Raw genomic sequence first — 115,343 nt, 5'->3', positions numbered from 1 at the left:
TTTTACTAATCCTAAAAATGATGTTGGGTCTAAACTAGCTCCCCCAACTAAAGCTCCATCAATATCTGGTTGGGCTAATAATTCCTTAATATTTTCTGGTTTAACACTACCTCCATATTGGATTCTAATTGTGTTAGCCACAACTTCATCATAAATATTAGCAATTTCTTGACGAATAATTGCACAAACATCTTGGGCGATTTGCGCTGTCGCAGTTTTTCCAGTTCCGATTGCTCAAATTGGTTCATATGCAATTATAACTGTTTTTGCATCTTCCAAATTAACACCTTTAAAAGCTTTTTGAATTTGTGTTTTAACAACCATTGCTGTTTCATTATTTTCATATTGTCCTAAACTTTCTCCACAGCATAAAATTGGTGTTAATCCTTTTGCTAATAATTTCAACATTTTCTTGTTAACTGTTTCATCTGTTTCATTGAACATTTCACGACGTTCTGAGTGACCGATTACAACATGAGTAATTCCCAAATCTTGTAACATATCTACTGAGATTTCTCCTGTAAAAGCTCCTTGGTCTTCAAAATGACAGTTTTGAGCTGCAATAATTAAATTTTTTGCATGTTGTTTTGCTAATCCTAAATTAACAAAAGGGACAGCCACCCCAGCTTCAACTTCTAATTGTTGACATGCTCCATCAACAGCATTTAAGAAACTTACTGTTTCATCACTAGTTTTAAACATTTTTCAATTTCCAATAATAATTGGTTTACGCATCATTAAATCCTCCATTTTCTTTACCTTATTATTATACACATCTTCACACAAAAACTTAATTAGTATTGAAAGATTAAATTAATAGAATGTTAATAAATTATCTTATATTAAAAAACACATGAAATTTTTTCATGTGTTTTTTAATAATTAAATTTTTATAGACCTACTATAAAACCACTACCTGTATTAATTGTGTGATTTGCTGTTGAAAATGATGCTCTAACATCAACCTGTATTCCGATAACTACTTGTAGATAGTAACTAGAATTTTCATAATAATATGTAAATCCTATTCATGCCATTGATTCACAAGTAGCTCAACCATCTGTTTGTTTTTGGTAGTTAAATTTATATGGGCGATAATTGCTAAGATCATCTGAATCTGTTAATTTTTTATTAAATAGATTACTTTTAAAATTACTTAGTGATAAATCACTCAATAAACCACCATTATTAGTATGTTGATCTCCACCCCAATGAAGGCTATCACTTGAACTTGATGATCAACTAAAAGATTGCACTTTTGTTGGATTAAAATCTACTTTAAATGTTCAATAATAATCATTATGTTCATAGCCAGACGCTGATTTAGAAGCACTAATAGTATCTTCTAAAGGAACATTATATTGACTTTTTACAGAATCTTTAATGATACTATTTGCAGCAAGTGGCGATGCTGCGGTAATTCCTAGAACCGAAGTTCCAATTAACGATAGTAAATTTTTCATATAAAATTACCTTTCCTTCTAACCCGCCCAAAACCCTACCTAATTATTAATAAATAATTGATAGTTATTAAAAAATAAGATTTTTTTAATTAACATAAGTTTTAAAATGAAAAATGAAAAAATAATAACAATAACTTAAAATTACTTTTAGCTTGTCATTAGTTTTTCATTGTTTTTCTATTTTATTATTTTATAAATTGTTATACATTTGATATCTGCAATTATTATAATCCAAATTATTAAAAAAGTTAAAATTTTTTTTAGAATGTTATAATTAGTTTTAGAGGTGAAACAATGTTTTTAACAGCTTTTCAAATGAAATACCAGACTAAATCAGTCAAAAAATTACCAAAAATAGTGAACTCTAATAAATGGCTAATTGTTGATATTCGGCCAAAAGAAGAATGAACCGAAAGTCATATTATTAATAGTATTAGCGTTCCTCATCATTTATTTAAACTAATCTATTATAAAAAAATCGATAAAAGTAAAAAGATTTTATTTGTTTCAAGCGCTGGGCATTCTCACCTAGATCTTTACAAATTACTACGTAAACATAATTTCAAAGTTTATATTTTAAATGGGGGATGAAAAAAAATTCATCAAACAGCTAACTTTGATGAATTTTTAACTTATAATCCGATTGATTAATTATGAATTAGCATTAATTGTTGCTAATTTTTTTTCTGGCCCATTAAAAATAACTTTATTTTGGGGTGGTAACATTCCTTTTTTTAATAATAACTCATTTATTCCTCATAACCCAAAGCTAGTTCCTAATACAATAAAAATACTAATCATTGTTTCAAAGTTTTCTTTAAAGGCAAAGAACATATAAGCAATATATGCTAATGATAAACTTAAGATCGCAATACTAAAGACAGCATAATATCATAATCCTTTAATTTTATTAACTTCAACTTTTCCTGTTTTACGATTAACACAAACAGCAACAATTAACATTAAATATAATACAAAAACTGTTAGCGATGTTGCATTTGAGAATGTATCAACAATAGCTAAAGCATCATGTTTAACTGGTAAACTAATCGCCATCATAATTGCCCCAACGGTTACTGTAACAGCAATTTGGACTGCTCCAATTACTCACATTTTTAGTTCTTTTTTTCCTAAGTAAATTAAGTTTTCTTCACGACTAGCTTGCATTGAAGCTGGTGCTACTAATGTCATTGCATGTAAACTCATTAGTGCTGTAATAACAATAAATCAATTTAAAATTTTACTTCCAATCCCCGTCCCAAGAACATTATTAAATAAACTGAAAACACTTCCATCGTTTGTTCCTAGAAATAACGAGATAACTTCTAACAAGTAAAAGATTGTAATAAAAACCATTGCTGCAAATAAAGCTTTTGGAACAACATTTTTATTGGAAACTTCTTTTTGTAAACTGGCTCCATAAATAAAACCATCAAAAGAAAATAAGACAGGTAATAATCCCATAAAGAAATTTCCAAATTTTATGTCTTTAAAAGTATCAAAAACATTACCATCAATTGGATGAATAAATCCAATAAATAAACTAACTAATAACGGAATAAATTTAATAAAAGTTCCGATTGTTTGGATTGCCTTCCCTGTTTTACGGAAAAAGATGTTTGACAAGGCAATTAAAATTAGAAAAATAAAGCCGACAATAACAGTAACAATATTTTTCGTCTCCTCACTGACATTTTGTAAATTAAGGGCTATAAACATGGCATTAACACTAAACATTGCAAAAAATGTTAGTAGTGTTGGAAAGTATAAAAATATATAAAAAATTGCATAATAACTGGCCACTTTCCGACCAATAAATAAATTAGCTCAACTAGCTAAGGTCCCATGACCTGATTTTGTATTTGCTGAAGATACCTCAATAAAAACCATAATCATTGCCATCCCCAAGATTCCCACTAAAATTCATAAAGCAATTGCTAAAAATGGATTTTGTGTGAAACCTAGAACATGACCTGGTTCATTATCATTTTTAAGATAAATTCCAATTCCGATTGTAATCCCAACAGCTGTTGAAAAAACTGATAAAAATTCAAATAATTTAATGTGTTTCTTGGGTTTACCCATCATTATTTCTCCTTATTCTTTTTTTCGTTAATTTTTAATACATATTGCGTATTATTATAACATAGTTTATTTTAAATTATTATAATATTTTGTCTTTATTTCCCGGAATAAGTGGTTAATTCCTGATTTTGAAATCTCGAGATTTTCTTTTTCAAATAATAAATTTGATAAATCTTGTAGTGACGAATCTGGATTTTCTAATCTTAACAACGCAACTTTCTGAGTATTATGACCTAGTAAATTAAAAAAATTGTGCTCAATTAAATAATTAATCATCGTAATTTGTTCTTCGGCGGCTTTAATGGCCTTTTGCTGATTTGAAATTTCAATATTATTCAAACGATTAATACTATTGGTAATGTCGCGAGAAATCCGTGTATTTTCAAACTCTAAAACATTATTAACGGCATCAATTAATTTTAAAAAGTCGGAAACTAAAATTGCTTTTTTAATATAGCAAACATATTTATCATTACGTTTAATAATCCGAAAAGAAAAATAAAATTTAGTTAATAGTCTTTTAAAGGCTAGAGCTGAAGCTTCTTCTAAAAATTGAACTTCTAAATGATAATTACTAGTTTCTGGGGAATTAACGCTCCCACAAGCAATAAAAATCCCGGCAATATAGGCCCGCACTTCCCGCTCTGATCAATCACTATTTGGGGCAATATTTTTTTGATTAGTTTCAAAATTGTAAATATTTAAATCTGTCAAAATTTTAACGGCATCTTTTTTAATTTTTAAAACAAATGTTTTTGTTTTCTTAAGTTTATTGGACTGAATAATAATAACTTCAATATCTGTTTGATATAAATTTTTTAAAAAACCATAAACCATCCGGATAATTGAATTACTAATCGAACTGACTTCAAAATTAAAATAATTATTATTTAATTTTAAATTCATATTATATTTAATAAAACCTGATAAAAAAGATTTTTGACTAGCTAAATCAAAGGATTTTTTACTAATTTCTTCTTTTACATTTAGCGCAAAACTCATTTTTTCCTCCTTTAATAGTCCTTTAACTATTAGTTTTATTAATTAACCTTTTTGTTTAAATTCACGAACTTCTTCCTCAACATCTTGTAATGGTTGTTCATTATTATCAACTAGCCGAACAACAACATTTGCTAATTTAATTACTACTTCGTGTGCAATTGCGATTTGCATATTTTCAAACAATTTTGCGGCTTCTTCAACATAAGCATGTAAAGGATTAGTTTGGGCATAACTACGTAGGTAAATCCCACTACGTAATTTACTTGCTTGATCAATATGTTTAGTTCAATAATTATCAAAAGCCATAATAATTGTATTGCGTTCAATTTGAATCATAACTTCACCGGGAACATCATTAATCCGCGCTAGATAAAAATCATACATTAAATTGCTTAAATGTTTTGCAACTTCATTACGATTCATTTTTTCTAAATCTTCTTTAACTAATGTTCCAGGGGCAATAACTTTACCATCAACCCCTTTAATTAATTCATCATAATTGATAAATCATTCACCATGTGATTCATTCCCAAACATCCGTGTTAAGTCATATGCAGCAGAATATTGCATTTTTTTAATAATTGGTTTTAATTCATTCACCGTTAAAATTTGATCACGACGTGAATACATTGCTTCACGGTGTTGTGCTAAAACATTATCATAATCTAAAATATGTTTTCGTTGATCAAAATTCATTCCTTCAACTTTTTTTTGGGCATTTGAAATTGCTCTTGTTAGCATTTTTGACTGAATAAAATCAGTTCCTAAACGACCAAAAATTCGACGCAATCTTTCGCCACCAAACCGTAACATTAGATCATCATCCATTGCAACATAGAAACGTGAAAACCCAGCATCTCCTTGTCTTCCTGAACGACCACGTAACTGATTATCAATCCGACGAGCTTCATTTCGCTCAACTCCAAAAACAGCTAGACCACCTAACTCTTGCACTCCAGATGCTAACTTAATATCAGTTCCCCGTCCAGCCATATTTGTTGCTAGGGTAATTGCTCCTTTTTCACCAGCTTTAGCAATAATGTCAGCCTCACGTTCATGGTTTTTCGCATTTAACATTTCAAATTTTAAATTAGCTTTTTGTAAATAATGAGAAACGATTTCTGATGATTCAACAGAAGTTGTCCCAATTAAAATTGGTTGCCCTTTTTCATGCAATTTAATAATTTCTTCTAACATTGCATTCATTTTAGCATCACGATTTGCAAACATATAATCTGGTTCATCTAACCGAACTAATGGGCGATTAGTTGGTACTTGGATAACACGCATATTATAAATTTTAACAAATTCTTCTTCTTCAGTTTTAGCAGTCCCTGTCATCCCACTTAGTTTATTATATAAACGGAAAAAGTTTTGATAGGTAATTGTCGCCATTGTAATTGTTTCTTGTTCAATTTCAACATTTTCTTTTGCTTGTAATGATTGTTGTAAACCATCACTATAAGCTCTTCCGGGCATTAATCGACCAGTAAATTGATCAACTAAAACAATTTCCCCATTTTGGACAACATATTCAACACCATTTTTAAAAACAAAATTAGCTTTTAAAGCATTTAAAACTAAGTGATATAATTCGGTATTTTGAATATCAAAAAGTGATTTAATCGAAAAAGTTTTTTCCGCTTTTTTAATTCCCGTTGGGGTTAGATAGACTTGTTTTGTTTCTAAATCAATTTCTAAATCTTCATCCCGGTTTAAAACTTTGGCAAAATTATCAGCAGCTAAATATTGTGGCGTACGATTTTGACGACCCCCCGAAATAATTAACGGCGTTCTTGACTCATCAATTAAAATTGAATCAGCCTCATCAATAATCGCATAATTTAAGCCACGTTGGACTTTATCTTCAAAGCGTTTAACCATATTATCACGTAAATAATCAAATCCCAATTCGGCATTTGTTGTATAAGTAACATCCATACTATAAGCTACACGTTTTTGTTCTTTACTTAAACTTCTTAAGTTTAACCCCACTGTTAAACCTAAAAAATTAAGAACTTCGCCGTTAATTTCTGAGTCCCGTTTTGATAAATATTCATTAACTGTAATAACGTGAACCCCTCTACCATCAAGGGCATTTAAATAGGTTGGCATTAAAGCTGTTAGGGTTTTTCCTTCCCCGGTTTTCATTTCTGCCACATCCCCTTGGTGTAAAACAATTCCCCCAATTAATTGGACACGATAAGCATGTAAGTTTAATAAGCGGCGTGCTGCTTCACGAGCTACGGCAAAAGCATCAACTAATAAATCGTCTAATGTTTCCCCATTCTTTAGGCGGTCTTTAAACTCGGTTGTTTTTGCTTTTAACTGTTCATCTGTTAAGCCTTGCATTACTGTTTCTAATTCAAAAATTTTATCAACAGTTTTATTATGTTTTCTAATTATTTTTTTATCGCTTGCTCCCATTTATACTTCTCCTTAAATTTTTAGCTTATATTTATTAAAATTGGTGTTAATTCAACCATTTTTATTCTATCATAAAATCAGTAAAATCTAGTGTGGGAAAAGAGAATAAAATAAAACTACACTGGTAAATTAGTGTAGTTTTATTGTTTTATTTATCTTGAACAGCAGCAATTCCTGGTAAGACTTTTCCTTCCATATATTCTAAACTAGCTCCTCCACCAGTTGAAATATAAGTAAATTTATCTTTATAGCCTAATTGAATTGCAGCAGCAGCAGAGTCTCCTCCACCAATTAAAGTAAAGGCATCAGTTAGATTAGCAATTGCCGCACAAACTGCTTTTGTTCCTTTATTATAGTTTTCAAATTCAAAAACTCCCATTGGTCCATTTCAAACCACTGTTTTTGCATCTTGCAATTCTTTTGTAAATAATTCAACAGTTTTTGGCCCAATGTCTAATCCCATGTAACCATCATCAATGTTGGCATCAGGAGTAATTTTTCCTTCCACATCAGCAAATTCTGGTGCTTCAATATTATCAATTGGTAAAATAATTTTATCTTTCCCTTTTGCTAAAAAGTTTTTTGCAACTTCAATTTTGTCATTTTCTAATAATGATTTTCCAACTTTATCACCTTTGGCAACAGCAAAAGTATATGCCATTCCTCCACCAATTAAAATTTTATCAGCTTTATTTAATAAGTTTTCAATAACATCAATTTTATCTGAAACTTTTGCTCCCCCAAGGATAGCAACAAATGGTTTTGCTGGTTGATCAACTCCTTGTGATAACATTTTTACTTCTTTTTCAACTAAAAATCCTAAACATGATTCGGCAATGTTTGAAGCAATTCCAACGTTTGAAGCATGCGCACGGTGGGCAGTTCCAAAGGCATCATTAACAAAAACATCCCCTAGACTTGCTCAATATTTTCCTAATTCTGGATTATTTTTACTTTCTCTTTTTGCTGCTGCTTGCCCTTTATCATCTAAGCAAATTTGACCATTGCCATCAATAATATCAGCAAAACGAGTATTTTGGAATAAAATAACTTCTCCATTTGCCATACTATTAATTGCTTCTTCTAATTCTGACCCTTCAAATGTTGGGACAAATTTTACTGTTTTATTTAATTTTTGTGCTAACACATCAGCAACTGGTTGCATATCTAATTTTTTTAAATCTTCTTCAACTTTTACTTTCCCTAAGTGTGAAAATAAAATCACTTTTGCTCCGTTTTCAATTAAGTATTGAATTGTTGGTAAAGCGGCAGTAATTCGATTATCATTTGTTACTGTTCCATTTTTCATTGGAACGTTAAAATCAACACGAACTAAAACTTTTTTCCCACTAACACTAACATCTTTTAATTCTTTTTTTGCCATAAAAAATTCCTCTTTCTCTCTTCTTTTAATTTTTCTCTTTTATTTTAACACTAATTATTTAATTTCCTTATAAATTATCAAGATATTCAACCGCAAACTGTCCTGCCTTTGAACCATCACTAACTGCTGTTGCAATTTGGCGTAGTGTTGTATTTGTCACATCCCCTGCTGCGAATAAACCTGGGACTTTTGTTGCCCCTTTGCTATCAACAATAACATAATTATTTTCATCCAAAACATCCATTTTTTCTAAAAATTGGGTAATTGGGATTGAACCAATATAGGGGAATACGCCACTAACTGCTAATTCTTTAACAGCATTTGTTTTAACATTTTTAACAACCAAACCAGTTACTTTTTTACTTTCGGCCCCTTTAATTTCGGTTGATACTGTATCAACGACAAACTCAATTTTAGGATTATTTTTAGCTTTTTCAACAACATTTTTATCAGCGCGGAATTGATCACGGCGGTGAATCAAGTAAACTTTATTAGCAAACTTTGTTAAATACATTGCTTCTTCTAAAGCCGCATATCCACCACCCACAACAGCAACATCTTTGTCTCTAAATAAGGCTCCATCACAAACCGCGCAATATGAAACTCCCATCCCATATAAATCTAATTCCCCAGGAATTCCAATTTTTCGTTCAACTGTTCCTGTTGCAACAATAACGGCACGAGCATAATAACTTTTTTCTGATAATGTTACTAATTCAAATAAATTAGTTGCGGGGTCTTTTTTCACTTCTGTAATTTTTTCGCCAACATAAGGAATTTGTAATTTTTGTGTTTGTTCAAACATTTTATAAGCCAAATCTGGTCCTAAAATTGAATCAAACCCAGGATAATTTTCAATCTCACTTGTCTTAGTTACTTTTCCACCGGGAGCCCCTTTTTCAATCATTGCAATTTTGGCCATTGCCCGGGCAGCATAAATTGCTGCAGTCATACCAGCTGGTCCAGCCCCAATAATTAAAATATCATAAATTTCATTAGTATTGTTTTTCATATAATCATCCACCTTTTCTTCATTTTTTAACCGAAATAAATTGGGCAAAAAGCACTAACACTGCCCCTATTAAAATCATTAAACTAATAATAACATAATCTAATACCCGCGCATTTTTAATAAATAAATCTTGATCTGTTCGCTGTAATTCTAAAATCAGACGAATAATATTATAACCAAAAATATACAATCCTGCTTGGACCCCACTACGTAAAATAATTAAATTATGGGGATTTTGAATTTTTTCTAATTTCTCGCGATTTGATCTAAAAGTTTGTTTAATTCTCGCACCCAAATATTTTAACCGAATTTTAAATCGTTCTCAACGGGGTACCTTATAAATGTTTTTAAAATAAATTTTCTTTAAATTTTCTTGCTGTGATAAATTCCGTACCGTTTGTTGGTCAGGATGGACATCATAATACCATTTATCTCAAACCCCTTTGTACGATAATGTCGCAAAATCTGGCTCCCGTTTTTTAAATTGTCAGTAGTAACTATAGCGAAATATTGCCGGAACTAAAAAGACAATTACAGCTCATAACATCACATTAGCAAATGATTCATATAAGAAAATTGGTTGAAAATATTGAATTTTATTTCAAAAATCAGGATTAGTTGGATCAAATGGAATATGCCCTCCTGCTGTTATTACATTTGTTTGTGGATCAATAATTCCATTTGGATCTATATATCACTTAAATAAATTATCCCGAATAAAGCTTGGTAACCACATTAAGGCACTACGATCAACTGGAGCTCCCAATAATTCGTGGTTAAAAAAGTTCCCCCAACGCCCTAATGCTTGGGCTATTAAAATATTAGGAATAATTAAGTCAGCATAAACTCAAATTGAGATATTATTTTTTCGAGCCTCATAGCCAAATCATCCTCAACCAGCAATTAATCCGAATAATAACCCCCCATGAATACTCATTCCCGGTAGTCAAAACATAAATAACTGATAAAACTGGACAGGGTGAATAATATCTAATTTCCCAAAAATACTGGCCCCAATTAAAGCAAATGGAGTTAGTAAAAAAATCGCAATATAAAGGCCTTGTGTTGGAATATGACGCTTTTTAAAACGAAATCATGAAATTAAAATCGTAATTAAAAAACCACAAAAAATAAAAAGTCAGTATGGTCGAAACCACCCTCAATACATATCCTGAGCTACTCAAGTTGATAAATTCACTTAAAAATCTCCTCTATTCTTCTGAATATTTTTTAAACTGTTGTTCTAATAGTTTTAGGGATGAAAAACCAGCTTCTTCTAATTTTAGTTTTGAAACAGCAGTTTCCACTAACTCACTAACACTACGCCCATAAGTAACTGGAATTTTAATAATTGGTACTTTTGTTTCAAGAATTGTTGTATAGTTATACTTTGCCCCTAAACGATCAATTGTTTTATATTCTTCATTATCTAATAAAATTAATTCAATTACCAAATCAACGGTTGTTTCTTCTAATAAGATTTGTAAACCATAGATTTTACTTAAATCTAAAATTCCTAATCCTCTTACTTCAATTAGGTTTTTTAGAATTTCATGGGAACGGCCAAAAAGTTTATTATTACGTTGTTGGATAACAATGCGATCATCACCAACAAACAAGTGGTTTTTTTTCACCAATTCTAAGGTAATTTCTGATTTCCCAATTCCGGATTTCCCAATTAGTAATACCCCTTTTCCAAAGATATTAATTAATGAGCCATGTTCTTCATATGTTGGTGAAAAATATTCATCAAAATATTCTAACAAAGTTTGGTATAACCGACTTGTTGTAATCCCGGTTGCTCTTGCTACTGGACACTGATGTGTTCTAGCAATTTCTAGTAACAGTGGATCAGTAAACTTTTCTGTTAAAATTACCAACGGAATATTTTCATTTAAAATAAACTCATAACGCGCACGGCGGATTTCTTCACTTAAAGTTTGAACATACATTTGTTCTTTGTTTGATAACAAAATTACCCGGCGATTTAAATTATCTTTTTCCGGGTCAAAACCAGCTAATTCTAGTCCTGGGCGATTTATCCCATATACTTTAATTTCCCGGCTTAAATTATCAGCTCCTACCAATAATTCATATTTAAACTTATCTATAATATCTTGCACTGTAAACTTTGCCATTTTTCCACCTATTCTGCCCTTTTGTTTCTACTTATATGTTCTCATTATTCCGCTTCAATTTCAAGAATGATATCTCTTAATTCTGCCGCCTTCTCAAAATCTAATTTTTCACTAGCTTCATACATTTGTTTGCGTAAATCCTGTAATAATCCTTCTTTTGCTGTTTTATATTCTTTTGAGTTTTTATTTTTAATTTTATGTAATTTTTGATCTTGCATCCGAATGTTAGTATAATCACGAATTGCTTTAATAATCGTTTGGGGAATAATATCATATTTATTATTATACGCTTCTTGAATTGCCCGACGACGTTGTGTTTCTTTAATCGCTTGGACCATTGCATCAGACATTGTATCAGCATAAAGAATAACATGCCCATGGGCATTACGTGCTGCGCGCCCAATTGTTTGGATTAAACTACGCGTATTACGTAAAAACCCTTGTTTATCAGCATCTAAAATACAAATCAACGAAACTTCGGGAATATCAATTCCTTCCCGAATTAAGTTAACCCCAACTATACAATCATAAACCCCTTTTCGCAAGTCTAATAAAATTTGACTACGTTCTAATGTTTTTAATTCACTATGCAAGTATGCTACTTTAATATCTTGTTCTTGTAAATAACTTGTTAAATCTTCAGACATTCGAATTGTTAAAGTGGTAATAAATACCCGTTCATTTTTTGCTCGCCGTTCTTTAATTTGGGCAATAATATCATCAATTTGCCCAACCGTTTGTTTTACTTCCACAGTTGGATCTAATAATCCCGTTGGACGAATAATTTGTTCAGCAACTTGTTGATGGGCTAATTCTAATTCATACTCCGCTGGTGTCGCTGAAACATAAATTGTATTTTTTAATTTACCATTAAATTCTTCAAAATTTAATGGGCGGTTATCTAACGCACTTTTTAAGCGAAAACCATAATTAACTAAGGTTTCTTTCCGGCTTCGGTCAGTATTATACATTGCTCTAATTTGCGGAATTGACATATGGGATTCATCAATAATTGTTAAAAAATCATCACCAAAAAAATCAATTAAAGTATAAGGTGGTTCACCTTCTTGGCGTAAATCAAGATGACGAGAATAGTTTTCAATCCCGGAACAAATCCCACTTTCTCGAAGCATGTCTAAATCATATTCTGTTCGTTGTTTTAACCGTTGCGCTTCGACATTTTTTCCTTCTTGTTTTAATTCTTCCAACCTTACAACCAATTCTTTTTCAATTAACTCAATTGCTTTTGTTAACCGTTCTGGGGAAGTAATATAATCCTGGGCCGGAAAAATTGTTAAAGTTGATAACCGTTGGGTCACATCCCCATTTAATCCATCAATATAGCAAATGTCATCAATTTCATCCCCAAATAAATCAATCCGAATAAAGGTTTTAATATTTCATCCCGGAACAATTTTAATAACATCACCCTTTGCACTAAAAGTTCCTGGAATTTGTTCAATATCATTACGAACATAACCAGACGAAACTAAATAATTTGTTAATTGTTTTTTCCCAATTTTTTCCCCACGATTTAATTGAAAAAATGATTTTTTATACTCATTGGGATCTTGGGCCCCATAAATTGCCGCCACAGATGCAACAACAATAACATCTTTACGAGTAGTTAACGCATTAAAGGCACTTAAGCGCATCATATCTAATTCCATATTTTGTTTAGCATCTTTATCAATATATAAATCTCGACTCGGAATATAAGCTTCTGGTTGATAAAAGTCAAAGTTAGAAACAAAATATTCAACCCGATTATCAGGAAATAACTCTTTTAATTCAACATATAATTGCATTGCTAATGTTTTATTATGGGCCATTACCAATGTTGGTTTATTATAGTGTTCAATAATATTAGCCATTGTAAAAGTTTTCCCAGTTCCGGTTGCTCCCAGTAATACTTGGTTTTTTTTATTATTTTTAAGTCCTAATAATAAATTTTCAATTGCTTGTGGTTGATCACCTGCTGGTTGATAATTGGAAACTAACTTAAACATTTCTTCACCCCTTCACTAAACCTCTTAAATATATTTTACCTTAACAATTGTAAAAAAAATAAGTCTTTCTTCGTAGACTTATTTTTTCATTAATTTAATTAATTCCTTAATTTTTTCATTATATTGTGAATAAACATCTGATAAACTATTTTTATTTACAACAGCTGCAATCATATTGGCAATTAATTCCGCAATTGAAATAACTTCTAACCCCTCAAAACGACGTTCAGGAGCAATATCAATTGTATTAGTTACAATAACTTTTTTAACAATACCTTCTTGAATTAACGCTGATAATCTTTCACAAGCTGGTGGTGAAAAGACCCCATGACATGCTAATAAATAAACTTCTTTTGCTCCATTTTCTTTTAATGCTCGTGCGGCATTACAAATTGTTCCCGCTGTATCAATCATATCATCAACAATAAAACAAACACGGTCTTTAACATCCCCTAAAACAAATTGGACTTCACTAACATTTGGTTGTGAACGTTTTTTATCAATAACAGCAATGTTAACTGGTAAACCTGTCAATTTATCGGCAACTTCGCGAACACGAACTAACCCACCATGGTCAGGTGAAACAATTGTAATTTCTGAAGTAATTTCATCTGCTTCAATTTCCCCAATAATTCTTTTTACAAATTCTTGAGTTGAACGTAAATCATCAACTGGAACATCAAAGAATCCCATTGCTTGTGGGGAGTGAAGATCAATTGTCATCACTCTTGTTGCTCCTGCTGTTGTAATCATATTGGCTACTAATTTACAAGTAATTGGCTGACGTCCTTTTGCTTTTCGATCTTGGCGCGCATAACCAAAATATGGAATAATAACATTAATACTATTAGCACTTCCTCTTTTTAAAGCATCAATTGCAATTAATAATTCCATTAAATTTTCATTAACTGGGTTTGAAGTTGACTGGATAATATAAATATCCTTCCCTCGCACTGAATTGACCGCTCTTGTCAAAATTTCCCCATCCGCAAAACGAATAATTTCCATTTCTTCTCTTTTAATATTTAAAATTTGGCAAATTTCATCAGCTAATTTCCCACTAGCTGATAAGCCATAAACACTAAAATTCTTATTTTCCACCATTAAAATATTTACTCCTTTTTTAATATTTAGTCCTTATTTTTATTATATAACTTATCTTTTCGTAAATAAAGAAACTTTTTAAAGAAATTGCGAAAATAAGATATAATATTTTAAAGTAGGTGAATGAATGGATAAAAATGCTCAAGCAAAAGATATTATTGATAATTTACGCCCTTATATTAATCAAGATGGTGGGGACATTGAATTTGTCGAATTAAAAGACGATATTGTCTACATTCGACTTGGGGGAGCATGTGTAAACTGTGGATTAATTGATATGACAATTAAAGACGGCGTTGAACAAATTGTTAAAAATGAATTACCCGAAATAAAAGCAGTGGAAGTTGTAATGTAACTTTCCCCTGCTTTTTTTAATTAACAAGTAATGTCTTCAATTTGATTCACTCTACGGGCATGACGACCTTCATCAAAATTTGCTTTCAAAAATGCTTCAACAATTCAGACTGCTTTTTGATTAGCAATCAAACGAGCTCCTAACGCTAAAACATTAGCATTATTATGTTCACGAGCTAATTGGGCAGTTGTTGTTTCATAACACAATGCTGCACGAACTCCTGGTACTTTATTAGCAGCTATTGAAATCCCAATTCCAGTTCCACATATCACAATCCCTAAATCAGCGCCACCGTTTGCCACCATTTGACCGACTTGATGACCAAAGTCTGGGTAGTCGGCTGCTTGGCCTTCATTAGTCCCAATATTAATAACCTCATAACCATTATTAGTTAAGTAAGTGACAATTTCATTTTTCATCCCTACCCCTGTATGATCATTTCCAATCGCAATTTTCATTTCTTTTCCTCCTGATTACTATTACCTATAATATAACATATTTTTTCTTGAACTTATCCTGATGTAATAATATCTAAAATTTTTTGTGGACTCATTGGTGTTACTGTAATAATTAACCTGGCATTTTTTTGAATCACAACATACAAATTACCTTTTAAATCATCCAATTTAATATATAAATGATCTCTTGTTTCAATTCGATCTGAAGAATTATCAATCATTTTAATTATTTTTTCTTTTACTATTCATTCATTTTCATTTTTAAAATCAGCAATACGCTCTTTAATTCTTTGTAAACCATGATCAGAAAAAGCTAATTTATGCTGGTAGTAATATCCCATCTTAAAAAACTCCTTTTATAATTTAATATAATTATACCGGATAATTAAAATAAGGTCGCTAATAGCAAAAGAAATATTGAAAAATATAAAAGTTTTCTTTACAGATACAGGGCTATTTGTTATAATCATTCTGGGTCTAATAGTTAGCAGGAAAGAAGGAGAAAACAATGGCAAATATTAAGTCACAAATTAAAAGAGTTAAAACTAATGAAAAAGCTAATTTAGCAAATAAATCTTTTAAATCATCAGTTAAGACGGCAATTAAAAAAGCAGAAAAAGCCCTTGTCGAAAATGATGCAAAAGCAAATGAATTAGTAAATGAAGCAGTTAGTTTAATTGATAAAGCAGTTACAAAAGGAATTTATCATCAAAATAAAGCTTCAAGATTAAAAAGTAGTTTAATGGTAAAAGCTAACTAGGATTAAAATTAGATTAGTATCAAAAATAAAAAAAAGTTCAAAATTGAACTTTTTTTTATTTTTCTGATGGTGGTTTAAATGGTGAACTATCATCTTTAAATTCATCATCAAACAATGTTGGATCCATTTCATATTTTTGACCACTCATTTTAGCCATTACTGCTTTTTGATATTCTTCATTTGCACGTACTAATTTTTGACGATCTAAACGTGGCGCATAAATACATAAAGCTAATGTTAATAAAACAGCGACTAATGAAATTGATAAAGCAACAATACTAAAGATTCGTAAAGCCTGGTAACGGGCACTACCACGAATTAAACTAATAATTTCATTTAATAATTTTGGTAATTCAGGTGAGGGCATAACTGTCCCGCCATTAACCCCATCTTTTGACATTCCTAAACCATTAATAAGATTATCTAATGTACTTGGAATTAAAAGTGGAACAATTGTTAAGGCTGCTCATGCTAATAAAACAGCTGATAGAACTACTGATAAAATTCGGACAGTATAATTATCACGACGGAATTTTTTTGCGCCTAATAATTCATACCCTAAAAATAATCCTGGTAAAATTGGCATAAAAATATTAAATAACGGTGGTGTCCCTGGTGCAACACCAAATTTATACATTAAACTAGTTAAAAAATCATAACCTAGTTTCCCAGCTTCTGATGGTGGTTGTCCTGGTCCCCCAATTCAAGCTTTGCTTTCATTATGTCATGTTCAAAATCCACCTTCTGGATAAACTGTTATTGGTAAAAAATTCCCTAAGGCTCATACTAAAACCAATAAAGCTGCCGCAAAGATTACAAAACCAGCCACAACTTTTTTCATTAAAAGCATATACTTTGGCTTTGTATTATATGGATAAAAACGTGGATCAAGTCGAGGATGAATTGGCATATCAGCCATTTGTTGCATCATTTTACTCATATCCATTTGTGATGGATCAAATTGGGGCATTCCTGCTCCCATTCCAACAAATGGTGCTGCTCCTGGTGCTTGATTTGCCTGAGCAGGTTGGACCGGAGATTGCAGCTGACTACCGCTAAGTTCTCTTGCTTTTGCTAATGATTCTTCTTTATTAACAAAATCAGTTGTTTTATCAATTATTTCTGCTGAAATTGTTACTTCTTTGATAATATCATCACGATCAAATTTAAATTTTTGATTAATATACTGTACAAATTGGGCATGATTTTCATCTAAATCACTAAATTTGGCATTATCTTTTTTTTCAATTTTTGCTGATTCATTTGTGATATCAGCTAAAACTTGAGCAAACGCAACAGTGTATTTTTCACCATCTAAATCTGCCGCAAAATCTTTTTCTAAAGTTAACAAATTGCAAATTTCTTGAATAACTAATTGCTTAAATTCCTTATCAATAATTATTTCTGCTTTTAACGTATCGTTCTGAAAGGTATGATACAAGCCATAAACAGTCTGGGCATACAATTTCTTTTCTTTCATTTTTTCACCTCACTAATTTTGATAATAATTGCAAAATAATTAACGATTAATATTAAATAATTTAATAAAATACAAATCACTATCTATTTCTCTGTTAATTATACCTTTTTTAATATTATAATCAATTGAAAATAAATTTAATATTAAATCGTTTGCTTTTTTCAAACTAAAATTAGAAAGAATTTCTGATATTTTTTTTACTCGAAAGGGATGAACTTTTAATAAATTAGCAATTTCGGATGGTGATTTTTTTAACATTGATAAAACAATGATATCACGGGTTAAAATAACATTATTGCTAATTAAGGCAAGCAAAGCAACATCGCTTAGTCCTCGGGCTTTTAAATAATGATAATTACTTAAAAAGTTATTTAAATCATTCGCTAATAAATAGTTTACAACTTTAAAAATATCAGTATCAAGGTACTTTGTTAAATTATGTTCAATTAATTCTTTGGTAATGTTCTTACTAATCAATAATAACTTATCAAGTTCATTCTTAATAATATACAAATTATTTGGGAGATATTCAACTAAGCTATTAATTAATTGATCACTAATATTAGCATTATTTTGTTTAATATAATTAGCAATAAATTTTGTTAATTCATTATAAGATAAGTTAATTGCTTTTAAAACACTAGTTAATTCCAACATTTTTTTGGTAATTTTCAACCGATTACTAATATTATTTACTGGGCAAATAAAAATGATAAAGGTATTTGGGTTTGGGTTTTCTAAATATTCAATTAATTTTGGTAAGTAATCTTTGTTATCAATTTTTGCTTTAATTTTTTCTTCAGTTAAGAAATAACTGTCGTTAACTAAAATAATCCGTTTTTCGGCAAACATTGGAATTGTATTGGCATCATTTAAAATATCTAACAGTGAATCTTCTAAATAACTGTATTCATCAAGACTATATTCCTCATCTATATTAATTTTTTTTAAAATTTTTTCTTTTTGCAAATTTATTAAATATGCATCTTCCCCATAAATTAAGAACATGTGATTACCTCTCTTAAGATGTTTTTTATATTATATCCTACTATCTTAAAAATTAGTAACCTTGGCTTTGAAATTATTGAAAAATTGGACCTGTAAATTTTGTTCACCATTAGTTTCATAATACTTACAGCCAACACTATCAAGATTTTTCAATGTTTGAGGGGCTAAAATTTTTTTATGCGGTCCATCAGAAATAAAACAAATCTGAGGTTTAATTTTTTTTAAAAATAAAATATCTGATGAAGATTTAGACCCATGATGAGCTACTTGTAGCAAATCAATTTGGGGTAAAGATAAATCCAACATTTTAAGTTCTTCTTCTTTTGTAAGATCTCCCGTTAATAATACATTGTATTGATTAACTGTTACTAAAATAACCAAAGAATTAGCATTTTCATTTTCTGCCCCCACTGTTTTATGAAGCACCAAGAATTCTAACCCACCAAATTTTCAATAGTCTCCTCCCGTTTCGTTATCAATTACTTCCCCCATATAAAAATTAGTTTTTACTTGTGCAAGATTATTATAGTGGTCTAAATGATTGTGGGAAATAAAAACAGCATTAATAACATTAATTCCTTGTCATTTCAAATAATCGCGGACGAGATTTTTACTTTTACCAATTTCGACACCAACATCAAATAAAACAGTTTTAAAATTTAGCTTATCGTTTATAACAATCGCTTGACCATTACCAACATTAAGCATGGTCAAACTATAACGAGGGCTGGCCATTCAGTTTAAAAAAATTAGGATAGTACTAAAAAATAATAATCCTATCATACTAAGTTTTTGTAAATAACCACTATTTAAATATGTAGTAATCAATAATCCATAATAAATTCATACCAATCAAAAATTAAAAGCTCCCGTATGCCAGACAAGATTAATTTTGAGCAATACTGCCGAAAAATTATTCAGGACAAAAAAGAGGCCTTGATAAATAATATGTAATGGTTTAATAAAGATGATCATATAGCTAAAAAGATAAGTTAATTCAATAACCGGCGTTAATATAATTGTGAAAAAAATGCTCATAAAATTAATAGTGTAATTATAATAAGCCGTTAAAATTCAAGTAACAAGAAAAATAATTAAATTATATATTAAGATTTTTTTGAATAAACCTAAGTGTCTTAATTTTGAATGGACTACTATTAGAACATAAGAAATTGTAAAACTAAAAGTAAAACCACTATTTAAAAAGGCGTAAGGTTTTAAAAATAGCACAAATAATAATGTAACTGTTCAAATTATTTTTTTATTAATTTTATCTCATCGCCTTTTATTTTTTAAAGTCAGCAAAAATAAAAAAACACCAGCTCGTAAGCTTGCTAAATTAAAATTTAAAAGGTAAAGATAAAAAAACACTATCAAAAAGGATATTAGAAAATTATACTTAAAACGAAAAATTTTACAACAAACAGTATTGATAATTCAAAAGAAAAGATTAATATGAAAGCCTGAAATAACTAATAAGTGAATTATCCCTAGTTGCACAAATTTTTCATATAATTCATTTACCCCTTTTGTCTTGACCCCAAAAAAGATCAATTGAATAAAATCAAAATTATTTTCATCCCTTAACAAATAACGTTGAATAATTGCCCGTAAACCATAACTACTATTCTTACCAATAATCTTTGTTAAATTAAACTGCACAGTTATCCCCTGTCCTTCTAATCATTTTGGTTGGCTAAATTCATAAATATTAACAGCACTTTTTATCTTAGTAAAATTTCCATAAGCACAAACATTATCATCTAAGTGAAAAACTTCTTGGGTTGATAAATAAAACCTGTGCGTCCCAGCTTTAATAAAATAATATCCTTCTCCTTGATAAATAATTTTAAAATTAAGTTCTTGATTTTTATTTAGGCTAACCGGTGGTGCAAATTTTAAAATCATTAAATGAATTATAAACAGAAAAATAATAATTAAAAGTCAGTAACTTTTTGTACTTGTGAACAAAATACTTAAACTTAAAAAAGGAATCGGAACAAAAAACCAATAATTATTTTGAATAATTGCTAGCCCGAAAAAAATGGCAAGAAAAACGTAATTTAAATAAGACTGTTCTAATTTGCTTAAGCAATTTTTTAAAAAACACAAAACATTTTTAGCAGCGTAAAATATTTTTTATATCCTCCCTTTAAGTAATCAGCTAAAAGCCTTTCATAATTAAGTCCTGGGGGTTTAATTAATTCTAAAATATTATTACTAATTATTTCTGGAATATTAACTTGTTCTAAATCAGCTTTTGCTAAACTTCGAAGCGGAATTCATTGAATATATTTAGCAATTGGTGTTAATTTAACGGTTATGCTTTCCGTGATTTTTTTATCTAAAGTATTCCCATTAATCTTTGCAAAATTATTGAACAAAAAATGATGGTTAATTAAAATTGTTTTAAGATCTTCCCCAAGATTATAAGGTTGTAAAATAATCGGTTTCGGAATAATCTCTTCATCAGTTAATGGTAAATTATATTCATTAAGAAAATTAATTTGATATTCAACTAAATTAATTTCTTTTGACCTAGGGTTATTTGTTTTATTCATTTTACTAAAAATAAAACCTCCTAAAGCAACTAATAATACTAAACTAAAAAGTAAAAAATAAAATCAGCGTTTCTTAATATTCTCACCTCATTAAGTTATCCCAAAATAATTCATTTTTTCTTTTAAAAAAAGAAAAGTTTTGTTAGAAATAACAAAACTTTTATCATTAATTTTTTCCAGCAATTAAAACATTATAACGATCAACAAGATACTCATCTAATTTCGTTACTGTAAATGGTCCATCCGCTAATCCTGGTTTTGATACATATTGCCCCTTTTGGTCAATTGTACAAACCCCAGCACTAATTTTTTCATCAGTACATAGTTTTCCAACTGGAACATAGTTTTCTTGGTAATTAACCATTTCTCCTGAGTCAGGGTCAACATCATCTTGATAATAACCATAATTTGTTTCAAAATCCATTGTTTGTTGATATGGTGAAGTATAACCTAGTTCTTCTGATAACACATTACTATTTTGAACAATGTAATTCATAAATTTATAAGCTAATTCTTCATTACCAACTGAGTTTGATAAAACCATATTATCACTTCAAATGTTAGTTCCTTCAATTTGATTTGCTTTTCCTGTTGATGTCGCATTAGGGTGAACAATCATAATTTTATTATTGCTTGCTTCTTTACCACTAGCTGCAAATAATTGGTCAGCATAAATACCGTCCCCATTATACATAAAGGCAAAATCAAATTCACCATCTCCAACCGCATTAATTAATTCATCGTTCATTAGAGCAACATTATTATATTTAAGCAATGTTTCTAAATCTCGGAAGTCTTGATCAGCTTGCGCTTTTGTTGTTGGAATTGGGCTAAAGTAATTTTTTTGATTTGCTAACATAAAAATATTACGGTAATCATTATTTAATAAGACTTTTTTCTTATTTTGAGCTGCTTTTCATAAAACATCTCATGACAAACCGTTTGTTTCAACCTCATCATATTTAACCGTATTTAAAACATACTGGCTACGACCATCAACTCATGGTTGTTTAGTTATCCCATATTTTCCTGTTACTGTTGATGGTAATTTTTGATTTAACTCATCAAAGATTGATTGTAAAAACTGTATATTGCTATCTGTTGGGCGAATTAACAGCGATACATCTCCTCAAAAATAGGGAATACTATAATTAGCAATCGTATTGTTATTTGTATTATTGGCATCGTCCAATACACTGACAGTATTTTTGTTTAAAATACTTAACAAACCATTATTTAATGATGCAACATTATTTTTATTTAAACAATATGCCACTTCGGGATTAGGATTTTCAACACATTGTTGATAAAATTCCGGGTTTGCTGTTTTAACAACATCAATATCAATATTTTTATCATTAAATAACTTATTACCAATTTGATACCCTGTCATATCACCGTTAAAACTTGAATTTGGTTTAATAATATTAAAGTCTTTATTAACAGCATTTAACTTTACATAGTCAATTGGTTTAATTTTATTGGTTTCGGCAAACTTAGCAACCATATAGTCACTTGGCACCATTACATCATATCTTGTTGTATATAATTTATTATCTAATGTTTCATTACTATCATAAACTGTATATTTTACTTTAACATTATATTCTTTTTGAAAATTAGTTAATAGTTCTGGGGTAATGTATCCCCCTCAGTTCGCAACAATTAGATCATAGGTATTATTAACAATATAAACTCCTGTTAATAATCCAATTGACCCCACCGTTACTAAAGTTAGGGATAATGGTTTTCAGCTTTTTGCCAACCAACGGAAATTTTTCCGTGATATTTTACTGATATTTTCTTTTTGTTGCTGACGTTCAATAAAACTTTCACGTTTATTTTTAACTCACAGTACAGCCCGTTCATATTTATTTTCCCAACGAATAATTTTTCAGCGCAAAGCTTCTTTTTGTTTTTCCGTTTTAAAAGTATTACGATTTAAACAATGATATCAACGGGCTAATTTAATTTCATAGCGCATGATATCTTTATCTTTATACGTTCCTTTTAACATTTCTTTCCGGAATTTTTCATGTTGAATTTTATACAAATTTCAACCATTTCAACCGATAATAACAAAACCAATAATTGCGATACAAATCGTTCCAAAAGCATTAATAAATGGTTTGATTCGTTTCATTGTATAAATGAAAGTCGCAACGTTAACATCAGCACCCCCGGTAAAATAAGAAATAATGAAATCATCAAAACTCATCGCAAAAGCAATCGCTGCTGCCGCAATAATGGCTGGTTTCAATACCGGTAAAATTACTTTTCGTAATGTTTGTGATGGCTTCGCCCCTAAATCTAATGATGCTTCAATTAATTTCGGATCAATTTTTCGTAAGCGGGGTAACACTGTCATAATTACAAAAGGAATATCAAATGAAATATGGGCTAAAACTAATGTTAGTAAACCAAAATTAGCTCCCATTGCAATAAATAACATCATTAAGGCAACCGCTGTAATAATATCGGCATTAATTAATGGAATATTAGTAATCGACAAGGTCATTTTTTGTGTTACTTTTCGCGCTTTACTCAACCCTAACGCTGCAAATGTTCCAATAATTGTTGAAATAATTGTTGCTATCACGGCGACAAAAACTGAGACAATAATACTTTGTAAAAAGGCTTGTTGGTGAGCTAATTCTTTATATCAGCGATCAGAGAAGCCATTAAAAATACTCATACTTTCCCCACTGTTAAATGAAAATAAAATTAAAATCATAATCGGAACATAAATAAAAAGCATTACTATCCCCATATATGAAGATTTAAGAAAGTTTTTCATATCGACGCCCCCTTTTTTTTGTTTCAAATTGTTTTGAAATTCATCCAGAAACAACTATTAATAAAAAGACTACTAAGGCTAAAACAACAGAAATCGCTGCTCCTAAACCAAAGTTTCCTCCTTTAAAGAAGTATGATTCAATTACCTCAACAATCATACTAATTTGACCATTCCCCATGAATTTAACAATTAGTAATGAAGTTGCAGCTTGAACTAATAATAATGTTCCCCCCGCTAAAATTCCAGGAATTGAATGGCGGAAAACAACTTTTCAAAAAGTTTTAAATGAATTGGCCCCTAAATCACGTGACGCTTCAATTAAAGATTTATCTATTTTATCTAAGCTATTATAAATTGGTAAAATTACAAAAGGTAAAAAGGCGTAAACCATCCCAATGACAATTGAAACCGGTGTTCCTAATAATCCTGGCGCAATTAAATTAAATAATGTTTGTAACCCAATGATTTTTAATAACATGTTAATTCAAATTGGTAGCGTTACTAAAATTCAAATATTTTTTGATAATAATTTTGAGCGGCAAAAAGCCATCACATAGGCAACTGGGTAAGCAATAATAATTGCAATAATTGCGGCAATAAACGAGTAGCCTAAGGCTAATAATAATGAAATAACAAAGGCTTTTTCCGAAAAAAAGTTAACAAAATTTTCAAAGTTTAAGGCAAATACTAAATTATTCCCCGTTGGTTGAATAAAAGAATAGAGTAAAATTATTAATAATGGAATCAAAATTAGTAGAATCATTAAAACTAAATATGGTCATAACAATGGATTAAGACCTTTTTTAAATCATTGGCTTTTTTTAACTTGATACGAAACTGTTAAACTTTTTCCACGAAATCAAGCAGCAGTTTTATGAAAACCATTCTTAATACTACGATTAACTTTTTTTGTTGTTTTTTTTATCTTTGTTACAAAATTATTTCCTTTTTTATTTTCCATCACAATCCTCCTTTCAATTTAATCATCAATTTCTTTTCACATTACATGAATATCTTCAACATTTCAGTGTAAACCAACTTTTGTTCCCTCATCAACTTTATCAGTTGAATGGATTAAAAATTTTCGTTTTGGACATTGAACAATTATTTCTCAATGAACCCCTTTAAAAATTATTTCTTCAACAATACCAGTGAAAAATCCTTTTGTTGGTGAAACAATATCAATATCTTCTGGACGAATAATTATATCAATTTGATTACTATCTTCCCCAAATCCACGATCAGAACAAACGAATTCTTTATCATCAAAAGCGACTAAATTATCACGAACAAAAACAGCATTAGCAATAATATTTGATTCCCCAATAAATTGAGCTGTTCAAATATTTTCTGGTTCATTATAAATTTCTGTTGGTGTCCCAACTTGTTGAATGGCCCCTCCGTTCATTACAATAATCCGGTCTGACATACTTAACGCTTCTTCTTGATCATGGGTAACCAAAATAAAAGTAATCCCAATTTCTTCTTGTAAGGCTTTTAATTCCCCTTGCATTTTTTTCCGTAATTTGACATCTAACGCTGCCATTGGTTCATCTAATAATAAGACTTTAGGACGATTAATTAAAGCTCGTGCTAAGGCAACTCGCTGACGTTGTCCCCCTGATAACTGTTCAACGTTCTTATCTTCAAACCCAGCTAAACCAACTAGATTCAAAAACTTTTTAACTTCCCGTTCAATATAATCATATTTTTTTCGTTTAATTTGTAAGCCATAGGCAATATTATTAAAAACATTTAAATGTGGGAAAAGCGCATAGTTTTGAAAGACAGTGTTGATTTCCCTTTTATGAATTGGAGTTTTTAACAAATCTTTTCCTAAAAATAGTAACTCCCCACTATCTGGTTGTTCTAAACCTCCAATAATTCTTAACGTTGTTGTTTTACCACACCCTGATGGTCCTAATAACGTTACAAATTCGCCTTCCTTAATATTTAAATTAATTCCTTTTAAAACTACCTTCCCTTCATACTGTTTTGAAACATTACGTAGTTCTAAAATATTTTTTTCCATTTTTGTTCCCCCTTAACTTAATCTTTTAAAAAATTGGTGGTGTTGAAATTCATAAAATTTCTGCCACATCATTTGTAACATTCTTTAAATAATGTTGATTATTGCCATATAAATAAAAACTATCGTACGGATTGGCCCGTTGGGTCCTTGATCCAGAAACAACTTCAATGCTGCCTTTTAAAACATAACCAAAAATTTCCCCTTCAAATGGTAATAGTCTTTGCGACTCTCCATATGGTTTTAATGATAATAAAATTGGCTCTAACTCATTAACATGGGCATTTGGGACAAGTCATTCAATAATATATTGTTCTTGTTCAACAACATAACGATCTTCTGGTTTGTAGACAAACTGGCGATTTTTCTCTTGCTTAAAAAAATCCCCTAAAGTTGTTCCCAGGACTTCCAAAATATTTTGTAAGGTCTCAATACTTGGGGAGGAAATATCACGTTCTAATTGACTAATATAACCTTTTGTCAATTCACAACGGTTCGCTAGTTCTTCAATTGTTAAATTATTTTTTTGACGCAATAATTTTAATTTTTCTCCTAACCCCATCTTTTTACTCCTTTGTTTACTAATACTAAACTTTTTGTTTGTAATAAACTTACTTGTTAATTATAAAAAAAAACAAAAAAATATCAATACTTTTCAAAAGATTTTTTTGTTTTTTATAAATATTTAAAATAATAATTAATTATTGTTGAGTTTATTAAGTTGTGGAATCTTATCATTTCATTGTTTCATCAATACCTTAACATTATCGTCAAAGTTTTTTTGGTTTGCAAATTCCCCACTGATATAATTGCCGGTAAAATAAACTAATCCTACCAATAAAATACTAATCCCCGCTAAAGTAACAAACAAAATAATAACTGTTGTTTTTAACATTTCAAGATTAAAGTTAACAATTGGCATATTTCAATCAATGGCAACCCCATTAAAAATCCCAATTTGTTTTAAAACCGCACTATGAAGCCCAAATTGAACAATAAAGCCACTAAAAGCATTAATTGCTGAGAAAAAACCAGTAATTGGTCGATTTTTAACACGCGAATTCCACATAATAATTAAACTAAATAAAATCCCTAATAACGCTCCTAAAACAAAGCCATTTAAAATTTGTAATACCAAATATAATTCTGCAATTTGAACTGTCCCAATTAAAAGAAAGTAACCAGCTCAAATGGCAAAGGCCCCAACTAAGCTATTTTTAATCCCAAATTTTTTAACCACTAACGGATAAATAAGAATTGCCCCTAAGCCCTGACCAATTCATCAGATTTGTTGGGAAAAATGAATAAAACGTTGAATAGCTTCGAAACCAAAGCCGCGTTTATTTAAATTCTGAACAATTATTAGGTTTAATAGATCACCTTGACTAAGTTCGCGCAAAATTGCGACAATAAAAATTAATAGCAGAATAATTCAAACCTTACTTCATTTAAACGGACTAATCACAGCTAAAGTTTTTGTATCAAAAGCCCCAAGATATAATTTTTTTTCTTTGATAAAAAAACTACAGCTAAATGAAATTAATAATACCGCTAGCATTATCGAGAAAACTACTGAATGAAAAGTTGTCTGATTTGTAATAGTTCCTTTTAATCCTAAAAAAATGCTATTCCCCGTCATACCAGCTAATCCAACCGCGGGTAAAACACTAGCTGATGTTAAAAACGGATTACTTTGTTGTAAAAACTGTTCATTAAAAAATAAAAATCATAATGAATTTGTCGAAATTCCAAACCCAAAAGCTAGCGCAGCAAAAATTAAGGCTCCCAAGTTTTTTGGAAAAACTAAGAGCGAAATAATGGCAACGGCAAGCAAAAAATATGAACAATAAAACCAAACTTTCCGTGATTTTAATAACCCTGTAATTCAAGAAGCCGGAATAAAAAAAATTGCGGCATAGAATAAACTACTAACTAATAAAATTAAACCAAAATTAGTGATGTTTTTTAAAATATCAAAACTAATAAAATTATAATTTAAGTTTAAAACAATTGATAAAGCTAATCAAAAAGCAAAATGTTGTAAAATAAAAATTCATTGTTGGAATTGATTAAACCTTCTTTTCCCTAACACAATAAAATATCCGACAACTAAAAAAAGCGAAACAAGCGGAAATAAAATTAAACTATCTCAATTACTCATTTATATTAATAACCATTATTTAACTTTAACGTGTTTTTCGATTGCTTTTGCAACCCCTGATTTTTTATGATGAGCAGTGACATCATTGGCAATTGCTTTTACTTGTTTCTTAGCATTTCCCATCGCAATTCCTAAACCTGCTCATTTTAACATTTCAATATCATTTGAACCATCACCCATTGCAATTACTTCTTCGGGGGCAATATTATATTTCTTCGCAATAAATTCTAACGCATGTTTTTTATCACTTGTCACCGGACAAATTTCTAAATTTAAATTACTTTTTGAAACATAAGACCAATCAAAAACGTTACATTCAAAATTATTTTCAATTGTTTTGCGAAATGATAGAACATTTGCTTTTTTTCCACTAATAACAAATTTATAAATTTGATCATTAAAATTTTCAACTTGTGAAAAAAGTTTTGTTTTCCGACGAGTATGAAAACTCATTCATTTAACCATTAAACTACTTTTATTATTGATATATGCTAACTTATCATTTGCAACAGAATATGCTCATAATGATACTTTGTCTTTTTTTGCTTGCTCAAAAAAAGTAACTGCTTCTTGTGTTTCAAAATAATTATGTTTAATAATTTTATCATTTTTAACATCATAAATAACTGACCCATTAAAACTAACAACAGGCATATTATATTCAGCTAAATTAAGTTTTTTAATAACTTTACGCATAGCCCCTAAACTACGCCCTGTTGCAATAACAACTTTAATATCATTTTCTAATGCTCACTTAATTGTACGTTGATTTTTTTTTGAAATTTTATTGTGACTTTTAACTGTTGTTCCATCTAAGTCTAAGGCAATTAACTTGTATTTTTGCATCACTTTACTCCTTGTTTCTTTCTATCAGTATAACGAAAAAACTATTCAAAAGATAGATATTTTGCTAAATCATGAATTTTATCTAATTGTTCTCACGGCAATTCTTGATGACCGCGGCCAAAATGACCATATACCGCTGTTTGACGATAAATTGGTTTATTTAAGTGCAATTTTGTAACCATTTGCTGGGGACGGAAATCAAAATTTTCCTTAATTGCTAAAAGAATCGTATCGTTAGGAACACGATTTGTGCCAAATGTTTCAACAAAAATTGAAATTGGTTCTGAAATTCCAATCGCATATGATAATTGAATTTCACAACGATCAGCTAACCCAGCGGCAACAATATTTTTAGCAACATAACGGGCCATATATGCTCCACTACGATCAACTTTTGTTGCATCTTTTCCAGAAAAAGCCCCTCCACCATGACGAGCACTACCACCATAAGTATCAACAATAATTTTGCGGCCAGTTAAGCCAGTATCCCCTTTTGGTCCTCCAATTACAAAGCGACCAGTTGGATTAATTAATACTCTGAAATCCAAATTTAAGTGATAATCATTAACGACTGGTTTCATAATATTTTCTTGAATATAGTTTTTAAAAGCTCCTTCATCAAGATCATCATCATGCTGAATTGACATTAATATCGTATCAATCACTGGATGATGAGGATCTGTTAAATCTAATGTTACTTGCGATTTCATGTCTGGACGAGCCCCAATAAATTCTTTCTTTAACCGTAATTCACTAGCGCGACGAACTAAATCATGGGCAATCGAAATTGCTAACGGCATATAATTAACTGATTCATTTGTTGCATAACCAAACATAATTCCTTGGTCTCCAGCCCCAAAACGATCAACACCAAGGGAAATATCAGGTGATTGGGTGTTAACTAATACTTTAATTTCACAATTATTGCCATCAATTCCTCACTCATCATTGTCATAACCTATTTCGGTTAAGACCTTTCTTGCAATTTGGGCATAATCAACTTTTGCGGTTGTTGTAATTTCTCCCCCAATTAGTAAAAAATTAGAAGTAATAAAACATTCACATGCGACACGAGCATTGGGGTCTTGGCGTAAACATTCATCTAAAATTGCATCTGAAATTTGGTCACAAATTTTATCAGGGTGACCCGCTGAAACAGATTCTGAGGTAAACAAAATTTTATTTTCCATATCATTTTCCTTTCTAAAATAAAAACCACATTAAATAATAATGTGGACTAAATATGATTCTTAAGCATTATAATTAGGGTTTTTCTTTTTCGTAGAATCCAACTAATAAGTCTTATTGATAGCAATCATATCGCCCTGCTAAAAGCACCTTCTAAATATAGGGTTGCTAGTGGATCATCGTTTAGCATACTAACCACTTCAAAATAAGTTTAGTTGTCATAAAACAACAAATTAATTATATCGTAAAATTAAAAAAAGAAAAAAGTAACTTTAAAATATTTTAATAAATTTAAATAAAAAATCGGGGGAACCTGATTTTTTATTTAAGATACTCTCCCATCTTTTCCATAATTGCTTGCTGATTGTTTTTCCCATTATTATTTGCAAATAAATATTGGTATTCCTCTTTTGTTAAGAAAACTTCAACGTTCGGATTTTTAACTTTCATAAGTTCTTTTGCTTGATAAAACCGATTATTAGTATTTGTAATTAGCAACGTGGGAATTTGTAAAGCATTAAACTCTTTTGCTAAATAGACATTTTTACGGTGAAACCGTAAAATTTGATTTAGATAATAACGATTTGGTTCTTTGGCCCTTGCAGTTAAAAATTCTTCGTTATTAGTAAACACTTTATAATCAATTTTAACATTAATTGTTAAGCGGCTATTAAAGAAGAAACCTCAGACTAAAGCAATTTTACTTGCGAGTGAAAACTTAATTACTTTTTTATTAGTAACTGGATTTAATAAAATTAGACCCTTTATAAATTTATTCTTTTTAAGAATTGTTTGACCCAGAAAGCAGCAATAACCCTCTAATAATAAAACTATTTTTTTGTCTTCATATTTATTACTTAAAGCCAATAAGGCATCATTAATATCTTTAATTAACATTCCCAAATCTTGAATTTTTATTCCATCTTTTGTTACCAGTATTCGCTGATCAAATGTAATAACTGCTGTTCCTGTTTGTAATTGTTTATTATTAACAAGGGATTGAAAATCTTCTTTTTTGCCATAAATATCATGCACTGCCAAAATAATTGTTTTTGTATCAGCTGTAATTGTTCCTAAGGTCGCTAATTGGTAGTGATCGCTGGCAATAAATCACTTATCTTTAATATATTCTGGTAATTGTAAATCTTGTTCTTTGCGTTTTTTACCAAAAAACAAACGGAATCTTCAAATTAAATAAATTAATAATATGAAAATTACAACAGCTAAAATAATTGCCCATAAATAGCCATTAATTAATAAATTTTTCATTAGTGGTAATCCTCATCATCATGTAAATGAATTAGAATTCGCTCAATTTTTTCAGCTTTATTATTATCTTCATTAATTGTAATCACAACCCCTGAAAAAATTAAATCCGATAAATCTTCGGAAGGAGTAAAGCGAGCTGGTAAGCCTGTTTTTTCCTTTGTAATAACTTCTTCTGGTTTTGCCCCAATGATTGAGTTAAAACTACCACACATTCCCAAATCGGTAATATAGGCTGTCCCTTTTGGTAAAATACGATTATCCGTTGTTTGAACATGGGTATGAGTACCAACTAAAGCCGTAATTTTACCATCAAAATTTCAAGCAAATGCTAATTTTTCGGCACTTGCTTCAGCATGAAAGTCAACTAAATGAATATCACAATTATCATTAGCAATAATTTCTTCAAAAATTGGATATGGATTATCAACATGATCCATAAAACTACGTCCCATTAAGTTAGTTACCCGGACTGTTTTATTATTTACTGTTACAACAACTGTCCCTGGTCCAGGTGTATATAAACTCATGTTAGCAGGTTTTAACAAGTCGCCAACTTCATCAATATATTTACTAACTTCACTATTCTTAAAAATATGATTACCTGAAGTAAAAACACTAACTCCGATATCTTTTAGTTCATCATAATGTTGACGTAAAATTGATTTACCGTGGGTCACATTTTCCGCATTAGCCACAACTAAATCAATTTGATATTCTTGCACTAACTGTGGTAAAACTTTTGAGACAACTATTCTTCCCGCACGGGCAAAAATATCTCCAATCATTAAAACTTTCATTCCTGTTTTCTCCTATTCACTATCAATGGCTTGTAATTCCAAAATGATTTTCTCATATTCTGCCATATTTTTAAATTTCTGATATATTTCATCACGTTGCTGTTGTTTTTTTAATAAGTGTAGTCCATTTTCAAATTTATTTAAGGCAACTGTAATTTTTAACAATGAATCATAAACAGCATTACGGCTAACCCCTTTTTCATCAGCAATTTCACTTAAAGAATAATCATCAAAGAAATATTGTTCAAAATAATTTTGTTGTTTTTCTGTTAACAATTGATGATATAACTCATACAACATCACTAGGTGATTTGATTTTTCTAAATCTTTCATCTTAGTCCTCTTCATCTTCATCTAAAAATAAGTCTTTTGTTAAATTATAAATATATTGTTCAATGTCAAATTCTTGTAAATCATCTGGTTGTTCACCTAACCCAATTAATTTAACTGGAATATTTAATTGATCTTTAATTGCCAAGACAACACCACCTTTGGCTGTCCCATCCATTTTAGTTAAAACAATCCCTGTTACATCAGTTACTTCTGAAAAAGTTTTTGCTTGCGAAACACCATTTTGACCAGTAACAGCATCAATTACTAATAATGTTTCATGGGGAGCATCCGGAATTGCTCTTTTAATAATTCGATTAATTTTTTCTAATTCATTCATTAAATTAACTTTATTTTGTAATCTTCCAGCTGTATCAATGATTACAATATCATAGTTTTCTGCTTTGGCCTTTGTAATACCATCAAAAATTACACTAGCTGGATCTTGGCCAACTTTATTTGGTGTAACAATTTCAGTCTTTAATCGTTGGGCTCATTGGTTTAATTGTTCTACCGCCCCAGCTCGGAAGGTATCCCCTGCCACTAATAAAACTTTTTTATTTTCTTTCATAAACTGCTGAGTTAATTTTGATATTGTTGTTGTTTTACCAGCCCCATTAACACCAACCATTAAAATAACATTTAGTCGATTATCTTTAATATTTAATTTATTTTGTTTACTTTTTGGGTCATCATACAAATCCATGATTACTTTCACTAAATAATCATTTGTTTCATCAATACTCCAACCTTTTTGTACCTTTTTGCGAATTGCATCAGTAATTTGCAAGGTCATATTAATTCCCATATCACTTGTAATTAAAATTTCTTCTAACTCTTCTAAATAAGCATCATCATAAGTTTTATATTTGCTAGCTAGTTTCTTAATATTAGAGGAAAAAGATAACCTTGTTTTTTGTAAGGCCTTTTCTAATTTTTGTTGTTTTTTTTCTTCGCGACGTTCTTTTAGTTTTTGAAAAAAAGCCATAATTATCATCCTATTCTATTTAATAAAATTATTGTAATTAAATTATAACAATAAAATAGTTGTTAAATTATAATTTAACAACTATTTTAAATAAATCTTTATTTTTAAAAGCATGGTAGGCTGTTAAAACATCATCCTTACCATAAACCTGACTGACAATTTTGTGTGGAGCAATTTCTTGGCTTTCAATTTTAGCTAATAACTCTGGTAAAGTATAAACATTTAAAATTCCGGTATGAATTGTAATATTTTGATACCATAATTCATTAAGGAAGAATTTAACTGGGTTTTTAAAAACACCAATAGTAATTAACATCCCATTAAATCCCAATAATTGTTGGGCTGCTTCAAATGTTCCGCGATCATTACCTACACATTCAACAACTAAATCATATTTTTTCTGATTAGTTTCATCAATTGTGGTAAATGTTTCGTAAGCCCCATTGGCTTTAAAGAAATCCAATTTTACTTGGTGGTGACCATAAATATCAACTTTAACTTTGTTATTTATTAAAAATAAGAATGTTGATAAGCCAATTGGCCCATCCCCAATAATTGCTGCTGTTTTAACTTTTGTAAAATCAACTTTTTTAATAACATTTTCATAAGCAGTTGGTAAGACATCACTTAACATCACTACATCTTCTAATGCTAAATTAGTAGGAATTTTAATAACACTATTTTCTCCATATGGGACACGAACATACTCAGCGTGGGTTCCATTTTCTGATGTTCCTAAAATAAAGCCCCCATTTTGACAATTAGCATAATTTTGGCTAGCACAGTCAGAACAATTATTACAGTGAATAATACATCCAACAGCAACACGATCGCCAATTTTTAAAGTTGTAACAGCGTTCCCAACGGCACTAATTACCCCAACTGCTTCATGACCCATAATTGTATTTGCTTTAACACTATCATCTTCACCAAGATATGGGCGATAGTCAGCGTGGGAAAAAGTAAACCCTTCTACTTTAACAATAATATCTGTTGGGTTAATAATTTCTGGGTTAGCAACTTCCGCTCACTCAATTTCGCCTTTTTTACGATAAACTAATGCTTTCATTTTTTCATAAACCTTTCTTTTCATATAATAATTTGTGCTTTTATCATAGCATAAATTAGCAAAAAGAAAAAAAGGAAATTAACATTTCTTAAAAAGTTAATGTTCCCTTTTCAATTTTCTCTTTTATTTCTAAATCAATTAAATCAGAAAATAGTTTTTGACGTGGCATTTTAATACTAAAATACTGACGAGCATTTTTACGAATTTGTTCTTGTTTTTCAAAAGAAATATTTTTAAATAGTCAGGCATCAGTACAAAACGCTAAATTATTAAACATAACAACTTCCGCCGCATAGTTTTCCGCTAATAAAACACAATCAGTTTTAGTAGTTTGATCAAAGGGCACTAAAAATTCTTCTTCTAATTCGCTAATCATTTCAAGCGATGGATCATTTGCTGCCCCAATTGCAATTTTTATTTCTTTGGCAGCATTATATTTTTCATATAAACTATAATTAATAATTTTAATTGTTGTATTAATGTAACTGATTATATCAATTAAATAATCTAATTGCCCCTGATCACTATATAATGCTAAATAAATATCTTGATGACGTTTAAAACCAACTAATTTATCTGATTCTTGTAAAGCTTTAGTAATAATCTCATCAATACTTTCAAAAATTCAGGCATCTTCTGGTTGTGAATAAAACTTTTTTAATTCTTTGCGATTAATTAAGCGCACAACAATTGAAGAAAATGACTGTTCTGGATTTTCACGAGTATAAAAAGATGGTAATTCAATATTAGAAAGTGCTACCCGGTTACGGTACTCATCTAATTTATCTTTACTATAAACATGTTCTTTTAAAATTTCTATCGTTTGATCTGGATTCCAATGCATTAAGACTATCTCCTAAAGTTTCTCTATATATTATACTACATTCCGAAGCCTAAATAAATCCTTTATTTATAATTACTAAAGACTTATCGTCCCCGGGTTTTATTTTGTTGTAAGCGATAACGTTCATTATCCCGTTCTTTAATTGCTTCACGTTTATCAAATAATTTTTTCCCCCGTGCTAAACCAATCTCAACTTTGACATAATTATGTTTAAAATATAATTTTAAGGGGATAACAGTTAGTTTTTCTAATTTTATTTTTTGCATAATCTTTTTAATTTCTCGGCGATGCAATAATAATTTCCGCGTGCGGTCAGCATCAGGGACATAAGACGTGGCAAATTTATATTTAGCAATAACCATATTAATAATATATGCTTCATTTTTTTTCAAAATAACAAATGCTTCATTAATTGATGCTTCATTATTACGAATTGATTTAATTTCACTACCTGTTAAGACAAGACCAGCTTCAAATGTTTCAAAGATTTCATAATTAAAACGGGCTTTTTTATTAACTGTAATAATATACATCTTACTTCCCTCCTGTTATTTACCACGAACTAGTTCAAAATCAATTTGGCGTAATTTTTTATTCGCATTTTTAACTTTAATTTTTAATTTTTGTCCTAAAAAATATTCTTTCCGTGTATGTTCACCAATTAATTTTAAAGTTTTCTCATCAAAACGATAATAATCACCTTTTAAATCACGAATATGAACTAACCCTTCAATTGTATTTTCTAATTCCACAAAGATTCCAAACCCGGTAACTCCTGAAACAATCCCTCAATAATGATTGCCAATTTTGTCTTCCATATATTCGGCTTCTTTCATCTTGTTCACTTCCCGTTCACAATCCATCGCTTTTTGTTCACAAATTGTTGATTGTTCACTGGCAAAACTAACAACTTTACGTGTATCTTCAAGAATTTTAGCCCCAACTTGATGACGTAATAAATATTGTTTTAGTAAGCGGTGCACTAGTAAATCTGGATAACGGCGAATTGGCGAAGTAAAATGAGTATAACATGTTGATGCTAACCCAAAGTGGCCATCATTAACTGGACTATAACGGGCCTTCTCCATACTTCTTAAAAATAAAGCTGATAAGACCTTAAAATTATCATAGTTCTTTAATTTTTCTAAAATTGTTTGAATATCTTTCGCATGAATATTTTCCAATTTTCCTTTAATATTTAATCCTAATAATGATAACTGTTCATATAAGTCTCGTAGTTTTTTCTCTTTTGGTTGTTGATGGACACGATAAACAAAGGGTAAATCCATTCAAAAAATTGTTTCCGCGACTGTTTCATTTGCGCGAATCATAAAGCTTTCAATTAATTTTTCTGCTTCACCACGTTCACGGGGAACAATTGCCTCAATTTTACCACTTTCATTGGTAATAAATTTTGGTTCATCTAAATCAAAATCAAGTGATCCATCATTATGTTTTCGCCGCGCTAAAACTTGGTATAATTCTCGTGCTACTTTTAGCATTCCTTGCACTTCGATACTAATTTCAGTTGGTTGATCATTAAAAAACTTATTAACATTATTATAAGTTAAACGCGCTTTTGTTTTAATATACCCTTCATAAATTTCTGAATTTAAAACTTTTCCTTCGCGTGAAATTTCCATTTCACAACACATTACCAATCTAATTTCATTTGGGTTTAATGAACAAACCCCATTACTTAATTTTTCTGGTAACATTGGCACAACCCGGTCAATTAAATAAACTGAGCAACCACGGCTTAACGCCTCTTGGTCCAGCATTTTGTTTTCTTTAACATAATGGGCAACATCGGCAATTGCTACTTTTAAGAGATAAGTATCATTTGCTGTTTTAGTAACACTAATAGCATCATCTAAGTCTTTCGCATCATCACCATCAATTGTAACAATAATATCTTTCGTTAAATCACGGCGACAAGTCAATTCTTCTGGGGCAGCTAGAAAACTTGCGACATGGTTAGCTTCTTCTAGCACTTGTGGTTCAAAATGTGTTTTAATATTAAATTCATAAAGAACAGCCAAAATATCAGCGCCTGGCTGATTTAAATTTCCAATAATTTCGGTTACTTTAACCTCAATAATATTTTTTTTCGGACTAAAATTAGTGATTACCCCTTTGACAATTTCATTTTCTGAATATTGTTCTGGATTAATAATTACACCACGATATTGTTGCAATTTTGCATTTAGAATTTCTAAGCTCTGTTGATTTTCTTTATTTTTTCGAATTACTCCAACAACATATTCTGTTTTTCGCTTAATTACTTTAACAATTTCTGCCTCAACTTTTTTACTTTTATCAAGGTTATTATTCTTTTTTAAACGAAAAATAACTTCATCATTATCTAATGCATCTTTTAAATCTTTTTGACCAACATAGTATTCTTCTTGTTGATTATTAATCCGAACAAACCCAAAACCTTTTTTATTAATTAAAACAACACCTGTCAAATATATTTGCGGATCTAAATAAGAAAAACTGTTATTATTATTAACTAAAATAAGATGTTCATTTTCCATCTCCACCAATGTTTTTAATAATGTTTTTGTCTCATCAATATTATTTAATTGTAAAAACTCGGCAATTTCAATTGAACTTAAAGCTCTTTTTTGTTCTTTTAAAACCCTAATAATTTTTTCTTTCATTTTTAACCAACGCCCTCCCGCAAAGTAAAAAAGAGACTAGGTAATCTCTTTGCAAATATTCTTTCAACTTATTTTAATAAAATATGCGTTAGTAGCGCAATAATTAAGGTAACTACAAATAAAGAAATTCCAAAGCTTAACATAAAAATTGACAGTGTTCGATCTAGCCCTCTTTCTTTTGTGTTAGCAAATAATTCATCATTACCCCCATTTAAGGCACTAAGACCTGTTTGGGCTTTTTTATTTTGCAATAAGCCTATTACAATCATTACAATTGAAATAACTAAAGCAATAATTTCAAAGACATAGATGGTAATATTGGCAGCTTCACGATCAGCAATAGCTAGGAACATTTGAGTACTAAAATTCATTGTAATTATCCTTCCTTTATCAAATACTATAATAATATTACTATAAATTTTAAATAAAAAATACTAAATCAAGAAACTTTTCTGAAACTATTATCCCTCATTTACAGTTATTTAATAACTTCTTTTGTGACATACTCACTTGTAAAACAATTCAAAATTGCTAAATAATCTAAATCAAATTCAACAATATCGCCAACTTTTAAATCACTATTACAATTTGTTAAATCAAGAATAGTATGATCACTTGATTGGCCAATAACTTGGATGCTTTTATCAATTGGTACTAATCGTTCAAATCCAACATCTTGACGTCCTAAAGCAATAATCGCCTTTTTACGAATCCCAATATCTTCAAATTGAATTTCTTCACCAAAAGCATTCAAACCTTTTTTTCCTCAACTAGCACTTGGCTTTTGTTGCAATTCAATAATTTCTGCTTGTAATTTAAAATTATTTTGTTGTAAAAAAGGTATTGGTTCATCATTTAATCCAATTCCACATAGCAACGCTGAACCACTACGAATTTGATTAATTCCTTTTGGCATTTTCGGATCATCTCAAATTGAAATATGTGAAGAATTACCACAACTAATAATTGGTAATTTAATTTTGAATTGTTCTTCTAATGTTTGTCTTAAGTCATCCAATTTTTGTAATTTACTTAATTCTGGAACTGTCGCCCCAAAGCAGGCAAAATTAGTTCCCAATCCAACTAATTTAACTTTTTCAAATTCACTTACTCTTGCCACTGTTTGATTGATAACGGCTAAATCTCAAATTCCTTCCCGAATATCACCCAATTCAATCATTAAAATTACTTCATAATTTTTATTCTGTTGCTTTGCTGCTTGTTCTAATAATTCTAATGTTGATAATTCAGAAATTAAGCAAATATCTGAATATTTAATAACATCATCAACTTCACTGGGCATTGGAATTCTTAGCAACATTTTTTTAGCATCAACATTTACCATTTTCTTTAAATTAGCAATTCGAGAATCACCTAAATAATTCAAACCATTATTAACCAAAAAATTAATAACATCTAAATTACCTGCCACTAGCTTTACAACTCCAACTAAATCAAGATTACGACTTTGACACGCTTCCTGTAATTTTTTTAAATTACTAACAATATTTTTTTGATTTACAGTTATTTTTGGATACATTTCTTTTTTTTCCTCTCTCAACATGATATTTTAATCTAATGTGATATTTGTACGATTATAATCTATTAATAATTTTAATGCAAACTACTAATTTAAATTATTATAGCACTGGGCACAAACTTCATCCGTTAAACTAATATTATTTAAAATAATTTCCATTTTATTGTTTTCATCTAACAATTGGTGGCAGGTTTTACAAATAATACTATTTTCAAAATAATCTTTATATCGTGTTACTAATTGAGTTTTAATTCAATTTTCTTCAGATGATTCTAGATATTTTTTCATTATCAAATTAGCATTTTCAATAAATTCTTTATCACTTCAATTAATCTTACTATTAAACTTATTTTGAAATAAATCCCCGACAATTTCAATTAAATCATCATCACTAATTTCAATTTCATATTTTTGATTTTTCTTAATATTATATAAGAAATATCTAAAATTTTTACCTTTATATTCAGGTGAATTTTCAATTAAATATTTATATAAAACGACTTGTAAAAAATGTTCTGGTTTAATTTCATTAACAAATTTAAATTCAAAAACAGCATTTTGGTCTAAATCAATACAGTCAACAAAACCAACTAATTCTTTTCCCAAAAGTTCTTTATTTTGTTTGTCATCCCCTTGCACTGAGAATTTTTTTTCAAAAATAAGATTTTTCCCAACTTGATCATCAATTAATTTGGTAATTTTATTAAACTCAGCATCACTAATTCAATTAAATTTTTCTTCTGGGATTTGTGTTAATTTAACACTATACATTTCAAGATAAGTATTTCATATCGCTGACAGATATAGAATGTCTTGCGCTATCCATTTGTCTTGATTAATTAATTTTGTAATAAAATCAGCATGTTTTATTAAAACAGGTAATTCTTTTTTTAAATATTCAAAATTATTTTTAATTTGTGAATCTAGTATTTGTAGTGGGGCAATAATATTTCCTGAAGGAGTAATTTGTTTTTGATAATAAATCAAAGCCGCTTGACCTGTAATGCTTGAAACATTCTCCCTATACTGAATTCCCTTTTTACTTTTTAATTCTAGGGTATTGCGAATTGTTGTAAATAAACCTTGATCATTATTAATTAAAATAGTATTTTTAATTTTATCTTTTACAGCAGTAATAATTTTACTATTTAGATTCTTAATTAATTTTGTTACGCTAATTGTTGGACTTGCTTCAGTAACTTCAAGGCCCTTAAATTCTTTTTTAAAAGCTTCGTTAAATTTAGCTTCAATAGTTTCTCCTCCATAAATAGAAAATTTGGCAAAATCCTTAATTCTATCTTTTTGTAAAAAGGGTAACGGTCCATTTTCATAATGATGGACAATAAATAACTTTTCAAGAGCTCTTGATAAAGCTACATATAAAATATTATTTGGTAACAAGGGGTTTTGCTCTTTAGCATAATATTTAAAAAATGCTATGTCAAACCCTAATACAAAAACTACTTTTCGTTCTAACCCTTTTGCTTGGTGAAAAGACGAAAAAACTACTTTGTTCTTCAATTCTTCTTGATCTAATTTTTCTTCATCATTATTTGGTGTATAGACTAAAATTCCTTGACTTGATAAATTGTTGGCCAATTTTTTAGCTGGTGAACTTTTTGATTTTACAGAATATGCTAAAATAAAAACATTTTCTGCCCCGTATTTTTCAACCGCTTCAATAACCTTTTTTGTCAGATCTTTATCACCAAAAGAATTACAAACAATGTATTCAACAGCTTCTGGTTTTTTAATATTTGATTTCATAATTATTTTATTATAAAAAACATTATTAATAAAATCTGTTGTTTCTTTATTAACACGATAACTTTCTGATAAATTACACTCTTTCCAATCTCTTTTATTAAACTTAAATAATAATTCTGCCTTTTCCAAATATCTTGAATCTGCAAAATTATATTCATATATTGATTGGTTTTTATCTCCTAAAATACATAACTTAAAATCTTGTTTATTTAGTGAGATAATTCTACAAGTAAATTCATACAATAACGGCGTTAAATCTTGTGATTCATCAATTAAAATTAAGTCAAAATTAATATTAATTTTAGGCTGTAAATTATTTTTAATAATGTTATGAATTCCTTCATCATCATAACAGTTTTCTTTAAAAAATTTCTTCCCAAAGGAATGAAAAGTTCTTACTTCTAAATTATCTATCCCTAGTTTTTCTTTTTTTAATTTTGTCTCATCCATTAATTTACGATTATAAGTTAATAATAGGATTTGTTTATCTTTAAATTTTTTAGCAATATGCAGGGCTGTTGTAGTTTTACCACTACCTGCAACTGCTTGAACTTTCACATTATAATTTTCTAAAGCTTCTAAAACTTTAGTTTGTTCTTCAGAAGCTGGTTTTAAAATACTTGCTTTAACATTATCGCTTAAATTTATCATTGATAATGAAGAATCTTTAATTTTATCATTTCTGGTTAATTGAACTGGAACAATGCTATTAAACCATTTTTCTGCAGCATCACGAGAAAAAAACGGCTGATATTCTGCCTTTTTAAAGCCTTCAATTTGGGCTTTGCATTCTTCTCATGTTGCATAAATCCCTGGTGTTTTGCCTACCTTAACTGCATAAAATATGTTTTTAATACCCATTAAATTACCTCATTTTTTCTATTTTTTAATAAAATAATAATGCTAGTATTTAAAAAATAAATATTATTTTTTGTCTGCTTTAATTATACAATAAATTAAATTTAAAAATTACTTTATCATTTTTGTTAAGTAATCACTAATGCCCCCAACATTATTACTACTTGTTACAGCATATGCTAATTTTATAACTTCCAGAGAAGAATTTTCCATCGCAATTGCATAGGGAAAGGTTTTAAAAACAGATAAATCATTATAATTATCCCCAAAATACAGAACATTATTTTTTGTTAATTTTAAATGATATTTTTTATTTAAAACTGTTAATAAATTAACAATCCCTTCACTTTTGCTAGCATAGCAACTGACAATATCACAGCTAGTTGCTGATAATTTTTCAACTTTAATTGCGGGGATTTCATTAAGTAAAACTAATACTTTATCAAAGACTTTTTCACTTGGTGCATACATTACAATCTTATAACCAGTTCGATAGTGTCGAGGCTTAAATAATACTGCCCGTTTAGCTCCGTCTAAAAAAGCCCCCGGAGTTAATTTACTATTAAAATAATCCTTATCACTAAAATAAATTACTTTTGAACGATGATAAAGTAAATTAAAATTACAATTATTAGCTAATAAAATATCGGTGACAGCTTTAATCGCTTTTTTGGGGATTACAATCCTTTTAACAGTCTTGTTTTTCTGCAAATCATAAATAATTGCGCCATTAGCCCCAATCACATATCCTCCATATTTTTTAATTTCAATTAGTTCACTATATTCATTAAATCCCATTGGCATTCTCCCCGAAGCAATCGAGACAAAATAATCGTTGGCTTGAAGGTTTTTTAAAATTTCTGCTGTTGCTGGAAGAACTGTTCGTTGATCTGTTAGCAGCGTCCCATCAATATCAGTTACAATAACCTTAATTGAATCTTCGTTAATCTTTAGTTCCATTATTCCCCTAAGTGTGGAAAAATTTCTTTTTCCAAAAAATCAGCAATTCCGGCATTATTATTATCTAAAGCAGTTACTTTTCAAGCCACTTCTTTTAATTCCGCCGTCGCATTACTTAAAGCCACACCATATTTTGCATTCTTAATCATTTCATAATCATTCATTTGATCACCAAAACAAAGAATTTCGTCTGTTGCAATATCAATTCCTTCTCCCCGTAAAATTTCTAGGAGACGAATAATCCCTTCTCACTTATTAACATTTTTAGGAATTATTTCAATATAACCATATCCTGTTTTTTCAGTACGTAATGTTTCACTAACCGCTACTTGTTGGCGTAATCAGTTTTGTTTTTCGTGATCACTTGTTGCCACAACAACTTTACGCATTTGAGGAATATTATTTCAATCAATAATTTTTGCTGTTAAAAATTTATAATCAAAGTAAAATAAATTATTGTCTAAAACATATTGGCTCGAAACATAGGCTAGATTTTCAGCAATTGGAGCTAAATAAAAGTCAGCTCCCAATTCTTTGACCAATTCCATTGCTCATTTTGTATCTTCTAGCGTTGCTTTTTCATCATAGGCAAAAGTATTATTGGCAATGTTATAAACTGCTCCCCCGTTCGCCCCAATTACATAATTAATATTTTTTGTAATATTTAATTCTTGGGCATATTTTCGTAACGCCCCTGGCACTCTTCCCGTTGCTAAAGTTACTAAAATACCTTTTTCTTGTAGTTTTTTTAATGCCGCAACATTAGCCCCCGGAATTTCTTTATCAACATTGCGAATTAAGGTTCCATCAATATCGCAAATCACCATTTTTATCATTTTATAATCCTCATTTCTATTTCCTTTATTTTAACTTTTTTTAACGAAACTTAACATCTTTTTTCCAATAAAAAAAGTCTTTTTGCAAGACTCTATTTAATCATACTAACTTCATCGGCAAGGATTTTTACTTGTTCTTTTTCAACTTGTAAAATTCCTCCGGAAATATTTAAGCGATATTCTTTATTATCAATTTTATAATGCATTTCTGATGGGACAATTGTTGAAACCAAAGGAACATGCCCATATAAAATCCCAATATAACCTGTTAAAATTCGAACTGTAACAATATCAACTGGTTCATCGACAATAATTCCTTGTGGCGTTGTAATTTTTAAAAGTATTTTTTTATTCATTACAAATTATTTTTTCATACTTTCTGCTTGTTTAATAACTTCTTCAATTGTTCCAACATATAGAAAGGCTTGTTCAGGAAGATCATCACATTTTCCCTCTAAAATTTCTTTAAACCCACGAATTGTTTCAGCAACAGGAACATATTTCCCAGCTTTCCCTGAAAACTTCTCAGCAACATGGAAAGGTTGTGATAAGAAGTTACGGATTTTCCGAGCCCGAGCAACTGCTAATTTATCTTCATCACTCAATTCATCCATCCCTAGAATGGCAATAATTGATTGTAATTCTTTAAATTTTTGTAAAATTGCTTGCACCCCACGGGCAATATCATAATGTTCATCCCCAATTACTAATGGATCAAGTAACCGTGACGAACTTCCTAATGGGTCAACGGCAGGATAAATTCCTAACGCAGCAATTTCCCGGTCTAGAACAACCTTAGCATCTAAGTGTGTAAAGGTTGTTGCTGGCGCTGGGTCAGTTAAGTCATCAGCAGGAACATAAACAGCTTGAACTGAGGTAATACTTCCTTTTTTTGTTGAAGTAATTCGTTCTTGTAATGCTCCCATTTCTGTTGCTAATGTCGGTTGGTACCCAACCGCTGAAGGCATACGCCCTAATAAGGCTGATACTTCTGATCCCGCTTGGGTAAAACGGAAAATGTTGTCAATAAATAATAGCACATCTTGATTTTTATCATCACGGAAGTACTCGGCAATTGTTAAACCAGTTAAAGCAACACGCATACGAGCCCCAGGTGTTTCATTCATTTGACCAAAAACTAAAGCTGTTTTATCAATAACTCCAGCTTCAATCATTTCGTAGTATAAATCATTTCCTTCTCTTGTACGCTCTCCAACTCCGGCAAAAACAGAAATTCCTCCATGCGCTTTGGCAACGTTATTAATTAACTCTTGAACTAAAACTGTTTTACCAACTCCAGCTCCTCCAAACAACCCAATCTTACCACCTTTTGCAAATGGAACTAATAAGTCAACAACTTTAATTCCAGTTTCTAGAATTCCAGCTAGGGGTTCTTGTTCTTCATAACTTGGTGCTAAGCGGTGAATTGGCCGAGTTAATTTTGTTTTTGGGGCTGGTTTTTCATCAATTGGATCACCAAGAACATTAAACATTCTTCCCAATACTTCTTCTCCAACTGGAACGGTAATTGGTGCTTTCGTATCAATTACTTCTAGCCCTCGTACTAATCCTTCTGTTGGTCCTAACGCAATTGTGCGGACAATATCATCACCAATATGTTGAACAACTTCTAAGACTAATTTTTCGCCATGATTATCTAACTCAATGGCATTATATAATTTTGGTAAATACTCTTCACTAAAGTGGACATCGACAACTGGTCCTAAGACCTGTACTACTTTCCCGTTTTTATTATCCATTTTTTTCTTCCCTCTTCTTAACTTTCTTGTGCATTAGCTCCGGCAATAATTTCCGAAATTTCTTGAGTAATTGCTGCTTGGCGTTTTCGGTTATATTCTAATGATAAATCATCTAACATATCATGGGCATTATCGGTTGCATTTTCCATCGCCACGCGCCGTGAGGCTTGTTCTGAAACTTGTGATTCAACAATTGTTGAAAAAAAGATTGCATTTAAGTACATCGGCACAGCATTATCTAAAATTGTTTGGGGGTCTGGTTCAAATTCGGTTAATACCCGTTCTTTTGAATTTTCCCCAAGTGGTTTTTTAGCAATTGGTAATAATTGCAAAATTGTTGGTTCAAAAGTAACATTATTAATAAATTTTGTATAAGCAATTTTAATACAATTAAAGGTTCCTTGGTTAAACTGCGATAAGATTTCCATTGCAATATTACGTGCTTCATCATAAGTAAAATTTATATCAATATCATCATAAATTTTTTCAACTTTGAAATTATGATTTTCATAAAATGAAACCGCTTTTGTACCAATTGCAATAATGTAATCCCCTTGTTTAAGTTCCTTTAAAACCAATTTATTAATATTAACATTATAGCCCCCACATAATCCTAAGTTTGAATTAACAATAACTCAACAAGTTCTCTGGTCTTTTACCTGACCAGTTTTTTCTTGGTAAATTGAACTATCTGTTTGACTAATAATGTCATGAAAAATTGTATACAATTCAGCAAAATATGGTTTTGATGTCGAAATTCTTTTTCCGGCTTTTTTTAATTTTGCTGTTGCCACTAATTTCATTGCTTCCGTAATTTTTGCAATTTGCTTAATTGAAACAATTTCTTTTTTTAAACTACTCCCGACAGCCATCCTGTTGCCTCCTTGCTAACGATTTATTTACTAATTAATTTTTTTCATTCACCCAAGTTACCATAATGTTCAGCATTATAATCTGGGATTTTACTTGTAATTTTTTTAACAACTTTAATAATTTCATGATCAACTTCATCCATTAATTTATCATCAAAAGATTTTGCTGCTGCTAATTGTTCATAATATTTTTTAGCCGGACCTTGGAAATGTTCAATTAAATTATCCTTAAAATCAGCAATACTATTAACTGGAATTCAGTCAATGCGTTTTTTATTAACAGCTAATAAAATAATAATTTGATCAATTTGTGATAACGGAGTATATTGTTTTTGTTTTAAAATCTCAATTACCCGTTTTCCATGTTCCAAAATTGCTTTTGTTCCTTCATCTAAATCAGAGGAAAATTGGGCAAAAGCTTGTAATTCACGGTATTGTGCTAATTCCAATTTTAATGATCCTGAAACTTGCTTCATTGCCTTAATTTGTGCTGATGAACCAACCCGTGACACTGATAACCCAGCATCAACCGCTGGACGATTACCCATATTAAATTGGTCTGAATTTAAGAAAATTTGACCATCGGTAATTGAAATAACATTGGTTGGAATATACGCCGAAATATCACCGGCTTGTGTTTCAACAATTGGTAAAGCGGTAATACTTCCCCCACCATGGTCTTTATTTAAGCGCGCTGCGCGTTCTAATAAACGACTATGTAGGTAGAAAACATCCCCCGGATAAGCTTCACGCCCTGGTGGACGGTGTAATAATAACGCCATTGTTCGGTAAGCGACGGCATGTTTTGATAAATCATCATAAATAATTAAAACATCTTCCCCAGCTTCCATTCATTCTTCCCCAATTGTAACTCCCGTATAAGGAGCTAAATATTGTAATGGTGACAATTCACTGGCTGTTGCTGAAACAATTGTTGTATAATCCATTGCCCCAACAGCTCGTAATTTTTCAACTAACTGAACAATTGTTGAAGCTTTTTGTCCAATTGCAACATAAATACATTTAACATTTTTCCCTTTTTGGTTCAAAATTGTATCAATTGCAATCGCTGTTTTTCCGGTTTGACGGTCTCCAATAATTAATTCCCGTTGTCCTTTTCCAATTGGAATCATTGCATCAATAACAATAATTCCTGTTTCCATTGGTTCTGTAACAGATTGACGAGTCATAACCCCAGGGGCAATTCGTTCAACTGGACGAGTTTTTGTTGCTTTTAATGGTCCTTTCCCATCGATCGGTTGACCTAAGGCATTAACTACCCGTCCTAATAAGGCATCCCCAACTGGTGTTTCAACAACTTTTTGTGAACGACGAACACGATCCCCTTCTTTTACTTTTGAATCATCTCCCATTAAAACAGCCCCAACAGCGCCATCTTCTAAATTTAAGACCATTCCATAGACATCGTTGGGAAAAATTAGTAATTCTCCCATCATTGCGTTATCTAGACCTTCTAGTAAAGCAATTCCGTCCCCAATTGAAACAACTGATCCTTCTTCATGAATTTCAATTTTTTTACCATATTCCTCAATTTGTTTTTTAATAATTTCGGAAATTTCATTTATTTTTAAACTCATCACGTTCCCCCAATTTCTATTTATTATTTAAAGCTTTAGAGCGCATTGCTTCTAATTGCCCAGCGATAGAACCATCAATAATTTCATCTTTAACCTTAATTTTAATTCCCGCAATAATTTTTTTATCAATCTTATTAACTAATTCAATGTGATAACCAAACTTTTGGCTAATTTTTGCCTCAATTACTTCAATTTGTTGATCTGATAATGGTAGCGCCGAGAAAACTTTCCCATAACGAACATCATTTTTCAAATTAATTAATTTTCGTAATTGTTTAAAAATTGGTCGAACCACGCTAAAAGCTTCGCGATCAATTAATAAATAAAGGGCATGCAAAATCTTAACGTCAATTGTCTTCCCAAATGTTTCTTTTAAAACATCTTTGCGTTCTTGCTTTGGAATATCAACGTTACTCATAATTTTGATATAAATCGGATATTTTTTTAATACTTCAACAATTAAATTTGATGCTGCTAAATAATGTTTTATTTTATCATCTTCAGTAGCAATATTCATCAAAGCGGCGGCATAATTATAAATAAATCGTTCACTAATTTTCATAATCTTAGTTTAAATTATCAATAAAATCTTCAATAATTTTTTGATGTTTTTCCTTACTGATTTCTTTTTCTAACAGATGTTCTGCCGCATCAAATGCCGTATTAATAATTGCTTTGCGAATATCATCTTGATATTGTTCTTTTTCTTTTGCTAATTCTTTACGTGCTTGTTCATTCAAATGCACAATTTCTTTTTTTGTTTCATCTAAGAGATTATGTTTTTTGGCTTCGGCTTCAGCATGAGCTTCCGAAATAATTGAAGAAGCATCCACTTTTGCTGTTGTTAGCATTTCAAGGGCTGTTTTTTCTTTAATTGTTGCCTTTGTTTGTTTATCAGCAGCATCAGTAATCATTTCTTGAATTTTTTGGCGACGAGCGCGCATTGCTTTGCGAAATGGGTTATACACTCATTTTGACAATAAAATTAATAAAATTATTGTCGCAATAACATGGGCAATAAAAACCCATAAATTAGGAAATAACTGATTAATAATTTCCGCTGGATTAACTGTACTTGACAATAACATTAACATATCCCCTCAACCTCTTTCTTTTAAATCAATAAATAATCTCTTTTGTTACAAGGTGCGCTTAAGCAACAACGAAAGCTAAAATAATTGAAATAACTAACGCATAAATCGCTCCTGATTCTGAAATCGCCGCAGCAACAATAAATAAGGTACGAACTTTCCCTTCAACTTCTGGGTTACGTGAAACAGCTTCAACTGCCTTCCCTCCAGTATATCCTTGCCCAATTCCGGCTCCTAAACAACCAATCGCTGCAATACCTGATCCTAAGTATGCAAGTCCTTTAGTAATATCTCCTGTCATTTCAGCAAACATTAACATTCCTACAAAATTTGACATTAATTCAAACATTTTTCTTTCTCCTTTTTTTCTTTTAATCTATAAAAACATTTTAATACTTTTTTATGCTTTTTGAGCAATTTTTAATTCTTTTTTACTAAGTGGCTTACGCTTGACAGCAACCACCCGTTCTTCACTACCTTTATTGTTTTCTTCTTTAATCTCTAACGCTCAGTAGGAGATTGTTAAGATAGCAAAAATATAAGCTTGAATGATTCCATCAAAAACATCAAAATACAAGCTTAAAAATGGTAAAGTAACTCCCGATAATAAATCAACAGGTCCAATATAAGGGATTTGACCCCAAATAAAGCCCATTAATGAAGAAAACAACGCCATAATGATTGATCCCCCTAAAATATTCCCAAATAAACGGAATGAAATTGAGATCAATGGTACAAATTGCGTTAATAATTCAAGGGGATTAACAATATATTTTTTAAAGAAAACAATTTTATGGTATTTAATCCCAAAGTAATAAATCCCAATAAATGTAACTAACCCCATTGATAATGGTACGGTATAGGCTGTTGCCACTGACTCAAAGCCAACAACTGACATTAAGTTCCCAATTCCAATATATAATAGTAAGTACATCACATAAATTGTTAATGACTTATATTTTGGCCCCATTAATTCAACAACTTGTTGTTCAACTCATTTGATTGACATTTCGGCAAACAAAACTAGACCCCCCGGTACATCGGTTGGACCTAGTTTTTTTAAGCGCTTATAGTAACCAATTGAAAGCATCATGATAATAAAAGTTGTAATAACAATTGTAATTAATTGTGGTAATAAAACAGTATAGCTTCATGCCCCCATCCCGCTTTGCGTTTCATCGGGAATTAAGTTGGCAAAGATTAAACTCTTATTATTCACAATTTGCCACTTCCTTTCTTAGTTTACGATGTTTTAGAGGCAATTTAATATTTACCAATAACGCTGATAGTGGATAAATTACTAAACCAATTGCTAAGGTAATAATGCTAAAAGAATTTGGCGCTTTTACAAAAATAACAATCGGAATTAGATAGATAAAGATTCGAAAAAAATATAGCAAGACAAAGAGGAACTTATTTAAACTTATACTTAACAATCATCATGATCATATAATGATTAAGAAACCTATAAGAGAAAACAAATATCCTAACCCTAAGCCAGTATAAATATTTCAACTCATATCAACGCTAAAATATAAAACTGTCAAAACAATTAATGCCCCAAAGAGCATTATGATACTTATCAATGACATTTTACATTCTACACCTTTGAAGCGATTTTTTCAATTAGAAATGTTATTTTGTTCCAAAAATACGATCTCCTGCATCACCCAACCCAGGAATAATATAACCTTTACTGTCTAATTTTTCATCTAACGCTGCAACATAAATATCAATATCAGGGTGATGTTTTTCAACATTTTCTTTTCCCTCTGGAGCCGCCACTAAACAAACTAGCTTAATATTTTTGGCTCCTCATTCTTTAACTTTATCAATCGCCATATTTGCACTACCCCCAGTTGCTAACATTGGATCAAGGACTAGTACCGTTGCTTCCTCAATATTCTGTGGTTTTTTGGCAAAATACTCATGGGGTTCAAATGTTGTTTCATCACGGTATAAACCAATATGACCGATTTTAGCATTCGGAACTAATTTAACAATTCCGTCAACCATCCCTAACCCAGCGCGTAAAATTGGAAATAAGACAATATCTTTTGCAATTTTATAACCTTTTGTCACAGCAACTGGTGTCTCAATTTCAAATTCTTTTAATTCAATTGTTTGAAAAATCTCATAAGCCATTAATTGGGCAATTTCATCTAAGTTTTCTTTAAAAACTTTTGAATTACTATCCTTTTTTCTCATTCTTGTCAATTTATCCAAAATTAATGGATGTTTAATTACTGTAAATGCCATTATCTTCTAACTCCTTCAAATTTATTAGATTTTAACACATTTGCCCTAGCAATATCAAATCTTTTTTAAAATTACCCTAATTATCTAAGATACTAAACGCAAACTCTTGATTTGGTTCTAAAGTTTCAATTAGATATCCTTCGACTGGTGATAACTTCCCTACTAAATTCCGAATTCCATCATTTTTAATTTGTTTTAACACTATTTGTAATTCCCCCGCATAATTTTGGGCTTTATCATTTAAAATTAAAACATCTCCTGGTTCAAAATACTGTGGTTGTTCACTTTGAGGAATAATATTAACCCCCTGGTATTTTAAACGCGAAAAAGTACTACGAATGACAAATTCAGCTAAATCAGGACGAACAAAATGGACTGTTTGGTCATTTAAAATTTCTAACTCTGCTAAAGTTAAATTCTGATTAGGTAATAAATTAAAGTGTAATTTTGTTAAATCAAGATTTTTAACTTCTTTAAATTCTTCCTCATTTAAAAATTGCGTTGAAATAATAATATCATCAACCCCAAGGGCCTTTAAATGCCGAATTTGGAAATTCAAACTCTCATCGCGATGAAGTTCCAACGTTGGCAATTTATCATTATGCTTTCAGGGTCCTTGTGCATCCTCACGTTGCAAAGCAGCAAATGCTTGGACTTTAACGCCATTGTTTTTAATATAGTCAAGATTATCTAAAAAATAGTCAACCCCAACCCCAGTATAGCGTTGTGGATAAAAGTTTCAGCAAGCAAGGAGATTATCTTTATTTGCCCCTAATGAAATTAAATATTCTAATTCCATTGATGGGGAAGCGGCATTTAAAATAATTTTAAACTGATTTGGATTATTAGATAGTTTAGCAATCCCAACCCCATCAATTCCATCATCAAAACGCAAGCCAGCTAAACCAAGCTCATCTTTGAAAAAATGCATTAACTGTTCGCGATTATTTTTATCCAAACCAAATTCTTCATAAACTTCACCATTAATATCACCATATACAACAATCCCTAATTTCTTCGCCCCCGCGGTCATTTTTTTAAATAAAGTAATTAATTCTAAATTATCTTTTTTAAAGTTAATCATTGTTGTAAAAATAATTTTTACCCCTGCATTAGCACATTTTGATAAATACTGTTCTAACTGTTTTTCTTGCCCAATTAATAAATGGGGATAAATACTAACTCCAATTGCCATTTTATTTCCTCCTTAATCAAGTAAATTTTTTGTTTTTAAAATTTGGTATAAACTGATAAATTCTTTTGCCAATTCAATAACCATTTGGGCACTCATCATTTGATCTTCTGCATGCATAAATAAGACTGGGATTTGATGTTTGACTCCTTGGGCTTCTTGTTGAATTACACTCATATGTGTTTTTTCGGCAGTAATAATATGCTCTTCAGCTTCTGTAATTAGTTTTTCTGCTTCTGTAATATTTCCTGTTTTTGCTGTTGTAATTGCAATTAGGGCATTTGACTTTGCCATTCCTGCATATGTAATAATCCCAAATGAGATTTCTTCAAAATTTAATTTTTCCATTTTCTTACTCCTTAATATCATTTTACAATAAATTTAAATTTTTAAAGGCATAATATGCTGCCCCGTACATTCCCGCTTTATCTTGTAAAGCTGAGATTTTAAGTTCAAATGTTTTTCATAAAAATTCCCCGGTCGCACGATGAACCAACCTCGTAATAATTGCCAATAATTCTGGCCCTAAATTGGTCACCCCACCGGCCAAAATAATTAAGGCCGGGTTAATAACATAAATTAAAGTCGCAATATGCTGGGCTAATGGTTCTAACCCCTGTTCCAAAACCGCAATCGTTTCTTGGTCATTGTTTTCTAACAATGGTTTAATATCTCCCAACCCTAATGGATGGCGTTGATGCTGAACCAATTTCCCCAACGAACTATTTGGAGCAGTTTTTGCTTTGCGATTAATTAACTTTGTTAATCCTGTTGCCGAAGAAAGCGGTTCAATACAATTTTTTAACCCACAACTACAGGGAAATTGATTTTGAAAATTACCCCCATGACCAAATTCCCCCGCATAACCAGTTGCACCTGTTCATAGTTGGTCATTTAAAATTAATCCTCCCCCAATCCCTGTTCCTAAGGTATATAACGCTAAAGAATGAATGGTTTGATCACTGTTATTTCAAAATTCCCCTAACGCTGCAGCATTAGCATCATTAATAATAAAAATTTGTTTTTGAAAAAGGGCTTGTGCTTCTTGGCGAATTGGAAAATCCTTTCAGCCTAAATTACTAGCTAGTGTTACAACACCAGTTTTATCATCTAAAAAACCAGGTAAGGCAAAACCAATTGCCCTAATTTCACTTCATAACATCTGATGGGTTGTTAATTGCTCATTAATTGCTGTTTTTAAATTAGGCAAAATATTTGTAATATCAGTTTTAACTTTAAATTCTAACAACATTTCCTTATTGTCGGCAAAGACCGCACATTTGGCTGAAGTTCCTCCTAAATCAATTACTAAAATTTTATTCATCTTTTCCTCCTTTAATAGCAATTACTTCATAATCATTTGTATTATTTGTTTTTGCTAAAATCTCTATTATTGATAATGAAATTTCTGGAGAGACAATTGGGGAAGTTAATTGTTTGTTATTTCATAATTCATACAGATGATTAATTTCTAAAAAAAGTCCTTCCCCTTTTGTTGTTAATGGCAGATCAACATTTTTCAAAAGGTTACCATTATTGTCATATACTTCGTAAGTATAGGCCATATGGCAAGAATCTTTTTGGTAATCTTGATTATATTTGGCTAAATTACCACCCAATTTAATGTAACCCTTTGTTCCCAGAATTTCTGCCGATAAGTCACTTGTTAAACTATCACTGGCAATGATTGTTGAAATCCCATTATTTTGATGGCGGTTAGTTAAAACGGAAGTGGAAATTGCCCTGTGATTTGGATAAGAATTATTTAGATGTCTTGTTGTTGTAATTGGACCTAAAATATCAAGACCAATAAATAAAGCATAAACCCCTCCAGCAAGATGGAGTCCAACAAAGTTTTGATCATCTTTTTTAGGGTTAGGAATTCGACCACTTGTAGAAATCTTGGCATGACTAGCTCGCAAATATTGTACTTGCCCAATTAATCCTGCTGCAATGTCTTTTTTCATTTCCTGATAAGCTGGCGAAAACCCAGTTTTTATTCCATCGAATAAGAGAACTTGTTGCTCTTGGGCGATTTGATATAATTCTTTGGCCTCATCATAACTTAAAGCTAACGGTTTTTCACAAAAAACCGCGATTTGAGCAGACAATAATAATTTCACAATTTGATAGTGCGTTGCATCACTAGTTCCAACATATACTAAATCGTAATTCCTTTTATCGGCAATTACTGCGGCTAAATCATCATAAACAATTTCAAACTGATACTTTTGCTGATAAATTTCTGCTTTGTTTTTTGTCCGATTATAAATCCCATGCAACTTAATTTTGTCGCGATATTTACTAAAGGCTAAATCCTCACAAAACCATTGAACAATTCGGCCAGCTCCAATACATACTATGCGCATTTGCTTTGACTCCTTACTGATACCAAAAATCTCATGTTGATAATTCCCCCTTTAATAATCCTTCTAACATATCATGATCATCATGGGTTAAATTTTCACCCCCACTACTAATTAAGCGTTGATATCATACATAAGATAATTTTGGGGTTCGAGTTTTAATTGGACTATTAAAATCAACTGCTACTAAACCATAATCTTTGCGATACCCCCCACTTGGCGAAAAAATATCACAATAAGTTCATAATGAATAGCCAATAAAATTAACACCCTGGGCAATTGCTTTTTTTACTTCTGCAAAATGGATACTTAAATATTCGGCCCGATTATAGTCTAAGATTAAGTCCCCCCTTTTATCATCAAAAGCTCCTAGACCATTTTCCACAATCATCAACGGTTTTTGATATTCCCCTCATAATTGTTGGGCTCCTGGTAATAGCATTGTCGGGTCAATAATTCAATTTCAACTTGTATAGCGAACATTATTCTTTGGAAAGACTTGTTTAAAACCTTTAACAAAAAATGTCCGACTAGCAATCTGCATTTCTCCTGGTTTTTCTTGATAATCATCACAAGCAATATAAGCTGGACGATAATAATTTCAGCCAATTAAATCTAAGCAATTATTTTTTAGCAGCGCCATATCCCCTGGTTGAATAACATCAGTTAGTCCTTCTGTTTCTAATCAATCATCAAATACTGCGGGATAAGTTCCTTTTAAATTTGGATCAAGGAAAAAATTCTTAAACCAAAGGTTATATTCTTGGCAAGCCTTTGCATCTTCAATCCGATATGGGATTCCTGGTGATCAATCATGGTCAATTCCCAATAAAGCTGCCGGGTTAATATCACCTGCTAGTTTTGCTTTTTCAAATTCAATTTTTGCTATTGCTGCACAAAGATTCAAATGGTGAATCGCCCGAGCAAAACCCTCTTTACTATTTTTTGCTGGGGGTAAATAATCTCCCAAATAACCATCAAGGGTAAAAGTTGAATTTTCATCATTTACAAATCAAATATCACTATATTTCCCTAAGTATTTAAAGACTGTTGCAACATAACTTTGAAATCATTCTAAAATTTTACGATTTTCAAATCCCCCTTGTATCTCTGCTCACATTGGGGTATCCCAGTGAAATAAAATTGGAATTGGTTTAATATTATTTGCTTGTAATGTGGCAAAAACATCATCATAAAACTTAATCCCTTCTCAATTGATTTCTTGACTGTTTTTGGAAAAGATTCTTGTTCAGTCAATATTATAAACTAATCCATTTAATCCCAACCGTTTCATAATCCGAATATCAGTTTGATATTTATGATAAAAATCCGCGCTAACAGCAATTGAATTAATTTCCCGCTCATTTTTACCAATTGGGGGAATATGAAAACAGCGTTTTGTAAATTCATCTCAAATCGAATCTGTTCGTCCCCCAAGATTTCGGGCTCCTTCAATTTGAAACGCATTTGTTGAAGCGGCAAAAATAAAATCTTTCTCTAATTTCATGGAAATTCCTCCCTTTATTATCTATTTTGCTATAATTATAGAAATGGTAGGTGAAGAAATGACAACACAAACATTAATTATAACAATCGCTGTTATTTTTTTCTTAATCCCTTTTGTAGTATGAACAATTGTTCGTTTCCGTGATAAGGTTTTACAGCGTTTTGCCCCTTGACATCGTTTAGCGTTAATCATTAGTTCAGCGGTTGGTTTTACCGTTTTTACAGTTCTAATCATTGTCGCTTTAACTGTTTTTTAAGCAAAGTTAATATATTATTAAAAATTACCTTACGTTATTAACTTAACATAAGGTAATTTTTTTATTAATCCTTATTTTTGTTTTTTTGCATCATGAAGAGCTTTTAATTCTGCTTTTGCCGCAGCTTTTTCAGCTTTTGCTTTTTCTTTTACAGAATTACGATATGCTTTATCTTTTAAATAACGCATTTCTTCTTCATATTCAGCAGGGTTAGTTTTTTTCAATTTACGGAAGTAAAGAGAATTATCCAAGAGAATGAAAGGAATTCAAACTGCTGTGGAAACCACAAAACAAATTAAGGCAATAAGAATCGCCATTGGGTCAACGGTTGCTAAAACCGAGCCAATAATTCAAGGTGTAGTCCATGGTACAGTTACATAAACAACATTAACAATATGCATTGGTCCTGTTGCTAATCATCCAATTAGCATTGCTAATAATGGCGATAAAATAAATGGGGCAAAATAAGTCGGATTTAAAACGATTGGGAAACCAAAGATAACTGGCTCATTAATATTAAAACATCCTGCCGGAAGAGCATATTTTGAAACTTCTTTTAATTCACGGCGTTTTGATAAAACTAATACCATAATTAATAATCCCAAAGTTGCTCCCGAACCACCAATATTCATATAAATATCAAAGAACGGTTTTCCAAAGATTCCTAATTGATCATTTAAATTAGTTCTTGCTGGTAGTCCTGATGAAATCAAGGCTGTATTAACTCCCATAATCATTCATCAAATTGGTTCGAAAATGGCTCCCATAATATTTGAACCATGAATTCCAAAGAATCAGAAGAATGAGATAAAGAAGGCATAAGCAACTGCTAATCCTAATCCTCCATTCCCTGTTGCAAAACCAATAAATCATGAAGTAAAGAAACGATAAATAGCAGCGCCAATTCCAAAGGCTGAACTACCAATTGGTACGGTTGCATAACGTTCAGCAACAGTTAGAAAGGCTTCCCCATTTCCATTTGTTGAGAAGAAGAAATTTGCAACTATTGAATCAATCCCTTTATTACCACTAATTGTTTGACCATTCAATGATAATAGGAATTGTCCAAAGGCATTTGTTCCTTTTCCTGTCATTGTTGTTGTTAAGTTATTAAATCATTCTTTCATTGCGGCTTCATTACCTGACCCAAAACCACTGTTCATCAAACCTTCAATTTGGCCAATTGTTGCTGTTCCAAAAATTCCAGCTCAATCTGCTCCGGTTTGAGTAAAATCTCAAGCCCCAGTTATATCACGAGCAAATAACTCTAAATGATATGTTTGGTATAAAAAGTCAGCAAATGTTTTTAATTTAACATTATCCCCAACTGCTGATGACCATAAGTTTTTATTTGAAACTAGCGTATTCCAAGACTCAATTTCTCATCCTCAGTCAGGACGAGCGATTGCTGGGGCTAAAACAATTATGTTTAATACCGCCACAATCCCTAATGTAAATGTCATTGGTAAAAAGACGGCAAAGGATTTTCCAACTGCAGGGGGAACTCCATCTGGTAATTTAATTTCCAATTTTTTCATATTCCCAAATCAAACAAATAATTCGGTTGTAATGATTCCAACCACTAAAGCAGCAAATAACCCTTTTGCATCCATGAAGAATGACACTTGGCCCATGCTAGCAATAATAAACCCAGCAAATGATGCTAATCCAGCAATGGTTGGATTTTTATAATTGCGTGATAAGGCTAGAAAATATCCTAGCAAAAAAGCAAAATACAATGACATTGCCCCAATTGTGGCAATTTGAATTTGACCAAAAGCTAAGGCTCCAATTTGTGAAGCTTTTCCTCAACTAGTTTCTAAATTATTAAATAAAGGTCCAATATCATCTCAGGCATATCCAGCAGCACGAGCAAATAAGCCTAGCAATGAGATTTTCCCTGATCCAGCTCCACCAAAAATAATTGCATCAATTAGTAATCCTAACCCCCCAGCAATAATTAACGGAATCATTGTTCCAAATGAATCACGAATTGCTGATAAGTGACGTTGATTACCAAGTTTTGACATTACTGGTAGCGCTTTATTGTCTCACCATGTCTTAAAGCCTTTTGACATTTTATGTTCTTTTTCGGCTTTAAACTTTCCTTTTTCATTATCCATGTCTATAATTTATTCCTTCCTGTAATTTACTTAATTAAATTCAAGGCTAACTCTAAAGCTTCTTTCCCTTTCCCTAACGCATAAATATTAGCAGTTATAACCGCAACTGGTTTATCAGTCAGTGTTTTAAAATTTGCTTCAAGAAACTTTACTTGCGGTCCTAATAAAATAACATCTCAGTCTTTTAAAACTTGTTGAGCTTCAGCCATTGCTTTGGCTTCAATTTCAACATCAATATTCATCAACTGGGCAGCATCAGTCATTTTTTTCATTAAAATTGATGTACTCATCCCGGCTGAACAAACTAATAAGATTTTCTTTTTCATAATATTCCTCACTTTAAAATTAATATAAAATTGCTAAAATATTCCAATTTTATAGAAATATTTTACAAGATAATCAGGCCAATTACAATTAATATTCTAATATTTACCAAAAAAATGGAAAAATATCTCTTTTTGGCAAGAATTTTCCTAGTTCTTTCCTAATAATGATATACTTAAAGCAAATATTATTAACCTCCAGAAAGGATTGTTATGACTCCATCATTTTTTATCTATTTTGCTTTAATCCCCGTTGTCATTTTTTGTTTAATTTGAATTACAATTCGCACAATTGAAAAAAACTTTCACCGCTATTTAAATTCAAAAAAACTAATCCTTTTAATTAGTGGGATTAGCTGTCTTGTTATTACGATAATTATTATCATTTTATCGTTTTTTCTTTTCCAATAAAAAAGAACTTTTATTTGCTAAAAGTTCTAACCTTTGATAACCGTAATTGCATTTTACTTAACTGATAGTGATATTTTTCTTCGCTAAGATGTTTTAGTAATCCCAATTTTCGCATTAACTCTCACATTTGGATATCAAAGCGAATATTTTCAGCTTTAATATAATTATTACGCATAATTTGTTCTAAATAACCAGCTTTTGCTTTACGGCTTTTTATAATAACAAAATAAACTAATTTTGTTTTTTGCCCCTTGTTTTTTGCTTGAAATTTAAATGTTTTCGTAATTCAAGCCTCGGGAGTAAATCATTCTAACATTACTTCTTCATTTTCGCGAAAATGCCCTAGGTGCATAATTCGTTTTTGGTCTTTGCCCCCAGCCCGATAAAAAGTATCATCTGCTAAGTCTTGATATTTTAAATTAGCATGCATATCTCTTGATAACATCGTTAATAAAGCTTCAAATGTTTCGGGTAACGGAGTTTTAAATTTTTTAACTCGAATAATTTTTAAAATTCGTGATGATTCACTTAATTTTGAATTATATTTTGGAGCATTAAACTCCTGATATTTTTCCTGATATTCTTGTTTTAAGTTAGCAATTTGTGCTGGATCTGTTATTTTCATAGACTACCTAAATTAATTCTTCATCATAATTAATTGCTTGATTTGCAATTGTTGTTTGGATAAATTCAGCTGATTTTTTTAATACTCGTTGCCCATTATTATCTAAGTCTAATTGAACAAAACCATAACGATTTTTATAGGCATTCATTCATGATCAATTATCAATATATGCTCAACTATGATAGCCAAAACAATTTGCTCCTTCACTAATAGCTTTTTGCATTCAAGCTAAATGTTCTTTCACAAAATTAATACGATATTGGTCGTCAATAACACCATCTTTAATAAAACGTTCTTCATTTTCGACTCCCATGCCATTTTCTGAAATGTAGACTGGAATATTATTGTAATTATTTTTTAAATTCATTAACGCTAAATAAATTCCTTTTGGGAAAATTTCTCATCCTCGGTATGGATTAATTTTTCGCCCTGGCATATCATAAGGTTGATAAAAATAATGGGGAGTAATTGCGCCATTCGCAAAATTAGGAAGATAATCTAAACATTTAACACGAGCTGGTTGATAATAGTTTAATCCTAAAAAATCAACTCGTAAACTTTCATCAGCAATTAAAGCTTCATCACCGGGATTAATTGTTCACATAAAATTATGTTTTTTTGCTAACTTAATTAAGTCTTCAGGATAAGTATTTTTAACCATTGGGTCTAAAAAACAATTTAAGGTAAATAAATCATGATAATAAGCGGCTTCTTGGTCGGCAGGATTTTTACTACGCGCAATTGATGGGGAAATATTTAACAAACATCCGATTTGTCGATCTAATTTTAATTCCCGATAAGCTTTTACTGCTCGTAAGTGGGCAATTAAAATATTTCATTGGGCTTGCATCCCATCTTGCATACTAATTTCGTTTGGGATATGTCAGTCATATCAATAACTTCCTTCCACAACAACAATTGGTTCATTAAAAGTTGTAAACATTTCAACACGATCACCAAATAATTCAAAACAAGTTTTGGCAAAAAAAGTAAAGGCGTCAACAACTTCTAATGATAATCAACCCCCATTTTCTTGGGCTCATGTTGGCATATCAAAATGGAATAAATTTATAATTGGTTTAATATTATTGGCAAGCATTGTATTAATAACATTATTATAAAACTCTACCCCTTTCGGGTTAACTGTTTTCCCGTCAGGAATTAAACGGCTTCATTGAATTGATGTTCGAAGCGAATTAAAGTTTAGATTTTTAGCAATCAAAATGTCTTCTTCATAGCGATGATAAAAATCATTACGACATGGTTGTTCATTAAAAAAACGGTATTTTTCTTTTTTGAATCAATAATCTCAGTTTGATGATGCTTTACCATCTTCAAAAAAAGCACCTTCTGTTTGGGGCCCTGAAAAAGCACTACCCCATAAAAAATTTTTTTTAAAATCAAATTTTAGCATAATATTTTTCCTCTTTTCATACAATTAATAATATTATACCGATAAAATGTTGATTAATAAAATCTATTTTTGATTATTTTCTTTTCATTCCAAATATTGATCTCAAAAAGCTTCGGCACGATCGTGCGAAAAAATAAAGGCTTTATTTTTAATTTGATTTTTTAAATTATCAACCTCTGATCAAATCATGTTTATAATATCTTGACTATATTTTCACATAATCCGATTACGATTGAATTCTTTTAAATCAAGAATTTTATAAGCCCCATCTGAAAACACTTTAATATCTAAGTCATAATCAATATATTTAATTGTTTTGCCTTCCATAATAAATGGTGAAGCAATATTACAGTAATAATTTAGGCCTGTTTCTTTAAACATACAAATGATGTTACTTCAATTTTTTCGATTAAAAATTCAAATTGCTGGTTCATTTGTTTTTCATTTTCGACCATTTAATTCGGTTACTGTTACGTCTTCATTTACCAAAACTAAATAATCTGAATTTAATTCTAAAACAATAGCAGCATCTCAGCTACGATAAATCGCCCCATTGTGTTTATAAGCATGTACTAATACGACATCACCGATTTTTAATGTTTCCATCATAAAAATCCTCCCTTATTATTCAATATTCTATTCTCTTGTAAAATATAAAATCCACGAAACAAAATTAGTTTAAAACAAATAGTAATTCTTAATTCTAAATATAGTTTTAATTAAAATGATATTTTTATTACACTATCTCTATAATTATATCAAGCAAATTCTGTATGTAAATAGTCAAATCCCTAATTTAAAAATAAAAAAAGTACTTTTTTCAAAAAGTACAGCTTAATTTTCAATAAATGGGGCGGCTGATGGGGCTTGAACCCACGAGTGCCGGAGCCACAATCCGGTGCGTTAACCACTTCGCCACAACCGCCATATTTAATTTAATTAGGTAATTATTTTTACCTATTTTATTATATCTAAATTTCAGAAATTGTAAAGATATCGTTCTTGCTAATAATAAAAATATTTTAAATTGAAAAATTGCGATTTTTTTTGTATTATAATTAAGTTGTAGTAATAAGTATTAAATATTATCAACCCAAAAGAGAACAAGGCAATGTATATTATTAAAAAAAATCAAATATTAAAAAAAGAAATTATTATCCAATATAATAAATTTTTGTGCTTTGCAAAATATGTAGAGTCTCAAAATGATGTTATTGAATTTCTAAAAACATTTAAGGATCGCAAAGCTAGTTTTAATGCCTATGCTTATGTGATTGGTTTACGACGAGAAAATATTTTTAAAACAGATAACGGTGAAAACCGTCATGATGCCGGACGTCCAATTTTAGATGCTATCATTGAGCATAACTTAACAAACATTATTGTTCTTGTTATTCGATACTGCAATAGTAATACTATCCTGGAAAATCCTAAATCAGCTTATAGCACAATTACCCGTTTAACCCTTGAAACAGCTAACAAGAAAAAAATTGCTGTGCAGTTAAAAATCGGAATTCTATTACGACCACTTTATGAAAGTTTTTTACGAAAGTTATTACAACAACATAACGTTAGTATTTTTAAACGAACATTCTATCGACGGGAATTAATTATTACAATTATAGTTGAAAGTAATCATCCTATCATTGCCGCATTAGATCAATTCATTATTGATAGAATCATTTATAGTTATAAAATTATTAAAACATAAAAAAACCTCGAATGAGGTTTTTTTATGATAAAGTAATTAATTCTGGTGATTCTAAAATTTCTTTTAATCTTGTTAAAAAGATTCCTGCTTCAGCAGCATCAATAATTCTTTGATCAATTGTTAAAGAAATATTCATCATCGAACGAATTACTAATTTATCCCCTTTAATAACAACTGGCTTACGAACAACGCGTCCGATTCCAACGACTGCTGAATTAGGATAGAAAATCGTTGGTGTTGCCGTAACTGCTCCAACTGTTCCATAGTTAGCAACAGTAATTGTACTTCCTTGTAATTCATAATCGTATAGTTCACCTTCGCGTAAACGATCAATAATTTCTTGTGAGGTTACAGCAATTTGTTTTAAACTTAACTTTTCGGCAAATTTAATAACAGGAATAACTAACCCCTCACTTGTTTCAGTTGCAATTCCAATATGATGCGAATTTTTAATAACAATTTGGTTTGTTCTAGCATCATAATAAGAATTTAATTTTGGATATTCGGTTAGCGCTAATGATACTGATTTAACAATAAAACTCATTGTTGAAAAACGAACACCAGTATTTGCATTAGCATTTTTTAATTTTCGTTGTTGTTCAATTACCGCTGACATATCAATTTCGGTATTAATTGTTAATGGTGGAACACTAGCCTGCGCCATAATCATTGATTTAATGGCTGGATATTTTGCCGTTTTAATTTCTTCACGGCTTTCTGTTCCTTGTGGTTCAACAATATTATCACTTGTATTAACAATATTTAAACTATTATTTATTGGATGTAATAAGTTCCCTTGTGGGGCCATATTATCAAATTTTTTAATTTGTAAATCTTGGTTATTGTTTGTTTTATTTCCCAAGAAGCTTTCTTTTAATAAATCAGCTAAAACCGGATCTGTCCCACTATTAGGGGCTGATTTAAACATTTGTTGAAGCATCATATATTGCATTAATTTATCAAAAGTATTATTACTATTATTATTTTGATTATTTTCTTTTAAATGACGAATTTCATTTAATAATTCATTTTGACGATTATTTTGTTCTTGTTGGGCTAATTTTTCTTTTAATACTGCTAGTTCAGCTAAAATAGTACTATCTGCTCCAGTTGATTGTGGTGGTAAGAATTGTTGAACAACTGGTTGGCTTTCTTTTATTGCTGTTACTGGTGCTACTTTTGGATTACTTTGTAATTTTTCTGATTGCTTAATTGGTTCATTATGCGTAATTTGTTCTCCTCAAACATAATCTTCATCTGGGTGATCAAATTCACTATGTTCCGCATTATATTTATCGTCTAAGGCCTTATATTGTTTTTCCATTTCTTCATATGATGGCCGTTTAAAATTATGCATTGCTCCTAAAACATTATCAACTTCAACATCCCCAGCCGCAATTGCTTCCATTCGTTGTTTAATCAATTCCCGTTGATTTCTTGTTTTTAAAATCTTTTGTCGTTCAGTATCATTATGAAGTTTTTCAAATAAGCGATCACGGTAAGTTTTATATTGTTTATGTTGAACATGTTCTGGTTCATCCCCTTCAACAAGAATCCCATCCGCATTAATATATGAATATTTGTCGGCATTATCACTTGTTTTCTTGCTTGGGGCCATTCCATATTCAGAACGTGATCCCCGATAATTATCACTTGGGTCACTAAAACTAACGCCTCCAGCTTCACTTGTTGCTCGTAATCCAGAAGTATTTTCACTAATTAAATTATTCATCCGATTTTGAACAATATTCCGTAAAATAACTGGTTTCCCTTCATCATCTAAAAAGTCCATCGCATTTTTACTATTATCCGCTTCAAGATTTAATTTCTGAAAGTTATTATTACTATGTAATTGTTCACGACGTTTGTTAACTAGTTCTCGGAAATTATTTGTTGGGGCAGTTTCCGTTTGGTCACTCGCTAAAATTGCACTAGCTGGTTTTTCATCAGGGGTTTTAGTTGTTTCAACTAAGTATTTAGCATATTCTTTCTCAGCTAATTCTTGTTGTAAAGTATTTTTACTTTCTGCTAAGGCCTGACTAATTTTGGCTTTTAAATCTTCCACACGGGTAGACTCCTCACTATTACTTTTCTGATTTAAAAAAGATTCACTACGTGTTGCTTCTTTAAATGACAAGGGTTTTTCGCTTGGTTTATTAAATGATAATGGTTTTTCATCTCAACGACTTTTTTCCACAATACTTGTTTTTAATGGCGCATACGGCGCATTAAAAATTGATTTAGTTTCTTCGCTTTTTTGTTCTAATGTAACTTCGGGACGTGGTTCTTGCACTTTGTCCAACAATGACTGGTAGGCTGGTGTTTGGGGTTGGCTAGGGTTAGGTGTTTGTAATAAACTTGTTAATGGTAAAGTTTGCCCTGGCATTCTCTGCGTTGTGGAAACAAAACTTGTTCCTGAATAATCATCTTCTTCAACATCTGCTCATTTTGTCCCAAATTCACCTTTATCAGAAGGGGAAAAGTCTACTTCAAAATCACTTTTTTTATTAAGTTTATTATGATATTTTGTAATTTCTTTTTCATTTGTTAAAAGGTGGGCAATAACACTATTATTTTTAACTTTGCTGCCAATTTTAATTGGTTTAATAACAAGGCCATCATCTGGCGCATTAACAATAACTTCTTCTTTGTTATTAACTAAAATTAAGGCAATCGGTTCTCCCGCTTGCACAACATCGTTAGTATATAAAAATCGTTCTAAAACCCCTTTTTGTGAGAGATTTTCTATTCTTATTTTTTTCATTTTCCCTACCCCACAACAAAATAATAAATAAGTTTATATAATTAGTTTAGCCTCTATTTACACATTTAAATTATACCATAAAAATTGACTTTTTTTGCGAAAAAGGTTATTATATTATTCCAACAAATCTAAGGAAAAAAGTGATTTTTGGGACTATTAAATAAAAACTTTAAAGCTTTTTTTAATTTTTTGATTATCTAATTAATTAATAGGCCTATTTATTAGATATAAAACTTTATATGATGAGAAAGACGAGGAAAAAAGAATGACTTTTAAAGAATTAAGTGAAAAACGCCATACGATTAAAACATACTTACCAAATAACACAATTAGCGACGAGGAATTACAAAAAATTCTAGCGGCAGTTTATTTAGCCCCTAGTTCTAATAACTTACAAGATACAAACATCTTAGTAATTAGAGATCAAAAATTAAAAGAAGAAATTGCCAATGATTTTGAAGGATTTAATACACAAAATGTCAAAGATGCTAGTGCATTATTTCTCTTTGTTGGAACCCCTTTTAAAATGCAAATGCTAAATAATGGTCAAAGCATTTATGATGGCACAATGAAATTTTTAGATATTCCCGAAGCGGACCGCCAAAAAATGAAAGAAGGAGTTTTACAATACTATGGTGTTATGTCTGACTCAACAGATTTAGTTCATATCATTAATGCCGCAATTAAATTTAGTTTTACAATGTTAGCAGCAACAGAGCTTGGATATGGTTCAACCCCAATGTTAGGGATGCAAAAATGCAAATTAGAAAAAACACTGATTAATAAAGCAATGATGAAGCAAGGTCAACAAGTTATTTTGGCCTTATCAATTGGTGTACCAGCTCCTGATGATGCTCGTAATAAAGCCCAAGCAAATCGCATTCGTTTACCATTTGAAGAAACTTACAAAATATATTAAAAATTTCAATCATGATGACAAATAAAAAAAGGAATTTGGTATTTAGCCATTTCCTTTTTTTCTTTTAGCATTATTTTGTTGTTTTTGTTGTTTTCGCTACTTTTTCAGACTGTTTTTTATTCATAACTTTTAACATCAGAACTGATGTATATGAAATTAAGACGGTAATGCCGTAAATTCCAACAGCGGCAAAAAATAAAATAATTGGCGCAGTAACAGGATTCTTATAAGGGTTTAACATATTATAAGCATTCCACCAAACAATTGTTTGATTATTAGGATCAAAACCATGATAACCAACATAAATAAATAAGCGAATATAGGCGAATAAAACATAACAAACTGGGACAATTAACCCAAAATAGCTAATTCGTTTTAAAAAATACATAAAGTCATGCTCTTCATATTTTAAAAAGATAAAATACAAGGCTAAAGCAATTGCCGGGGTTAAAAAATGAATATTAACAGTAATAACATTTTTCATCGCTGAATTTGTATAAATAAATCCAGTTCCGACAAAAATTTGTTTAATAACATCTGGTCAAAATACTAAAATAATAACAATTGAATATAGTAGTAAAAAAATATTGTTAAAGAAAAATTTCTTAAACTCTGATCTTTCATTTTTATACCCTAAACGAGATAAAAATACTGTCCCATATAAAATTGAAAATAAGGCATATCAATTTGTAAACGCAACAAATAATCAGGCAATTAACTGATCAATTGTAAACTTACTTGGTTCCCCATTTGCACCAGGTTTAAAATAGTTATAATGCAACATGCGGTCGCACAAATCAACGATAATTCCTGATAATGGGATGGCAATAAGTAAACTCATTAAAACAATAATTGTTATTTTAAGGGGTTTAGAATATTTACTTAATTTATACATTGTGTTTCTCCTTAGATAATAGTAAATCAATTGTCGTTCTTAAAAGTGACTTTTAAATTATAACATAATGTTCTTTTCGCCTAAAATTTCAGAAAATAAAAAAATAATGCAAGAATGCATTATTTTTTTTAACCTTCAACTTGTTGTTTAATTTCTTTAACTTTATTATCTAATTCTGTTGTATGTTTTGTTTCCGTAATATTTTTGACTCATTTTTTGCGGCGTAATAAGATAACCGCTCAAATTGTTTTTAAACTATCAGAAACTTGTAAAATAATAATAATATAAACAATATCTAAGTTTGATGTTAATACTAAAATTGCTAATAATGGTACTGGGATAATTCATGTGTATAAAGCATCCAGAACAAAGGCATTGAAAACAGCACCCCCTGTTCTGATGATTGCATATGAGGTGGCACTAACCATCACAAATGGATACATCAATCCATAAACAAACAACATCCAGTGTGCAATTCGGAATGTTTCTTTTGTATTATTAACAAATAATACCTCTGGGAAGAATCATCCCCCCACAACTAACAACAAGCCGGCAACTGCTCCGATCATAAATGATAAAATCACCAAGTGTTTTCCATTGTATTCTGCTTCCGCCAAGTTGTTTGCTCCCAATCGACTGCCGACCAGAATTGACGTTCCCGCTGAGAAACCATGATATAGTGGTGTATATAGCGCGGTAATAATTGTTGAAAATATCGCATTTGCTGTTAAAGCATCAATACTATAAATTGCTCGTAGTTTTACTTGAACAACCATTCCGACCGCTCAAAAGATTTCGTTAAATACAATTGGGGTTGCTTTTTGAAAAGCCCGTCGTGTAACAAAGCCATCAAAGGAAAATAAATTCCGGGGAATAAACTCATACCGTTTAAAGGAGAATAAAGTAATAATAAAAGCTAATTGTAAAACCCTTGAAACAGTTGTTGCAATTGCAGCTCCTTGAACTCCCATACCATTAAATTCTCCTAAGAAAGTTGGTTCAACTAAGAAGGGATTCATTAAACAGTTTGTACTTAAGGCAATTAATGAAACTCATACTGCTAATCCTGCTCTTCCAGTTTCCCGTAATGTTGTAATAAAGGCAATATTAATTGCTAAAATTGGATATGATAAAGCAATTGTTTGAAAGTAGTGCATCCCTAAATCTGTTGAAATTGATGCTGCTTGATATTCAAAATATTTAAACCATTGAACTGCTAAATCTTTTTGATCAGCTGTCACTGGTAAAAAATCATTTGGTTTTTCGGCATATTTTGGTGAGGTTGTAAATTCAATTAATGGCCGCCCTGCTACTTGTGAAAGAAGTAAAACAACAACACAAACTAAAATACAAACATAAACTTTTAATAATGTTACTTGTTGTAATTCCTTGTATTTTTTAGCCCCATAATATTGGGCATTAAAAACTCCAAAACCATAACAAATTCCACTTAAAATAGCAAACATAATAAAATAAAGTTGGTTTGATGCAGCAACCCCATTCATTGCTAATTGCCCAGCCGTATAATGATAGCCAGCATAGTGTCCTAACCCTCAACTATTTCAGACTTCTTGATTATGATAAATTTCATCTGATCCAAAAACTTCTTTAATTCGGTCCATTAAATCATGAAAACCAGGAACATTAAATTTAATTGCATTAACAAAAAAGTTATCAACTAAGTCCGTTGATTCCATAATAATTTCTTGCATTGTTGCTAACAAAATTAAAACTAATGCTGTCGCATATCATTTTCGACTGGCAAATAATTTATTTTTTTTGTCGCTCTGTAATTGTGACATTTGACCCTCCTTGATTTCTTCTTTAATATTTTGTTAACACTATATTATGAATAATTGGGTGCAACAAATCGTAAAAATATTTTTAATTTTTATTAAGTAACAGTTTTTAAAATTACTATCTCATTCTTTTAAGGCTATCTCAAAATTATGACCTAATAATTATATATTAAAATAAAAAAGTTTTAATAACTTTTTTTGTTATTAAAACTTTTCTAAATTTATTTTGTTTTTTTATTAAGTTTAACTTTTTTGGCTTTTTTATTAACTTTGTCTGCTTTGGCAGCTTTATCAGCTTGAACTTTTTCATCACGAGTTTTGATAATAAACTGTTTCATTGAGATTGTTTCTCCTTTACGTTTTTTATCAATTACTTGTCAGAATCCATACATAAAGGCTGTAATTAATGCTCCTACGGCCATGAATAATAATGCTAACAATGTTCATTGTCATCCTTGTCCTCATCCAACTTCGGGAGCGAGACCGTTTCCACGACCCATTGCTCCTAGAAAGGCAACAATTGGTCCTCCATGGCCAGCTAAGTCAGCGATCCCTGTTACTCCAGCTAATCCTCCAGCAATTGCTGAACCAACAACGTTTGATGCTACAACACGTTTTGGATCATTAACCGCAAACGGAATAGCACCTTCTGAAATTCCAATGCATCCCATAAAGAATGCTGTTGTTCCCATTGTTTTTTGTTCTTCGTTATAGAATGGTCTAAAGATTCAAGTCGCAATTCCCATTCCTAAAGGGGCAACTGGGATTGCTGTCGCCATTGCTCCCATTGGTGTGTAAATTTTTGAACCGATTAAACCTGTACATGCTAAGAAGGCAATTTTGTTGATAGGCCCCCCCATGTCAAATCCAGCCATTGCTCCGATTAAAATTCCGAATCCTAATCCGATTGCAATGTTTCCGGCATTATCAGTATTTCCTCATGTTGATTCAATTCATCCTTGGAATTTCCCCATTACTCAACCAATTGTTGAACCAACAACAAACATCATAATCATTGAATATACAAATCCAACAACTAGTGGAATAAAGAAGATTGGCATTACTGGTCGTAATGATTTTGGCACATTTCATGTGTTAATTCATTTAACCGTATATCCAATTGCCAACCCTGCTGCAATTGCTCCAACAAATCCTGTTGGAGTTGTTACTTCATTAATCCCTGGTAGTGGGAAAAATGCTTGAGGTGAGTTTCCTAAATATGAAACAACCAGTGCTGGGGCAATTGCTGCTCTCCCGGCAATTGAATTAGCAATGAATGCTCCTAAAATTGGAATCATTAAAGTAAATGATGCTTCCCCAATTTTTAATAAATAGTAAAAGAAATTTTTATTATCTGATCCAGGATCATAATTTGGGCCATAAATTGCCTTTGAAAGTCCTAAAGCAACCGCTAGGAAAATTCCTCCTAAAATAATGATAGGGACCATATATGAAACCCCCGCCATTAAATGCTTCATTACTCCCATTTTTTGTCCTGAATTTTTGTCAGTTTTAGTATTAAATTCACCAGCTTGTTGTTTTCCTTCTTTTAAAGCAGTTTCAATAACCCCTTCTGGGTCTTTGATTGCTTTAGCAACACGACATTGATAAACTTTTTTACCATTAAAACGACTAGTATCAACTGTAACATCAACTGCTAAAATAATTACTTCGGCACGAGCAATTTCTTCCGCAGTAAAATCATTACGAATTCCTTCTGAACCATGGGTTTCAACTTTAATGTCATAACCTAATTTTGGTCCAGTTTGCGTTAGTTTTTCAGCTGCTAAAAAAGTATGGGCCACACCTGTGGGACATGCTGTAATAGCTAAAACTAATTTTTTATCTGTACTACTCATATGTTATATTTCCTCCATGATTATTATTATATATTTCAACGAAAATATTACAAGAAATATTTAAAGAAAATAAAAAATAAGATAGAAAATTATTCTATCTTATTTTTTATAGCTAAATAAGGCTTCACCCTCAACAATAAAATCAAGGTTTTCTGGTAAATCAACTAATAACGCTGACTGTCCAGCAGTTAATTTTTGATTCTCAATTACTACACTACCATTAATAACTGTAATTTGGGCTCATTTAATCCCGGTTAAATTAATAGTTTGTGTTGATTTAAGTAAATATAAGGTAAAATATTCATTATCAATTAATTTACCTTCATTTATTCTAATTACTTGTTCATTACTATCAGGAACAGTTGTTACATCAATACATTCTTGAATATGTAAGGGACGAAGATTACCATCTTTATCAACGCGATCAAAATCATAAAAACGATAAGTAATATCAGATGAGCGCTGTAATTCAAAAACAGTTACCCCTGGAGTAATGGCATGTACTTTACCTGGGGGAACATAAACAAAATCCCCCTTTTTAATTGGTACTTCGCAAAATAGTTCTTGTCATTTTTTGTTGGCAATCATTTCAACAAGTTCATCTTTTGTTTTGGCACTATGTCCATAAATAATTTTAGCATTTTCCGGACAATCCATAATATATCAACATTCTGGTTTCCCTAACATTTGATTATGCTCTAAACTATAGGCATCATCCGGGTGAACTTGAACTGATAAATAATCATTAGCCGTAATTATTTTCGATAATAAAGGGAATTCTTCCGCATTATCAAAAATAGTTGCTCTGTTATCTAAAAAAAACTGTTTTAAAGAGATTGGTGATCCTTCATTATTATCTAAATAAGTCATCCCATTATCTAAACTACTAATAACTCAAGCTTCCCCATATTTTTCTGAAGTTGGTAGTTCAAAACCAAATTGTTCTAACTTACGTCCTCCCCATAGGCGTTCTGAAAAAAATGGCTTTAAGGTAAGAATTTTTGTCATATTACATTTCCTCTTTCTTTATTTGATTTATAAAATAATAATTTCAATTATTTCTATTAATATTATATACTTTAAGTAACGAAAAAAGCGAATTTTATCACAGGAGGCAATTATGACAGTTGAAGATATAAAACAAATAATTAAAAAAAATAAGCGTAATCTTTTATGACTGTTCATTTTTTTAGCTGTTAGTAGTTTAATTGTTATTCTTAGTTTACTTTTTGTTCAAACAATTTCGGCAAAAGATAAATTAATTTACTGCTTACTATTTATTACAACTAATCTAATTTTAATTTTTATTAACTACTTAATTTTTAAAAATCCCTTTGTCTTAACAAAAGTTTTTATTTTTCCAAAAGAAAACCAAAAGGTTACTCTTGGTTATTATTTTTATTTTCTTAATCTAATTTTTGCTCTTGTGTTTTTCTTTGTGACAATCTGAGCTGTTCAACTAATTACAAATGTTAATTATAGTTTTGTTTTAAAAAACCAATGATATTTAGGCTTTAGTATTATGGCTTGAATATTAGTTGTTAATAGTGGTTTTACTTTATTAACATTATTTACCATTAATAAAAAATCTTGGCAAAAATAATTTAAATTAAATCATAGACTTTTAGTCAATCTAACCGTGGGAAAAACTCATTTAAATTTGTTGTAATTTCTTTACAAATATCTTCTGAAATTGTATCTGGGCTATTAAAAATATCCCCTCAAATCATTCCTTTTGGATCTGATCAACCACTAACTGAGAATGAACTAAAACTCAAAGTTATTAAATTATTACTAATTGCTACTTTTGGAACCCCTCGGTCAGCATTATCAATTAAATTAACCATTACTTTTGGAGTTAATAATTTTCGAATTGTAATTTGATTATCAGCATTTACAGCATAAAGTTTTTCAAATTGATCTGATTCTAATGTTGTATTATCTCCTTGAAAAATCTTTAAAATTCCTTTCGAACGCTGAATTACTGCATTAAGTTCTAAATCCCGATTTAATTGCGCTGTTAAAAAAGGGAAGCGATAATAATAGTAATGGGTTGTTGTCCGCCCTTTTGAATCAGTAGTTGTTTGTTTAATTTGTTGGGTAATTGTTCCATAGCAATAATAATTTTGCTGCTGTTCAGAGAAAATAACTAAAACATTATCAACTTTTGTTTTACCACTAGGTAAAAATTTAAAAGGTTGTGTTTTAAAACTTTGTGTTAAATCAATTAATTGTAAACCTTGTTCACTATTTTCTTGTAAAGCGGCATGATAATATTCTTTATAGTTAACTTGCCCCATTACTTCGCTAATTCAGCGAACAACTTTTCGATACTCCGACAAAATTGCTACAGCTCATGTTAAAAAACCTACACAAATTAAAAAACAAATAATCATTACAATTAATAAAATTAATTCATCCATTGTTTTGAAAATTCCAATTCCAAAACCAATTGTTGCTAATAAAGAAAAAATAAACATTATTAATCCCATCGTTTTCTTTTTCGCTATTTTTTTGATATTAGCAAGTTTTGCCGGATCATACTGGTTAATGATTTTTTTAACATCAGTTTTGACCTCTTCTTGTCAATTATTATTATTTAAGCTCATCGCTTCCTCCTATATTTTATTTTTTCCTATTTTAATCCTAATACATCAACTCAATAAAGGGCTTCCAGGAAGGAATTAATATCTTTAGTAATTTTTTGACACAATGTTTTATAAAAATTGTCTTGTTCAATTTCCCTGTCATCTAAAATTTTATTCTGATTATATTCTGAATCTTTTTGGTCAAAAGCAAACGTAATAACATCATCTTTCACACCAATTACTGGTAAGGTTTTACGATTAATTTGTTTAACTAAATTACTAATTACTTTTGGGGTTAATAGTTTTCGCACTCCAATTTGATTACTTGAATTAACAATAAATAGTTCTTCAAAACGATCAGACTCTAAAACGGTATTATCAAGAGTTAAATTTTTATATTCAGTATCCCGCAAAACAATTGAACCGTTATATTCAAAAGATTTTTTAGTCTAATATTAAAATAAGTAATAGCAGCTGAGCTATCAATATTATTAACTGTTTCATTTAAACTAATTGTTCCTAAAGAATAAACAAAATCATTATTTTTTTCATAAACATTTAAAATATTATCATTACTAATAGCGCTTTCTTTTGGTAAGCCAATTACAGGCTCAACATGAAATTTGCGAGAAAGTTCAATTAAATAATAATTACTACTACTCATTTCAATTAAAGCATTACGATAGTGCTTTTCAAAATCAATCTCACGTGTTGCCTGCATTGCTGGTTTTAAAACAATCCCAATTTTTTGAATTTGTTTTTTAGCCTTGAAATATCTAACAGCAAAATAAATAAAAACAATAATAGCACTAATAACAAGAGCAAAGGTGAATTGGCCAATTAGGTCATTAAATCAAAAACCCCCTATTCAAACAATACTAACACTATAAAATAAAATTACTGGCCCTAAAATTGCTATTCATAAAAATGATTTTCGTTTAGTAATCTTCGCCTTTTCCATTTTCTGGTTCAAATCTTTTAAATCTTCTTTTGAACCTTCCCCCATTATTTTTGATAAGTCTTCATAAACAGTTTTTTCTCAGTTTCAAGTACTATTTTTTACCATTTTACTAAAACCTTTCTTTCAAGAAAAAATAGGAGCTTGCCTTCCTATTTTTTAAAATAAATTAACTTTAACATCTTGGCGATCTTCAACAGATGCTTCAAAATATAAGAATGAAGTTAATTTTAAAGCACTTGCCGCAACATTTGATGGTCATGTTTTAATTTTTCCATTAAACTCACGGGCAGCTGAATTATAAAAGCGACGAGCAGCAGCAATGTTATCTTCACAATCCCGAATTCCTTTTTGTAATTCAATAACATTATTACTTGCTTTTAAATCTGGGTAGTTTTCTAAGGTCACATTAATTTTTCCTAATTGTTCATTTACTTTGCTATTAATTTTTTCAAAGTCTTGAAATTTCAAGTTATTTGCCTGTGTACGTAAAGCAATTACCCCTTCTAAAGTATCTTTTTCATACTTCATATATTGTTTTGTTGAATCAATTAATTTTGTTAACATATCAACACGACGTTTTAATTGTACATCAATCCCTGATGCTGTTTCTTCAATTCGTTCTTTTTGACGAATCAAACTATTTTTTGTTCCAATATAAAAGAAAATTGGAAAAATTAAAATAAACCAAATGTAAACAAAAAACTTTCCTAAACCTGACGCTTTTGCCTCAACTTCTTCATTTTTTGGGGTTGGATTATATGCCATTACTGTTCCTCCTTATTGTGATTTATCACTACATAAATAATTATATAAATAATTTCTAAATAAGCAAGAAAAAACAAAAGAAAAACAAACGCTTAGTTTATTTTTCTTATCTTTTTTTCTTCAAAATTATGAAATAATTTTTTACTTAAATATATTTTGTAAATAATTGCTTCACTCTACCCTAAGCAATAAAATTGCTATCTGATAGATAAAAATTTAGATTTAATAAATATTTTACTTCTAATTTAATATTTAGCATTAAGTAAACTTACTACAAAATTACAATAATGAAAAACCAATATATTTTAAAGCAGTTGATAGTACTTTAATTGCTTTTCCAGAATAATTATTCATAGCATCATTATTACCCTGTCTTGCTGCTTGATCAATATAATCAGCACCCTCCAACAATAACTTTTTAGCTTGTACAATATCTGATGTATGCTCTACATCATTTAAAAATTCATATGCCTGACTAACAGATGGATATGCCAGTCTAATTAAATTTAATTTAGTAGTAACATCTGTTTGTTCAACAGAACTTCCTAATTGAAAAATTGCATAATCTGTAAAATCCATTGCCTGATGTCTAATATCATTTATATTATAAGAAATATATTTTAAAGCAGTTGATAGTACTTTAATTGCTTTTCCAGAATAATTATTCATAGCATCATTATTACCCTGTCTTGCTGCTTGATCAATATAATCAGCACCCTCCAACAATAACTTTTTAGCTTGTACAATATCTGATGTATGCTCTACATCATTTAAAAATTCATATGCCTGACTAACAGATGGATATGCCAGTCTAATTAAATTTAATTTAGTAGTAACATCTGTTTGTTCAACAGAACTTCCTAATTGAAAAATTGCATAATCTGTAAAATCCATTGCCTGTTTTTTATCATAATTAATATAATTTTCATCGTTTATATTAGCAGTTAAATTATTTTCCTGATTAACTGATACCACTGGAGTCACTACAGTTGTAGTTAATCCCACTATCCCTAATAAAGATATTAAATGTTTCATAAATAGTTTTCCTCTCATTTATCCCATCCCAACCCAACCTATGATAGACTTGATAGTTGATAGTTGATAGTTGATAGTTGATAGTTGATAGTTGATAGTTGATAGTTGATAGTTGATAGTTGATAGTTGATAGTTGATAGTTGATAGTTGATAGTTGATACTAATAAACTAAATTTATTAAATTTGATATTTATTAAAAATATAAATAATTATAACAAAAAAATCTTACTTAATATATTTTTAGTAAAAAAATTAATAATTTATATTATTTAAAAAATAAAGCTAAATAATTTTAAATAAGAAAAACAACCATTAAGGTTGTTTTATTGTTTGTTTGATAACAATTATTTAATAATTGATGTAACTGTTCCGGCTCCGATTGTACGTCCACCTTCACGAATTGAGAATTTTGTTCCTTCTTCAATCGCAACTGGGGCAATTAAGTTAACAGTCATTTCAACATTATCAGCTGGCATAACCATTTCGACACCAGCAGGTAATGTAATTGAACCAGTAACGTCAGTTGTACGGAAGTAGAATTGTGGACGGTAGTTTCCAAAGAATGGTGTATGACGTCCTCCTTCTTCTTTACTTAAAACATAAACTTGTGTTTTAAATTCTGTATGTGGTTTAACAGTTCCTGGTTTTGCCAATACCTGTCCACGCTGAATTTGTTCACGGTCAACTCCACGTAATAAGACCCCAACGTTATCTCCAGCTTTAGCTTCGTCTAATAATTTTCTAAACATTTCTAAACCTGTTGCAACAACTTTTTTAGTTTCTTCTGTGAATCCAATAATTTCAACTTCTTCGTTAATTTTAACAATCCCACGTTCAACACGTCCTGTTGCAACTGTTCCACGTCCTGTAATTGTGAAAACGTCTTCAACTGGCATCATGAATGGTTTTTCAGTATCTCTAGTTGGTTCAGGAATTCATGAGTCAACTGCAGCCATTAATTCAATGATTTTTTCTTCTCATTTAGCATCACCTTCAAGTGCTCTTAAAGCTGATCCTCTAATAACTGGCGTATTTTCTCCGTCAAAGCCATATTCACTTAATAAGTCTCTAACTTCCATTTCAACTAAGTCGATCATTTCTTCATCATCAACCATGTCACATTTGTTTAAGAAAACAACCATTTTTGGTACTCCAACTTGTCTTGATAATAAAATGTGTTCTCTTGTTTGTGGCATTGGTCCATCTGTTGCAGCAACAACTAAGATTGCTCCATCCATTTGGGCTGCCCCTGTAATCATGTTTTTAACATAATCGGCGTGACCTGGACAGTCAACATGTGCGTAGTGACGGTTTTCTGTACGGTATTCAACGTGTGATGTATTAATTGTAATTCCACGTTCTCTTTCTTCAGGTGCTTTATCAATATTGTCATATCCTGTTGCTTCGGCGAAACCTTTTTTAGCTAATACTGTTGTAATAGCAGCAGTTAAAGTTGTTTTACCGTGGTCAACGTGACCAATTGTTCCGATGTTTACGTGTGGTAAACTTCTATCAAATTTTTGCTTTGCCATTTTAATTTTTCCTCCTATAGTTATAGACAAATGTCATAGTTATTTTAAATTAATTTGTTTTACTTTGCAATCTTTTTTGTAAAAATGGTAGATTAAACCACTATTAGCAGCAGAAAATCAAATTATTCTGATTTTCCGGCTTTTTTAATAATTTCTTCAGTAATTGATTTTGGCGCATCTTGGTAATGTGAGAAAATCATTGTATATGTTCCCCGACCTTGGGTAAAACTTCGTAAATCAGTTGCGTATCCAAACATTTCTGATAATGGTACTTTAGCTTTAACAACTTGGGCATTCCCACGTTGGTCATTTCCTTCGATTTGACCACGACGAGATGATAAGTTCCCCATTACATCCCCATAGTATTCTTCTGGAACAATTACTTCAACCGCCATAATTGGTTCTAAAATAACTGCTTTTGCTTTTTTTGCAGCTTCTTTTAACGCTAAACTAGCGGCAAATTCATAAGCCATTTGTGATGAATCGACATCATGGTATGACCCATCGTATAATGTTGCTTTAATATCAATCATTGGATATCCCGCTAATTTACCATTCAGCATTGAATCTTCGATTCCTTTTTTAACTGACCCAATAAATTCACGAGGAATTTTTCCTCCGACAATTCCGTCAACAAACTCAAACCCTTTATCATGGTTTGGTTCAAATTTAATTCAAACGTGTCCGTATTGTCCACGTCCCCCTGATTGTTTAATGTATTTCCCTTCAACATCAGCACTATCTTTGAATGTTTCACGGTATGAAACTTGTGGTGCTCCAACATTAGTTTCAACTTTAAATTCACGTTTCATACGATCAACTAGAATGTCTAAGTGTAACTCACCCATTCCGGCAATGATTGTTTGTCCTGTTTCTTCGTCAGTTCAAGTTCTAAAAGTTGGGTCTTCTTCCGCTAATTTTGATAACGCTAAACTCATTTTTTCTTGATCAGCTTTTGTTTTTGGTTCTAATGCTAAACTAATAACTGGTTCTGGAAAGACCATTGATTCTAAGATTACTTCATTTTTTTCATCACATAAAGTATCTCCAGTTGTTGTTAATTTTAATCCAACCGCAGCAGCAATATCTCCCGCATAAACTTCTTCAATTTCTTCACGGTTATTAGCATGCATTTTTAATAAACGACCAATTCGTTCAGTTTTTCCTTTTGTTGAGTTTAAAACAGCACTTCCTTTTTTCAAGACTCCTGAATAAACACGGAAGAATGTTAATTTCCCAACAAAGGGGTCAGTCATAATTTTAAATGCTAACGCTGAGAATGGTTCTGAATCATCTGAATGACGTTCTACTTCTGTTCCATCGTCTAAAGTTCCTTTAATCGCTGGAATATCAACTGGTGATGGTAAGTAATCAATAACTCCATCTAACATTAATTTAACCCCTTTGTTTTTAAAGGCACTTCCACAAAAGACTGGGAAGAATTGTCCTGAAATTGTTGCTGTTCTAATTGCTGCTTTAATTTCGGGAACACTAATTTCTTGTCCGTCTAAGTATTTCATCATTAATTCTTCGTCAAAGTTCATTGCCGCTTCAATTAATTTAACACGGTATTCTTCAACTAAATCTTTTAAATCAGCTGGAATTTCGATTTCTTGTGCTTCTTCATTAGCTGAACCATCATAGTGGTAAGCTTTACGTTCAATAATATCAATAATTCCTGAAAACTGATCTTCAGCGCCAATTGGAATTTGCACTGGATGAGCATTTCCTTGTAAGCGTTCATGAATTGTTTTAACTGAGTATAAGAAGTCCGCCCCAATTTTGTCCATTTTGTTAACAAAAACAATTCTTGGCACATGGTAAGTTGATGCTTGACGTCAAACTGTTTCAGTTTGTGGTTCAACCCCTGATTGACCATCTAAGACAGCGACAGCCCCATCTAAAACACGTAATGAACGTTCTACTTCTACTGTAAAGTCAACGTGACCTGGAGTATCAATAATATTTAAACGAACATTTTTTCAGAAGGCAGTTGTTGCCGCTGAGGTAATTGTAATCCCTCTTTCTTGTTCTTGGGCCATTCAATCCATTTGGCTCGCCCCATCATGAGTTTCACCAAGTTTATGAATTTTCCCAGTATGGAATAAAATACGCTCTGTTGTTGTTGTTTTACCAGCATCAATATGCGCCATAATTCCAAAGTTTCTTGTATTCTCTAGAGAATATTCTCTTGCCATATTTTCTGTTTATCCTTTCTATTAATTCTTATCAACGGTAATGAGCGAAAGCTTTATTAGCTTCAGCCATTTTATGTGTATCATCTTTTTTCTTCACTGATCCACCAATTCCGTTTGATGCATCAATAATTTCATGGGCTAATTTATCAACCATGCTTTTTTCATTTCTTAAACGTGAATAATTAATTAATCAACGTAAGCTTAATGCGACTTTACGTTCTTCATTAACTTCGATTGGGACTTGGTAATTAGCTCCCCCAATTCTTCTAACTTTTAATTCTAAGTGTGGAGTAATGTTTGCAATTGCTTTGTTAAAGATTTCTAATGGTTCAGTATTAGTTTTTTCTTTAATAATTTCAAACGCTCCATATAAAATTGTTTGAGCAACTCCTCTTTTTCCATCAATCATTAATTTATTAACGGCACGTGTTACTAATTTTGAATTATACACTGGATCGGGAAGTACATCTCTTTTTTCGGCTTGATGTTTACGCATTTATTTTGCCTCCTTTCGTACTAATCATTTATTTTTTTTATTTAATTAAGCTTTTGCAGCTTTTGGTTTTTTTGTTCCGTATAATGAACGGCTTTGTTTACGGTTATTAACTCCGGCAGTATCTAATGTTCCACGAATAATATGGTAACGTACCCCAGGTAAGTCTTTAACCCTTCCTCCACGTATTAAAACCACACTATGTTCTTGTAAGTTGTGTCCTTCACCAGGAATATAAGCAGTAACTTCCATTCCGTTTGTTAAACGAACACGGGCATATTTACGTAACGCTGAGTTAGGTTTTTTCGGTGTCATTGTAGCAACACGAGTACATACCCCACGTTTTTGTGGTGATGTTTCATCAGTTACTTTTTTTTGTAAAGAGTTTAAACCACGGTTTAAAGCCGGTGCTTTTGTTTTTCAAACTTTATCTTTACGAGGTTTTCTAACTAATTGGTTAATTGTTGGCATCTTCTTGTCTCCTTTCACATATCCGAGTGTATCAAACAATACAATCCGTATATAATAATACAGAAAAATAGAGGTTTAGTCAATAAAAAATAAAATTATACTTGTAAAACCAATAATAGAACAAGCAATTAGAGTGTTTTTAATCAAAAATATTAATATTGATAATTTGATATTTCATACAGATAATGGTTTACAGTATTATCATAAAGATTTTATAGACTATGCTAATAAAAATAATTTCAAATTAAGTAAAAAGAAACCATATAAATTTGGTTACAACGCAATGTCACAAAATACATTTTATCATCTTGTTGTTGAATAATTACCTTATGAAGAATATTTAACAATGGAAGTTGTAATAATTGATATAAAAATGTATGAAAATTTTTATAACTTTGAAAGAATTCATTCTAAATGAAATAATGTTGCAATAAAATATTTGGTAAAATAATACTGACAATATTGGGCGCAGTAATTATTTTTACAAATTAAATAAAAATAGTTAACATTAGTATAAAAATAGTTATAATTTATTATAGGTGAAAAAATGTACAATGATTTAGAATTGTTTTTTAATAAACAACATAGAATAATAAATGCCAATTATTCCAAAGAATATATAAAAAAAAATGGCATTTTTCTTACACATGATCTAAAAATATTAGATGATTTAATTCAATTTCTATTTGAAACTTACCAAGAAAATGAAATATTGAATCTTAAATTCTTAGAACCATCAGTGGGTACTGGCAATATAATAATTTATTTTATTCAAGTTCTTAAAAATATGAATGTAAGTATTGATAAAATAATTAATTTTGTAGAAAACAATATTTTTATCAATGAATTAGATAATAGTATTCTTTCTATAGCAGTTAAAAATATAGAAAATTATTTTAGTAATATTTTTGGAAAAAAAATAAAACTTAAACATATATATAATATAGATTTTACAGATAAAGAAAAAATATCATCTACTTTTATTAACAAATTTGATGTTATTTTAGGTAATCCTCCCTTTGTATCTCTATATGGGAAAAATGGAATTACAAAAACTGAAGAAACAAGAAAAAAAATAATTAATGAATACACTCAGTTTCCAAATAGCATAATCAATGGTAAAATCAATATTTCCATGCTTTTTATTGAAAATTCTTTGTCTTTATTAAATGATAATGGCATACTCTCTTTTATACTTGACTCATCTTTTTTTGATAAACCTTTTTATTTTACAAGAAAATTTATATATCAAAATTGAAATGTGCATTCCTTATTTTTTAATTATTTCAACTTTATGAGTGTATATTCTGGCCAAATAATTATTAATATTAATAAAAAATCTAATAATGCAAAATTAGTTGATATTAAAAATAATACATTTTTTTACATAGAAAATGAAAGTATTATAAAAAATGATTATATAATTCCTTTAAAAAATCCTAAAAATCATATAGATATTTTAAAAAAAATATATAATAAAAGTAAGCCATTAAAAGAATTGTACAATAAAAAAATAATTAGAACTGGAACAATGTTACTAAATATGGAAAATGAATTTGTAAATAAAAAATGCGATAAAAATTCTTATGTTTATTATAAAGGATCAAAATCTTTACCAAGATCTTTCGAATTAAATGAAATTGGTCTTTTCTTTACATATGATAAGGAAAAACAAAATAAAATAAACGATTCTATAAAACATGAATTAACATTAAAAGGAATAAAAAATAAAAAAAGAATTGGTTTTGGTGAAAAAGAAATATATGATAATCCAAAAATTTTTATTAGACAATCAGCAAATAATTTAATTGCAGCTTTTGATGATAAAAAAAGTTCTTGTGATAATAGTTTATATATAATTTCTTTCAGAAGTAATTTTATTAATGATACTCGTGAATTAAAATTTCTTGTGGGTTATCTAAACTCAGAAATTGCCAATTATTATGCACGACTAAAAATTATTAAATTAATCCATGGTAAACAACCTCAAATGCGAATATCTGATTTTATAAACATTCCAATTTGTTATGATGAAAATATTAAAGAAAAAATAATAGATATGGTAGATATAATAATTAAAAATCCTACAAAAAAAAATAAAATTATAAATGATATTAATGTTTTACTTTACAAATTTTATGAACTTAATAATGAAAAAGAAATTACTCAAATTCGTTCACTTTAAATAAAATAATTCTTAGTTTTCATTTAATTTGTTTAAAATGCTTTTTTCTAATGCTTTATTTTTTTCTATAATTTCTAATTTTATTTGACTTAAAGATTTTAACATTTCATTTGACTTTTTAATTGATCTTTTGTGTGATTCCTCTACTTTTTGAAAAAATAAATTAATAAATTCTTCTCTTGTTCTATACTCTGAAACACTATTTGCATTAACTTGCAATTGTCCTGTAGGTGTTCGACGAAATGTTTTTTCAATATCTTTTAAAAAATATTGTTTAGTAAATTTACCATTATTATTTGAAACAAACTCAACATTACCATCATTATTATTTTTATAATATACATAAACATAAAGAATATAAAAATTCCCTTGTTTAATAAAAGAAATTACTTTATTAGCTGCACCTATATCAGGATTACTATCTAAAGAACCCTCATTAATTGCTTTAAAATCAATTCATATTAATTCAGTTATTCCTTTATATTTAAAATTAAATTTTATATCAAAACTTGACTTTGTATTTTCTTTAGGTGCTCCTATAGCATTTATTATATTAACATCAGATTTACTATATTTTATAAATTTATCTTCTAAAAAATCACTAATTTGTGCTCCTAATCTTGCTTTACCAATAATATTTGGCTTTTTGTTGTCATTAATAATTTTATTAATTATTTCATCAACTGAACTACGTATTCTTTCTTCAAATTCTCTTATACTCATAAAATTAATCTCCTAAATTAAGGATAACAATAATTATTATAAATTACAAGAATATCATGTTACATTAATTATATGGTACTTTGTAATAATATTACATATTTACCCTATAATTCCCACTAATACTATATAAATAGGATAAAAACTGGCCCCATTTTGTTAAAAAGGTTAGATAAAATCTAGTTTTTTAACGGGGCCAAGTCCATTATTGAAAGGGATAAACTTAGCCCTTTCTCAGCAACTTGGAAAGCCGAGTTCTGTTACACTATAAAATTATCAATTATAAATAAAAAGTATAGTACTAATTCAAATTTTAATTTAATAATCTATTAAAAACAAATATAATTAATTTGTAAGGAGAATATAATGCCTAGCACAATAAATGATTTAGATACCCAAATAACTAACTTAAAAAAGAAATAGAAAATTTGAAGAAAATAATTTATTCATTAGCATCTTCAACTGAGTTAACAATAAGAAATGTTGCAACCGCAGTTGATAAACAAGACCAAATGTTATTAAATATAATCAAAGAGGTAGATTGAAATATTAGAGCAGAAACATCAAATGCATTGCATAATATTACCATTAATCACAGTAATGTAAATTCAAAACTAAAGAGTGAAACTGAAACAAAATTAAGTAACCTAAAACAAGATATTTCAATAATAAAAGATAATTCTGATATTAGTCAATTTTACCATGATTCAATATATAAAGATTTAGAAAAATATGTCTCTATTAACTTAAAAATAAAAGATATTACATCAAAACAACTGGATGAATTTCTACATAACATATATTTAATAGAAAAAGACAAAACAAGAAAAATTGATGGTAAAGAAATAAAATTAACATTGCCCGTTTATATCAGACATTTTTCTCATCATCCTACTAATGAAGATAATGAAAAACCAAAAATAGAAGAAATACAAAAATCAATTTCTATTATTTTGAATATTTTGAATAATAAAAAATAAAAAGCAATAAATTAATTTACTGTTTTACACCTTTCCTTTTTCTATTCTTTTTACCAAGTCCTTTTTTTCTTTGAATTAAGGCAATTGATACTGTAACTATTCCAATTATAGATAATCCAACAACTAATGTAATAATTCATCACAAATTCTTTTTAGTAAAAATTATTATCTGGTTGTGGATTTGGATCGGGTGGAATTGTTGGGGTTGGATGAACTGGTTTACTAAAAAACTTGTTTTTTTAAACAATTTGAACATTTATAAAATGCCATATTTAATATCTCTACTTTCTATATGCTTGATGCATAACATTTTATACAACTTGGCTTTTCTAAGTTAAATTCCCCAGCAACAGTCAAAGATATTTTATCTTCTTCTGATATTTCTTCATTACATTTAATGCATTTCATATTAATTTTTTTATTTTAAATCTTTAAATAATTTTCTAAGTAAATTAATTGACATTCTCAACTGTTCTTCAGAAAATTTCTTCTTTTTTTGTTCTGGATGATGAATTCCATTACGTACAAATGAAATTATAGAACTATATTCTGTTTTCCCATGATTTGTTATCTTTTTGTGTTTGCTACTTTCATATAATTCCTGTCCAATAATTCAATCATCAAGTTCTTTAACTCTATACAATCTTAATTTGCTTTGTAATTCCTCGTAAAGTTCATTATGATAATCATTTGTCACAATATCAAACACTAGAAATCTTATTTCTGCAAAAGAATTATAGGTTAGGCATCTATCAGAATCATCAATTCTTTCAGTTTTTCTTTTGCCTTTTTTATCTTGAAATAAACGAATAATTAGTCAGTCCCCATCATCCATGGCTGCTTTTAAAACATTTTCTGAATGCGATGCTATAAATAACTGAATTATTTGATTACTTGATTTATCAATACTTTTAAATAAAAATTTATAATAATTTAAAATTTTTAACTGTCATTTTGGATGTAAACCAATTTCTGGTTCATCAATTAAAATAAAATCAGTATTACGTGAAATTGGATATTTAAACCTTAAATAAAGTAACCTCATTAATATTTCTTGTTCCCCAGATGATAATTTAGATGAATAATCTATAATATTTTTAGCTTTATGGTTTTGCATATAATCTTCTCTTTTGTTTTTTCTGAAAGTATCTGGAAGAGCATATTCCATACTTTCATCAAAAAATATACTTAGTCTATTATTATTAAAAATATTTTGGATATCAATAGATTTTAATTTATTAATTTTAAAATTTGATTGCATATAACCACTTACTGTATTTCTTCCATCCATAAAACCGCTGTCAAATTCTTTTAAAATTTCTTTATATTTTATATCACTGTTTAATAATCTGCTGTCAAATTTTCCAAATGATCCAATATTATTAATTCCTATTTGTGGGTTCGGCAACATTTTATTAAATTTTTCAATAATGTATTTACTATTTTGATAATTATCAATTTCATTAAGCAGCATACTTTTTCCTGCACCGTTTTCACTAACAAAAATTATGTTATTATATATATTATTTTGATCTATAATATTTAAATTTTCATCTATATTTTTACGAAAATCAATTTTCAAATTACCTAAAATTGGATGATTTTTAAATTGAATATATGGGATTTTCATATAAAATTCCTTTCAATAAAATTTTGGTGTTATATTAATTTATATTAATTCATTTTAGTTCATAGTTGTCTTTCCAAAACTGAATAGCTTCTTTTAACAGATCTTCCTTTATTTCATAATAACCTTTGGCACTTGGTCCTCTTTTATATTCCACTAGGGCTGGTAGTTTGTAAGTTAGTTTTCTATCCCCTCAGTTATTTCAATGTAATAAGTTGTTTCGATAAGCTTACCAAGATTTAGTTCCTAAATTATATCCGGCCTTATTAAGAAATTCAATCATTCTTGCATATCAATTGTGCTTGATATGAACTTTATTTATTGTTTCCATTTTATTAAATTTCTAAGCTAATCAAGGCTCTTCAATTAATATGTCTTTTCAAATTTCACTTAACTTATTAAATTTTATAGTATCAGTAATATCATAAAATATTATTAATTTTGGTGTTCAAGTAAATACAACTAAATCTTTTGTATTTCTCGCTTGTCTTTGCTCGGAAAACTCCTTTAAAATTCTTATGTCAGTAATTAAATCATAATTAAAGTTATTTTGTTGTAAAAAGTTTATAAAATCAGCTGGAATATAGTCATATAACACTGGTATCTTAGATTCATATTTCTTTAATAAATTACTAACAGAATTTTGTTCTAATTGATTTTCTAAATTTTCAATTTTGTTTGTTATTTTTATTAATAATGTTTCTAATCCTATAGGATCAGAGTTAAAATTATTCACTGTTGTATGTATTTCTGATTTACTAATTTTTTTAGCTTTTGTTCCATTGATTTTATCTTGATCTTTATTTCCAATATCTAGATTTGGTTCAACACTAATTTTGATTGCTTGATTATCTTTTGACATAATTTTTACCTAACTTTCTATACATATAATAAAAAATCTCTTTGCCAAACAACTTGGGATTTTTATTAATATTTTAAAATGTATCATTCTTTTCTCATGGAGATAATGCAATAACATTTTGTCCATCAAAAAATACTATTAATATTCCATCAAAAAACATATTTTTTTGATTATAATCATTAATATAATCATTAATTTTTTTTAAGCCCCTATTAATAATTTCTTTAATTTTCTCTTTTTTTGCAAAAGGAGTATCAATTGCAATAATTAAATAGTTAAAATCTTTTCTGGGATATTTATTTTTTCTACCTTTTTCAAGTTTTTCTAATAATTTTTTATATGCATGTTCCATAGAATGATAAACAATCCCCATATTTTTCCCTGGTGTTGCATGGATTTCTAAATTTTCAGTCTTAAATCCTTCAGTGACTAAAAAATCATTGGCTTCTTGAACACTATCTAATGTTGAAAGGTCAGTAGCTCTAGCAACTTCAATACCTATTGTTTTATTATCTTCTGTTTTAGCTAAAATATCAGTATTATCAATGTTTTCATCTGGTTGTCCTAAAAAAATTGATGTTTTTAATATTTTTTCTAAGCCATTGTATCTTGAATTTGAACGAAATGATGAATATTCAAAGTTTAATTTTAGGGCCATTAAATTATCTTTAAGTTTTCCAACTACTTTATCATATATTAACTTTTCTGCGTCTTTATTTTTCATAGTAAAAATATTGTTTATCATTTGATTTTTAAATTTATTATTTGCCATTATTTTTCTCCTTTTATCTTATTTAATTCCACCATGGCTTGAGCAAGTACCTTTTCCTGATGAATTTGATCAACTTCCATCTTTACACTGAGTATTGTGACCTGTACATGAACATTGGGTAAATGTTATTGAGGAAAATGGAATCATTGTTACAAATGATGCTATAAGTAAATATTTCTTCATAATTTCACCTACTCTCTATTTTTTTAAAATTTTAGACTTATAGATAATACTTGTTATACAAAAATTGCTATGAATATTGAAGTTAAAGCACCAAGTAGAGAGCAAATACTTATTGTTGTTGTGATAAAATATTGCTTTTTTTGTGTTCGCTGATTTTGCTGATATTGTTCTTCAAGTTTTTTAATTTTTATATTTGCTAATTTTAGCTTTTCTTTTTCAATGCGTTCAACTTTGGTTCAATGTTGTTTTTCAGTATTTTTATGATTCATTTCATTCATACGGTTCATTTGTTTCTCAAGTTCTTCTTTTTTCCTTCTCATGTTTGATGTCATATTACTCCTAATGATGTTGATGTATACTTTACAACTTATTCCCTTTCATACTATATTTAATAATTTAATCTGCTTTTGATACAAAGCATTTTATACAACTTGGTTTTTCAAAGTTAAATTGTTTAGCTAATATATCTTTTTCTGCAATAAATTTATTGCAATATTGACATTTTACATATCTAATTGGATTCCTTCCTTTACCATAAATAGTTTTAACATCCTTCCCAAAAAAATTACATTTTAAATCCTCATCACTTTTTTTGAAATACTTTCTTAAATTTTCTTTTTGGTCATTTGAATGTTCTTCATCTCAACTACATACTTTATAAGACCCAATAACTTTACTATCTCTAATGTTTATTGCAAAAACAAATTTAATTTTTTTATATTTATTTTTTGATAATTTTCAACCATATTTAACTCTTTCATAAATTTTATCCTTATTTTGTAATTTTTCATCACTAAGTCTAATTTTAAGACAGATGATATAAGAATCTAAATTATTGGTATCTTTTTTAATTATTTGATTTTCTTTTGCCATGTTTACAATTTCTACTTTCTATATGCTTGATGCAAAGCATTTTATATAACTTGGTTTTTCTAAGCCAAATTCTCCGGCAACGGCCAAAGATATTTGATTTTCTTGTGATATTTCTTTATTACATTTATAACATTTCATATTAATTTCCCTTTCCCAATCATAATTTTTTATTCTTCAAAACTGGCAGGTATTTTTTTCAATCAAACTACCCCATGTTCTACACATACTAATTTATTTTCAAATCCCTCATCATCTTTTATAACTTTTAATTCTCTTTTACATTCAATGCAAAAAGGTGCTTTCTTCTTATCTAATTTTGCATTTTTGATTTTAAACAAATCAATTAAAAACAAAATTAATTCTTCGATAAAGTTATCATGTAGTCGTTGTAATTTATTCATGTCTTTATCAATATGAGCGAAGGCCTTATTTCTCCAATCACATAATTTTTTAATATTATCTACATTACTAGAATAAAATTTATCTTGTTTTTCTTTATTAATTTCATTTTTATATATGGATATTTTATGATTTTTCCCTTTTCCAATTAAAGAAACCAAATTATTTGAAATTAAATAGTAATAACTTCTTTGTGTTGTTATAACTTTTATATGATCTTTCGTTGTATAATTGGAAATATCTATATTATTTTGATTATTCTGTAATTCAACATTTAAATTTCACGCAGATATAACTTCACATAACACTGCTGTCTGTAATTCTCTAGTTGTCATTTTTTTGTTCTCTATCATTATTTATCTCCATTAAATTTTTATTTTTTTATTATTATATTTATTAGTTTGTATTTATACTATCAATTTAATTTCTAAATGCTAAATTAAATTATTCTGAATTGCAATTTGTTTTTTTATAAAATTTAATGCTCAAATTAAATATTCTAAACTTTCATAAATTATTTTGCTTTCAAAATTTGATAGTACTTCATCATTTGCATGGGCAACTGACTGTTTATTTCTGACATCCTGAATTTCATCAATAATTTTTCCTAAATTTGAAATAATTTTTCTTCAAATATTACTCTTAAATTGTATTTTATTTACTAGATACTGATTTATAATCCCAAAAAGATTTTTAACATTGTCATCTTTTATTTCATTATCTAATTCTAATTCTTTTATTCATTCTTTTAAACAATTTGCTATATATGATCTCATTGAAATTAATGCAACATTATATTGGTTATTTGAAGATGATTTTCTTGCCTGTGCAAGCAAAAGATGTGAATCTTCTATTTTTTCAATACTTAAATTAACTGGATATACAGAATAAATTGTATATAAACATATAAAGTCTAAAAATTTATCTAAATTAATAGACAGTTTTGAAGTATGCATTATTGATAAATACATTTGAATAGTATTTGATCGTTCCAAGATTTTCACATAATCCAGAAACTCCAAATATAAAGAAGTATCTATTGAAAATATTACTTCATTAAAATCACTTCACGTTATTTTATTTTTCCTTCTAGATAATATAAAATATTCTTTAAATTTATGAAATATGCTTATTTTATCATTATCTAATGGATAGCTAAAAATTTTTTCAGTTATTGTTTTTCCTTTTTGATATTCTGAGTTAAGAGAAAATATATCTTTATGAATATTAATAAATATTTCTACCTCAGTTTTAGAAAAATTTATATCATTGTGCACAACTATATTATCCTTTACTATTTTCTAGTTCTTTTAATTTTAGTTTCATTTCAAGGATTTCTTTTTCAATTTTTAATGCTTCTAGATCTTTGCTATTTTCTTGTACAACTCCTGGTTTAACATAATAAGGATTATATTCAGGTGGAATAGCATCGGGATGACGAGTTAAAAATTCTTTAAGTAATTTTTCTTCCGTTTCAAGATCTTTACTAATTTCAAATGATTTACTAACAAAATTTTCTGGACCCACTAATTCTATTAATTTAAAATTATTTTTATCCACTTCATTATTAAACTTTTGTTTTTCTGCTAGTTTTTTATATTCTTTTTGATAATGTTTATCAATTGCCTTGTATCTTGTTTCGCCTCCAAGTAAACTTTTAATACCCATATTAAATCTCCTTTATAAATTAATAATGGTTAATACAGTTGATATTTGTTTTTATTATAATATAAAAAACTAGAATTTATGTAAATTTCTAGTTTTTCTTTTTAGATTTTTCCAATTTTTTAGTTTCACGTACTCGGATTTTTTCATCATTAGCCTTTTTAATCTCTTGTGGAATTTCCTCAGCACGTTTATAACATTTTCTGGCTTCTCCGCCAAATAGTTCTCCAGCTGAATCTCAACCAATACGAGCACTTTTTTTAACTGTTCTGCCTATTCCTACAAACGGTGTTGCTAAACCACTGCCAACTGATTTACCAAATCTACGAACGTATGTTAAAACTTTACTTTTTAGCATGTTATCTATTTTATTTAAAATAATTTAAACAAGTTTTACTAGAATAATAAAATTTATATTGACTTTTATAGAGGGATTATCAAGAAAATGAAAAGTTAAAGATAAATATTCTTTTAAAAATTCAGAAAAATTATTTTTTCCAATTATTTTACCTAAATATTTATAATATTCCACATTTGCCTTAATTTTATAATCATTATATAATCAATAACTTTTATTATTTAAAATATTATTTGCATATAAATTTGTTAAAAAAATAGATAGATTTTCTCTAATATTTTCTAAGTTATTCAAAGTATAATCATATTTATTTTCAGGTGTTAAAGAATCCTCAAATATTTCTCTAAAATAATTTATGTTTTCATTTTTAGTTACATTAAAATTAATTTGATAATCAATAAAATTATTAATCCACTCTTGTTTACTATATAAATATGTTTGTGTAAAGATTAATATTAAATTTTCATTTTTATATAGCAAATTGTTATTTTTGTCTTTGCTTAAAATGCAAAAAGCAAATTTTATTTTATAGGATTGATTATAATTAAAGCTAATATTTTTATTTAAAAAATCATTAGATTTTATTTTAATCAAATATTCGTTAGAATTAAAATGAAAATTACTCTCTATTTTTTTTATAATTATTTGATAAATTAGCATATTAATCAAGTATCGAGAATTATATAAAAAATGATCATCTATTTCTGAACTATTATTCAGTAAATTTTTAAAAAAGAAACCATTTTTATAATTAAATATATTATTTTTTCCAAAAAACAAATCTAAATTTTTTGAATTTAAATGAACTTTTTTATCTTCTGTATTATTAATATATTTAACGTTTAAATTTATAAAATTTAATAAAGTTAAAAACAATAATAAAAATAAGTAAATACTAATTATAAATCTAATTTTTTTTCTCATAAATCTCCTTTGCAAATTTTAAATATTATTATACTAGTTAGTAAATTTAGGTTTTACTAACTAGTATAATAATAAATTATTTAAAAAAATAAATAATAAAAAATCTATATAGGGCAATATAAAATTATCTAGTTTGGAAAAATATAGTAGTTTAAATATTTAAATATATATAGTAATTTTATAAATCTTTCTCATAACTTTTATTAATTCTTTTTTGCCCATTTTTAAATAAAAATGAAAAACATATTGTTGTTTCCGACTGCTAATTTTACTAAACAGTAATTGGCGTGACTTCACATTAAGTTGGATTTAATAAATTTAGCTATGATTTATATTTTTGATTAAAAATTAGGATAAAAAAATATTTTTATTAAGACAAAAGTTTTATTTCTAATATTTTTTTGATTTTGTTGGAAATTAAACATAAATAATATATTTTGGATTAGCGATTTCAATTATTTCAGATAGAATTAAGTGTACAAACATAATATTTTCTCTTAATCCTTCTACTCAATAATACTATTATATTTAGACACTAAAATCTTAAGTTGATTTATATCATAATTTAAAATTTTAACTTCCTCATCAAATTTTGATAATTTAATTTTGTTGTTTGCTGTTCCTTCAATAAAAATTGTTTTATATCCTAATGGCAGAATTTTTAAATTCTTTTTAGAAAAATCAGAAACAAAATCAAATTCTTTATCAATAGCAATTTTTTTACGACTAATTGGTAAAATCAAATTAAAATCATTAACATTAATTTGCTCTTTATTTTCAAAGTTATTTTTAATTTTTTTGATAAGTTCAGCTTTATATCTAACTTTTTTTAGATAAATTACTAAATAAATTTGGTATGGTACATACGAACCAAACAGTAAAATAAAGAAAGCACCCATTATAAAAAATAATCTAGAAATATCCCCATTAATATTATTAAAATTCCAATCATTTTGTTTTAAACCTATTATCATTGGTATTAAAAAACCAATTGTAAGGATAAAAAATATAATTAAATTAGTTAACAAAAAGAAATGCATTCTTCTTCTTTTTATTAAAACATCCGGATTAATTGTCTTAGACAAACTTTCAATTGAATTTTCAAATAAATCTTCAACTTCTTGATTTGTAAAATTACCAATACTTTTTTCGCTAATAATAACATCATCAAATTTATGATCAAGAATGGCTTGATTATAGTCATTTAAATATTCTCTAATTTTATTCATATCTTTACTTGTTTCTAAAGAATATTCCGAATTATTTGATAGACTATTAAATGAAAAATATGGAATTAACATTAAAGTAAAATAGTTTTTAATAAAGTTTTTTCTTTTAACATTATTTTTAAATTCAATAAAACTTAATTTCATATCTTTTTCATTTAATTGTTTGTAATCACGAATATTTATTAACATTTTTTTGATTTTTCTAATACTGCTATATAAAAGTGGTATTTTAACGCATAAAGGAATTAAAAAATAAATCACAACAAACAAAGCTGTTAATGATAGTACTGGTATTCAAACTATTTTATTATTTGTACTGACGACAAAATATTTGCCAATAAAAATAACCAATACATCTAATACTAATATTAAAAAGAAAGATATATATCATAATTTACCTACTTTAGGATTATTTAAACTTATCAAAATATTTTTTAAATTCTCTTCTGCTTTATTTGATATTAAATTTATATTATTGTTCATTATTTAATTCTCCTATCTTTATTTAATAAATTCGTCTTCATAATTATATCAATCAAAGTCTGATTTAGTTAAGTACATTTCAAGATTATTTATATTCATATTTATTTTTGTAAAAGAATTTTTTGCAAAAAATAACTTGTCTGTATTATTATAATTTAATATAAAATCATTATATTTATTATCAACAACTTGTCTTTGCTCTTGTATTTTTTTAGATAAAGTAGTTGATAAATCAGAAAATATCTTTGTATCAGTTGTTGAATTTAAGTAACTATATTTGTTTTTGGCAAATTCTTTGTATTTTATAATTTCAGAAAAATCTAAAATATTTTGATTGCTGATTTGTGTAAATTGAGAATCAATGAAATCAATATTATTCTGAGTATTATTTAATAAATTAATTTTTTTTGAAAAGTTAATTTTTTGTTCTGAATATAAATCAATTTTTTTATTTCATTCAATTACATTTTTATTCCCATTAGCAATTGCATCCTCTAGGCCAAAAATCATTTCCTTATAATTTTTATCAAGTTCAGAACCTTGTTTAAATTTATTTTCAAGTTCTTCAAACCCCGGTAACTGAGTTCCAAAATAATCTGCCGATAAAACTACTATTCCTAATAGAGCCATTATTGAAGCCGCTAGTTTAGCTGTTAATAATCGTGCTACACCCAAAACTCGTAAAATTATTTCTATCCCTTGCGTTAAAGCTTGTTGAACAATAGTTTTCTTAAACATTAAAGCAATGATACCGCCTAATTTTAAACCCCCTGATAAAATTCTAACAATATCAACTTGTTCATTAAGTATTATATCTTTTGCAATTACATCGACATTGTAAGCCAGCGAAGCGGTAAGTGCCAGACCAGCTAAAATAGCATAGCCTGATCCCAATCATGGCACCAATGCAATCCCAAGAACATTTGCCGCTACAGCAATACCATATAAACTTCCTGTTATATTCCTAAAAAGATCAATCTTGTCAAGAATTTTTTTAGATTCATTATAAACATTTCTCACTTCATTTAAATCATTTTGCAATTCAATTTCAACATTTTCTTTATTTATAATATTACTTTCCATTTCTTTTATGCCATTAATTGCATCTGAAATTAATTCGGCATATTTATTTTTTTTATTCTTTATAAAAATATCTAAAATAGTCTTTAATTCAATTGACGACTGTACTACTTTTAAAGCTGCTTCGTTATAATTACTAATTAAATTATAATCACTTAATTTCGCCCCAACACTTCATGCATAAATATCTTGATTAATACTTTGTAATCGAACTGTATTTAAGGAATTATTGTCTAATCCCGTTTGATATTGATAAACTTGTTGATAGTATTCGTAGACTTGTTGTAAGATATTTTTTAAAAGATAAATATCCTTGCTTACTTCTTCTGATGAAGCACTTTCTCAGACAAGACGTTGAGAAACACTATTCATAATTGCTGAATTAAGATCCATAAATTTATCAGATTCAACAATTTCATCACCATTTTTATATTTATATATTTTTTTAACCATATTGATATAATCATTTTTAAGGGGCTCTGATATTTTTGCTTTAATAAAATTTTCTTCAACTTTATCAATATTTATTCCTGGAATATCCATATTAAAATAATTATTTTGTTGATATCTCAAAATACAGCCTGTTACTGTCCCAACAGTTGTTAATGCTAAAGTAACTGAGCTACCAATAATTAATAACTTATTATATCTCTTTTTCATTTTTTTAATCCTTTACATTAATTGAATCTTAGATATGATAGATTTTTGAACCTAAAACTAAGGTGCAACTATCATCAAGGTTAACATGTAATAATGCCATTATTGTTTGTTCATTTTTAATACTAAAAATTACAACTCCATTTTTAATTAAGTAAAACATGTGATTAATATAATCAATTTTTAAATAATAGAAATTATTTTTGCTATCAATATTTAACTGTGATGAATATTTTTCAGTTTTATCTGGTAATAGTAATGGGTTTAATTTATTTGTATTAATTAAATCAGTCCCATCCATTATTAAACCTTCATTATTATATTGGTAATAATGATAGCCATATTTATCTATTCCAAATAAAAAATCATTATTTAAATTAATTTTAGCTGTGATTTTATTTTGTCACATTCGATATTGATATATTGTTTCATCACTTTTAATATACATAATATCAAAACTATTCATTTGAATTTGTTTAATTGGAAAATCTTTATCTAAAAAAATACTTAAATCCATTTTTTCCACGAGATTCTCATTCATCACATATAAAGAACCAATATTAAGTTTTTTTTCATCAGGCATATCACGAAAATAGGCCGATTCTGAATATTGGTTAATTGTTCCAATTGTTTGAAAAGAATTACCAATTCAACTATTTAATAAGTTTCCATTTTTATAAAAACTAATTTGATGTTGATTATTTTTTAATTCTTTGCATACTAATCAAAAATCATTTAAACCATCATAACTTGTTTTAAAATCTAAAATTTTAATTTTTTCATTAATTTTAAAAGTATATTTTGGATTAGTTAAATTTATATCATAAATACTAATTTCATCTGGATTAGTTTGAGTAAGTAAATGTAAATTATCATTATTGTCATAACTTGCAAATTGTATACTATTAGGAACTTGTTTAATCCCTTCGCCACTTGATGCTTCTAAAACCCCAATATTAACATTATTAATTAATCCTTTTAATCGTCTACTGTCTCTTTTACTTTTAACGGAAAAATTAAAACTTCCTAAAACTAATTGCTGATCATCTGGATACTGAGAAGACAAAATTTCTATATCCTCATTATTAATATATTTATCATATTTTTGAAAAAATATCATTAACTGTGAATTAAAATCACTGTACTTTATTGCTGATGTTAATCCTATTGTTTCTAAATATTTTTGAAATTCGGTTTGTATTGAATTATCTGATAAATTAATGCGATTATCTTTAATTTCTATTGAAAATTTTAAAATTCCTTGGAATCTTTGTTTTTCTATTGAATTATCTGGAGTAGTTACTACTGTCAATAAGCCATTATCAAGATAATCATTACTATTTATTTCATTATTGTTTTGTAAAACTTTAGCTTTTAAATATCTTGATGAATCCGTTGACTGTGTCAATTGATTAATTTGATTAAATAATAGCTCCGTAATGTCAAAACATCTGTTAGTCATATTAAAATTAAATTTATCTTTTTCTATTGTTAAAGTTTCTAAGTGAATTACTTTATCAATAATATTAATATATAATTGTTCATTTTTATCTTTTAAATATAAACTATTAGTTGAATCAATTTTAATTTGATATTTTAGACTTGTTAATTTTGTTTGATCATTATTAAGCTTATTATTTTTCTCATCAAATATTGTTATTCCAAAATCTGACTGTGATTGAGTTAAAGTAAAAACTTCATTAATTATATTTCTAATTTTAAAATAGATGTCTTTCCCAACATGGTTCAAATTATCTAGATTAATATCCATAAAAATATCACTTTGCAAATTAGACACCGTTTGCCTTTCATCACTTGCATTAACTACGATATTGTCAATTGAACCTGTTAAATAAATATTTGCATAATTATTTTTTTGGCTAAAAATTTCAATTATATAAGAATTATTGATGTCTAAAACTTCTTGTGATAATTCATTCTCATTATTATAAATTACATCCCCATGGGTAATAATAATATCAATAAATTGTCCCATTTTATAATTTGCATCATTAACTGCATTATAAATGTTTTTTTCTATTTTTTTAAACAAATCTGAAACAGTATTTCGAGAAGATAAAAATCATTTACCTGTATTATAATTGATTTGTCCTAAATCAATTCGATCATCTACAATGTCTAGCTTAAGTTCTAAAGTTCCTTTTAAGTAGTTACTATTTTCAATTGATTTTAAAACAATGGAATAAGTTCCAACAGTATTTATTTGATTAACTTCTTGTCCTTTTATATCATAATAATTTATTTGATAATCTTTTAATGTTAAATTACGAATTGAATTATTTAATATCCAAAATATTTTTGCACTAACTTCATTAGTATTTGATCTAACATACCCATAGGTTAAATCATCTTTTGAAAATAAATTTTTACAATCCTTCAAATCAACAATATTTGTTGGGGGCTTAAATTTATCATTGTTAATGTTAATATTTGGTGAACAAGAAATAATAGTTAATTGGGAATTACCTACTAATACAAATGATGATAATATTGTTAATATTTTTTTCATATTATTGGTTCCTTTCTGAGCATAAAAATTTAATTAATAAATATTAGAATTTCATTTTTTACTATCATTTTGATTCTTTATTCAAATTATTCAGCCAATAGAAAGAAAAGATATCCCAAGTATTGTAATAATAGGCAATATTATAAAAAGAATAATATTATCAATTCTTTGGATGATAAAGGCCTGTAAATATAATGGGTGGTAAAAATTTTCTGATAAAATTTTTACTTTTAAGAATTGAAAATAATCCAAGTCATTTGTATTTCAATTTCCAAGTAATATAGGGTCTCTAGTTTGAATCGAACCACTAACAAATGAATCTAACATAGACAAGTAATTTGAATATACATAGTACTCATAATATTGTAAACCTTTAAAATAAACCAATTCTCCTTCATTAGTTGACCATGAATATTCCTTATCTCCTTCTAAAAAATAATTTAATTGATCAATTAAACTATCTTTTTTATATGACAGAGAAATAAATTGTTTTATTGAATTGATATTAAGGTTTGCCCTTCACCCGCTGCTATAAACTGAAAAAATGGTATATTTTTTAATTAATTCAAATAATAATAAATTGTAGCTACTAATTATTTCTCATAATTCATTTTTTTCATCAAGGATTTTATTAAGATCTTGATTTAAAATGTCAATTTCTCTATCTTTATAGTATAAAGCTTGATTGTTATCTATTTTTAGGCTATGTCCAATTAATCCAACTATAATATTTTCAGTATTTTGATTAAAAACCTTAATTAGTTGAGGTTCAATAATAGTTTTATAGCCACTGAAATTTTTATTTAGATAATATTTATTTTTTAAAACATATTTAGATAATCCTTGATTCCAATTTTGTTGATATAAATTAGTTTGATAATATAAACCAAAAGGAGTTAAAGATAACACTAAAATCAAAAAAAATATTATAATAAATAGCAAACTATTAGTTAAAGTTCACTTTAAATATGCTATTTTTAAATAGCAACACAATAAAAAATTATTCATAAGAAAAAGTACTTCCTAAACATTTTATAATAATTAGTAACATATTAATAATTTTAATACAGTGATTTTTTAATTTTGGTAAAGCTATAGTTTTTTTAATTTTATCATGATTACTTAATATTTAAAATATTTTCTATTAAGATATCAATCATAATTCTTTAATAAAAAAGATTATCATTTCGATAATCTTTTTGGATATTAATATTTTCTCCTTTTGCTTGAATTCTGGCATAGATAATATCTTTTGTATTTTTTAATGCTGTTCCGACATCAATTAAATGTCCTAACATAATATTTTATTTTAATCCTTCTAAGCGATCAACTTTTTCTTTTTATTTCTAATTTAATATTAGTAATATTGATATAATAACCATAGTAATAATCAATAAAAATTGAAAAATAACACTTATATTAAAAGTTAAAAACTTTGTTTTAGCAATCCATGCTATATTTATAATTTGATTTAGTAAACTAATACTCCCTTCTATTTTTATGTTTAAATTATTAAGAAAGTAGATAATTTCTATTAGATCTGTATCTTTAATTTTTGCTCAAAATCTATAATGATAATAATCATTTCCAAACTTCTCTGCTATCTTGCTAATATCTTTTCTGCAGTTTTTTTTATTTTAAATACTATCCTAGGAATAAAAGAATATATCAATGAAAATAAAGCTAAAAGAAAGAAAAGAAAGCAAATTATAAATAATAATTTATTATGTCAAAAAATAAATAATTTTAAATTTATTATTTCAATAAATAAAGTAAATAAAGGCACTGATAATAAGCCTAATAGTACTAAAGCATAATAACTTTTTGTTTCAGCATGAGTATTTATTTTTATATTATTTTCTAAAATTTTATCTAGGTCAATCAAATAATCATTACTTTTATCTATCATTTGGATCACCTAAATAAATATATTTTTTAGAAGTTTTTTTACAATTTTTAGAAAATTTATTTGGCAAATTATTCCCAAAATTTTTATCCATTCCTATATATACTGGTTTTTTATACTTAGCATTTTTCAATGGCATAGATTGACAAATTTTTGTCGATACTGCAATGGAATTACCAACATATAATTTATTATTATATTGAGTGGGTAAATCTTTAACTTTTACTTCTGCAGTATTATCGTATGCAATACCAATTCCTGCATCAAATATTGTTTTATATCTTTCTTTAAATTTGATTATTAAGTCTGTAATTTTAATTGCTACTTCTAAAGTCTTTTCAAAAACCTCAGCATTATCATCAGCATAAGCAATTGCAATTAAACCATCTCCTGCATATATATAATTACTAAAAACTTTTTTATTTGAGCAAATTGAATAGCACTTTGAAATAAAACTGGAACTATCATAATAGGCTCATTTTTTGAATCAAAATTATTGTGAAATTTAGTTGAATTACGAATGTCTACACACAATGAAACAGTATTTTTATGAACTATATCGTCTTTTGAAAAATTATATAATAAATTACTCATAAATATATCTACTACTTTCTATTATTAAATTTAATAACTTTATTATGTTAATATCTTATTATAATATTAAATATTGTAAATATTAATAATCTTCATCATTGGTACCCGAATTATTAACTCAATAAAAATTTAAATTAAATTCCTCTTTAAACTCATCACTTAATGGAGGAAATCTAAAAGCATATAAATTTAATGGAATGCTATTAATATTACTATCAGGTCTACTTAAAATCGTATTAAAAAGAAACATTACAGGCCTGTCAAATTGGAGATCAATATTTTGATTGTCTTCATAAACTACTTCTCTAAATTTTTCAATTGGAGTATTTAATACAACTTTAATTTTATAATAAGGTTCTTTTGTATCATCATCAATAAATATATTTTCATATCTTTTTTTAGATAAATTATAGGTAGCATTACCTAAATCAACTTGACCGTTTTTCTGGGAAACAATATTTGCAACTACTATAATTCAATCATCAAAAGTTCCATCTTTTACTTTATTAATCTCTTTGATTAATCCTTTCATTTTTTTGCTTGAATTATAAGGGAGTTTTAAATTCATACAGAAACCTTTTATTTCTTCAAAACTTATATTTTGATACATATTAAATTTTAAACATGGAAATGTAATTTTATGTTTTTTTAACAAGCTATCCGCTAACTGAAAATTAAATTTGTTAATTTCTTCATTAACATAATAGTCATAAATTTGTTTTCTATCTTGTAATTCTGGAATCCTTAACTCAGCTCCCTTCATTTTATTTGACGAAGTTGGTTTAGTTTTTTCGTGGTAACTGATTTGATAAATAATGTCATTTCCTGTCATACCAAGTTCTAATTTTTGAGAAATAATTTTTTTAAATAATTCAAATGCTTTAAAATAATTTATTAAATTTTCATAGATTTTTTCGGAAGAATATATTTTTGTAAATTCTAAATAATTTTCTCGATATCCAAATCATCGACACATTTGCATAGCAGCATCATAATATAGAGAATTACGATAAAAATAACTTACCAATAATCCTTCAATTGTTATACCTCTTGAAAGTTTATGTCCCCCAATATATATAGAATAAACATTCCCAACTTTCATTTTCTCTTTAATTTCTAAATTAATTAGATTAATTTTTTTGCCTAAGTTTCCGGTATTTATTTCATAGACTTGAATTAATTTAACTATCTCTATTATTCTAGAAACTAAATTATCAAAACTAATCATTTCTGAATAATTACTATACTTAAATTTATAATCATTAATAAATTCATTATAAATTTCACTTCGAGTTCATTTTTTAAGCTTACTAACGTATTTATTTATAATAGAACTTATTGTAGCTTGGGGTGCAGTGGTTGATGAAATATTAATTAGCATTGACTTTTGTATTAATTCTATTTTTTTTATATTTTTCATATTGCATTCTTCAATTAAAGCTGCGGAAATAAGAAAATCTTTAAAAGCACAAAACAATGAAAAAATTTCAAAGTCTTCTACATTTAAAATTTCTTTATTTTTTGATATTTTTATAAGTTTTTCTTCATCATCTTTACCAATATAATTAATTATTTCTGAATTTAAGTCAGATTCTTCCGATAAAAAATCATAATATCCTGTGTATTTTTCACTTGATTTTAATAAGTAAACAAAATCTGAAGGAAATAAGTTTATTCCTTGATAAGTAGAATTTTGATCTGCTAAAACTGGGGCAAAGGGAGTAGCTGTGTAGCCTATATAAGAAACCTTTTTAATTGTTGCTATTAATTCACAAATTAATTTATAAATTACTGTTGGCTTACCTGACCCTTTTCTTGAACCATCTTGTGAAGCCTGGTCAACTTCATCGTCAATAATTAAAAATTTTTTTGTCGCTAAATGGGAAGATCTAGTAATTTCTTTACTAAAAAAATTTACTAAATTTTCTAAAACTGTTTTATTTTTTTTAATTACAAAGAAATTTTTCCGACCAATATTAGTACGATATTGATTAATTTCTTTTTTGCTAAATTCGCCTGAAGTATTTTGACATATTATATCATTACCTCATTTTAAATCTTCTAAATATTCTTCATCAATTTCATCTGTAATAATCCCAAGATCATTTGTTAAACGCTCAGAAGTTTGAGATCTTAAATCATTAATTGTACCTGATAAAACTATAATTGTATGATAATCCATATCAAAAGCTAAGGACATTAATCCAGCAAAATTTGCCGTTTTTCCTGACTGAATATCTCCTATAACCAAACCCTTAATTAAAAAATTAATGTCATCAACTGTATTAATATTCTGCATTATTCTTTTAACATCTATCTTTATTTTTGAAATATCACTTGCACTAAATTTTCTTTTTTCTTTTAAAAACTTACAATATCTTTCAAAATTTTCGCCTTCTTTAATTGTTTTAGATAAATTTAATTTATTTTGTCCTTCCTCTATACTAATGTTACTCCCTATTGTGTTATTTAAAACTTCTTTTAAATAGGCGCGAGAATATTTTGAATAATTTGGATGCTTTAAAAATTCTTCTATTGCGTCATTTCTACCCTTTTCATCTTTTTCATGTGTATCTATATACGTTAATAATATTGCTTTATCTTTATCTGTTATTATCATAATTTTTAATCTCCTCTTGAATCATTTGTTTTACTAAATATTGGTCTAGCTGCAAATCAATAACTCTATAAATTTCAAATAAAATTTCTTGCTCATCTATAATTTTCTTACTAATTGCCTGTTTTATTAAAAAAGTATATAAATCTTTTAAATTATTTGTAGTGTCTTTTTTAATTACTAAAAAACTAAAATTTTTATTTCATATTTGAGATAAACATATTATATTAAAACAATTAGACTTTTTTAATAACGAATATAGAAAGTAAGTATTTCTAAATTTTTTATCAATATTCATATCTTGTAAAATTATTTTATAAATAGTAACTAAAGTATTATCACAAACATTAAGAAAAGGAAATTCTCCACTTTTTTCAAAATCATTCATATAATTATTTATATTTAAATTTATTAATTTTAAATTAAGTTGAAAATTAAAATTTTTTCAAAAAACAAAACTATTATGGGATATAAAAAATATAATATTATTTTCTAATAATTCATTAATTAAATTTTTACGATTTAATCTCTTATTGTTAAGGCGAATACTACCCAAAAAAACTATAAACTCATTTAAATTAATTTCCCTTTGATTTAAAAAATTTTTAATAATATAATCGGTAACTTCTGTATTTGAATTAAACTCTTTCATTATCCTAAAACCCGCCAAACTAAATTACTAATTTCTTCTTGTTCATTTTTATTTTCAAAATCCTGTAAAGAAAAAATGGTATCAACTATAAACATATTTGTACCAATACTTTTTAAATACCCAATTAAATATACTATTTTATCAAGGTATTTCTCTTTATAATTGATAAAATTAATATTTTCATTTTGTCAAACACAAAAATTTACTTTAACATTTTCATTTCGACCATCAAATGATATTGAATTACTTCATAATTCTCCATGATAAAATTTTTTACCTTTTTTATCAATTTTAATATCTGATAAACTAACTACTTTGCCTTTAATCATTACTAAATTCATTTTATCCTCCTAAATAACTATAAAGATTAGTATATAAATCTTCTAATCTTATAATTGATTCTTCTAATTCACTTTCACTGTATAATAAATCGTTATTCTCAATATTATTAGTTTTAAAATAATAATCATACAAATTAAAATCATAAAATTCTTGGCATGTTTCTATAAGTTCATTAAATAATAAATCACTATTTTTTTCTAAATTAGAGCTTACTCTTTCATAAATATAAATAGCCCTGTCGCATAATTCTTGCAGACTATATCACTTAATATCATTATCGTATTTATTGCTTTTCCTTCGAATTTGCCTAAAGACAAAATTTTTCAATGACCTATTTATTTTTCCCACTTTATGTTTAGTAGTTAAATATTCTTTTGCTATTATTACTTCTTTAAGTCAATTATTACTAATTAATTTTTCAAGAAAAACTTTTTCATTATTTGATATTTTATTATCAATAATATTAATTTTATTATTTAAAATTTTAACTAAATTTAAACTACTAGTTCCTAAATCAAGCCAATTTTTTTCTAAAATATTGACTATATTATCATAAATATCTGAATAATAGTGTTTCATTATATTATGAATATCTATAATTTCAAAAATAGTTTGAGTATTGAAAATATAGCATCCAATATAAGCAAATGATATATCTTCAAATTTTTTATCAATATTTAAATAATCAATAGTCTCAATTGGATAATAGATTAAATTTGGCTCAAGTAATAAGGAAACTACAAGATGAATATTTTCCTTTTCATTATACAAAATAATATCAAAGTAATTGTATAGACCATCTTCATTAAAATCTTGATCTTTAATTCAAACTATATCAAAATCAGGAAAAATTTTTTTTAAATTATAATATGTTTGTCTAAAAAATAAAACACCTTCGTATTCTTTTTTTAAGCCCAATAATAAATTTGTTTTTACTTTTATTAGTGAATTAATAATTTGAATTTTATTTTCATTTAATTCAAATAATTTTCAATAATATTCATTCCTTATTCCATATTTCATAAAATCATATTCCTTATAACTTACTAGGTATTTAATTACTATCTTCTTTTAATAGTTTGCTAAAGGTAAAAATAAATTTTTATTTTTTTAATGATATTTTAATATTTATACTATTTAAAATTTTTCTAATTTATTAAATTATAACAAAAAAAATAATTAACATAAACAAAATAAAAAAAGATTATCGTATTGATAATCTTTTTTTATTTATTAATATTCTTCTGCTTTCGCTTGAATTCCAGCATAGATAATATCTTTTGGATCTTTCAATCCTGTTCCCGCTGGAATTAAGTGTCCTAACATAATATTTTCTTTTAATCCTTCTAAACGGTCAACTTTTCCTTTGATAATCGCTTTTACTAAAACTCTTGTTGTATCTTGGAATGAAGCTGATGCTAAGAATGATTCTGACTCTAATGGGGCTTTTTTAATCCCAAAGATGACATGTTTTGCAGTTGGTGGTTTTTTCATTGCCCGTACAGCATTGATTGTTTCTTTACGGTAGCGTTTGATTGTCACAATTTCTCCTGGTAATAACTCAGTATCCCCAGCATCAATAATTTTAACTTTGTTCAACATTTGTTTAATGATAATTTCAATATATTTATCTGAAATTTCAATCCCTTGTAAACGGTAAACTTTTTGAACTTCTTTTAAAATGTAATTATGAACATCTTCAATTTTTGCCACTTCTAATAATTCTTTAATATTAATTGAACCTTCCGTTAATTTTTGTCCCCGCACAACATCCTCGCCAACTTTAACTCTTAGGACAGCATTAAATTGTGTTTTATATTTTCGCTCATCATTTTCTGATTTAACGTAAATAATGTGGATTCCTCCTTCATCTTTGATTTCACTAATTGTTCCATCAATTTCTGAAATAACTGAGATTGATCCTTTTGGTGTTGTAACGTCAAGTAATTCTTTAATCCGTGGTAACCCTTGCGTAATATCAGCTCCCCCAGCAACCCCACCGGTATGGAAAGTACGCATTGTTAGCTGTGTTCCGGGTTCCCCAATTGATTGGGCCGCAATTGTTCCAACTGCTTCCCCAATTGCAACTTTTTCTCCCGTTGCTAAGTTTTTACCATAGCATCGTTGACAAATTCCTTTATCCGCTTCACAACTTAAAACAGAACGAATGACAACTTCTTTAATTCCACTTTTGACAATAACACTAGCATCTTCTTCTGTTAATAAAGTATTAGCTGGAATGACAACATCACCTTTTAGTTTGATATCTTTTAAATTATATCTTCCCACTAATCGGTCATGTAATGGCACAATAATGTTACTGTGTTTTTGTTCAATAATATCTGAAACAACGAACCCACGTTTGGTATGACAATCTTTCACAGTAATAATAATTTCTTGTGAAACGTCAACTAAACGACGAGTTAAGTACCCTGAATCGGCAGTTTTTAGGGCCACATCGGCCATCCCTTTTCTCGCCCCATGGGTTGAAATAAAGAACTCTGATACGGTTAATCCCTCACGGAATGATGATTTAATTGGTAATTCAATAATATCCCCTTTTGGGTTATTCATTAATCCCCGCATCCCGACTAACTGCGTAAAGTTTGAAACGTTCCCACGGGCTCCAGAATCGGCCATCATAAAGATTGGATTTTTTGGATCTTCGCGTAAGATATGTTCTAACTCTGACTGAATTTGGTCTTTTACTTTTGATCAAACAGTAATAATCCGGTGTTGTTTTTCCCGAGCAGTTAACATTCCTAATTTAAAGTAATCATTAATTTCCTTTACTTTTAAATCAGCTTTTTTAAACTCTTCTTGTTTTTTATCATAAACTTTAACGTCAGCGGCTGAAACTGTTACCCCTGATTTACCAGAGTATTTAAACCCAAGGTTTTTCATGTTATCTAGCATTTCCGCTGTTTTATTAGCCCCATACAATTTAAAGTAACGATCAATAATATTTGATAAGTCTTTTTTCTTGAATGGTAAATTAACTTCTCATGTTGTTAAATATTCATTTAAATCAACATCATCATTAATTAAACAACGTTTTGGCAAGGCCAATAAGTTTTCCACATTTGGTTCATTTAAGTATGGGAATTCTTCTTTAAAGATTTGGTTAAAGATAATTTTCCCTGGTGTTGTCACAATGTATTTACTCATGTCACTATCTTTGAACCCTTTATTAACAAAGGCACTAACTGGAATTGCAACTAAGGCATGTAATGCCACAGCCCCTGTTTCATAGGCGATAATTGCTTCATTAATATCTTTGAAGATTGTTCCTTGTCCTACTTGGTCTTTTTCTTCATAAGTTAAGTAGTAGTTTCCTAACACCATATCTTGGGTTGGGGTTACAATCGGTTTACCATCTTTTGGTCCTAAAATATTACGGCTTCCTAACATTAAGCTACGTGCTTCTGCAACAGCTTCATCAGTAATTGGAACGTGAACCGCCATTTGGTCCCCGTCAAAGTCGGCATTAAAAGCCGTTGTAACTAAGGGGTGTAAACGAATTGCTTTCCCTTTAACTAGTTTTGGTTCAAAAGCTTGAATTCCTAAACGGTGTAATGTTGGTGCCCGGTTCAATAAGACTGGACGAGTTTTAATTACTTCTTCTAGTACTTCTCATACTTTATCATCTTGATTTAAGATTAGTTTTTCGGCCACTTTAATATTAGCAGCATAACCTTCTTTTACTAAGCGTGAGATAACAAATGGTTTAAATAACGTAATTGCCATATCACGTGGTAACCCACATTGGTACATTTTTAAGTCTGGTCCAATCGCAATAACTGAACGTCCTGAGTAGTCAACCCTTTTTCCTAATAAGTTTTGACGGAAACGACCTTGTTTTCCTTTTAAAATACTTGTTAATGATTTTAATGGCCGTTTGTCTTTTCCGGTTACAGGACGTGCTTTACGTTCATTATCTAATAAGGCATCAACTGCTTCTTGTAACATCCTTTTTTCGTTGTTAACAATTACACTTGGTGCACCCATTGATTTAACTTTTTTTAGCCGTTCATTACGAATAATGATTCGACGATACAAGTCATTAATTTCTGAGGTTGTAAAACGTCCCCCATCCAATTGAATAATTGGACGAATGTCAGGAGGAATTACCGGCACAGCTCGTAAGATCATTCATTCAGGACGTGATCCTGATTTTTTTAATGAATCTAATACTTCTAAACGTTTCATTAATTTATTTTGATCTAATTGTGTTTTCTTTCCTTTTAAATCACTTTTAATTTTTTCAATTTCACTATCAATATCTAAGTTTTTTAATAGTGTTTCAATTGCTTCCGCTCCAATCCCAAAACGAGCATCAGTATGACGGCTAATAAATTGAGTACATTCATCCATTGAGAAAGGTAAAGAAGTATTTTTTAAATCCTCAATCATTGTTTCTCCAATTTCATAAGCAATTGTTCCTGGTTTTAACGTTTCTAAAATTTCACGTAATGTTTTTGTTAATCTTTGGCGTGTTGCCGCTGATGTTTTAGCATTCCCTAAGTCTAAAACCATTTTTTGTTTTAACGCTTTTGCATTTCCTGAATCTAAGACAATATAGGAAACGAAATAAACTACTTCTTCTAGTTCTTTTGTTTTCATATCTAAAATCAATGAAATACGACTTGGTGCTGCTTTTAACATTCAAATATGTGACACTGGTTCTTCTAACTCAATGTGTCCCATTCTTTCACGACGAACAATTGCTTCAGTAATTTCAACCCCACAACGTTCACAAATTTTTCCTTTGTTTTTTGATTTTTTATATTTCCCACAAGAACATTCAAAGTTCTTTGTTGGACCAAAGATTTTTTCATCAAATAAACCATCTTTTTCTGGTTTTAAAGTTTTATAGTTAATTGTTTCTGGTTTTTTAACTTCCCCATATGATCAGCTACGAATGTCATCAGGATTAGCTAAACCAATTTTAATCATGCGACTATTTTTATCATTAGAATTTGTCATAATTTATTTCCCCCTAATTACTTTCGTCTTCTAGCTCATCAAACTCATCATCACTTACTTGTTCATCGGCAAGTAAATCTTCTTCGTCAATATCACCATTACCATAATCATCTTCATCAAAATTATTTTTATTTGGATTTAAGATAAAACTATCAATATCAAATTCGTCTTCCAACTCATCAACAGTATTTGTTAATAAATCTTCATCAACATAATCGGTTTCATCATAACTATTAATGTTTTTAGCATTTCCTTCTTCATCAATCATATGGATATTAAATCCTAATCCTTGAATTTCACGAGTTAAAACATTAAATGATTCTGGAATTCCTGGTTCTGGAATTTTTTTATCTTTAACAATTGCTTCATAAGCTCTTGTTCGTCCTTTAATATCATCAGATTTAATTGTTAAGATTTCACGTAAAGTATGGGCTGCTCCATAAGCTTCTAACGCTCATACTTCCATTTCCCCAAATCTTTGTCCCCCATTTTGAGCTTTTCCTCCTAATGGTTGTTGGGTAATTAATGAATATGGTCCAACGTTACGAGCATGTAGTTTATCATCAACCATGTGAGATAATTTCAGCATGTACATAACTCCAACTGAAACAGGATTATCAAATTTTTCCCCTGTTCGTCCGTCAACTAACACTTCTTTCCCGAAGTTTTTCATGTTGGCTTTATTCATAATTTCAATTAGTTCATCATTTGTCATTCCATCAAAAACTGGTGTCGCAACTTTTTGGCCTAATTTTTTAGCGGCCATTCCTAAGTGAATTTCTAAGACCTGTCCAATATTCATCCGTGAAGGAACCCCTAGTGGGTTTAACATAATATCAACTGGTGTTCCGTCTTCTAAGTGTGGCATATCTTCTAATGGTAAGATTTTTGAGATAACCCCTTTATTACCATGACGTCCCGCCATTTTATCTCCTTCTTGGATTTTCCGTTTTTGAACAATATAAACTTTAATTACTTCTAACACATCAGCTGCTAGTTCATATTTTTCACGAGGGAAACGTTTAATTGCTTGGATAATTCCTTCCCCACCATTGGGAACACGTAATGAATTATCTTTAACATTTTTTGATTTTTCCCCAAAAATAGCTTGTAATAATTTATCTTCTGGTGATAATTGTGTTTGTCCTTTTGGTGTTACTTTTCCAACTAAAATATCGCCCGGCTTAACTTCGGTTCCGATAATTACTAACCCATCATCATCTAAGAATTTACGAGCATTTTCAGAAATATTTGGAATTTCGCGTGTAATTTCTTCGGGTCCTTGTTTTGTTTGACGACGTTCAATTGTATATTCTTCAATATGAATTGACGTAAAGACGTCTTCAGACACTAATCGTTCGGAAACAATAATCGCATCCTCATAGTTATAACCATTTCAAGTTGTAAAGGCTACAACAACGTTTTGTCCTAAAGCCAATTCCCCTTTTTCAATTGATGGTCCATCGGCTAAAATTTGGTTCTTTTCAACTTTTTGTCCAACTTTTACTAATGGGACATGCGTTAATGATGTTCCTTGGTTACTACGCACAAAAGTATCTAAGAAATATGTTTTTAGACCTTCTTTTGTTTTTAAAATAATTTTTGTCGCATCAACAAAGTCAACAGTTCCATCATATTGTGAAACAATTGCTAACCCTGAGTCACGAGCGGCAGCATATTCAACCCCAGTTCCAACATATGGTGAACTTGGTGAAATTAATGGAATCGCCTGACGTTGCATGTTCGCTCCCATTAAGGCACGGTTGGCATCGTCATTTTCTAAGAATGGAATACAACTTGTCGCGATTGAAACAATTTGTTTTGGTGAAACGTCAACATAGTCAACTTCATCCCGAGGAGCAATAATATTTTCTCCTTGGAAACGAGCAATTACTTGATCGTCTAAAATTTCCCCTTTATCACTTAAACGGATGTTAGCTTGCGCTACAACATAATTTTTTTCTTCATCGGCAGTTAAGTAATCATTTTGGGCAGTAACTTTATTATTAACAACTTTTCGGTATGGTGTTTCAATAAATCCAAATGAATTAATTTTCGCATAAGTTGCTAAGTTGTTAATTAACCCAATATTTGGTCCTTCTGGTGTTTCAATTGGACAAATTCTTCCATAGTGTGAGTAGTGGACATCCCGTACTTCTAATCCCGCGCGTTCTCTTGATAATCCCCCTGGTCCTAACGCTGTTAAACGACGTTTGTTTGTTAACTCTGCTAATGGGTTAGTTTGATCCATAAATTGTGATAACTGTGACAAGTTGAAAAACTCTCCAATAATCGCTGATAATGGTTTGTTATTAATAATATTTGATGGCTTCATCTTGAATAGGTTTGAAGATGTTGACATTTTTTCTTTAACATTTTTTTCAATTCTTAATAACCCAATTCGGAATTGGTTTTGTAATAATTCCCCAATTGTACGAACACGACGATTTCCTAAGTGGTCAATATCATCAACTTCTCCGATTCCTTCTGTTAGGTTTAATAAATATGAAAAAGTTGCCACAATATCTGGAACAGTAATATATTCATCCGTTGCGTTTGGATCAATTCCAATAATATTTGTGATTTTATTACGTGCTTCATTATCTGTGTAAATTTGGATTTTTTGGATTTTATCACTACAAATAATTTCATCATTAAAAGTAATTGTTTCTAAACATGCTCCTGTTCTTAACAATCCTTTCAATTTAATCACGTTTTCTTTATCCATTAAGGTACCTTCACTAAAAACAACTTTACCGTTAGTATCCTTAATATCAGCAGCTAATACTTTATTATAAATTCGATTTTCGACTGATAGTTTTTGGATTAATTTAAAACGCCCAGCTTTAGTTAAGTCATATTTACGTTTATCAAATAATAGGCCAAACAAGTATTTTGTTGCCCCATCTGGTGTTGCTGTTTCTCCTGAACGAATTTTTTTGTATAATTCTTGAACCGCAATACTTTGATCATAGGCAATATCACCTGTATAGTTTTCTAATTCATAAGTATTTTGAACTAATTTACTGTCGCCAAAAATATCAAAAACTGCTTCTTTTGTTAAACCTAACGCTGTAAATAAGTTTGCAACTGAAACCTTTCTTGATTTATCAATTTTGACATAGAAGACATTTTTAAAACGTTCTTCTTTTTCGGTTTTAATTTTTTTGTTATCTGATTCAAATTCTAATCATGTCCCACGTGATGGAATTAAATCAACATAGTAAACATTTTCCCCGTTTTTACGGTTTAAATCAATTTTATAATATGCTCCTGGTGAACGAACTAGTTGTGAAACAACAACTTTTTCTGAACCATTAATAATAAAGGTTCCTTTTCCCGTCATTAATGGGAAATCACCAAAAAAGACCTCTCCTGTCTTTTCAATCATAATGTCAACAATTAATTTTTCTGGTTGACGATCTTTAATTGTTACGGTGCAAGTTGCCTCTTCTTCACCGGTATGAATATCATAGTAAACAACATCAGTTGATTTTTTTAAAATTGTAATCATATGTCCAATGCGTTCTTCAATTCAAGCTTTAATTAACTCTGGTTCTCCCTTAACAATACCAGTTTCAATTTCAATATCTTTTGAATTAATTGTTAATTTTAAGTTTGAATAAATTGGAGCCTCAAATATTTTTGACTCTTCTTTTGCTTGTGGAATTGTTCTTCTTGGTTGTTTAAATTCCCAATCCAACATTTCTAAAATAATATTACCCTCATGGCCAACAATTGGAAATACTTCATTAAAAACTTCACTAATTCCTGTTTGTTTAAATCAATCATAAGTTTCTGTTTGAATTTCAATCAGGTTTGGTAATTCTAGGTTCCCACTTACTTTTGTATAATCAATTCTTTTCGCATAATGTCCAAATTCTTTTTCTTTTAGCGCCATCTAATTATTACCCTCACTTTTCCAAATCTACGCAATATATGCTAATCAATTTTATATTGATTTGATATTAAAGTCAAGAAATTTTAAAATAATTGAAAATTTTAGCAAAAAAAAGCGCGATTACTCGCGTTTTGTTTTTTTAACGATGACGGGGACAAACATAGATTTCACTATCAACTGAATCAACTAGTGCTTGTTGCATTTTCCCAAATAGCACACTATTTGCCCCTCCCATTGTTCCTTTTTTTGTTTGTTCGTTAATACATTTAAAACATTTTGGATCAAAATCTGCCATGTGTCTTTCCTCCTTGTTATTACCTTATTAATATATTTTACCTTGTTTTGCAAGAAAAAAACAGGATAACCTGTTTTTTTACCGCGCGCCTTTGTCAAACGGAATTCCGGATGCTTTTGGCACTTTTGAATATTTGGAAAAAGCAACCATTGTCACTAATGCAAAGACAAATGGCAAGATTTTTAGTAATTGGTTTGAAGGATCAGCAATATTTCACCCAGCAAAACGTCATAAACTACTTGCTAAGGCGATTAGGAAGCTAAACAATACTGCTCCTAAGGTAATATATTGAATCCGTCATTGCCCAAAAATCATAATTGCTAAGGCAATATAACCTTGTCCTTGGACATCTCCTCGAAATTGATTTGATAAAAAGTGGGTAAACATCGCCCCGGCAATACTTGCTAAGACTCCAGAAATAATTACAGCTGTATAACGAATTTTAACAACGCTAATTCCAGCAGCATCAATTGCATGTGGATTTTCCCCACAAGCGGCAAAGCGTGTTCCTGCTTTTGTAAAGTAGAAGAAAACAAAGGTGAAAA

Annotated in this window: 108 protein-coding genes and 1 tRNA gene (2 of these 109 cut by a window edge); 11 read left to right on the top strand and 98 right to left on the bottom strand. The window is 29.0% G+C overall.

The genetic code is table 4. The features are described 5' to 3' along the window. Nucleotides 1–735: the 5' portion of a triose-phosphate isomerase gene (gene tpiA / locus SSYRP_RS00750; RefSeq protein ID WP_016340407.1), read on the bottom strand. It extends 3 nt beyond the left edge of the window; 735 of the gene's 738 nt are visible here — the first part of the coding sequence; the start codon lies at nt 733–735; its stop codon lies off the left edge, out of view. 155 nt (nt 736–890) lie between these two features. Beyond that, entirely contained in the window at nt 891–1,463 is a 573-nt protein-coding gene (locus tag SSYRP_RS00745) for a hypothetical protein (protein WP_016340406.1), read from the bottom strand. A gap of 294 nt (nt 1,464–1,757) precedes the next feature. Between SSYRP_RS00745 and SSYRP_RS00740 the strand changes: the two genes are divergently transcribed. Further along, nucleotides 1,758–2,114: a rhodanese-like domain-containing protein gene (locus SSYRP_RS00740; RefSeq protein ID WP_016340405.1), complete on the top strand. Its 357-nt coding sequence runs from the start codon at nt 1,758–1,760 to the stop codon at nt 2,112–2,114. Here the strand turns inward: SSYRP_RS00740 and SSYRP_RS00735 are convergent, their stop codons facing one another. The 9 genes from SSYRP_RS00735 to SSYRP_RS00695 all read right to left on the bottom strand — a co-directional run bounded on the left by SSYRP_RS00735 (nt 2,115) and on the right by SSYRP_RS00695 (nt 14,624). Then, entirely contained in the window at nt 2,115–3,548 is a 1,434-nt protein-coding gene (locus SSYRP_RS00735; RefSeq protein ID WP_041614423.1) for an APC family permease, read from the bottom strand. 66 nt (nt 3,549–3,614) lie between these two features. Continuing rightward, nucleotides 3,615–4,550 carry a DNA-binding protein WhiA gene (whiA, locus tag SSYRP_RS00730; RefSeq protein ID WP_016340403.1) on the bottom strand — a complete coding sequence of 312 codons (936 nt, stop codon included), beginning with the start codon at nt 4,548–4,550 and terminating at the stop codon, nt 3,615–3,617. A 42-nt stretch (nt 4,551–4,592) separates the two neighbouring features. Next, nucleotides 4,593–6,977, bottom strand: coding sequence for a preprotein translocase subunit SecA (secA, locus tag SSYRP_RS00725; RefSeq protein WP_016340402.1), 2,385 nt, complete (start codon nt 6,975–6,977; stop codon nt 4,593–4,595). 148 nt (nt 6,978–7,125) lie between these two features. Further along, on the bottom strand, nt 7,126–8,361 hold the full coding sequence (locus tag SSYRP_RS00720; RefSeq protein ID WP_016340401.1) for a phosphoglycerate kinase: 1,236 nt from the start codon (nt 8,359–8,361) through the stop codon (nt 7,126–7,128). 67 nt (nt 8,362–8,428) lie between these two features. Further along, nucleotides 8,429–9,373, bottom strand: coding sequence for a thioredoxin-disulfide reductase (gene trxB, locus SSYRP_RS00715; RefSeq protein WP_016340400.1), 945 nt, complete (start codon nt 9,371–9,373; stop codon nt 8,429–8,431). Further along, the gene (locus tag SSYRP_RS00710) at nt 9,357–10,571 is read right to left on the bottom strand and encodes a prolipoprotein diacylglyceryl transferase (protein WP_016340399.1); all 1,215 of its coding nucleotides are present in this window, start codon (nt 10,569–10,571) and stop codon (nt 9,357–9,359) included. The genes trxB and SSYRP_RS00710 overlap by 17 nt, the downstream gene beginning before the upstream one ends. Nucleotides 10,572–10,584: 13 nt before the next feature. Then, nucleotides 10,585–11,511: an HPr(Ser) kinase/phosphatase gene (hprK, locus tag SSYRP_RS00705; RefSeq protein ID WP_016340398.1), complete on the bottom strand. Its 927-nt coding sequence runs from the start codon at nt 11,509–11,511 to the stop codon at nt 10,585–10,587. Nucleotides 11,512–11,555: 44 nt separating this feature from the next. Then, a complete protein-coding gene (uvrB, locus tag SSYRP_RS00700; RefSeq protein WP_016340397.1) occupies nt 11,556–13,520 on the bottom strand; it encodes an excinuclease ABC subunit UvrB in 1,965 nt (654 codons plus the stop codon). A 78-nt stretch (nt 13,521–13,598) separates the two neighbouring features. After that, complete coding sequence (locus SSYRP_RS00695; RefSeq protein ID WP_016340396.1) at nt 13,599–14,624, bottom strand: ribose-phosphate diphosphokinase; 1,026 nt, start codon at nt 14,622–14,624, stop codon at nt 13,599–13,601. Nucleotides 14,625–14,751: 127 nt separating this feature from the next. On the opposite strand from SSYRP_RS00695, the gene SSYRP_RS00690 reads away from it, so the two are divergent. Continuing rightward, nucleotides 14,752–14,979 carry a NifU family protein gene (locus tag SSYRP_RS00690; RefSeq protein WP_016340395.1) on the top strand — a complete coding sequence of 76 codons (228 nt, stop codon included), beginning with the start codon at nt 14,752–14,754 and terminating at the stop codon, nt 14,977–14,979. Between the two features lie 20 nt (nt 14,980–14,999). Here the strand turns inward: SSYRP_RS00690 and rpiB are convergent, their stop codons facing one another. After that, nucleotides 15,000–15,437 (bottom strand): ribose 5-phosphate isomerase B, encoded by a 438-nt coding sequence (gene rpiB, locus SSYRP_RS00685; protein ID WP_016340394.1) that lies wholly within the window; start codon nt 15,435–15,437, stop codon nt 15,000–15,002. Between the two features lie 53 nt (nt 15,438–15,490). Next, a complete protein-coding gene (locus SSYRP_RS00680; protein WP_016340393.1) occupies nt 15,491–15,778 on the bottom strand; it encodes a hypothetical protein in 288 nt (95 codons plus the stop codon). A 167-nt stretch (nt 15,779–15,945) separates the two neighbouring features. Between SSYRP_RS00680 and rpsT the strand changes: the two genes are divergently transcribed. Further along, on the top strand, nt 15,946–16,197 hold the full coding sequence (rpsT, locus tag SSYRP_RS00675) for a 30S ribosomal protein S20 (RefSeq protein ID WP_016340392.1): 252 nt from the start codon (nt 15,946–15,948) through the stop codon (nt 16,195–16,197). A 55-nt stretch (nt 16,198–16,252) separates the two neighbouring features. Here the strand turns inward: rpsT and SSYRP_RS00670 are convergent, their stop codons facing one another. From SSYRP_RS00670 to SSYRP_RS00480, 39 genes are all read right to left on the bottom strand, one after another. After that, on the bottom strand, nt 16,253–17,677 hold the full coding sequence (locus tag SSYRP_RS00670; RefSeq protein WP_016340391.1) for a hypothetical protein: 1,425 nt from the start codon (nt 17,675–17,677) through the stop codon (nt 16,253–16,255). Between the two features lie 39 nt (nt 17,678–17,716). After that, entirely contained in the window at nt 17,717–18,685 is a 969-nt protein-coding gene (gene holA / locus SSYRP_RS00665) for a DNA polymerase III subunit delta (RefSeq protein WP_016340390.1), read from the bottom strand. Nucleotides 18,686–18,730: 45 nt separating this feature from the next. Continuing rightward, nucleotides 18,731–20,593 carry a ComEC/Rec2 family competence protein gene (locus SSYRP_RS00660; protein WP_016340389.1) on the bottom strand — a complete coding sequence of 621 codons (1,863 nt, stop codon included), beginning with the start codon at nt 20,591–20,593 and terminating at the stop codon, nt 18,731–18,733. 191 nt (nt 20,594–20,784) lie between these two features. Then, nucleotides 20,785–21,246, bottom strand: a complete 462-nt coding sequence (locus SSYRP_RS00655) for a hypothetical protein (protein WP_016340388.1) — start codon at nt 21,244–21,246, stop codon at nt 20,785–20,787. Between the two features lie 166 nt (nt 21,247–21,412). Next, entirely contained in the window at nt 21,413–24,043 is a 2,631-nt protein-coding gene (locus tag SSYRP_RS00650; protein ID WP_016340387.1) for an extracellular solute-binding protein, read from the bottom strand. Next, on the bottom strand, nt 24,027–25,004 hold the full coding sequence (gene potB, locus SSYRP_RS00645) for a spermidine/putrescine ABC transporter permease (RefSeq protein WP_016340386.1): 978 nt from the start codon (nt 25,002–25,004) through the stop codon (nt 24,027–24,029). The genes SSYRP_RS00650 and potB overlap by 17 nt, the downstream gene beginning before the upstream one ends. 18 nt (nt 25,005–25,022) lie before the next feature. After that, nucleotides 25,023–26,075 carry a spermidine/putrescine ABC transporter ATP-binding protein gene (gene potA, locus SSYRP_RS00640; protein ID WP_016340385.1) on the bottom strand — a complete coding sequence of 351 codons (1,053 nt, stop codon included), beginning with the start codon at nt 26,073–26,075 and terminating at the stop codon, nt 25,023–25,025. Nucleotides 26,076–26,100: 25 nt separating this feature from the next. Next, nucleotides 26,101–26,634, bottom strand: coding sequence for a helix-turn-helix domain-containing protein (locus tag SSYRP_RS00635; protein ID WP_016340384.1), 534 nt, complete (start codon nt 26,632–26,634; stop codon nt 26,101–26,103). Nucleotides 26,635–26,769: 135 nt separating this feature from the next. Beyond that, on the bottom strand, nt 26,770–28,233 hold the full coding sequence (locus SSYRP_RS00630) for an MFS transporter (RefSeq protein WP_016340383.1): 1,464 nt from the start codon (nt 28,231–28,233) through the stop codon (nt 26,770–26,772). A 15-nt stretch (nt 28,234–28,248) separates the two neighbouring features. Next, nucleotides 28,249–29,079: a Cof-type HAD-IIB family hydrolase gene (locus tag SSYRP_RS00625; RefSeq protein ID WP_016340382.1), complete on the bottom strand. Its 831-nt coding sequence runs from the start codon at nt 29,077–29,079 to the stop codon at nt 28,249–28,251. Between the two features lie 41 nt (nt 29,080–29,120). Further along, entirely contained in the window at nt 29,121–30,269 is a 1,149-nt protein-coding gene (metK, locus tag SSYRP_RS00620) for a methionine adenosyltransferase (RefSeq protein ID WP_016340381.1), read from the bottom strand. A 319-nt stretch (nt 30,270–30,588) separates the two neighbouring features. Continuing rightward, nucleotides 30,589–31,536, bottom strand: a complete 948-nt coding sequence (locus SSYRP_RS00615) for a hypothetical protein (RefSeq protein ID WP_016340380.1) — start codon at nt 31,534–31,536, stop codon at nt 30,589–30,591. Further along, the gene (locus SSYRP_RS00610; protein ID WP_016340379.1) at nt 31,536–32,333 is read right to left on the bottom strand and encodes a TIGR00282 family metallophosphoesterase; all 798 of its coding nucleotides are present in this window, start codon (nt 32,331–32,333) and stop codon (nt 31,536–31,538) included. The genes SSYRP_RS00615 and SSYRP_RS00610 overlap by 1 nt, the downstream gene beginning before the upstream one ends. Before the next feature lie 12 nt (nt 32,334–32,345). Next, the gene (gene ylxM / locus SSYRP_RS00605; protein WP_016340378.1) at nt 32,346–32,666 is read right to left on the bottom strand and encodes a YlxM family DNA-binding protein; all 321 of its coding nucleotides are present in this window, start codon (nt 32,664–32,666) and stop codon (nt 32,346–32,348) included. A gap of 1 nt (nt 32,667) precedes the next feature. Further along, nucleotides 32,668–33,651 carry a signal recognition particle-docking protein FtsY gene (gene ftsY / locus SSYRP_RS00600; RefSeq protein ID WP_016340377.1) on the bottom strand — a complete coding sequence of 328 codons (984 nt, stop codon included), beginning with the start codon at nt 33,649–33,651 and terminating at the stop codon, nt 32,668–32,670. Nucleotides 33,652–33,718: 67 nt separating this feature from the next. Beyond that, entirely contained in the window at nt 33,719–34,720 is a 1,002-nt protein-coding gene (locus SSYRP_RS00595; RefSeq protein WP_016340376.1) for an alcohol dehydrogenase catalytic domain-containing protein, read from the bottom strand. A gap of 88 nt (nt 34,721–34,808) precedes the next feature. Further along, complete coding sequence (locus tag SSYRP_RS00590; RefSeq protein ID WP_016340375.1) at nt 34,809–35,564, bottom strand: hypothetical protein; 756 nt, start codon at nt 35,562–35,564, stop codon at nt 34,809–34,811. An 83-nt stretch (nt 35,565–35,647) separates the two neighbouring features. Continuing rightward, nucleotides 35,648–36,097, bottom strand: coding sequence for an SsrA-binding protein SmpB (smpB, locus tag SSYRP_RS00585; protein WP_016340374.1), 450 nt, complete (start codon nt 36,095–36,097; stop codon nt 35,648–35,650). A gap of 15 nt (nt 36,098–36,112) precedes the next feature. Continuing rightward, a complete protein-coding gene (gene rnr, locus SSYRP_RS00580; protein WP_016340373.1) occupies nt 36,113–38,230 on the bottom strand; it encodes a ribonuclease R in 2,118 nt (705 codons plus the stop codon). Between the two features lie 68 nt (nt 38,231–38,298). Beyond that, on the bottom strand, nt 38,299–38,601 hold the full coding sequence (gene secG / locus SSYRP_RS00575) for a preprotein translocase subunit SecG (RefSeq protein ID WP_016340372.1): 303 nt from the start codon (nt 38,599–38,601) through the stop codon (nt 38,299–38,301). Nucleotides 38,602–38,708: 107 nt separating this feature from the next. Further along, the gene (locus SSYRP_RS00570; RefSeq protein WP_016340371.1) at nt 38,709–39,770 is read right to left on the bottom strand and encodes an alanine racemase; all 1,062 of its coding nucleotides are present in this window, start codon (nt 39,768–39,770) and stop codon (nt 38,709–38,711) included. 87 nt (nt 39,771–39,857) lie between these two features. Further along, on the bottom strand, nt 39,858–42,398 hold the full coding sequence (locus tag SSYRP_RS00565; RefSeq protein WP_016340370.1) for a ribonuclease H1 domain-containing protein: 2,541 nt from the start codon (nt 42,396–42,398) through the stop codon (nt 39,858–39,860). A gap of 108 nt (nt 42,399–42,506) precedes the next feature. Next, nucleotides 42,507–43,355: a Cof-type HAD-IIB family hydrolase gene (locus SSYRP_RS00560; RefSeq protein ID WP_016340369.1), complete on the bottom strand. Its 849-nt coding sequence runs from the start codon at nt 43,353–43,355 to the stop codon at nt 42,507–42,509. Further along, nucleotides 43,355–44,191 carry an HAD family hydrolase gene (locus SSYRP_RS00555; protein ID WP_016340368.1) on the bottom strand — a complete coding sequence of 279 codons (837 nt, stop codon included), beginning with the start codon at nt 44,189–44,191 and terminating at the stop codon, nt 43,355–43,357. The genes SSYRP_RS00560 and SSYRP_RS00555 overlap by 1 nt, the downstream gene beginning before the upstream one ends. 92 nt (nt 44,192–44,283) lie before the next feature. After that, nucleotides 44,284–44,547: a FoF1 ATP synthase subunit delta/epsilon gene (locus SSYRP_RS00550; RefSeq protein ID WP_016340367.1), complete on the bottom strand. Its 264-nt coding sequence runs from the start codon at nt 44,545–44,547 to the stop codon at nt 44,284–44,286. Between the two features lie 6 nt (nt 44,548–44,553). Beyond that, a complete protein-coding gene (gene atpD / locus SSYRP_RS00545; protein ID WP_016340366.1) occupies nt 44,554–45,951 on the bottom strand; it encodes a F0F1 ATP synthase subunit beta in 1,398 nt (465 codons plus the stop codon). 17 nt (nt 45,952–45,968) lie between these two features. Continuing rightward, entirely contained in the window at nt 45,969–46,823 is an 855-nt protein-coding gene (gene atpG / locus SSYRP_RS00540; RefSeq protein WP_016340365.1) for an ATP synthase F1 subunit gamma, read from the bottom strand. Between the two features lie 23 nt (nt 46,824–46,846). Beyond that, entirely contained in the window at nt 46,847–48,421 is a 1,575-nt protein-coding gene (gene atpA / locus SSYRP_RS00535; RefSeq protein WP_016340364.1) for a F0F1 ATP synthase subunit alpha, read from the bottom strand. Nucleotides 48,422–48,437: 16 nt separating this feature from the next. Further along, complete coding sequence (locus SSYRP_RS00530; protein ID WP_016340363.1) at nt 48,438–48,983, bottom strand: F0F1 ATP synthase subunit delta; 546 nt, start codon at nt 48,981–48,983, stop codon at nt 48,438–48,440. 4 nt (nt 48,984–48,987) lie between these two features. Next, nucleotides 48,988–49,509 (bottom strand): F0F1 ATP synthase subunit B, encoded by a 522-nt coding sequence (gene atpF / locus SSYRP_RS00525; protein ID WP_236608047.1) that lies wholly within the window; start codon nt 49,507–49,509, stop codon nt 48,988–48,990. A 64-nt stretch (nt 49,510–49,573) separates the two neighbouring features. Continuing rightward, nucleotides 49,574–49,861 (bottom strand): ATP synthase F0 subunit C, encoded by a 288-nt coding sequence (atpE, locus tag SSYRP_RS00520; protein ID WP_016338499.1) that lies wholly within the window; start codon nt 49,859–49,861, stop codon nt 49,574–49,576. Nucleotides 49,862–49,912: 51 nt separating this feature from the next. After that, the gene (locus SSYRP_RS00515) at nt 49,913–50,731 is read right to left on the bottom strand and encodes a F0F1 ATP synthase subunit A (RefSeq protein WP_016340361.1); all 819 of its coding nucleotides are present in this window, start codon (nt 50,729–50,731) and stop codon (nt 49,913–49,915) included. After that, the gene (locus tag SSYRP_RS00510; protein ID WP_144060300.1) at nt 50,724–51,104 is read right to left on the bottom strand and encodes an MG406 family protein; all 381 of its coding nucleotides are present in this window, start codon (nt 51,102–51,104) and stop codon (nt 50,724–50,726) included. The genes SSYRP_RS00515 and SSYRP_RS00510 overlap by 8 nt, the downstream gene beginning before the upstream one ends. A gap of 43 nt (nt 51,105–51,147) precedes the next feature. Then, complete coding sequence (upp, locus tag SSYRP_RS00505) at nt 51,148–51,771, bottom strand: uracil phosphoribosyltransferase (protein WP_016340360.1); 624 nt, start codon at nt 51,769–51,771, stop codon at nt 51,148–51,150. A 76-nt stretch (nt 51,772–51,847) separates the two neighbouring features. Continuing rightward, the gene (locus SSYRP_RS00500; RefSeq protein WP_016340359.1) at nt 51,848–52,966 is read right to left on the bottom strand and encodes a DUF871 domain-containing protein; all 1,119 of its coding nucleotides are present in this window, start codon (nt 52,964–52,966) and stop codon (nt 51,848–51,850) included. Nucleotides 52,967–52,978: 12 nt separating this feature from the next. Further along, nucleotides 52,979–53,311, bottom strand: coding sequence for a PTS lactose/cellobiose transporter subunit IIA (locus SSYRP_RS00495; RefSeq protein ID WP_016340358.1), 333 nt, complete (start codon nt 53,309–53,311; stop codon nt 52,979–52,981). A gap of 22 nt (nt 53,312–53,333) precedes the next feature. Then, complete coding sequence (locus tag SSYRP_RS00490) at nt 53,334–54,287, bottom strand: ROK family protein (protein WP_016340357.1); 954 nt, start codon at nt 54,285–54,287, stop codon at nt 53,334–53,336. Further along, nucleotides 54,280–55,332 (bottom strand): Gfo/Idh/MocA family protein, encoded by a 1,053-nt coding sequence (locus SSYRP_RS00485; protein WP_016340356.1) that lies wholly within the window; start codon nt 55,330–55,332, stop codon nt 54,280–54,282. The genes SSYRP_RS00490 and SSYRP_RS00485 overlap by 8 nt, the downstream gene beginning before the upstream one ends. A 13-nt stretch (nt 55,333–55,345) precedes the next feature. Beyond that, entirely contained in the window at nt 55,346–56,836 is a 1,491-nt protein-coding gene (locus SSYRP_RS00480; protein ID WP_016340355.1) for a glycoside hydrolase family 1 protein, read from the bottom strand. A gap of 58 nt (nt 56,837–56,894) precedes the next feature. Here SSYRP_RS00480 and SSYRP_RS00475 point away from each other — a divergent pair, with 58 nt between their 5' ends. Beyond that, nucleotides 56,895–57,092, top strand: coding sequence for a hypothetical protein (locus SSYRP_RS00475; RefSeq protein WP_016340354.1), 198 nt, complete (start codon nt 56,895–56,897; stop codon nt 57,090–57,092). A 71-nt stretch (nt 57,093–57,163) separates the two neighbouring features. Here the strand turns inward: SSYRP_RS00475 and SSYRP_RS00470 are convergent, their stop codons facing one another. Both SSYRP_RS00470 and SSYRP_RS00465 read right to left on the bottom strand, forming a co-directional pair. Further along, a complete protein-coding gene (locus SSYRP_RS00470; protein ID WP_016340353.1) occupies nt 57,164–59,215 on the bottom strand; it encodes a PTS sugar transporter subunit IIC in 2,052 nt (683 codons plus the stop codon). A gap of 26 nt (nt 59,216–59,241) precedes the next feature. Continuing rightward, a complete protein-coding gene (locus tag SSYRP_RS00465; protein WP_016340352.1) occupies nt 59,242–59,541 on the bottom strand; it encodes a PTS sugar transporter subunit IIB in 300 nt (99 codons plus the stop codon). A gap of 210 nt (nt 59,542–59,751) precedes the next feature. On the opposite strand from SSYRP_RS00465, the gene SSYRP_RS00460 reads away from it, so the two are divergent. Further along, nucleotides 59,752–59,949: a hypothetical protein gene (locus tag SSYRP_RS00460; protein WP_041614416.1), complete on the top strand. Its 198-nt coding sequence runs from the start codon at nt 59,752–59,754 to the stop codon at nt 59,947–59,949. Nucleotides 59,950–59,959: 10 nt separating this feature from the next. On the opposite strand, the gene SSYRP_RS00455 is transcribed toward SSYRP_RS00460, so the two are convergent. The 4 genes from SSYRP_RS00455 to SSYRP_RS00440 form a co-directional block, all read right to left on the bottom strand. Further along, nucleotides 59,960–60,574: a hypothetical protein gene (locus SSYRP_RS00455; RefSeq protein WP_016340351.1), complete on the bottom strand. Its 615-nt coding sequence runs from the start codon at nt 60,572–60,574 to the stop codon at nt 59,960–59,962. Nucleotides 60,575–60,581: 7 nt separating this feature from the next. Next, a complete protein-coding gene (locus SSYRP_RS00450; protein ID WP_016340350.1) occupies nt 60,582–61,988 on the bottom strand; it encodes a glycoside hydrolase family 1 protein in 1,407 nt (468 codons plus the stop codon). Between the two features lie 63 nt (nt 61,989–62,051). Continuing rightward, nucleotides 62,052–62,597, bottom strand: coding sequence for a DUF402 domain-containing protein (locus SSYRP_RS00445; RefSeq protein ID WP_236608046.1), 546 nt, complete (start codon nt 62,595–62,597; stop codon nt 62,052–62,054). Nucleotides 62,598–62,837: 240 nt separating this feature from the next. After that, nucleotides 62,838–62,913: transfer RNA gene (locus tag SSYRP_RS00440), tRNA-His, on the bottom strand. Nucleotides 62,914–63,099: 186 nt separating this feature from the next. Between SSYRP_RS00440 and SSYRP_RS00435 the strand changes: the two genes are divergently transcribed. Further along, a complete protein-coding gene (locus tag SSYRP_RS00435; RefSeq protein WP_016340348.1) occupies nt 63,100–63,699 on the top strand; it encodes an IMPACT family protein in 600 nt (199 codons plus the stop codon). Between the two features lie 22 nt (nt 63,700–63,721). On the opposite strand, the gene SSYRP_RS00430 is transcribed toward SSYRP_RS00435, so the two are convergent. Continuing rightward, on the bottom strand, nt 63,722–66,463 hold the full coding sequence (locus SSYRP_RS00430) for a 2-oxo acid dehydrogenase subunit E2 (protein ID WP_016340347.1): 2,742 nt from the start codon (nt 66,461–66,463) through the stop codon (nt 63,722–63,724). Between the two features lie 265 nt (nt 66,464–66,728). On the opposite strand from SSYRP_RS00430, the gene SSYRP_RS00425 reads away from it, so the two are divergent. Beyond that, entirely contained in the window at nt 66,729–67,382 is a 654-nt protein-coding gene (locus SSYRP_RS00425) for a nitroreductase family protein (protein ID WP_016340346.1), read from the top strand. Between the two features lie 70 nt (nt 67,383–67,452). Here SSYRP_RS00425 and SSYRP_RS00420 read toward each other — a convergent pair whose 3' ends face one another. From SSYRP_RS00420 to SSYRP_RS00405, 4 genes are all read right to left on the bottom strand, one after another. Next, the gene (locus SSYRP_RS00420; RefSeq protein ID WP_016340345.1) at nt 67,453–68,277 is read right to left on the bottom strand and encodes a hypothetical protein; all 825 of its coding nucleotides are present in this window, start codon (nt 68,275–68,277) and stop codon (nt 67,453–67,455) included. A 128-nt stretch (nt 68,278–68,405) separates the two neighbouring features. Continuing rightward, nucleotides 68,406–70,079 carry an MATE family efflux transporter gene (locus SSYRP_RS00415; RefSeq protein ID WP_016340344.1) on the bottom strand — a complete coding sequence of 558 codons (1,674 nt, stop codon included), beginning with the start codon at nt 70,077–70,079 and terminating at the stop codon, nt 68,406–68,408. 218 nt (nt 70,080–70,297) lie between these two features. Continuing rightward, complete coding sequence (locus tag SSYRP_RS00410; RefSeq protein WP_016340343.1) at nt 70,298–71,935, bottom strand: PTS fructose transporter subunit IIC; 1,638 nt, start codon at nt 71,933–71,935, stop codon at nt 70,298–70,300. Between the two features lie 99 nt (nt 71,936–72,034). After that, nucleotides 72,035–72,943: a type I phosphomannose isomerase catalytic subunit gene (locus SSYRP_RS00405; protein ID WP_016340342.1), complete on the bottom strand. Its 909-nt coding sequence runs from the start codon at nt 72,941–72,943 to the stop codon at nt 72,035–72,037. A gap of 112 nt (nt 72,944–73,055) precedes the next feature. Here SSYRP_RS00405 and SSYRP_RS00400 point away from each other — a divergent pair, with 112 nt between their 5' ends. After that, nucleotides 73,056–73,538 (top strand): hypothetical protein, encoded by a 483-nt coding sequence (locus SSYRP_RS00400; RefSeq protein WP_016340341.1) that lies wholly within the window; start codon nt 73,056–73,058, stop codon nt 73,536–73,538. Nucleotide 73,539: 1 nt separating this feature from the next. Here SSYRP_RS00400 and SSYRP_RS00395 read toward each other — a convergent pair whose 3' ends face one another. From SSYRP_RS00395 to rpsL, 9 genes are all read right to left on the bottom strand, one after another. Next, entirely contained in the window at nt 73,540–74,544 is a 1,005-nt protein-coding gene (locus tag SSYRP_RS00395; protein ID WP_016340340.1) for a DUF3137 domain-containing protein, read from the bottom strand. 26 nt (nt 74,545–74,570) lie between these two features. Beyond that, nucleotides 74,571–74,936 carry a DUF3137 domain-containing protein gene (locus tag SSYRP_RS00390; protein WP_016340339.1) on the bottom strand — a complete coding sequence of 122 codons (366 nt, stop codon included), beginning with the start codon at nt 74,934–74,936 and terminating at the stop codon, nt 74,571–74,573. Next, nucleotides 74,909–75,589, bottom strand: a complete 681-nt coding sequence (locus SSYRP_RS00385; protein WP_016340338.1) for a hypothetical protein — start codon at nt 75,587–75,589, stop codon at nt 74,909–74,911. The genes SSYRP_RS00390 and SSYRP_RS00385 overlap by 28 nt, the downstream gene beginning before the upstream one ends. 51 nt (nt 75,590–75,640) lie before the next feature. Beyond that, the gene (locus SSYRP_RS00380; RefSeq protein ID WP_016340337.1) at nt 75,641–76,249 is read right to left on the bottom strand and encodes a LemA family protein; all 609 of its coding nucleotides are present in this window, start codon (nt 76,247–76,249) and stop codon (nt 75,641–75,643) included. A gap of 279 nt (nt 76,250–76,528) precedes the next feature. After that, nucleotides 76,529–77,284 carry a hypothetical protein gene (locus SSYRP_RS00375; RefSeq protein ID WP_016340336.1) on the bottom strand — a complete coding sequence of 252 codons (756 nt, stop codon included), beginning with the start codon at nt 77,282–77,284 and terminating at the stop codon, nt 76,529–76,531. 344 nt (nt 77,285–77,628) lie between these two features. Continuing rightward, complete coding sequence (gene tuf, locus SSYRP_RS00370) at nt 77,629–78,816, bottom strand: elongation factor Tu (protein ID WP_016340335.1); 1,188 nt, start codon at nt 78,814–78,816, stop codon at nt 77,629–77,631. A gap of 122 nt (nt 78,817–78,938) precedes the next feature. Then, nucleotides 78,939–81,014 (bottom strand): elongation factor G, encoded by a 2,076-nt coding sequence (gene fusA / locus SSYRP_RS00365; RefSeq protein WP_016340334.1) that lies wholly within the window; start codon nt 81,012–81,014, stop codon nt 78,939–78,941. A gap of 28 nt (nt 81,015–81,042) precedes the next feature. Next, nucleotides 81,043–81,510 (bottom strand): 30S ribosomal protein S7, encoded by a 468-nt coding sequence (gene rpsG / locus SSYRP_RS00360; protein WP_016340333.1) that lies wholly within the window; start codon nt 81,508–81,510, stop codon nt 81,043–81,045. A 45-nt stretch (nt 81,511–81,555) separates the two neighbouring features. Then, entirely contained in the window at nt 81,556–81,978 is a 423-nt protein-coding gene (rpsL, locus tag SSYRP_RS00355) for a 30S ribosomal protein S12 (protein WP_016340332.1), read from the bottom strand. Between the two features lie 133 nt (nt 81,979–82,111). Between rpsL and SSYRP_RS05200 the strand changes: the two genes are divergently transcribed. Together SSYRP_RS05200 and SSYRP_RS00350 are read left to right on the top strand one after the other, a co-directional pair. Further along, nucleotides 82,112–82,300 (top strand): transposase family protein, encoded by a 189-nt coding sequence (locus SSYRP_RS05200; RefSeq protein ID WP_144060298.1) that lies wholly within the window; start codon nt 82,112–82,114, stop codon nt 82,298–82,300. Nucleotides 82,301–82,525: 225 nt separating this feature from the next. Then, a complete protein-coding gene (locus SSYRP_RS00350) occupies nt 82,526–84,163 on the top strand; it encodes a TaqI-like C-terminal specificity domain-containing protein (RefSeq protein ID WP_016340331.1) in 1,638 nt (545 codons plus the stop codon). 12 nt (nt 84,164–84,175) lie between these two features. Here the strand turns inward: SSYRP_RS00350 and SSYRP_RS00345 are convergent, their stop codons facing one another. Continuing rightward, nucleotides 84,176–84,886, bottom strand: coding sequence for a hypothetical protein (locus SSYRP_RS00345; protein WP_016340330.1), 711 nt, complete (start codon nt 84,884–84,886; stop codon nt 84,176–84,178). Nucleotides 84,887–85,311: 425 nt separating this feature from the next. Here SSYRP_RS00345 and SSYRP_RS00340 point away from each other — a divergent pair, with 425 nt between their 5' ends. After that, nucleotides 85,312–85,863 (top strand): hypothetical protein, encoded by a 552-nt coding sequence (locus tag SSYRP_RS00340; RefSeq protein WP_016340329.1) that lies wholly within the window; start codon nt 85,312–85,314, stop codon nt 85,861–85,863. Between the two features lie 418 nt (nt 85,864–86,281). Here the strand turns inward: SSYRP_RS00340 and SSYRP_RS00335 are convergent, their stop codons facing one another. The 25 genes from SSYRP_RS00335 to SSYRP_RS00225 form a co-directional block, all read right to left on the bottom strand. Continuing rightward, nucleotides 86,282–87,493 carry an AAA family ATPase gene (locus tag SSYRP_RS00335; RefSeq protein WP_016340328.1) on the bottom strand — a complete coding sequence of 404 codons (1,212 nt, stop codon included), beginning with the start codon at nt 87,491–87,493 and terminating at the stop codon, nt 86,282–86,284. Nucleotides 87,494–87,833: 340 nt separating this feature from the next. After that, nucleotides 87,834–88,352, bottom strand: a complete 519-nt coding sequence (locus SSYRP_RS00330; protein ID WP_016340327.1) for a hypothetical protein — start codon at nt 88,350–88,352, stop codon at nt 87,834–87,836. Between the two features lie 73 nt (nt 88,353–88,425). Further along, on the bottom strand, nt 88,426–89,124 hold the full coding sequence (locus SSYRP_RS00325) for a hypothetical protein (protein ID WP_016340326.1): 699 nt from the start codon (nt 89,122–89,124) through the stop codon (nt 88,426–88,428). A gap of 236 nt (nt 89,125–89,360) precedes the next feature. After that, the gene (locus tag SSYRP_RS00320) at nt 89,361–89,639 is read right to left on the bottom strand and encodes a hypothetical protein (protein WP_016340324.1); all 279 of its coding nucleotides are present in this window, start codon (nt 89,637–89,639) and stop codon (nt 89,361–89,363) included. 64 nt (nt 89,640–89,703) lie between these two features. Further along, nucleotides 89,704–90,180 carry a hypothetical protein gene (locus SSYRP_RS00315; RefSeq protein WP_016340323.1) on the bottom strand — a complete coding sequence of 159 codons (477 nt, stop codon included), beginning with the start codon at nt 90,178–90,180 and terminating at the stop codon, nt 89,704–89,706. A 167-nt stretch (nt 90,181–90,347) separates the two neighbouring features. Further along, nucleotides 90,348–90,914, bottom strand: coding sequence for a hypothetical protein (locus SSYRP_RS00310; RefSeq protein ID WP_169336066.1), 567 nt, complete (start codon nt 90,912–90,914; stop codon nt 90,348–90,350). A gap of 99 nt (nt 90,915–91,013) precedes the next feature. After that, a complete protein-coding gene (locus SSYRP_RS00305; RefSeq protein WP_016340320.1) occupies nt 91,014–91,856 on the bottom strand; it encodes an abortive infection family protein in 843 nt (280 codons plus the stop codon). Nucleotides 91,857–91,863: 7 nt separating this feature from the next. After that, on the bottom strand, nt 91,864–92,247 hold the full coding sequence (locus SSYRP_RS00300; protein WP_016340319.1) for a hypothetical protein: 384 nt from the start codon (nt 92,245–92,247) through the stop codon (nt 91,864–91,866). A gap of 88 nt (nt 92,248–92,335) precedes the next feature. After that, nucleotides 92,336–92,602, bottom strand: coding sequence for a hypothetical protein (locus SSYRP_RS00295; protein ID WP_016340318.1), 267 nt, complete (start codon nt 92,600–92,602; stop codon nt 92,336–92,338). A gap of 24 nt (nt 92,603–92,626) precedes the next feature. Then, entirely contained in the window at nt 92,627–93,478 is an 852-nt protein-coding gene (locus tag SSYRP_RS00290) for a hypothetical protein (RefSeq protein WP_144060297.1), read from the bottom strand. Between the two features lie 554 nt (nt 93,479–94,032). Beyond that, the gene (locus SSYRP_RS00285) at nt 94,033–95,238 is read right to left on the bottom strand and encodes a hypothetical protein (protein ID WP_016340316.1); all 1,206 of its coding nucleotides are present in this window, start codon (nt 95,236–95,238) and stop codon (nt 94,033–94,035) included. 18 nt (nt 95,239–95,256) lie between these two features. Then, a complete protein-coding gene (locus SSYRP_RS00280; protein WP_016340315.1) occupies nt 95,257–96,978 on the bottom strand; it encodes a hypothetical protein in 1,722 nt (573 codons plus the stop codon). Between the two features lie 28 nt (nt 96,979–97,006). Further along, nucleotides 97,007–99,505: a lipoprotein gene (locus SSYRP_RS00275; RefSeq protein ID WP_016340314.1), complete on the bottom strand. Its 2,499-nt coding sequence runs from the start codon at nt 99,503–99,505 to the stop codon at nt 97,007–97,009. A 33-nt stretch (nt 99,506–99,538) separates the two neighbouring features. After that, nucleotides 99,539–100,513, bottom strand: a complete 975-nt coding sequence (locus SSYRP_RS00270; protein ID WP_016340313.1) for a hypothetical protein — start codon at nt 100,511–100,513, stop codon at nt 99,539–99,541. A 158-nt stretch (nt 100,514–100,671) separates the two neighbouring features. Beyond that, nucleotides 100,672–100,803: a hypothetical protein gene (locus tag SSYRP_RS05325; protein ID WP_016340312.1), complete on the bottom strand. Its 132-nt coding sequence runs from the start codon at nt 100,801–100,803 to the stop codon at nt 100,672–100,674. A gap of 302 nt (nt 100,804–101,105) precedes the next feature. Next, nucleotides 101,106–101,414, bottom strand: a complete 309-nt coding sequence (locus tag SSYRP_RS00265; RefSeq protein ID WP_016340311.1) for a hypothetical protein — start codon at nt 101,412–101,414, stop codon at nt 101,106–101,108. Nucleotides 101,415–101,789: 375 nt separating this feature from the next. Continuing rightward, entirely contained in the window at nt 101,790–102,005 is a 216-nt protein-coding gene (locus tag SSYRP_RS00260) for a hypothetical protein (protein ID WP_016340310.1), read from the bottom strand. 82 nt (nt 102,006–102,087) lie between these two features. After that, on the bottom strand, nt 102,088–104,625 hold the full coding sequence (locus SSYRP_RS00255; protein ID WP_016340309.1) for an endonuclease: 2,538 nt from the start codon (nt 104,623–104,625) through the stop codon (nt 102,088–102,090). Beyond that, complete coding sequence (locus SSYRP_RS00250) at nt 104,609–105,274, bottom strand: hypothetical protein (protein WP_016340308.1); 666 nt, start codon at nt 105,272–105,274, stop codon at nt 104,609–104,611. Before SSYRP_RS00250 ends, SSYRP_RS00255 begins: the two co-directional genes overlap by 17 nt. Beyond that, nucleotides 105,274–105,615, bottom strand: a complete 342-nt coding sequence (locus tag SSYRP_RS00245; RefSeq protein WP_016340307.1) for a hypothetical protein — start codon at nt 105,613–105,615, stop codon at nt 105,274–105,276. The genes SSYRP_RS00250 and SSYRP_RS00245 overlap by 1 nt, the downstream gene beginning before the upstream one ends. 1 nt (nt 105,616) lies before the next feature. Beyond that, nucleotides 105,617–106,639, bottom strand: a complete 1,023-nt coding sequence (locus tag SSYRP_RS00240) for a hypothetical protein (protein ID WP_016340306.1) — start codon at nt 106,637–106,639, stop codon at nt 105,617–105,619. A gap of 210 nt (nt 106,640–106,849) precedes the next feature. Continuing rightward, complete coding sequence (rpoC, locus tag SSYRP_RS00235) at nt 106,850–110,602, bottom strand: DNA-directed RNA polymerase subunit beta' (RefSeq protein WP_016340305.1); 3,753 nt, start codon at nt 110,600–110,602, stop codon at nt 106,850–106,852. Between the two features lie 13 nt (nt 110,603–110,615). Further along, the gene (gene rpoB, locus SSYRP_RS00230; protein WP_016340304.1) at nt 110,616–114,503 is read right to left on the bottom strand and encodes a DNA-directed RNA polymerase subunit beta; all 3,888 of its coding nucleotides are present in this window, start codon (nt 114,501–114,503) and stop codon (nt 110,616–110,618) included. A gap of 139 nt (nt 114,504–114,642) precedes the next feature. Further along, the gene (locus SSYRP_RS05210; protein WP_016340303.1) at nt 114,643–114,798 is read right to left on the bottom strand and encodes a hypothetical protein; all 156 of its coding nucleotides are present in this window, start codon (nt 114,796–114,798) and stop codon (nt 114,643–114,645) included. Nucleotides 114,799–114,876: 78 nt separating this feature from the next. Further along, on the bottom strand, nt 114,877–115,343 hold the 3' portion of the coding sequence (locus SSYRP_RS00225) for an ABC transporter permease (RefSeq protein WP_016340302.1). The gene runs 448 nt beyond the window's last position; the window shows 467 of its 915 coding nt (coding positions 449–915); its start codon lies beyond the right edge, outside the window — the gene reads right to left on this strand; the stop codon is at nt 114,877–114,879.

The sequence above is a fragment of the Spiroplasma syrphidicola EA-1 genome (genome assembly GCF_000400955.1).
In the GTDB taxonomy this organism is placed as follows: domain Bacteria; phylum Bacillota_I; class Bacilli_A; order Mycoplasmatales; family Mycoplasmataceae; genus Spiroplasma; species Spiroplasma syrphidicola.
This window is presented reverse-complemented; position numbering and strand designations above follow the sequence as displayed.